Here is a 113,057-nt window from a genome sequence, read left to right as displayed (position 1 = left end):
TGCGCTGGACGATCTCGAAGAAGAAGCGCTCATCAAAGATGTGCGTGTAGACCTGGAAGAACTCGCCGTCGTCCTCGCGGTCGTAGAGGATGTGGTTGGCGCGAAGTTTGGCCATGACATCGGGTGCGAGGTCGTATTTGGCTTCGATGTCGTCGTAATAATTGCCGGGAATATCCAGAAAGCCCGCGCCGCGGGCGCGCATCGCTGCGACGGTGGCGAAGATATCTTCGCACGCAAACGCGACGTGCTGCACGCCGGAGCCGAAGAACTCCGAGATGAAACGGGCCGGCAGCGTCCGGTTGGCGGACGAGCCGTTGAGCACGAAGCGCAGGCTCTGGTCGCCGTTGATGAGAGCCTGGCTCTGCACGAGGCCGCGAGGGTCGGCGATTTCCATCTGCGGCAGGCGTTTGAGGTCGAGGATACCAGTGTAGAACAACAGCCAGGACAACATCTCGTCGTACGGCATCGACTGTGCGATATGATCGACCGCGAGCAGCGCGTCGTCGCTTGCGTTGCTTTCAATCGGCTCAAAATCCGTGTCCCAGTTCTTGCCGGCCTGGTCGAGGAAATACAGCAGGCTGCCGCCGACGCCGTGGATTGCCGGAATCTCCAGCTCGCCCGGCCCGACCGGCTGGTAGAAGGTGCGCGCCTTCAGCGTCTCGGCCCGCTGCATGGCAAGGCCGGCATTGTCGACGTCGAGCGCGATGGCGCAGACGCCGGGGCCATGGGTCACATAGTGCGAATGCGCAAAGCCGCCGGTCTCGGAATTGATCACCAGCTCGACCTTCCCTTGCGACCAGCGCTCCACCGCCTTGCTGCGATGCTTGCCGGTCCTGCGGAAGCCGAGCTGTGAAAACAGGCGGGCGAGCTCTCCGGCTTTGGTCTCGTTGACGGCGAACTCGACAAAGCCTGTGCCGTGGCTCTTGGCCTTCGGCGCCAGCGGCTCTCCGACGAGTTTTGGCCAGTCCGGAGCAAGTTGGTCCTGCAGCAGGATCAGCGAGCGCAGGCCGTCGACCGCGGTCTGCGCCGCCGAACCGGCACGGAACTGGTCATTGAAGATCTCCAGCGACCACGGGCCGGAATAGCCGGTCGCGGCGATCGCCTGCATGAATTCGCTGACCGGCAGATCGCCCTGGCCGGGGAACGAGCGGAAGTGTCGGCTCCACGACAGGATGTCGAGCTCCAGCCTCGGCGCATCGGCAAGCTGCACCAGAAAGATCTTGTCGCCGGGAATCGAGGCCATCGCGCGGGTCGGGAAGCCCGGGGCCAGCGCGTGAAAGCTGTCGAGGATCACGCCGATCGCGGCATGATCGGCGCGGCGCACGATCTCCCAGGCATCGCGATAGTCGTTGACGTGCCGGCCCCAGGCCAGCGCCTCGTAGCCGACGCGCAAGCCGCGTTTTGCGGCGCGCTCGCCGAGCTCGCGAAAATCATCGGCGGCGCGGTCGATGCCGCCGAGCGAGGATGGTGACACGTTGGAGCAAATCAGCAGCAGATCGGTGCCGAGCTCCTGCATCAGATCGAACTTGCGCTCGGCGCGGGCAAAGGTGCGCGAACGTTGCGGCTCGGGCATGCCCTCGAAATCGCGGAACGGCTGAAAAGCGCAGATCTCGAGATTGAGATCCTTGCAGAGCTTTGCGATGTCGCGCGGCCCCGCGCCGAACGACAGCAGATCGTTCTCGAAGATCTCGACCGCCTCGAAGCCGGCCGAGGCGATGGCGCGCAGCTTTTCGTCGAGGGCCCCGGAGAGAGAGACGGTCGCGATCGAGCGCTTGTTCATGCTGCGTTATCCTCCATCGCGCCCCCAAGGAACAACTGTCCGATCCGCGGATCGTTCAAAATGCGCTCGGCCTTGTCGACCATGCGGGTCTGGCCGAGCTCGAGCACGATGCCGATATCGGAGATCTCCAGCGCCGAGCGCGCGTTCTGCTCGATCATCAGGATGGTGACGCCGCGGTCACGCAGGCTTTTCAGAATATCAAAGGTCTGCTGCACCATCAGCGGCGACAGGCCGATCGAGGGCTCGTCGATCAGCACGAGCTTTGGCTCGAGCAGCAACGAGCGCGCGATCTCGAGTTGCTTCTGCTCGCCGCCTGACAGCGTCGAGGCCTGCTGCGTCGATTTGCGGCGCAGCGCGGGGAACAAATCGAGCGCGGCCTCGATCCGCGCGGGCAGGTCGATGCTCTTTCCGGCGGCGGCGCCGCCGAGTTCGATATTGTGGCGCACCGAGAGCTCGGGAAAGATGTTGCGGCCCTGCGGCACGTAACAGATACCGGCATTGAGCAGCGCGCGCTGACTCAAATTGGTGACGTCGCGCCCGGCAAAGCTGATCTTGCCCTCGCGGAGTTTCAAGAGGCCGAAGATCGCCTTGAACACGGTCGATTTACCGGCACCGTTCGGGCCGATGATCGTCGTGATGGTCGCCTGCGGCACCGAGAAGCTGGTGCCGTTCAGGATCGTCATCTTGCCGTAGCCGCCGACGAGGTTTTGAACTGAAAGGATCGGATCGGTCATGGCTCGCTTCCCCTAATGCCCAAGGTAGGCTTCGATCACGGCCGGGTTCTTGCGCACTTCGTCCGGCTTGCCCATCGCCAGCACCTTGCCCTCCGCCATCACCATCACCCGCGAGCACAGCGACATCACGAATTCCATGTTGTGCTCGATCACGACAAAGGTAGCGTTCTTCTCGCGGTTGATCGCGACCAGCCGCTCCTTCAGATCGGACAGCATTGTCGGATTGACGCCGCCGGCGGGCTCGTCGAGCAGCACCAGGCGCGGGCCGCCCATGAACGCCATGGCGGCATCGAGCAACTTCTGCTGGCCGTAGGAGAGGCCGCCGGCGGGTTCTGCCGCAAGATGATCGAGCTTGAAGAAGCCGATCATCTGGTTGGCGGCCTCGGTCAGTCCGGCATCGGAGCGGCCGACCAGGCGCGAAGCCATGTTGCCCTGATGCTCCTGGCCGGCGAGGATCAGGTTCTCGCGCACCGAGAGTTTCGGGAAGACCTGCAGGAGCTGGAAGGTCCGGCTGACGCCGAGCTTGTTGAGCTCGGACGGGCGCAGGCCCGTGACGACCTTGCCGTCGAGCTTCACTTCGCCACCTGATGGCGTGAGCTGGCCAAGGATGCAGTTGAACAAGGTCGATTTGCCGCAGCCGTTCGGGCCGATCAGGCCAAGGATCTCGCCCTCGCGCACGTCAAAGGAGACGCCGTCGACCGCGGTGATGCCGCCAAAGCTCTTCTTGATGTTGGTGACTTCGAGCACCGCACTCATTGCGCCGTCTCCAGGCGGGACTTCGCGACGGCGCGTAGCGCAGATGCCGCTTTGGTGCGCCGCGCGGCCATATAGCGATCGAGGATTCCCAGAATGCCTGATGGCGACCAGATCAGGAGTCCCATCACCGCGATCGCGTAGAGCATCAGATAGTAGCCTTCGGTGAAGCGCAGCCATTCCGGCAGCAGCACCGCGATCATGGCCCCCAGGAAAGGACCGAAATAGAAGCCGGCGCCGCCGACGATCACCATCATCAACAGATCGAGCGAGAGCGACAGGTTGAAGGGTACAGGATCGATATATTGCGTCAGCGGCGCATAGAGCGCGCCGGCCACGCCGCCGAGCGCCGAGCCGATCGCGAACGCCATCAGCGTGTAGCGGCGGGTGTCGATGCCGAGCGATTGCGCCCGCAGCGGATTTTCACGCAACGCCATGAAGGCGCGTCCCCAGGGCGAGCGGATCAGCCACCAGACCGCGATCGATACGATCGCGAGCAATCCCAAGCAGACATAGTAGAACGGCAGCGGCTTGTTGGTTGCGATCCCGAAGACATGCGGGCGCGGAATGTTGGAGATGCCGTAGATGCCGCCAGTGAGCCAGCTCTCGTTGCGGAACACCAGGAAGGCCAGGGTCGAGAAGGCGAGTGTGACGAAGGCAAGGTAGTGGTGCTGGACGCGTAGCGCGGGATAACCGAGCACCCAGCCGACGCCGAAGCTCAGCACGATCGCAACCAGGATCGCGGCCGGGAGCGGCCAGCCATGCGTCGTCATGATCGCGGCCGCATAGGCGCCGATGCCGACGAACGCACCCTGCGCCAGCGAGACCTGTCCGGCATAGCCGAGCGTGAGGTTCAGTCCCATCGCGGCGATGGTCATTACCGTCCATTGGCTCAGGATGAAGAGACCGTAGCGGTTGAAGTTCATGGGAATGACGATCAGCCCGGCGATGACGATGAGCCCGAGCGCGATCTTCAGGGGTTTGGCAAGACCGCTCATACCGTGCGCTCCTCGGCGCGGCCGAGCAGTCCCTGCGGCCGGAACAGGATGACCACGATCAGAAAGATCAGCGGCACGGCGGCGCGATATTGGGTCGAGACATAGGCGGCCGCCAGATTGTCGAGCACGCCGATCAAGAGACCGCCGGCGATCGCGCCGCGCACCTGATTGAAGCCGCCGACGATCGCCGCGATGAAGGCTGCCTGGCCCAGCACCTCGCCGGAGGAGAATTTCGCCAGATAGATCGGTGTGATCAGCAGCGAGGCCAGCGCCACCAGGAACGCGTTGATCAGGAAGGTCAGCAGGATCATGCGCTCGACCGGCACGCCGATAATGCGTGCGACGGTCGGGTTCTGCGCGGCGGCCTGCATCTGGTGACCAAGCGAGGTGCGGTTGAGCAGTGTGGTCAGGCCGAACACGGCCAGAATCGCCACGACGAGGACGCCGATGCTTTGCAGGGAGACGACGTGTCCGAGCACCGTGATGTCGCCGGTCGGCACGATCGACGGGAAGGGCGAAGCCTCGGCGCTGAAGAATTGCTTCACGGCTTCCTTGATGCCGATCGCCAGCGCCATGGTCGCGATCGCCAGTGGCAGGACGCCGTGGCGCATCATCGGGTCGACCAGCAGCATCTTGAAGGCGAGGCCCAGCAGGATCATCGAGAGCAGGATGCCGAGGATGATCGCGAGCCAGAACGGTGCGCCGGCATGCATCGCCGCCAGCATCAGGAATGCCGGCAGCATCACGAACTCGCCTTGCGCGAAATTGATGGTCTGCGAGGTCTGCCACAGCAGCGTGAAGCCGACCGCCACCAGCGCATAGATTGCGCCGGTGGCAAGTCCCGCGACCAGAAGATCGAACAGATTGGACATTTTCCCCTCTCGCCGTTCCATCCTCTCCCCCCGTTCTTTCTCCCCCTCTCCCCGCTTGCGGGGAGAGGGGCGGGGTGAGGGGGGAGTCTCCGCAGGGGCGGTGACAGTTGAATGCGCGGAGAGTCCCCCTCACCCGCCGCGCTTTGCGCGCCGGCCTCTCCCCGCGTTCAGGGAGAGGCGAACACGGTCACTTCAGCTTCGGCAGCACCTGCTTCACGACCTGCTTGCCTTCGACCACTTCGACCAGGAAGCTCTGGCGGTCGATGTCGCCGTTCTGATCGAAGGTGACGTCCATCAGGATGCCCGGCTCATCGGCGGCCTTGATCGTCAAGCCGTGCAGGGTGTCGGCGAAGGCCTTGGAATCGACCTTGCCCATCTTCTCGGTGGTGGCCTTCACCATGTAGACGGCGAGATAACCCTTCAGGCCGTTATGATCGGGGACATAGTTGTACTTCTTCGAGAAGCGCTCGCGAAAACCCTTGATCAGGTCGACCGGCGCATCGGTGGTGAGGCCGACATGGCCGCGGGCACCGTTCGCGGCGTCGCCGGCGAGCTCGATCACCTTCTGGCCGATCAGCGTGGTTTCGCCCATTAGCGGCGCAGTGACGCCCTGGCGCTTCAGCTCTTTGAGAATGCGCGCGCTCTCCTCTTCGTTGAGATAGATGAAGACGGCATCGGGATTGGCCGCCTTGATCTTGCCGACGTCGGCGGCGAAATCGGCCTGGCCCGCCTCGGTGGAGAGATCGGCGACGACCTTGGTGCCGCGAGCTTCGAGGTCCTTGATGATGACGTCACGCCCACCCTTGCCGAAATCGTTGTTGACCCAGACGACTGCGACCGTCTTCGCCTTCATGTCGTCGTGGATGTATTTTGCGACCTTCGGCATCGACGACTGCTGGCCGAACGAGGTGCGGAACAGGAACTTGTTGCCGGCCTGCGTCAGCTCGGCGGCTTCGCCGCCCATGATCTGCGTGATGCCGGCTTCCGCGGCGAGCGGGGCGGTCACCTTCACCGAGCCGGAATAGCCGGGTCCGAGCAGCACATAGGGCTCGGCATCGAGCGCCTTCTGCACCTGGGCGCGGGCAACGCCCGGGTTGGACTGCGAGTCGGCGTGGGTGACCTCGAGCTTGCGGCCGAGCACGCCGCCCTTGGCATTGATCTCCTCGATCGCAAGATCGATGCCGTTCTTCCAGTTGGTGCCGACGGTGGCGCCGCCGCCCGAAAGCTCGGCGACATCGGCGAGCTTGATCGCCTGTGCGAAGGCGCCCGTGGTCGTCATTGCGGTGAGCAGCGCGCCCACCAGTAGCGTTGATTTCATCGTCCTCTCCTCCCATTTCAATTTTGCAAGCGGCCTTGTGTCCGGCCGCCTCGCCTCAAGCTGCCTGATAGGCGGCGCTACGCGCGGCCATCACGGCGTCAAAAGCCTCTCCCATGACTTCGGTCGACGGGGCAAGGCCTGTGAACAATTCGAAGGCGTCGGCGGCCTGGTAGATCGCAAGCTCGCGCCCCGTCATGATCTGCGCGCCCTCCTCTTGCGCTGCGGCAAGGAGCGGCGTGATCAGCGGCGAATAAACGGCATCCGCGACCCACAGGTTTTGGCGCAGCAGCGAAGCCGGGACCGGACTGTCCCGGTTCGGCAGCATGCCGACCGGCGTGCCGTTGACGAGGCCGGTTGCACCGTCGAGCGCGTCCTTGACGCTTCGGGCCACCCGCGCACCGCCATGCTTGGCCAGCAGCGTGGCGAGTCTCTCGGCCCGCGCCGGCTCGCTGTCGAAAATGCGGAGGTCAGCCACTTTCAGGCTCGCCAGCGCAAAGCCGATGGCCTTGCCAACGCCGCCGGTGCCGACGACGGCCACCGCGTTTCCAGCAGGAGCCAGCAGCGGCTTGACGGCACGCGCAAAGCCCGTCGTGTCGGTGTTATGGCCGATCAACCGGCCGTCTTTGACGACGACGGTATTGACCGCACCCATCGCGGCCGCACCCGATGCCAGCTCGTCGAGCAGCGGGACCACCGCCTCCTTGTAGGGGAAGGTGACGTTGACGCCGGCAAAGCCGAGCCGCCGCACGCCCTCCAGCATCATGGCAAGCCCGGCGGCGTCGGCGCCCGCGACCTCAATGAGCTGATAGTGGCCGCGCAGGCCAAGCGCCTCTGCGGCGCGCTCATGCATGGCAGGGGAGGCGGAGTGCGCGATCGGCGCGCCGATCAGGCCGGTAAGGAGCTTCTTGCTGGCCAGATATCCGCGCTTCGACATGGTTCGGTATGGTCTCGTTGGGAGCATTCGGTCCCGGCCATTAGCGGCGAAATCCGCGCAATTCCAAGAGGGACGATAGTCATTCTTCCGCCTAACACAATTACCCTTTTATCCGACAAACCTAACATCATGTTATTTCTTTGGTCTGCGCCCTGATGCGGCCTTGCCGTTGCCGCGGGACGGCTCGACTGCGCGCATCTCGGCGCGCAGGGCCTCGATGAAATACTCGACATGCAGCGACAGCGGCGCGCCGCGTTTGACCGCGATGTAGGTATCGAACCGGGTCGGCTCGGTGATCTTCAGGAGCTCGATCCCGGGATAGCCGCCATGGGCCACCGTGAACTGGTCGATGATGGCGATGCCGAGCCCCGCCTTCACCAGCGCGCAGACCGTGGTGCCGAAGCGGGCGCGAATGGTGATGTCGTAGGCGAGCCGGTTGCGCGCGAAGATCTCGGCCATGATGCGCCCATAGGGATCGTTCGGATCGATCCCGATCAATGGATAGCGGGTGATCTCGGCCGCCGAGACCTGCTTGCGGCCGGCGAGCTCGTGGCCGGGCGGCACGATGCAATAGAGCTCGCCCGAGGCGAGCGGCATGAAGTCGAGCCCCGAGTGCTCGAGCCGGTAGCTCATGGCGACGCACTCGCCGCGGCCGAGCATGAGATAGTCGATCGCTTCCTCCAGCTTGAGGATGTTGATGTCGATGCCGAGATCGGGATAGCGGCGGCGCACGCGCTCGATCGCGCGCGGCACCATCACCTGCGAGATGCTCGGCACCGAGCCGATGCGCAGCTCCGACAGTCCGCCGCGGCCGATCTTGGAGATGATCTCGGAGAGATCGTCGACCTTCTTGTAGACGCCGTTGATCTGCTCGAAAATGTTTTCGGCCTCCGGCGTCGGGAAGTAGCGGCCGTTCTGGCGCTGGAAGAAGCGGATGCCGAGCGAGCGCTCGGTGTATTTGACCAGCCGGCTGATTCCTGGGGCCGACACGTTGAGCAGCTTCGCCGCGCCGCCAATGGTGCCCGTCACCATCACGGCACGGATCACTTCAACCTGGCGCAGCGTCATCATGGTCTTGGCATCCGAAAGACGATCACGGCGGTGATCATCTCACGACAGCCGTCATGTCATCCAGCGGCAAGTGGAATTTTAATGGAAGTAGGGAGGGACCGGCAACTTCGCAGTCGCACTGTTTCGAGAAAGGCCAGTGCCCACATCGAAGGGCATCGTCGCGCGATCGGTTGCATCGCCGTCCTCTGCGCGACCTGCGTGCTAGCTCGCGGGCTTTTCCGTCGAAGCGCTGTCGACGAGCTTGGGGCGCTCGCTTTGCAGCACGTCACGCGCGAATTCTATGATCTTCTGCTTGTTTGCCGTATCGCGAACGGCGAAAAACACGCGGTTCAATTCCAGGCCGAGCACGCTGTTGAGGGCGATGTTCTCGTCTTCCATCGTGGCTCTCCCGCTCTAGACGTCCTAGCTGTATCTGCACGTCACTTCCTCCACAAGTAGATTAAATCTTCGGTGCCGGCGCCACACCGGGATATTACGGGCGCAGTGAATTGAGGCAGGCCGCCAAGACGTGCTATACGGAGCGACGAGGGGCAGGGAACGCATCGATGTCCGCCGTGGATTATGGCCGCGAAGCGCTGGACTTCATCGAAGGGCTGGAAGCCTATGACAGGGTTCCGGAGGCCATGGATGCGCTCGAAACAGCGTTCGGTCGTTTCGGCTTTGAAACCATCATCGTGACCGGTCTGCCGAATCCTGATCAACGGTTCGCGCAGATGGTGCTCGCCAAGCGCTGGCCTGCGGGGTGGTTCAGCCTTTATACCAATAACAACTACGACCGCGCCGACCCGGTGGTGCGGCTATGCCGGCTATCGGTCAATCCGTTTGAATGGTCGGAAGCGCCGTATGATGCCGAACGCGAGCCGGACGCGGCCGAGGTGATGAACCGCGCCACCGATTTTCGGATGTCGCGCGGCTTCACCGTGCCTATCCATGGACTCACCGGCTATGAAGCCGCGGTGTCGCTCGGTGGCGTCCATCTCGATCTCAATGCCCGCAGCAAGCCGGCCCTGCATCTGATGGCGATGTACGGCTTCGACCACATTCGCCGTCTGCTCTCGCCGTCGCCGCATCCGTCGGCGCGCCTGACCCCGCGCGAGCGAGAAGTGATCGCGTGGGCATCGCAGGGCAAGTCGGCCTGGGAGATCGGCGAAATCCTGCACATCACGCAGCGTACCGCGGAAGAGCATCTTGCAACTGCCGCGCGCAAATTGGGTGCCGTCAACCGTACGCATGCGGTTGCGCTCGCGATTCGTCACAAGATCATCAATCCTTAAGCGGCGTATTGGGAAATTTCCCAATACCGAATCCGCGCCTTTTCGCGGAGGCTACCTCCATTGAGGCTGAATGGGGGATTCATGATTCACGCAATTTCCGCGCTGAACCGCCACCTCTACGAAGACGTACTCGAGCAGCATTTCCAGTTGCGCCACGACATCTTCGTCGAGGAACGGCACTGGGAGGCGCTCCGCAAGCCGGATCGCCGCGAGATCGATTCGTATGACAACGAGGACACGGTCTATCTTCTCGCGCTGGAGGAGCGCCGCGTCGTTGGCGGACACCGGCTTTATCCGACCACCAAGCCTTCGATGATGAGCGAGGTGTTCCCGCATCTCGCGACCGTGCGCGGCTGCCCTTCGAATCCGCTGGTCTGGGAGTGGTCGCGCTATTTCGTCGTACGTGAACGCCGCGACGGTGCCCTCAATCTGCAACTGATGGCCGCGGTGCAGGAGTTCTGTCTTCATCAAGGTATCGCGGAGGTCGGCGCGATCATGGAGACCTGGTGGTTGCCGCGCTTCCACGAGGCCGGCTTCGTCGTGACACCGCTTGGCCTGCCGGCGCTGGTGGAGAATGCCTGGACCATGGCGGCGACCATCGACATTCGCCAGGAGACAGTCGATGCCCTGCATGACCGCATCGGCTTGGCTTCGGTCGTCCATCAGGATGGACCGCGTCTCGATTGCATTGCCCGTGCCAACCTCTGCGGCCGCACCGCCGCGCAACGAAAGACCGCCTGAGATGTCGAACATGATGCGAGACAGCCAGATCATGGCGCAGACCAAGGACGAGAACCTCGGCTACATGTCCGACATGGCGCTCGAGCTGGCGCAGATGGCGGAGGACAGTGGGCTGGCGACCTTGGCCTATTTGTTCCGTATGGCGGCGCTGGAGGCCTCCACCGCCAACAGCGAGCTCAACGAACCGGACGATCTCCCCCGTCGGGTCACGTCGCACTAGACGTCCCCCATCACTTCTGCAGATGGATCACCCTCTCCCCGGCAACGGGAGAGGGTGATCGTTTGGGTGCGGCAGGCTGGCCCACCCGGGCCGGCAGCTTCCTCGCCGGGGCGGGCTTGGCGCGGGCGGTTTGATCACATGCATCGGCATGCAACAAAGTGCATGTTGGGTGTCGAATCGCTCTTGCCTCGGAACGATACTGCCATTACCCATTTTTCCGCCTTGAGGAGGCAGGGGGAGCTCTTTCACTGATGGCGACAGTGTTCGAACATCGGCGCGCGTCTGCATGCGCCTGAAAGAGACTTGATGCTGCTCGTCGTCGAACAGTTCTTGAACGGATTGCAGTTCGGTCTGCTGCTGTTCCTCCTCGCTGCCGGCCTGACGCTGGTGTTCGGGATCATGGATCTCGTCAATCTCGCGCACGGCTCGCTCTACATGATGGGCGCCTATTTCGCCGCGACCTTCGCCGCCTGGACCGGCAGCTTCCTGCTCGGCGCGCTGCTGGCGCTTGGCGCCACGCTCGTGCTCGGCATCGTGCTCGAGATGAGTGCGCTGCGGCATCTCTACGGGCGCGACCATCTCGACCACGTGCTCGCGACGTTCGGCCTCATCCTGTTCTTCAACGAGGCCGTCCGCCTGGTCTGGGGGCCGGCGGGCCTGGCGCTGCCTCTGCCGGCCTGGCTCACCGTGCCGGTGCCGATCCTGCCCGGCATTCATTATCCCGCCTACCGCCTCGCCATCATCATCGTGGCGCTGCTGGTGGCGCTCTTGCTCTATGTCGGCGTGATGCGCACGCGCATCGGCATGCTGATCCGCGCCGGTGCCTCCAATCGCGAGATGATCGGCGCGCTCGGCATCAACATCAAGCTGCTCTACACGCTGGTGTTCGGCTTGGGTGCGGCGCTCGCCGGCCTTGCCGGCCTGATGCAGGCGCCGATCCTCACCGTGCAGATCGGCATGGGCGAGAATATTCTGATCCTAGCCTTCGTCATCATCGTGATCGGCGGCATCGGCTCGATCCGCGGCGCATTCCTCGCCGCGATCTTCGTCGGCATGATCGACACGCTCGGCCGCGCCTTCCTGCCCAATCTGTTGCGGCAGGTGCTGAGCGGTGCCGCTGCCTCCACCGCCGCGCCTGCGTTATCTTCGATGCTGATCTACCTCTTGATGGCGATCGTGCTGGTTGTGCGGCCGGAGGGGCTGTTTCCGGCCAACCGTCGATGAAGGCTTTCTCGATGAGCAAGGCCGTCACGGCCCTGATGCTGGCAGGCCTCGTGCTGCTGCCGCTCTATTCGCATCTGTCCGGCAACATCTTCATCCTGACGCTGTTCACCCGCATCGTCATCCTGGCGCTCGCGGCGGCCAGCCTCAATCTCATCATGGGCTTCGGCGGCATGATGAGCTTTGGCCACGCCGCCTATCTCGGCATCGGCGGTTACGCCGTCGGCATGCTCGCCCAGGAAGGCGTCGGCTCCGGCTTCATCCAGTTTCCGGTCGCGCTGGCGGCGTCTGCTACTTACGCGCTGGTGATCGGCGCGCTGTCTTTGCGTACCCGCGGCGTCTATTTCATCATGATCACGCTCGCTTTCGCGCAGATGGCCTATTATGTCGCCTCGGGGCTGGCGCGCTACGGCGGCGACGACGGCCTCACCGTCTACAAGCGCAGCGACTTTTCCGGCCTGATCGACCTGTCGAACCGCACGCAGTTCTACTACCTCTGCCTTGCCTGCCTGTTCGGCGTGATCTTCCTGATCTGGCGCATCGTCAATTCGCGATTCGGCCTCGTGGTGCAGGGCCTGCGCTCCAACGAGCAGCGCATGCAGGCGATCGGCTTTCCTGCCAAACGCTACCAGCTCGCCTGCTTCGTTATATCAGGGACGATGTGCGGCCTCGCCGGCGCGCTGCTCGCCAACAACACCGATTTCGTCAGCCCGGCCGTGATGTACTGGACTCGTTCCGGCGATCTCATGGTGATGGTCATCCTCGGCGGCATGGGCACGCTGTTCGGCCCTGTCATAGGGGCGGTGGTCTATCTCCTGCTGGAAGAGTTCTTGTCGCAGATCACCGAATATTGGGCGCTGATCATGGGCCCGCTGTTGCTGCTGATCGTGCTGTTCGGCCGCGGCGGCATCATGGGCCTGCTCGGGAGGGTCGGTCGTGGCTGAGCCGCTGCTCCGCGTCGAAAAGCTGGTGCGCCGGTTCGGTGGCATCGTCGCCACCGATCACGTCTCGCTCGACGTCGCGGCGGGTGAGTTGCATGCCATCATAGGCCCGAACGGGGCCGGCAAGACCACACTGATCAGCCAGCTCACCGGGCACCTCGAGCCGCATTCCGGCAGCGTCACGCTCGCGGGGCGCGACATCACCTATCTGCCGGCCTATCGCCGCTGTGCGCTGGGGCTTGCACGTTCGTTCCAGATCACCTCGCTGCTGCTCGACTTCACGGCCGCCGACAACGTCGCACTGGCGGCGCAGGCCCATGCCGGCACCTCATTTCGCTTCTTCGCCAACGCGCGGAAAGAGAAAGGCCTGCGCGATGCGGCTCATGCTGCGCTCGACCGCGTTGGCCTCGCCCATCGCGCCGATGCGCTGGTGTCGAAGCTGAGCCATGGCGAGCGGCGCCAGATTGAGCTTGCGGTGGCGCTCGCCAGCAAGCCGAAACTGCTGCTGCTCGACGAACCCATGGCCGGTCTCGGCGTCACCGAATCCCAGGGCATGGTGAAACTCCTCCAGGAGCTGCGCAAGGAAGTCTCGATCGTGCTGGTCGAGCACGACATGGCGGCGGTGTTCGCGCTTGCCGATCGTATCTCGGTGCTGGTCTATGGCCGCGTGATCGCCTCCGGCGATCCCGCCGCGATCCGTGCCAACGAGGACGTCAAGCGGGCCTATCTCGGCGACCAGCATGTGGTGACGCGCCATGGCTGAAGAAACGATGGCTGACACGCTGCTCGACGTCGACGGCATCGAGACCTGCTACGGCCTTTCCCAAGTGCTGTTCGGCCTGTCCCTGTCGATCAAATCAGGCGAGATGGTCTCGCTGATGGGCCGCAACGGCATGGGCAAGACCACGACCATCCGCTCCATCATGGGCCTGACGCCGGCACGCGCGGGCAGCATACGCTTTGCGGGCACGGAGGTGCGGCAGCTCCCGTCCTACCGGATCGCCAAGCTCGGCATCGGGCTCGTGCCGGAGGGGCGCCAGATCTTCCCGAACCTGACCGTCCGCGAAAATCTGGTTGCTGCGGCCGCTGACCGCTTTGGCAGCGCCAATCCCTGGACGCTTGCCGCGATCTACGTGCTGTTTCCGCGACTCGCCGAACGCGCCGCCAACATGGGCAACCAGCTCTCCGGCGGCGAGCAGCAGATGCTCGCCATCGGTCGCGCGCTGATGACCAATCCAAAGCTCCTGATCCTCGATGAAGCGACCGAAGGCCTCGCGCCGCTGATCCGTGAGGAGATCTGGAACTGCCTATCGCTGCTGAAGAGCAGGGGCCAGTCGATCCTGGTCGTCGACAAGAACGTCGACCATCTCGCCCGTATCTGCGACCGCCATTTCATCATCGAGCGCGGCAAGACCGTGTGGAGCGGCACGTCGGACCAGCTGATGGCCGAGCCGGATCTGCAGCATAAATTCCTGGGGATTTGATTCCGCTCTCCCCTCGTTATTGCGAGGAGCTCTTGCGACGAAGTAATCCAGACTGTCTCCGCGGAGGCAGTTCTGGATTGCTCCGTTACGCTCGCGATGACGGAGGATGGAGCTGAGGGCCCCTACCAGTAAATCCCGTGCCGGTGCAGCTCGCGGATCACGCGCGCTTCGGTCGACGGCTCCCGGTGCCTCGGCTTGGGCGTTGTAGCAACCGGCGCTGCGGTCGGCAGTGCCGCTGTGGCTCCTGGCGTGGCCTGCGCAGTTGAAGCCGGCGCTGTGGTCGCTGTCTGCACGGTCGCCGCCGGCGCAACTGCCGGGGCCTGCGTTGTTGGGGGCGCCGCCGCCGTCTGCGCGGTTGTCTGGTTCGCATTCGTTGCCGCGAGGCTGAGGCTGCGCGAGCCGCCGGCGTGGGCTTGGCTGGCCAGCAACGATACCGTTGCCATGAGGATCAGCTTGCGCATGGAAGCCTCCTGCATTTGGTCAACCCCTCTGACAGATTGTCCGGTGTCAGCGCGCCAGGCGATGCGCACCGATCTCAATCAGCGTGGTCCGGCAGGACAGACGATAAATCAGGCTGAACAATTGACCCCACATGATCGAACTCCACTGTTGATCATGGGACCAAACGCTAGCCGGCGCATTTTTCAGGCGATCTTCGTCGCAGGGGGAAAATGGCTTCGTCGGAGCGGGAAACGATGTCGTCGGAACAGACGGCACGAAGTCGCCTCACAGGCGCGTGAGGCGATCTCCGTCAAAACATCTCGAAATATTCGCGGTGCTCCCAGTCGGTCACCTCCGACAGGAAGCGGTCGATCTCGGCGTTCTTGATATGGGTGTAATAGTCGACAAACTCGGCGCCGAATTTTTCGCGGAAGAACGGGTCGTCCTTCAGCGCCGAGACCGCATCGCGCAGGGACTTCGGCAGCAGCGGTGCCTTGGTCTCGTAGGGCGTGTCGGCGGAGGGGCCGGGATCGAGCTTGCGGTCGACGCCGTCGAGGCCTGAGAGGATCTGTGCAGCCATATAGAGGTAGGGATTGGCTGCGGGCTCGCCGACGCGGTTTTCGAGGCGCGTCGCGGCATCGCCCGCGCCGCCGAGCACGCGGATCATCACGCCTCTGTTGTCGCGGCCCCAGATCGCGCGGTCGGGCGCCAGCGAATAGGAGCGGTAGCGCTTGTAGCCGTTGATGGTCGGCGTGGTGAACACGGTCGCTGCACGGGCGTGGTCGAGCAGCCCTGCAAGATAGGCACGCCCGAACTCGCTCAGCGGCTCGCCGGTCTCCCTGGTCATGAACAGATTTTCCCCGCTCGCGCGCGAGACGATCGATTGATGCAGGTGCCAGCCGCTCGCGAACAGGTTCGGCAGCTTTGGCCGGCACATGAAGGTCGCGTGATAGCCATGCCGGCGCGCGATCTGCTTCACGGCGCTGCGGAACAGCACCATGTTGTCGGCGGGCTCCAGGCCCTTCTTCGGCGCGAAGGTGAATTCGCACTGGCTCGGCCCGAATTCGACCTCGACCGAGCGCAAGGGCAGCCCGAGCGCGACGATGTCGCGGCGCAGGATCTCCAGCACCGGCTCCATTTGGTCGAAGCGCTGCTCGGTGAGGTATTGATAGCCGTGAGAGAGCAGGCTGACCGAGGGCGCCGTGCCGGGCTGGCCCGCATCCTCCGCGCGCATATGCGGATCGTCGAGCCTGAAGATATGGAATTCGACCTCGAGCCCGGCGACGAAATCATGGCCACGGCTTCCGAGCTCGTCGAGCACCTTGCGGTAAAGCCCGCGCGTCGCGAACGGCACCGGGCGGCCGTCGCTGAAGTAGAGATCGCACAGCACCCAGCCCGTCGCCGGCGCCCAGGGCAGCACGCGAAACGTGGTGGGATCGGCGACCATCAGCGCGTCGGCGGCGCCCTCCATCTCCTGCATGCCGAAGCCGCCGCCTGACGTGAACACCGGAAACACCGTTCGGTGCGATGTATCCTTGGCGAGCATCGTGGTGGTGATGGAGCAGCCGCTTTCCAGCGAGGCGATCGCCTCGGAGGCGACGATGGTCTTGCCGCGCAAGATGCCGTGCTGGTCCGGGAAGGCGAGACGGATGACCTCGAGATTCCTGTCCTCGACGAGACGACGCATGCGTGCCGCCGCCTCCTTCTGCTCATCCGACCACAGCCCATGGCGCGCGACGAAAGTCACTTTGGTTGCTCCTTCTCGCTCTGCGAGTGTATAGGGCACACTGTCATCGTCCGCGAAGGCGGACGATCCAGTATTCCAGAGACAGCGACGTATCCACGAGAGGCCGCGGCGTACTGGATGCCCCGCTTTCGCGGAGCATGACAGTGGAGAATGCGGAGCCGCCGTCGCGATCCGCCGGCCGTGATCGGCACCGTCACTCCGCCGCCGTCAGCCGGTGCACCTTGCCTTCGATCTCCTTCGGCACCGGTGCGGTCCATGGTGCGCCGCGGCGGCGCTTGACGTCGACCTCCATCCAATAGGTCTCCCAGCCGCGGGTCGGCCCGATGCCGTCCATGGTCGCGGGGCCCTGGATGCTGCGTGCGTTGGCCTCGTCGAGGAACAGCATCGGCCTGTCCCCGGCCGCGACCTTCTCGATCTCCTGCCGGAGCAGGCGGCGATATTGCACGATTGCCTTGTCGCTCGAACCGAGATGCTCCCTGGTGCGGTCCTGGATCGCGCCCATCGATTCCACCGCCCATTGGTCGTGGACGTTGATGTCGTTGCCCATGCCGGTGTAGGTCGCGGTTTTCTGCTCGTGCGGATCGAAGCCGTAATCGTTGTTGCGGTTCTTGCGCGAGATGTAGTCGGGCAGCTCGTAGAGTTCGAGGCGCTGGTCGCGCATCTTCTGCTTGTCGACCGGGTTCGAATAGCTGGTGAAGATCGCATACCAGTAGCAGTTCTCGTCATCGACAGGCACGTGCCACTGCGTGATCGTCATCTCCGTGCTCATGGGAATGACGAAGCCGTGCGGGAAGAGCTGGTTGGTGACGCGCACATGAGTGCGTTCCTCGTCGATCTCGCGCAGCGCGATCAGCCGCAGGCCGTATTCGGTATGCTCGACATTGATGATCGGGCGATCGTATTCGCGCAGGATTTTCGTCATCGGCAGGTCGCTGCCGGCGGAGGCCCCGCGGAACTGCTTGCCGTAGGCGGTCGACGTGTCCTCGTCCTCGAAGAAGCGGTGCAGATAGGAGGCGTGGGCGGGATCGATGCCGACTTCGAGCGCCTGCAGCCAGTTGCAGGCCATGTGGCCCTTGAAGGCGAAGGTGTGGGAGCCGGGCGCGATGAAGCAGTCGATTTCCGGAAAGGCCGGCGGCTCACCTTCGCCGAGATAGGCCCAGAGGATGCCGCTCTTCTCCACCACGGGATAGGAGCGCTGGCGGATGTTCTGGCAGAGCTTTGAATCCTTCGGCTCGGCCGGCGTCTCGATGCACTGGCCGGATGCGTCGAACAGCCAGCCGTGGAAAGCGCAGCGCAGACCACCATGCTCCAGCCGTCCGAAGGCGAGGTCAGCGCCGCGATGGGCGCAGTGACGATCGATCAGGCCGTAACGCCCGGCCTCGTCGCGAAACAGCACCAGGTTTTCGCCGAGCAATTTGACGGGACGAATCGGCCTCGCACCCTCGAGCTCATCGACCAAGGCCGCCGGCTGCCAGTAGCTCCGCATCAGCTTGCCGCACGGGTCTTTCGGACCGGTGCGGGTGATCAGATCGTTCTGCTCCTGGCTCATCATGGCGAGTGTATCCTCTGTGGAGTGGAGTGTTGTTCGCCTATTGAACGAATGGGCGAATTATGACATGCCTTGGATCGGCAGCAAGCATTATTTTGCAGGACGATCCGGACCCTCATGCCGAAGCTGAAGCGGAACGAAACCGACGAGCGTGCGACGGATTTCGTCGAAGCCCTCGATCGCGGCCTGCGCCTCTTGCAGTGCTTCGGCACCAATGCCGGTCCGATGACGCTCAGCGATCTCGCCCGCGCTGCCGATCTGCCCCGGGCCACCACGCGACGCATGTTGTTCACGCTCCAGCGCGGCGGCTTTGTGAGTGGCGATGGAAGGCTGTTCTCGCTGACGCCGCATGTGCTGACCCTGGCGGCGTCCTATCTGCGCTCCAATCAGCTGGTCGCGGTGCTGCAGCCGGTGCTCGATCGCGTCGCAACAGCCGCGAACGAAATCTCATCTCTCGCGGTGCTCGACGGCGACGACGTCGTGTTCATCGCACGCAGCAGCCCGGCGCGGATGTTTTCAGGCGGATTGGAGATCGGCTATCGGCTGCCGGCATTCTGCACCTCGGTCGGCCGCGCCATGCTGGGCCAGCTCGATGATGCCGACTTGCTCGTCCGCCTGAAGACGATGACGCGCGAGGCGCTGACGCCGCAAACGGTAACCGACCCCACGGCGCTGCTCGCGCGCGTCGCAGCCGACCGGTCGCAGGGCTATTCCCTGGTCGACCGCGAAGCCGAGCCGCATTTCCGTTCGATCTCGGTGCCGGTGCGCCGCTACGACCACGTGATCGTCGCAGCCATCAACATGGGCGCCCATGTCGATCGCGTGCCGGCACAGGAACTGATCGACCGCTTCCTGCCGCTGTTGCGCGAAGGCGCGGAGTCCGTGCGGTCGCAGCTGCTCTAGCTGCTCCCGCCGCTCGGAAACCGGTGCTATAATCCAAGCACAAGAGAACAGGGAGGACGCCATGAACCATACCATGGTCCCCAGTGATCGCGTGGAGCACGTCGCCGTCTACGGGCGCGACGGCACGAAGCTCGGCACGATCGAGCGGCTGATGCTCGACAAGATGAGCGGCATGGTCGCCTATGCCATCGTCAAGACCGGCGGCCTGCTCGGCACCCATCACCACTATCCGCTGCAGTGGAGCGCGCTGAAATACGATCCCGGACATCAAGCATTCCACGTCGAGGTGACGCTGGACGAACTCAGCAGCGGCCCATGCGAGTTCGACGGTGACGCGTTCGACTGGGGCGACCGCTCGCGGCCCTACCCGCATCCGCATTACTGGTCAATCTAGGTCGTAATGCAGTCTTCGTAGCCCGGATGGAGCGCAGCGAAATCCGGGATCTCACGGCAGTCGAGTCTTCCCGGATTGCGCTGCGCTCGATCCCGGCTAAGGCCGCGCTACCGGTTGCGCATCCAGTCGGCGAGGCCTGATATCGCGCGATCAAGGTCCCGCCGCGCAGCGCTGTCGGCTATCGTCTCCTCCATCGCGCCGCGCATGCAGAGCATCCAGGCATCGCGCTCGGCATCGCCGATGGCAAAGCCGAAATGGCGCTGGCGCAGCCGCGGATGGCCCTTCTCGGGGGTATAGAGGCGCGGCCCACCCGTCCATTCGGTGAGATAGCGCTTCAGCACGTCCCGGATCAGGCCGAGGTCATCCGCATGCATGGCACGGATCACCTTCGCCTCCGGCAGCGTGTCCATGCGGTTGTAGAAGCGGTCGACCAGACGGTCGATCGTGGCACGGCCGCCGATCCGCTCGAACATGGAAGTGGTGACGTCGCTATCGGCCATTCCTACAGCGCCACGCTGCGCAGCCCAAAGCTGCGGGCCTCGTTCTGCAGCACCGGCCGCACTGCATCGATCAGCCGTGCAGCCGCCGCGTCGACGCTGAGCCCCGCCGTATCGACCACCGCCGTCGCACGCGAATAGAGCGGCTCGCGGCTGAGCAGGATGTTGCGCAGCTCGGCCATCGCGGAGCGATCATCCGCCATTGGACGCAGATCGCCCTGGCGGCGCACCCGGGCCATGTGCTCCTCGGGCTCGGCCTTCAGCCAGATCGTGTAGAACGAGGTCAGGATCTGGTCGAAGGTCAACGGCTCCGAGACGATGCCGCCGCCGGTTGCCAGCACCATCAGTTCGTTGCGCGCGAGCAGTTGCTGAAGCGCGGCCTGCTCCATGCGGCGAAAACCTTCCTGGCCGTAGAGCGCGATGATCTCGGCGACGGAGAGCCCGTTCTGCTGCTCGACTTCCTTGTTGAGCTCGACAAAGCTCCAGCCGATCTTTTTTGCCAGGACCTTGCCGAGCGTGGATTTGCCGGCGCCGCGCAGGCCGATCAGCGCAATGCCGCAGAACGGCGCGCGCCTCGCTGCGGAGGCGCTGCCGCCGGCGAGCAGGTCTTTTGCTTGCGCGATCTGCGCCGGTGTCGCCTTGCGCAAGAGATCGCGAAACATCTGCCAATCCGGTGTCGGATCGGCCGAAGGAAGCAGATCTTCCAGATGCGCGCCCATCGCGCCGGAGACGCGGCGCAAAAGCACGATGGAGACGTTGCCCTTGCCGCTCTCCAGCTGAGCGATGTAGCGCTCCGAAATCCCTGATACCTTGGCGAGCACTTTGCGCGACATGCCGCGCAGTGCGCGCATGGTGCGCACGCGCTGCCCCAGCTGTTCGAGGAATTGGGATTCGGCGTCGGGACTGTCGGTCATGAGCCTTCTTTACGGGTGTCCTGCGGCGCGTTTTAATGAAACATAGTGCCTGCTGGCATTGACAGCAAGCCGCTGCAGTGTCTTTCTATGAATTATAATTCTAAATTCGGGGGAGACGACCGTGAGCGAGGGATCCTACAACGCGGTGACCTGGCTGCTCGACCGCAATGTCGAGGAGGGCAGGGGAGGCAAGCTCGCCTTCGATGACACGACCTCGCGGCTCACCTATGGCGAGCTCCAGCAACAGACCCGGCGGGCTGCGAACATGCTGCGCCGGCTCGGCGTTCGCCGCGAGGAGCGCGTGGCGATGATCATGCTGGATACGGTCGACTTCCCGGTCGTGTTCCTGGGTGCGATCCGCGCCGGCATCGTGCCGGTGCCGCTCAACACGCTGCTCACCGCGGACCAATACGCCTACATCCTCGCCGACTGCCGCGCACGCGTGCTGTTCGTCTCCGAGGCGCTCTATCCCGTCATCAAGGCCGTGGTCGGCCGCATGCCCGATCTCGAACATGTCGTGGTCTCCGGGGCCAAGCAGAACGGCCACAAGCAGCTCGCGGAAGAGCTCGCCGGCGAGAGCGACCAGTTCACCACCGCCGCGACGCATCCGGATGAGCCGGCGTTCTGGCTGTATTCGTCCGGCTCGACCGGCATGCCCAAGGGCGTGCGCCATATCCATTCGAATTTGCAGGCAACCGCCGACACCTACGCCAAACAGGTTCTCGGCATCCGCGAGAGCGACGTCTGCCTCTCCGCCGCAAAGCTGTTCTTCGCCTACGGCCTCGGCAATGCACTGACTTTTCCGATGTCCGTCGGTGCCAGCGTCATCCTCAACAGCGAACGGCCGACGCCCGCGCGCATGTTCGATTTGATGAACCGCTACAATCCCTCGATCTTCTACGGCGTGCCGACGCTGTTCGCGGCGATGCTGAACGACGAGACCATGAAGGCCGAACAAGGCGGCAAGGCTCTGCGCATCTGCACCTCCGCCGGCGAGGCGCTCCCGGAAGCGGTCGGCAACAGCTGGAAGGCGCGCTTCGGCGTCGACATCCTCGACGGCGTCGGCTCGACCGAGCTGCTGCACATCTTCCTCTCGAATGCGCCCGGCGACATCAAGTACGGCTCATCAGGCAAGCCGGTGCCGGGCTATGCGGTGCGGCTCGTAAACGAAGCCGGACAGGACGTTGCCGACGGCGAAGTCGGCGAGCTCCTGGTCGATGCCCCCTCCGCCGGCGAGGGCTACTGGAACCAGCGCCACAAGAGCCGCCGCACCTTCGAGGGCCCGTGGACGCGCACCGGTGACAAATATGTTCGCGACGCTGACGGCCGCTACACCTTCTGCGGCCGGGCCGACGACATGTTCAAGGTTTCCGGCATCTGGGTCTCGCCGTTCGAGGTCGAGAGCGCGCTGATCACGCACCCGGCCGTACTGGAAGCCGCGGTCGTGCCCGAGGCCGATCCGGAAGGTCTGTTGAAGCCAAAAGCCTTCGTCGTGCTGCGCCCGGGCGCGAAGACGACGAACTTGCAGGAGATGCTCAAGGAGCACGTCAAGCAGAAGATCGGCCCGTGGAAATATCCACGCTGGATCGACGTGGTGGACTCGCTGCCGAAGACGGCGACGGGGAAGATCCAGCGGTTCAAATTGCGCGAGGGTGCGCATTAGCTACGGCCGTCGTGGCCGGGCTTGTCCCGGCCATCCACGCGCCGCCGCGAGCGAAGAGAGACGTGGATGCCCGGGTCAAGCCGGGCATGACGATCGAGAGAGAAAGAAGCGCAGAAATGACCCATCTCGTCCCCACGGGCTTCCTCAGCATCGATGGCGCCAGTCTCGAATACATCTGGCTCGCCCCGCCAGTCGCCGACGCGCCGACCATCGTTATGCTGCACGAGGGACTCGGCTCCGCCGGCTTGTGGGGCGATTTTCCGGCGAAGCTCCAGCAAGCCACGGGCGCGGGCATCTTCGCCTATTCGCGCGCGGGCTACGGTCAGTCGAGCCCGGTGACATTGCCGCGGCCGCTCGACTACATGCAGCGCGAGGCGCTGGACGTGCTGCCGAAGATCCTCGACGCGATCGGCTTCAAGCGCGGTCTCCTGCTCGGCCATTCCGACGGGGCCTCGATCGCAGCGATCTATGCCGGTTCACATCAGGATCATCGCTTGCAGGGCATCGCGCTGATCGCGCCGCATTTCATCGTCGAAGACATCTCGGTGAGATCCATCGCCGCGATCAAGACCACCTATGAGACCACGGAGCTCAGGACGAAGCTGGCGCGCTGGCACAAGGAGGTCGACAACGCGTTCTATGGCTGGAACGGCGCCTGGCTCGATCCGAAATTCCGCGATTGGGACATCTCGGACTATCTCGCCTATATCCGCGTGCCCGTCATGGTTCTGCAAGGCGTGGACGACCAGTACGGGACGCTGCGCCAGGCCGAGATCGCGCAGGAGGAATGTTACTGCCCGGTCGATCTGAAGATCATTGCGGGCGCAGCGCATTCACCGCATCGCGAGGCACCGGGGCCCACGCTCGAGGCCATCGCGCAGTTTGCGAAGGCCGCCCTGCGGGACGACCCTAGCCTCCAGGCGGCGTGAGGCCCTTGGGGCCTCGCGCTGGATGAAGCAAAGTGCATACAGGCCTCGGATTTTGAGCTAGACTTACCCAATAATATGCATTATTGTGCATCTAACGCTCCAGACCGCATAACCAAGCTCAAAGGTGGCCCATGGCCGGGGAAGATCGGCGCCTCGCAGGCGGCGCGACATTCATCGATTTCCAGACCGAACCGTCGCGCTACAAGCACTGGAAGCTGGCGGTCGACGGTGACGTCGCGACGCTGACCATGGACGTCGACGAGACTGGCGGCCTGTTCGAAGGCTATCTGCTCAAGCTCAATTCCTACGATCTCGGCGTCGATATCGAACTCGCTGATGCGCTCCAGCGCCTGCGCTTCGAGCACCCGGAGGTGAAGGTCGTGGTGATGCGCTCGGCCAAGAACCGCGTGTTCTGCGCCGGCGCAAACATCCGCATGCTCGCGGGCTCCACCCATGCCCACAAGGTCAATTTCTGCAAGTTCACCAACGAGACCCGCAACGGCATGGAAGACTCGTCGGAGAATTCCGGCCAGCGCTTCATCACCGTGGTGAATGGCTCCGCTGCCGGCGGCGGCTATGAGCTCGCGCTCGCGACCGATCACATCATCCTCGCCGATGACGGCGCGTCCGCTGTCGCCTTGCCCGAGGTCCCGCTGCTCGCCGTGCTGCCCGGCACCGGCGGCCTCACCCGCGTCGTCGACAAGCGCAAAGTGCGCCGCGACCATGCCGATTTCTTCTGCACCATCGAGGAGGGCGTGAAGGGCAAGCGCGCGGTGCAATGGCGCCTCGTTGACGAGATCGCGCCGAACTCCAAGCTCGAAGCCAGGATCGCCGAGCGCGCCAAGGAGTTCGCGGCCGCCTCGAAGCGCCAGGGCAGCGGCAGGGGCATCGCGCTGACGCCGCTCAAGCGCGTCATCGACGCGACGAGCATCCGCTATGGCTTCGTCACCGTCGACGTCGATCGCGCCGCACGGATCGCAACCATCTCGATCAAGGCGCCCGAGATGTCACCGCCCGCCGACATCGACGGCATGATGGCGCTAGGAGCCTCGTTCTGGCCGCTCCAGGTTGCCCGCGAGCTCGACGACGCCATCCTGCACCTGCGCATCAACGAGCTCGAGATCGCCATGCTGGTGTTCAAGAGCCATGGCGACCGCGCTCATGTGCTCGCCTGCGACGCCTTCCTGGAAGCCAACAAGGCGCACTGGCTGGTCAACGAGGTCAGGCATTACTGGAAGCGCGTGCTCAAGCGAATCGATGTCACCTCGCGCACGCTGGTGACGCTGGTCGAGCCCGGCTCCTGCTTTGCCGGCACGCTCGCCGAACTCGTGTTCGCCGCCGACCGCTCTTACATGCTGATCGGCACGCGCCAGGGCGACAACCAGCAGCCGCCGTCGATTGAACTTTCAGCGATGAACTTTGGTCCGTATCCGATGAGCCACGGCCTGACGCGGCTGCAGTCGCGCTTCCAGGCCGATCCGTCCGATGTGGAGCGCGCCGAAGCGACAATCGGGACGAGCTTGGACGCAGAGGAGGCTGAGGAGCTCGGGCTTGTCACCTTCGCGCTCGACGACATCGACTGGGACGATGAAGTCCGCGTCTTCCTTGAGGAGCGCGCCAGCTTCTCGCCCGACAGTCTCACCGGCATGGAAGCGAGCCTGCGCTTCGTCGGCCCCGAGACCATGGAATCAAAGATCTTCGCGCGCCTCACCGCCTGGCAGAACTGGATCTTCCAGCGCCCCAACGCGGTCGGCGAGGAAGGCGCGCTGCGCCGCTATGGCAGCGGCCAGAAGCCGAAATTCGATATGACGCGGGTTTGATGACTTTCGTGTCCCGGGCGCGCTGCGGCACGAAGTGACGCTGCGCAGAACCGGGAGCCAGACGGACCTAACGATAGGTCCCGGCTCAGCAGTGCAGCACTTCGCGCCGCATTGCGTCCGGGAAGAGACCGATCAAGGAGAGCACGGCCATGAACATGAACATCATGAACGTCGACTACTCGACCAAGATTCCGAACAACGTGAATCTCGCGGAAGACCGCCAGGTGCTCAAAGCCCTGGAGGGCTGGCATCCCGGTTATATGGACTGGTGGAGCGACATGGGGCCGGAAGGTTTCCAGGAATCGCTGGTGTACTTGCGCACCGCTTATTCCGTCGATCCGCGCGGCTGGGCCAAATTCGATTATGTCCGCATGCCCGAATATCGCTGGGGCATTTTGCTCGCGCCGCAGGAAGAAAATCGCGTCGTGCCGTTCGGCGAGCATTATGGCGAGCCGGCGTGGCAGGAAGTCCCCGGCGAGCATCGCGCCATGCTGCGCCGTCTGATCGTGATCCAGGGCGACACCGAGCCGGCCTCGGTCGAGCAGCAGCGCCATCTCGGCAAGACCGCGCCCTCGCTCTACGATATGCGCAACCTGTTCCAGGTCAACGTGGAGGAAGGCCGTCACCTCTGGGCAATGGTCTATCTGCTGCAGAAATATTTCGGCCGCGACGGGCGCGAGGAAGCCGACGAGTTGTTGCGCCGGCGCTCGGGCGATGCCGATGCGCCGCGCATGCTCGGCGCTTTCAACGAGGCGACGCCGGACTGGCTGTCCTTCTTCATGTTCACCTACTTCACCGACCGCGACGGCAAGATGCAGCTCCACTCGCTGGCGCAGTCGGGCTTCGATCCCTTGTCGCGCACCTGCCGCTTCATGCTGACGGAGGAAGCGCATCACATGTTCGTCGGCGAGACCGGCATCACCCGCGTCGTGCAGCGTACCTGCGATGCGATGAAGGCGGCCGGCATCACCGATCCCGCCGACATCGCCAAGGTGCGCGCGCTCGGCGTCATCGATCTTCCGACCATCCAGAAGAAGCTGAACCTGCACTACACGCTGTCGCTCGACCTGTTCGGCTCGGAGGTCTCGACCAACGCGGCAAACGCCTTCAACGCCGGTATCAAGGGCCGCTACCACGAGACCCAGATCGAGGACGATCACCAGCTCAAGACTTCCACCTATCCGGTGCTCAAGTTGATCAACGGCGAGATCAAGCTGGTCGACGAGCCGGCGCTGACCGCGCTCAACATGCGCTTGCGCGACGACTACAGCCAGGATTGCGTCAAGGGCCTGCTGCGCTGGAACAAGGTGATCTCGACCGCCGGATACGATTTCAAGCTGACGCTGCCCAACGTCGCCTTCCACCGTCATATCGGCGAGTTCAAGGACGTGCACGCCACGCCCGAGGGCATCCTGATCGACGACGCCACCTGGGCCAGGCGCAAGGACGAGTGGCTGCCCTCGAAGAGCGATGGCGACTTCATCACCTCCCTGATGCAGCCCGTCACCGAAATCGGCCAGTTCGCCTCGTGGATCTCGCCGCCGAAGGTCGGCATCGACAACAAGCCCGGCGATTTCGAGTACGTGAAGATCGAGTCGTAAGACGTCAGGGCCAGGTGCTCTTGCCGCACTGAAAGCTGTCATCACCCGCGAAAGCGGGTGATCCAGTATTCCAGAGGCGGACGTTGTTAATCGAGAAGCCTCGGCGTACTGGATGCCCCGGTCGAGCCGGGGCATGACAGCGCGTGTGTGGTGAGGGCGAGGCCCTAAACCCTCCGCCTACCCCGCAATCTCCAGCCCAGCGTTCGCGTACACCACTCCGCCGTCGACCGCGATGGTGTTGCCGACGACGTAATCCCCCGCGCGCGAGGCCAGATAGATTGCGACGCCCGCCATGTCCTCGTCGGTGCCGATGCGCCGCGACGGAATGCGTTTTGCGACCTCATCCGAATGGTCACGCGCGGCGCGGTTCATGTCGGATTTGAACGCGCCGGGCGCGATCGCAGTCACGTTGATGTTGTCCTTGATCAGCTTCGTCGCCATGCGCCGCGTCAAATGGATTACGGCGGCTTTGCTGGCGGCATAGGAATAGGTCTCGCCCGGATTGACGAAGATGCCGTCGACGGATGCGATGTTGATGACCTTGGCCGGCCGCTCGTGCGAGGCGGCCGCGCGCAGCGGTTTTGCCAGCGCCTTGGTCAGGAAGAACAGCGATTTGACGTTGAGGTCCATCACCTTGTCCCAGCCGCTTTCGGGGAATTCGTCGAAATCCGCGCCCCAGGCTGCGCCGGCATTGTTGACGAGGATGTCGAGCTTCGGCTCCAGCTTGATGATCTCGGAAGCCAGCTTGTCGCAGCCTTCGACGGTCGAGATGTCGATCGGCAGCGCGATGCATTCGCCGTCATATCGCGCCGAGAGCTCTTTCGCGGTGGCTTCGCACGGGCCGGCCTTGCGCGCGGTGATGTAGACCTTCGCCGCGCCGGCACCGAGGAAGCCGGCCGCGATCATCTTGCCGATGCCGCGCGAGCCGCCGGTCACGAGCGCGATACGGCCTTTGAGCGAAAACAGATCGTTGAACATGGTGCCTCCCTTGGGTTGGCGACGTTTTGAGCGCCACAGGGAGGGGAGTCAACTCGCGACCTTCACCGGGACGACAGTCAAGCCGCCGCGATCCGGCGGAAGCCGTTCCACATCGCGGTCGCGGCGCCAGAGGTCAGCACCGGCAGAATGCGTGCGTCCTGGTAATTTCCGTTGAGCGAAACGCGCGGCAGCGCCGTCATGTGGCCGGCGTTCTCCGCGAACAGCATGCCCGGCCGCGTCGTCACCGCGGTCTTGAAGCCGGCGGACGCGGCCAGCGCGAATTCGCGCGCTCCCGCGGCGTCGCGGTCGCCATAGGGGTAGGCGAGATGCAGCACCTCGCGCTGCAGCGCCTGCTCGATGCGCAGTCGACTCCCCGCCATCTCCTGCGCGGCGATCTCCTCGCTCTGCCTGGCAAGATTGCCATGACTGATCGTATGGGCGCCAATCGTGACCAGCGGATCGGCCGCGAGCCGCTTCACCTCGTCCCAGGATAGGCAAAGGCTGCGGCACAGCGCTTCCATGTCGACGCCATGCGCGGCGCAGAGCGCCTCGATCTCGCGCTTCAGATCGTGCTCGCCCGGCAGCGCGCGCAGCCAATCGTGCAGGCGATCGAACGCCGCCTGTTTTGCCGCCGGCGTCGTTGCATCGAGCCGAAGCGCGGAATAACCGATTTTGACGTCGATCTGCTCGGCCTTGGCGACGACGGCTTCCAGGGCGACCCACCACAATCGTCCAATGCCCTCGGCGAAGTCGCTGGCGACATAGATGGTCGCCGGCGCGTCGAATTCGCTCAGCACCGGCAAAGCATGGTCCCGGTTGTCGCGATACCCGTCATCCAGGGTGAAGGCCGCGAAGCGGCGATCGAACCGGCCCTGAACCAGCCGCTCGTGCAGCTCGTCCATGCTGACGATGTCGATCTCGCGCGAACGCAAATGGCACAGGGTTGCGCGCAGGAATTCGGGGGTGACCTCGAGATGCCGGTTCGGTTGGAATGCGCCCTCTCGGGCCGGCCGCACGTGGTGAAGCATGAAAATCGCGCCGACGCCCGATAGCAGCGGACGCAGCAGATGATGCGCCCCGCTGAGGTAGAGTGCACCCAGCCCGGCGCGAATGACGTTGTTACGGAGTTGTTTCATGACCGGCCGGTCGACCCCTGGGCATTCCGCCCTCCATTTAAGGACCGACCCTTGAAGAAAAAGTTATTCCAATTGTCCACGCGCAGTCCCCGAAACGGCCCCATTTCCGGTTTGACAGCCTGCCAAGGGTTTGTTTTGTCTCCGGTTCCAGAGTTCGGGTCGTCGAATGCAGATGCTTTTCAGGTGGGCCAGCAAATGGTGGCCGGGGCTGATTCCCCTGGCCGTCATGTGGGGATTTGCGGCCTGGAATAACACCTTGCCTGTGGAGGCCGATCTGTCGGCCCGCAGCTCGGCTGCGCTCAAGGACACCGTCCTGGACAAGACCCGGATCGCGGTCGACGGCCGCGACGTCAGCCTGGCCGCAGATGCTTTTTCGGAGGAGGGGCGCCGCGACGCGGTGACCACGGTCGAGATGGTGCCGGGTGTGCGGCTGGTCGACGATCAGACTCGCCTGGTTCCTGAAGCAAAACCCTTCGTCTGGAACGCCGAGCGCGACGTGGTGCGGGTGACGCTGTCGGGCTCCGCCCCGTTGCCGGCGATGAAGGCCCGGCTGACGGAAGCTGCGCGTAAGGAGGTCAATGGGACCGAGGTCGCCGATCAGATGGGTCTGGCCCGCGGTGCACCTCCGCGCTTCGAGGCGGCTGCCATGCTGCTGCTCGACCAGATCGGCAAGCTGAAGGACGGCAAGATCACGATCTCGGACACCAAGGTCAATCTGTCAGGCATGGCCCGCGACCTCGGCGGCCGCGAAGCGATCGCCGCGGCGCTGAAGAATCTGCCCGAAGGTTTCTCGATCGCCGCCAACGAGATCAAGGCGCCGCCTTACATCTTCCAAGCCTACAAGGACCCGGTGGCGGCCACATTGACCCTGACCGGTTACGTGCCCGACAACGCCGTGCACACCGCGATCGCAACCAGCGCGTCGCGAAAGTTCTTCACCGAGAAGGTGGTCGACAATCTCAAGGCCAGCCTCGGCGCGCCCAGTTCGTTCAGCACCGCCGTGGTCGCAGCGCTCGGCGCGCTGTCTCGGCTGTCGACCGGCACGCTCGTGGTATCCGATCGCGAGGTCAAGCTGTCGGGTGATGCGCTGTACGAAGGCGCGGCCAACGACATCCGCGCGGGCCTCGGCAAAGACTTTCCGAAGACCTGGCAGTACAAGCCCGAAATCACCGTCAAGCCCGCGGCAGGGCCGGTCGACGGCACCGTCTGCCAGCAATTGTTTTCCGAGCTCTTGGCGAAGGGCAAGATCCGCTTCGAGCCCAAGCGCGCCGACATCGATCCTGACTCCGCCGGCATTCTCGATCATCTGATCGAGACGGCACTGCGTTGCCCGACCACCAATATCGAGGTCGCGGGCCATACCGATGCCGATGGCGAGGACTCCTTCAACCAGGCGCTTTCCGAGAAGCGCGCGCAGGCGGTGATCGCCTATTTGGTCAAGGCCGGCCTGCCGGCGGATCGCTTCACCGCGGTCGGTTACGGCAGCACGCAGCCCGTCGCCGGTAACGATACCGACGATGGCAAGGCGCAAAACCGCCGCATCGAGTTTCTGGTGAGGTGACGATGCCCTATCTCGTCTCGTTCCATATGGGCTGGCTCATCGGCTCGGTTCTGCTGGGCTTCTGCATGGGCTGGATCTCGGTGGTCCAGCGCGGCAACGGCACCTCGAAAGTCACGGCGCGCTGGCTCGCGGCGCTGGTCGCGGGCCTGGTCGCGGCGTCGTTCGCGCATGTCGTTCCCGGCCGCTTCGGTTACTGGCTCGATCTCGGGCTGGTCATGCTCGCCTGCTACCTTGTCGGCTGCACCATCGGCGCATGGCTGCGCTATTGGGTGGTCTCGCGCAGCCAGCCTGCGGCCTGACCCTGCATCAACGGTCAGGCGATCTGTCGCCCAAAGTTCGATAACGCACTGATCGGAAACGAGATCGACAAGTCAAAAAGTCATCGCTTGACATTAATACGTACGTACGTATTATGACGCCATGCCAAAGCCATCGCTCAAAGACGCCATTCTCGACGCCGGCCTGAGGGTCATGTTCCGGACCGGCTATCACGGCACCAGCGTGCGCGACGTCACCGCCGCGGCGGGCGCGCCGCAGGGGTCCTTCACCAATCATTTCCGCTCCAAGGAGGCGTTCGCCTCCGAGGTGCTTGACCGCTATTTCGATGTCACCAGAGGCCTGGTCGCGGAGGCGCTCGAGGACACCTCGCTGACGCCGCGCGCGCGGCTCAGGCGCTATCTCGACATCATCACCGGCCGGCTCGAGGCCGATGGCTACGGCCGTGGCTGCCTGATCGGCGATCTCAGCCTGGAAGCGACCGGAAGCAGCGAGATGCTGCGTGCGCGTCTGGCGCAGATCTTTGCCGAATGGCGCATGCCGTTCGCCGCCTGCATCCGGGATGCCCAGACCTGCGGCGAGATCGCCTCCGATTTCGCGCCTGAGGAGCTTGCCGACTTCCTGCTTGCGTCCTGGCAGGGCGCGATCCTGCGCATGAAGGTCGATCGCAGTCCCAAGGCGCTCGAGCGTTTCAAGACCATCGCATTCCAAACCGTGTTCAAGGAGCTGACATGACCAAGCAGATCGAGATCCGCAAAGCGTCCGTCCTCGGAAGCAGCATGGCCTATCGCGAAACCGGCGCGGAGGATGCGCCCGTTGCGCTCTTCCTGCACGGCAGTCCGACCTCGTCGCACATCTGGCGCAACATCTTGCCGCTGGTGGCGCCGGTCGCGCATTGCATCGCACCCGACAACATCGGCTTCGGTCAATCCGACAAGCCCGACATCGCCTATCGCTTCTTCGACCTCGTCCGCTATCTCGATGCTTTCATCGAACAGCGCGGTATCACGTCCGCCTATCTCGTCGCGCAGGATTGGGGCACGGCGCTCGCTCTTCATCTCGCTGCGCGCCGGCCGGATCTCGTGCGCGGCCTCGCCTTCATGGAGTTCATCCGCCCGATGCCGACCTGGCAGGATTTCCATCACACCGAGGTCGCCGAGGAGCAGGACCACGCAGAGGCGGCGCGAGCGGCCTTCCGCAAATTCAGGGCCCCGGGCGAGGGCGAAGCGATGATCCTCGAGGCCAATGCCTTCGTCGAGCGCATACTGCCCGGCGGTATCGTGCGCAAACTGAGCGAAGAGGAGATGGCGCCCTATCGCGCGCCGTTCCCGACGGCGGAAAGCCGCCGCCCCGTTCTCGCACTTCCGCGCGAATTGCCGATCGCAGGCGAGCCCGCCGATGTCTACGGGGCCCTCCAAGCGGCGCATGCGGCGCTGGGTGCATCGTCTTATCCCAAGCTGCTGTTTTCAGGTGCGCCCGGCGCTCTCGTCTCGCCCGTCTACGCCGAGCAGTTCGCAGCCTCGCTGAAGCATTGCGCCCACGTGCATCTCGGCCCCGGCCTGCACTTCCTTCAGGAGGATCACCCCGAGGCCATCGGCCGTTCCGTCGCGGGCTGGATCGCCGGCATCGAAGCGATGCGCCCTCAGCTTGCAGCTTGAGGAGGCTGCTACCTCCGAGCACCATGTTGCACGCGGCCGCCCGGTGGGGCGGCCGCGTGCCTGCGTCTTGCTATGTTATGCCGCGGTGCACCCAGATGATCCGGAGCAAAGGCAAGGCGCGCGTGCGTTGTCGCGCGATTGATTGCTCCGCAGCGCGGTGGCGCCCTCTTCCAACAGACCGATCCTGCTCATAGATTGATTTCGACTTAAGGCGCGACGGAACATTGTCGGGCCGAAATCATCAAAACTTCACGGCGGCTGCGCAGGATTGCCACGGAGATTCGCGTCGAGCCTTGCCGCCGAAAGCGCCAAACCGTGCATCAGGAGCCCGCATCCTGCCTAAAACATTGAAGGCACGTGATTTTGTTCACATTGGCGAATTCCACTCCGCCGCAAAACGCGCTAGTGGAGGAACGGGGGGCATGCGCGATGCCGGAGCCGGCGACGAGGGGTCGTCGAGTGCCCGTGCGTCATCCGCCCGTTCGCTGGCCCCCCTGGCCGCTGAAGCGTTGTTTGAGGTCTAGATGCTGGAAGCCATACGCAGGGCGATGACGTTTCTGCGCCAGAAGCAAATCCTGCATAAGCTTGGAGTTGTGATCAGCGTCGCGGTCATTGGCATCGCTTGCTATGTGCTCTATCACATGCTGCGCGGCATCGACTTCAACGAGGTGATCGAAGCGATCAAGAGCACCGAACCGAGCCAGATTGCGATGGCAGGCCTGTTCGTCGCTGCGGGCTATTTCACCCTGACCTTCTACGATCTGTTCGCAGTGCGCGCGATCGGTCATTCCGAAGTGCCCTATCGCGTCAACGCGCTCGCAGCTTTCACCAGCTATTCGATCGGTCACAATGTCGGCGCATCCGTCTTCACTGGCGGTGCTGTGCGCTACCGCATCTATTCGGCCTACGGCCTCAACGCGATCGATGTCGCAAAGATCTGCTTTCTCGCCGGCCTCACCTTCTGGCTCGGCAATGCCGCCGTGCTCGGCCTTGGCATCTCCTACCATCCGGAGGCGGCTGCCTCGATCGATCTGCTGCCGCCCTGGCTCAATCGGACCATCGCGATGATGATCATCGTCGGGCTGGTCGGATACGTGGTCTGGGTCTGGACCCAGCCGCGGGTGGTTGGACGCGGTCCCTGGACCGTGGTGCTGCCGGGCGGCCCGCTGACGCTGCTCCAGATTGCGATCGGCATCATCGACCTCGGCTTCTGCGCGCTTGCCATGTATGTGCTGGTGCCCGACGAGCCCAATCTCGGCTTCGTCGTCGTCGCTGTCATCTTCGTCTCGGCGACACTGCTTGGCTTTGCCAGCCATTCGCCCGGCGGGCTCGGGGTGTTCGATGCCGCCATGCTGGTCGGCCTCTGGCAGATGGACCGCGAGGAATTGCTCGGCGGCATGCTGCTGTTCCGGGTCCTCTATTATCTGTCGCCTTTTGTCATCTCTGTAATCTTGCTGACGTTTCGCGAGGTTATCATCGGCGCTCGATCGAAGCGCCTGCAGCAGGCGGCGCTCAAGCTCGACCCCGGCCCACCGCCTGAAGCCGCTTATGTCAGAAAGCGCAGCGACGGCGGCGCCTGACCGGCCCAAATTCTTTGGTAAAGTCCCCTAGGAGAAGTCCGCCCCGATGGCGATCGACGCCCCATCTTCTCCCCCCGCCCAGCCCTGGTCCGACCGGCTGCGGCACTCGACGATCATCCTGATCGCTGCGGCGCTGGCGCTGTCGATCGTGGTGTCGCTCGGCGAATTGTCGGCGCTGCACGCCGCGATCATCTTTCTCTCCATCGCCGCTGCGGCGCTGATCCCCTGGCGGCTGCACGATACCGCCGCCTCGCGCGAAGACGTCAGGCGCGTCAATCCGGTTGAGACCGCGGCGGTGGCCGCTCTGGTCGCCGGCATGCCGGATCCGGCCGTGCTGCTCGACCGCGCCGGCCGCGTCATCCATCTCAACGCCGCCGCGGCCCAGCTTGCACCGGCGCTGCGCAAGAACGAGCTCGCCCAGTTCGCGCTTCGCTCGCCCGAGATCATCACGGCGCTGCGCGAGTCGATTGCGACAACCGAGCCGCGGCGCGCGACCTATCTCGACCACGTGCCGGTGGATCGCTGGATGGAGCTGATCATCACCCCAGTGCCGGTGCCGACCAATTTCGGCGGCGCCGACAAATGCATGCTGATGACCTTCCATGACCAGACGCCGCTGCGCCGGGTCGAGGAGATGCGCGCCGACTTCGTCGCCAATGCCAGCCACGAGCTGCGCACGCCGCTGGCCGCGCTCTCCGGCTTCATCGATACGCTGCAGGGCCAGGCCAAGGACGATCCCAAGGCGCGTGAGCGCTTCCTCGGCATCATGCACAATCAGGCCACGCGCATGGCGCGCCTGATCGACGATCTCTTGTCGCTGTCGCGGGTGGAGCTGTCGGCCCATGTGCGGCCGGATACCCTCGTCGACCTGCTGCCGATCATCCGTCAGGTCGCAGACGGGCTTGAGCCGCTGGCGCGCGAGCGCCAGGTCGAGGTCGAGACCCATCTGCCGGAAGACTCCGTGATGATCGCTGGCGATCGCGAGGAATTGCTGCGGCTGTTCGAGAACCTGATCGAGAACGCGCTCAAATACGGCGCCTCCGGGGGACGCGTCATCGTGTCGCTCACCACGGCGCCGATGACAGATGGAGCTCAGGAAATCCGCGTCACGGTGCGCGATTTCGGCCCCGGCATCGCCCCAGAGCACCTGCCGCGCCTGACAGAGCGCTTCTACCGGGTGGATGTCGGTGACAGCCGCTCGCAGGGCGGAACCGGGCTCGGATTATCGTTGGTGAAACATATTCTTAACCGCCACCGCGGCCGTCTTTTGATCGAAAGCGTGCCCAAACAGGGCGCCACCTTCACCGCCTGTTTTCCCCCGGCTAAGACTTTAGTTTAGGCAAAAAGATTAAGCAATTTCAGCTGCTTAGTCCTGTCATCCGACTGTCACGAAACCTTCGTAAAAGCTCAGCCGACCGCTCCTAAAGGGGCGGCGCGGGGAGCGCGATCGGGCGCGGAAGGCGCTTCGTTCCCCTGTATGGAGACCAGCATGAATTTCATCAAGACTATCGTCGCTGCCGGCTTGGTCGCCGCATCGACGTCGGCTCATGCCGCTGATATTACGGGGGCGGGTTCCAGCTTCATCTTCCCGGTTCTCTCCAAGTGGGCCGATGCCTACAAGAAGGAGACGAATGGTGTCGTGAACTACCAGTCGATCGGCTCGGGCGCCGGCATCAAGCAGGTGCAGGCGAAGACCGTGACCTTCGGTGCGACCGACGCGCCGCTCAAGGCTGAACAGCTCGACAAGGACGGACTTGCCCAGTGGCCGCAGATCATGGGCGGCATCGTTCCGGTGGTGAACGTCGACGGCGTCAAGGCGGGCGATATCGTGCTGGACGGCCAGACGCTCGCGGATATCTTCCAGGCCAAGATCACCAAGTGGGACGATCCGGCGATCAAGAAACTCAATCCGAAGGTGACGCTGCCCTCGGCCGCGATTTCGATCGTGCACCGCTCGGACGCGTCGGGTACGACCTTCAACTTCACCGACTACCTCGCCAAGGTCAGCGCGGACTGGAAGTCGAAGATCGGCTCCGGCACGGTCGTCGAATGGCCGGCTGGCGTCGGCGCCAAGGGCAACGAAGGCGTGTCCGCCAATGTCGGCCAGACCAAGAACTCGATCGGCTATGTCGAGTACGCCTATGCCAAGCAGAACAAGCTGACCTACACGGGCCTCGTGAACAAGGCCGGCAAGCCGGTGCAACCGACCAATGAAGCGTTCCAGGCGGCAGCTGCAAACGCCGATTGGGCGCACGCACCCGGCTACTACCTGATTCTGACCGACCAGCCGGGCGACAAGTCCTGGCCGATCGTCGCCTCGACCTTCATCCTGATCCACAAGGACGCGACCGACAAGGCGGCGGTCCAGGACGCCCTCAAGTTCTTCAAGTTCTCGTTCGAGAAGGGCGCCAAGATGGCCGAGGAGCTCGACTACATCCCGATGCCCGACTCGGTCGTCAAGCAGGTCGAGAAGAGCTGGGCTGCGGACATCAAGAGCTGATCGCGGCGACGCCATGCTCGCGCCCCGTCATTGCCGGGCGCGAGTACAGGGAGCGAGCCCGGAATCTTCTGATCCCGGGTTCTGGTCCTCCGGACCAGCCCGGCAACGACGAGGGTCAAATCGTCCGACGAGGCCGCCTTCGCCGGCGGCATGCAGATGACGTAGGTATAAAGGGGGCTGGCGTGGCAGACATGGCCGTACAAAGCGACGCACCGGTGATGGACGCGGCCGGACCCTATGACCGCGCCAAGGCGCTCAGCGCCTTCAAATTGGGTGATGTCACCTTCTATTGGATTACCCGTCTCAGCGCGATTTCGGTGCTGCTGATCCTCGGCGGCATCATCGTTTCGTTGATCATCGGTGCCTGGCCGGCCGCGAAAGCCTTCGGCATTCAGTTCTTGTGGACCCAACGCTGGGCGCCATCGGCAGACCCGCCCGTTCTGGGTGCGCTGTCGCCGATGTATGGCACGCTCGTCACGTCCATCATCGCGATGGTGATCGCGATCCCGGTCGGCCTCGGCATCGCCATCTTCCTCACCGAACTCTGCCCGCAATGGCTGCGCCGGCCGATCGGCATTGCAATCGAGCTGCTCGCGGGCATTCCCTCCATCATCTACGGCATGTGGGGTTTCTTCGTGCTGGGGCCGTTCCTGGCCTACACGTTCCAACCCTTCATGATCGACACGTTCGGATCGGTGCCGGTTCTCGGCGCGATCTTCGCCGGGCCGCCGTCCTATCTCAGCCTGTTCAACGCAGCGCTCATTCTGGCGATCATGGTGCTGCCGTTCATCACCGCCATCTCTGTCGACGTATTCAAGACCGTACCGCCCGTGTTGAAGGAGGCCGCCTACGGCGTCGGCTGCACCACCTGGGAGGTGGTCCGCAGCGTGGTCATTCCATACACCCGGGTCGGCGTGATCGGCGGCATCATGCTGGCGCTGGGGCGCGCGCTCGGCGAGACCATGGCGGTGACCTTCATCATCGGTAATTCGTTCCGCATCTCGTCTTCGATCTTCGCGCCCGGGACGACCATTTCGGCGGCGATCGCGAGCGAGTTCGCCGAAAGCGACGGCCTGCACCAGTCTGCCTTGATCCTGCTCGGCTTGCTGCTGTTCGTGTTGACGTTCTTTGTGCTGGCCGCGGCGCGGCTGATGCTGCTGAGGCTGGAAAAGAAGGCGGGGAAGTAGCGCCATGAATCCGATCTACGCACGCCGCCGCCGCAAGGACCTGGTCATTCGTGGGCTGTGCTTCGCCGCCGCCCTGTTCGGTGTCACCTGGCTTGCGCTGATCCTGGCGACGCTGCTCTACAACGGCCTCACCGCGCTCAGCCTCCAGGTCTTCACGCAAAGCACGCCGCCTCCCGGTTCGACCGAAGGCGGCCTGCTCAACGCCATCGTCGGCTCGGTCATCATGACCTTGATTGGTGTCGGCATCGGCGCGCCGCTCGGCCTGTTCGCCGGCACCTACCTCGCCGAATATGGCCGGCATGATCGCCTGACATCGGTGATCCGTTTCATCAACGACATCCTGCTCAGCGCGCCGTCGATCATCATCGGCCTGTTCATCTATGGCGCGGTGGTGGTGCCGATGCGCGGATTCTCGGGCATCGCCGGCTGTCTGGCGCTCGCCGTGATCGTGATCCCGGTGGTGCTGCGCACGACCGAGGACATGCTGCTCCTGGTGCCCAATCCGCTGCGCGAAGCCGCGAGTGCCCTCGGACTGCCGCGCTCGCTGGTGATCAAGAAGATCGCCTATCGCGCCGCGCGGTCGGGCTTGATCACGGGCGTTCTGCTCGCCACCGCGCGCGTGGCCGGCGAAACCGCGCCGCTGCTGTTCACCGCCCTGTCGAACCAGTTCTTCAGCCTGGATCTCACCAAGACGATGGCGAACCTGCCGGTCACCATCAACAACTTCGTGCAGAGTCCCTATGAATACTGGAAGCAGCTCGCCTGGAGCGGCGCGCTGCTGATCACCTTCACCGTGCTTGCCCTGAACATTGGCGCGCGCATTCTGGGCGCCGAGAGGACCGCAAAATGACCGATCTGTCCGTATCCGTGAGCTCCAACGCTCACCTTGCCGCGCAGCAGCCGCTGCCGGAGGCGCCGGCGAAGGTGACGGTGCGCAATCTCAATTTCTATTACGGCGAGCACCACGCGCTGAAGAACATCAACCTGACGCTCGGCACCAACCGCGTCACGGCCTTCATCGGTCCGTCCGGCTGCGGCAAGTCGACCCTGCTGCGCATCTTCAACCGGATGTACGACCTCTATCCGGGCCAGCGCGTCACCGGTCAGCTGATGCTCGACCAGACCAACATTCTCGACCCCAAGCTGGACCTCAACCTGCTGCGCGCCCGTGTCGGCATGGTGTTCCAGAAGCCGACGCCGTTTCCGATGACGATCTACGAGAACATCGCCTTCGGCATCCGTCTCTATGAGAAGATCTCCAAGTCGGAGATGGACGACCGCGTCGAGAAGGCGCTGCGCGGCGGCGCGCTGTGGAACGAGGTCAAGGACAAGCTCAACGCCTCCGGCCTGTCGCTGTCAGGCGGCCAGCAGCAGCGCCTCTGCATTGCCCGCACCGTCGCGGTGCGCCCCGAAGTAATTTTGTTCGACGAGCCCTGCTCGGCGCTCGATCCGATCTCGACCGCCAAGGTCGAGGAGCTGATCCAGGAACTGTCGGAGAACTACACGATCGCAATCGTCACCCACAACATGCAGCAGGCGGCGCGTGTCTCCGACAAGACCGCCTTCATGTATCTCGGCGAGCTGATCGAGTTCGACGACACCAGCAAGATCTTCACGTCGCCATCCGACCGGCGCACGCAGGATTACATCACCGGCCGGTTCGGCTGAGGAGACAGGACATGGGTTCTGAACATACCGCAAAAGCCTTCGACACCGACCTCCAGGAACTCACTCGCCTGGTCGCCGAGATGGGCGGCATCGCCGAGCGCATGATCGTCGATTCCGTCGACGCACTGATCCGCCGCGATGTCGCGCTCGGTCAGCGCGTCGTCACCATCGACGCCGAACTCGACACGCTGCAGAAGAAGATCGAGGAGCGTGCCGTCCTCACCATCGCGCGCCGTCAGCCGATGGCGATCGATCTGCGCGAGATTGTCGGCGCCATGCGGGTTGCGACCGATCTCGAACGCATCGGCGACCTCGCCAAGAACATGGGCAAGCGCGTCGCGGCGCTGGAGACGGATTTCCATCCGCTCAAGCTGTTCCGCGGCCTGGAGCACATGACCGACCTCGTGCAGCAGCAGGTCAAGTCGGTGCTGGACGCCTATGCGGCGCACGATCTGCCGGCGGCGATGGCGGTGTGGAAGGGCGACGAGGAGGTCGACGCCATCTGCACGTCGCTGTTCCGCGAGCTCCTCACCTACATGATGGAGGATCCGCGCAACATCTCGTTCTGCATCCATCTGATGTTCTGCGCCAAGAACATCGAGCGGATCGGCGACCACGCCACCAACATCGCCGAGACCGTGTTCTACATGATCGAAGGCCAGGCCATCACCGACAAGCGGCCGAAGGGCGACATGACGACGTTCGCCACCACTGTCCCGAATACTTAAGGAGCGACGACCCCATGGGCGCACGCATTATGGTGGTTGAGGACGAAGAAGCCCTGACCGAGCTTCTTCGCTACAACCTCGAGGGCGAGGGCTATGACGTCGAGACGGTGATGCGTGGCGACGACGCCGACACCCGTCTCAAGGAGCACATCCCGGATCTGATCGTGCTCGACTGGATGCTGCCGGGACTGTCGGGCATCGAGCTGTGCCGCCGGCTGCGGACCCGGTCCGACACCAAGCAGCTGCCCATCATCATGCTCACCGCGCGCGGCGAGGAGAGCGAACGCGTGCGGGGCCTCGCCACCGGCGCCGACGACTACATCGTCAAGCCGTTCTCGGTGCCCGAGCTTTTGGCGCGCGTGAAGGGCCTGCTCCGGCGCGCAAGCCCCGAGCGGCTCGCGACGGTCCTGGCTTTTGGCGACATCGAGCTCGACCGCGAAAAGCGCCGCGTGGCGCGCTCGGGCCGGCCGATCGATCTTGGCCCGACCGAATATCGCCTGCTGGAGTTCTTCCTGGAGCATCCCGGTCGCGTGTTCTCGCGCGAGCAGCTGCTCGACAGCGTCTGGGGCCGCGACATCTATATCGATGAGCGCACCGTCGACGTGCATATCGGCCGGCTGCGCAAGCTGCTCAATCTCGGCCGCGAGCAGGATCCGATCCGCACCGTCCGCGGCGCGGGCTATGCGCTCGACGATCGCTTTGCGAAGGCCGAGCAGACGTAGGGTTTGCGAGGTGAGTTGAATTCGACGGCTGCGGCAATCTCAGCCGTCGTCCCTGCGTTCGCCGGGACCATACTGTACTTGTTGAGCCGTCATCGCGTGACGGCTGTCGTCGCTCAGCCAGCTAAATCCGAGCTCTCACCGCGTGCCGGGCTTCGCCGGTGCGCGGCGGCGATCGGCGGCCGGCTGATACGCCACCCGCGAGTGCTGGGCGCAATAGGGCAGGCCGGACAGCGCCTTGCCGCCGCAGAAGAAGAAATCCGGGCTCGATGGATCGCCGACCGGCCAGTGGCAGGTGGCTTCATTCAGCTCGAGCAGCGACAGTCGCTGGCTCATCGGCACCACGTTGTCGTAGGTGACAGGCTCTGCCTCAACCTCGACCTCGAAGGCCTGCGCCAGCGCGGTGTTGCCGCGTGCCATGGGCCGGCTCACCCGCATCATCTGCTGCGCAGGACGCGCCTTGCGCGGCCGTGGAGCTGCCGAAGTCGGGCTCTTGGCGCGGCCGGACAGGCCGAGCCTGTGCACCTTGCCGATCACGGCGTTACGGGTGACATTCCCAAGCTCAGCGGCGATCTGGCTGGCCGAAAGTCCGGCCTCCCAGAGCTTTTTCAGCTGCTCGACGCGATCGTCGGACCAGGTCAAAACCGTCATTGCACCCTTTCCTTCGCCGAGCCGCCTGCCATCCTGGGGCGGCACGACGAATGCCTAAGCTTCGAAAAACCCGTGCCGCCAGAATCCCTTAAGGCTCGCCGGGCGCAATGAGACGCCCGAACGTTTACGCCGGTACATGAGGACTTTTGGGATCAGAACCGCTGCACGAGATGTCGTATCTGACAAGCCAAACGCTACAATATGGCGCGACTCACGCGCAAGAGTCCGCCGACTCGCTTCCACATGTTCCGTGGCGAAATTCCCGCAAAAACGCCACCGCAAGACTACGGAATCAGCGTTTCGCGAGGCTTTCCGGGCGGCATTGACACCCGTTTCATCAGGCCTAAGATAGTCGTGCGTGCCGCCCTTAAAAGGCGGCACGTTTCGTTTTCCGGGGCCGGTCAATGGTGCGTTGCGCAATGCACGCCTCACACCGTCCGCAACATCAAGTGACTGTCATGACCAACAGCGCAGCGCCGCATTTGCTCCCCGTTTTCGCCAGAGCCGACATCGGTTTTGAGCGCGGTGAAGGCGTCTGGTTGATCGCGACCAACGGTGATCGCTATCTCGATTTCACCTCGGGCGTTGCGGTGAATGCGCTCGGCCATGCCCATCCCGCGCTGGTCAAGGCGTTGCAGGAGCAGGCGACCAAGCTCTGGCACATGTCCAACCTGTTCCAGAGCCCCGATGGCGAGAAGCTCGCCGCGCGCCTTTGCAGCGAGAGCTTTGCGGACTTCGTATTCTTCTGCAATTCTGGCGCCGAAGCGCTGGAGGGCGTGATCAAGCTGGTCCGCCATCACCACTTCTCCAAGGGGCACCCGGAGCGCTATCGCATCATCACCTTCGAAGGCGCCTTCCACGGCCGCACGCTGGCGACGCTCGCCGCCACCGGCTCTGCAAAATATCTCGAAGGCTTTGGTCCGCCGATGGACGGTTTCGACCAGGTGCCGCATGGCGACCTCGAAGCCGTGAAGAAGGCGATCGGTCCGCACACCGCCGGTATCCTGATCGAGCCGATCCAGGGCGAGGGCGGGGTGCGTTCGGCTCCCCCCGGCTTTCTCAAGGCGCTGCGTCAGCTCTGCGACGAGAAGGGTCTGCTGCTTGCGTTCGATGAGGTGCAGACCGGCATGGGTCGCACCGGCGATCTCTTCGCTCACCGCCGCACGGGTGTGACGCCCGACGTGATGTCGCTGGCCAAGGCGCTCGGCGGCGGCTTTCCGATCGGCGCGGTGCTGGCGACCGCGGAAGCGGCTGCCGGCATGGGCCCCGGTTCGCATGGCTCGACCTTCGGCGGTAATCCGCTGGCGATTGCGGCCGCGAACGCCGTGCTCGACGTCATGCTCAAGCCCGGCTTCTTCGACCACGTGCAGAAGATGTCGCTGCTGCTCAAGCAGAAGCTCGCCGCCGTAATCGACCGTCACCCCGATGTCGTCAGCGAAGTCCGCGGCGAGGGGCTGCTGATCGGCATCAAGGCCGTGGTGCCCTCCGGCGACCTCGTCGCAGCGCTCCGGAATGAAAAGCTGCTCACGGTCGGCGCAGGAGATAATGTCGTGCGCTTCCTGCCGCCCTTGATCGTCACCGAAGCCGAGATCGAGGACAGCGTCATCAGGCTCGAACGCGCCTGCACGGCGCTCTCCGACAACAAGCGGGCGGCAAGCTGATGAGCAAGTCTCCCAAGCATTTCCTCGATATCAACGAGCTGCCGCTGTCGGAGCTCAAGAGCATGCTCGCGGCCTCCTCCGCCATGAAGGCGAAGCAGAAGGCGCATCAGCCGGTCAGGCCGCTCGAAGGCAAGACGCTGGCGATGATCTTCGAGCGCCCGTCGACCCGCACGCGCGTCTCGTTCGATGTCGCCATGCGCCAGCTCGGCGGCGAGCCCATCATGCTCACCGGCGCCGAGATGCAGCTCGGCCGCGGCGAGACCATTGCCGACACCGCGCGCGTATTGTCGCGCTATGTCGATGCCATCATGATCCGTATCCTCAACCACGAGGCGCTGCTGGAGCTTGCGGCGAACGCGACCGTGCCCGTCATCAACGGCCTGACGCGGCGCTCGCATCCTTGCCAGGTGATGGCCGATCTGATGACCTTCGAGGAGCATCGCGGCCCGATCGAAGGTCGGACCGTGGCCTGGACCGGCGACGACAACAACGTGCTGGCGTCCTGGGCCCATGCCGCCGAGCGCTTCAAGTTCAAGCTCAATGTCGCAACGCCGCCGGAGCTTGCGCCGAAGAAGGTGATGCGCGACTTCATCAAGGCCACCGGCGCGCCGATCGTGCTCGGCACCGACCCGGAGGCCGCCGTGAAGGGGGCCGATTGCGTCGTCACCGACACCTGGGTGTCGATGGGCGACAAGGAGGGCGAGCACCGCCACAACGTGCTGAAGCCCTATCAGGTCAATGCCAAGCTGATGTCGCTGGCCAAACCCGACGCGCTGTTCATGCACTGCCTGCCCGCCCATCGCGGCGAGGAGGTCACCGACGAGGTGATCGACGGCCCGCAATCGGTCGTGTTCGACGAGGCCGAAAATCGCCTGCACGCGCAGAAGGGCATTCTGGCTTGGTGCTTTGACGCGGTGAAGTAGCCTTCCTTGTAGCCCGGATCGAGCGCAGCGAAATCCGGGTTTGTGTCCGCGGATGGACTGGTCCCGGATTGCGCTGCGCTCGATCCGGGCTACGCAGGCCGTCGTTCATCGACGGAATGCGGGCGTGCCTCTTTCATTTTGCATCGACCGACCCCAGATAGAGCGCCATGGTTTACCAATCCCCTGACATGAAAACCGGGTCCGAAGGCCCGGTTCGCGCGCCATCAGCGGTTCCGATCGATGACGCCGTGCTGCCCTACGAGGTCGACGCGCTCGACGTGCGCGGCCGCCTGGTGCGGCTCGGTCCCGCGCTCGACGACATCCTGACCAAGCACGATTATCCGGCGCCGGTCGGCAAGCTGCTGGGCGAGGCCATCGTGCTGACGACGCTGCTCGGCTCGGCGCTGAAATTCGAAGGCCGCTTCATCCTGCAGGCCCAAACCGACGGTCCGGTGTCGTTCCTGGTCGTGGATTATCAGGCGCCGGATCGCCTGCGCGCCTATGCGCGCTTCGATGCCGCGCGGCTTGGTGAGGCCAAGGACTCCGGCACGCTGCTCGGCCGCGGCCATCTCGCCATGACCATCGACCAGGGCCCTGACATGAGCCGCTACCAGGGCCTGGTCGCGCTCGACGGTGGCAGCCTGGAGGATGCCGCCCACGAATATTTCCTGCGCTCCGAGCAGATCCCGACGCGCGTGCGCCTTGCGGTCGGCGAGGAGTGGCGCTCGAGTGACGGCGGCAAGCATCGCTGGCGCGCCGGCGGCATGCTGATGCAGTTCTTGCCGAAGGCGCCGGAGCGCGCGCGGCAGGCGGACCTGCATCCGGGCGATGCGCCCGAAGGCGCCGAAGTGCACAGCATCGCCGAGGATGATGCCTGGGTCGAGGCGCGCTCGCTGATCGAGACGGTCGAGGACGTCGAGCTGATCGATCCCGATCTCTCCGGCGAGCGGCTGCTCTACCGCCTCTTCCACGAACGCGGCGTGCGCGTGTTCAACCCGCTCGTCCTCAAGGCGCAATGCTCCTGCTCGCGCGACGCGGTCGCATCCATGCTGAAGAGCTTCTCGCCGGATGATCGCTCGGCGATGGTCAAGGACGACAAGGTCGTCGTGACCTGCGAGTTCTGCTCGTCGGTGTACAAGTTCACGCCGCACGAAGCGGGCGTCGCGGACGCCTAGGGCGGTCCATCCTCCGTCGTTGCGCCCATATACTCATCGTCCGACTTGATCGGGCGATCCAGTACTCCGAGACGTAGTGATGAAATCGAGAGGCTGCGGCGTACTGGGCCCCGGTCAAGCCGGGGCATGACAGTGATCGGTACCGTCCGCTAATTCAACACTCGCTTGTTGTCCGGGCTGTCGAGCGAGAATGTCGGCACCTCGATCTCGAAACGCTCGCCGGTCTCGCTGACCATCTGGTAGCGGCCGGTCATGAAGCCGGAGGCGGTCGAGAGCGGCACGCCCGAGGTGTATTCGAAACGCTCGCCGGGGGCGAGGGTCGGCTGCTCGCCGACGACGCCTTCGCCCTTGACCTCCTGCTGCCGGCCGGAGGCGTCGGTAATGATCCAGTGCCGCGTCTTGAGCTGCACGGTTTCGTCGCCGGAATTGGTGATGACGATGGTGTAGGACCAGAAATAGCGCGAGCGGTCGGCCGACGATTGCTCGGGAACAAAGTTCGGCTCGACGGTCACTTCGATCTGGCGGGTCACGGCGCGGTACATAGTTGCCATCATAACGAAATCCTGGCCCGGAACCAAATGCCGCGGGGCCTTTCGCGACATCGTCCCGCCAGAATTCACGGGGAAGTACACCCCCCAAATACACCCGTATGTGATCCGGCCGCTTTGCGAGGCGGCGACTGGACCGGTACAATTCTTGAAACGTCGCGATTTGCGGAAGGGTTTTTGGGCCCCGATGACCATTGCCGATCAAGTGACGGGATCGATCGCAGGAACCGCAAGTGCCAAGCCCGTGGGTGCCAAGCCCGTGGAGGCGAATCCGCACGCGCCCGCCATCACGCTGCCCGCCATCGGCGAGCGCGAACTCAGGCTGGACCTGTTCCGGGGCCTGGCGCTGTGGCTGATCTTCATCGACCATCTGCCGCCGAATTTGCTGACCTGGTTCACGATCCGCAATTACGGCTTCAGCGACGCCACCGAGATCTTCATCTTCATCTCCGGCTACACCGCCGCCTTCGTCTACGGCCGCGCCATGCTGGAGGGCAGCTTCGTCATCGCGACCGCGCGCATCCTGCGCCGGGTCTGGCAGATCTATGTCGCCCACGTCTTCCTGTTCACGATCTTCCTCGCCGAGATCTCCTACGTCGCGACCAGCTTCGAGAACCCGCTCTACACCGAAGAGATGGGCATCATGGATTTCCTCAAGCAGCCCGACATCACCATCGTGCAGGCGCTGCTCTTGCGCTTCCGTCCGGTCAACATGGACGTGCTGCCGCTCTATATCGTCCTGATGCTCGCGCTGCCGCTGATCCTGTGGTCGATGAAGTGGAAGCCCGACATCACACTCGCGCTTTCGGCGCTGCTCTATGCGGCGACCTGGGAATTCGACCTCTACTTCTCGGCCTATCCGAACGGCTTCTGGGCGTTCAATCCACTGGCCTGGCAATTGCTGTTCGTGTTCGGAGCCTGGTGCGCCCTTGGAGGTGCGCGACGCATGTCGCGCATTCTGGCTTCGCCGGTGACGATGTGGATCTCGATCGGCTACCTCGTCGCGGCGTTCTACGTGACGCTGACCTGGTACGTGCCGCAGCTCTCGCAATTCATGCCGAAGCGGGTCGAGCAGTGGATGTATCCGATCGACAAGACCGACCTCGACGTGCTGCGCTTCACGCACTTCCTGGCGCTGGCGGCGCTCACCGTGCGCTTCCTGCCGCGGGAGTGGCCGGGCCTGAAATCGCCCTGGCTGCGGCCACTGATCGTGTGCGGCCAGCATTCCCTCGAGATATTCTGCCTCGGCGTCTTCCTGGCCTTTGCCGGCCATTTCATCCTGGCCGAGGTCTCCGGTGGACCGGCCATGCATGCGCTGATCAGTCTCTCCGGAATCCTGATCATGTGGGGCGTTGCCTGGGTGATTTCGTGGTACAAGCGCGTGGCTGACAAAAGCGGTGCGAAAACCAAAAACGCCGTCGGCAACGCCGATCTGGCGGGAGGGGGCTGATGAAGGCGAAGGTGCTCCTGAGCCTGATCCTGCTGTGCGGCAGTCTCGCCGCGCCGTCGGCGCGCGCCGAGGATGCTGCGCCTGCTGCTCCGACCTTGCCCGCGGCCTGCGAATTGCCGTCCTATCTGCTCACAAGCGAAAGCCAGCTCCACAAGGTCGCCGACACCGTCAAATCAGGCAAACCGCTCGAAATCCTCGTCGTCGGAAGCCGCTCGACGACCATTCCGTCTTCGGAGAGCAGCTCCTATCCGGCGCGCATGGAGGCGATCCTCAAGGAGAAGCTGCCGCCGACGGAGGCCGTGCACGTCTCCGTAGAAATACAGAGCAAGAAGACCGCGGAGGAGACTGCCGGAAGCTTCGTTAAGCTGTTGGAAGCAAAAACACCTACTTTGGTGATCTGGCAGACCGGGACCGTGGATGCTATCCGATCCATCGATCCCGACGAGTTCCGCAACGCCGTGACCGAAGGGGTCGCTGCGTTGCAAAATGCAGGGGCTGACGTCGTCTTGATGAATTTGCAGTACAGCCCGCGCACCGAAACCATGATCTCGGTGCCGCCTTATCTCGATAATATGCGGGTGGTGGCGCAGGAGCATGATATCCCGCTGTTCGACCGTTTCGCGATGATGCGGCAGTGGAATGATCAGGGACAGTTCGACCTGTTCAGCCCGTCCCGCGGCCCCGAGCTGGCGAAGCAGGTCCATGATTGCATCGGCCGGGCGTTGGCGCAGTTCGTGATCGACGCAGCCCATCTGGGGCCGGCCGAGCAGCAAAATTGAGGTCTAGCGTTAATGAGTTCTCTCCGCCCTTTTGGTCTGTCGACATGGCTGGTCGCGCCCGCCGTGGCGGCGCTGCTGATGCTGACACCCGTCGTGCAGACCTCCGCGCGCGCGCAAGCCGCGCAGACGACACCTGCTCCGCAGCAGGCGACTGATCCCACTCCGCCATCAGCATCCCAGACGACGGTCGCCGCGACCGGCCAGCCGGCAGGCGAGCAGCGCGGTCTCACCTCGCGCGCCATCGACAAGGTGAAGCAGATCGCGAAATCCGCCGGCGACATTTTCAGCCGCGTGCCGTGCCTGTCGCCGAAGGGCGCCTCGAAGACCATGGGCTCGTTGCCGCATGTCGCGAACAAGCTCATTGCCGGCAAGCCCGTCGTGATCGTCGCGTTCGGCTCGTCATCGACCGCGGGCTATGGCGCGAGCTCGCCCGACTTCAACTATCCGAACCGTCTCGCGGCACAGCTGCGTCGGCAATATCCGACCGCCGACATCACCGTTGTCAACGCCGGCGTCGGTGGCGAGGATGCGCCCGAAATGATGAAGCGCCTCCAGAAGGAGGTGATCGACGTGCACCCGGACATGGTGATCTGGCAGGTCGGTACCAATGCCGTGCTGCGTAACCTCGATCCCGGCGACACCGCCAAGATGGTCGAGGACGGTATCACCCGCATCCAGGCTGCCGGTGATGCCGACGTCGTGCTGGTCGATCCGCAATATTCACCTGCCGTCAACAAGCGCGCCGAGAGTGCGGGCAAAATGGTGAAGCTGCTCGGCAAGGTCGCCGAGCTTCGTCACGTCGGTATTTTCCCGCGCTTCGAGGTGATGCGCGACTGGCACGAGAAGCAGGCGCTCCCGGTCGAGAGCTTCGTCATCTCCGACGGCCTGCACATGAACGATTGGGGCTATGCCTGCTTCGCCCAACTGCTCGGCGACGACATCATTCGCTCGGTCGGTCAGATCAAGCTGGGCGTGAACGTACCGGGGGACGTCAGGACGTATCGGCCGATGTAGAGGCGAGTAGGGAATGGCGAGTAGCGAATAGGGAATGATCCATTCGCCACTCACTATTCGCATTCGCCCCTCACGCCTTCTCCAGCGCCGCGGTGAGATCCTCGATCAGGTCATCCGCATGCTCGAGCCCGGCCGAGAAGCGGATGAATCCCTCGCCGATCCCGAGCTCGGCGCGCACCTCGGGCTTCAGCCGCTGATGTGTCGTCGTCGCCGGATGCGTGACGAGGCTCTTGGCATCGCCGAGATTGTTCGAGATCTTCGCAAGCTTGAGTTCGTTGAGCACGCGGAAGGCCGCGGCCTTGCCGCCCTTCACCTCGAAGCCGATCAGCGTCGAGCCGCCGCGCATCTGCTTCTTGACCAGAGCCGCCTGCGGATGATCCTCGCGGCCGGGATAGACCAGCCGCGCAATCTTCGGATGGTTTGCCAGTACGTCGGCGATGCACGCGGCGGTGTCGGTCTGCGCGCGCACGCGCACGCCGAGTGTCTCCAGGCCCTTGAGCAGCACCCACGCATTGAACGGCGAGATCGACGGGCCGGTCTGGCGCATGAAATTGTGGATGTGCTCGGCGATAAAGGCCTCCGACGACAGGATGATGCCGCCGAGGCAGCGGCCCTGGCCGTCGATATGCTTGGTCGCGGAGTAGACGACGACGTCGGCCCCGAGTGCAAGCGGGCTCTGCCAGATCGGCGTTGCGAAAACGTTGTCGACGATGAGCCGCGCGCCGGCCTGGTGCGCGATCTCGGCAATGCCGGGAATGTCGAGCACGTCGAGTGTCGGGTTGGTCGGGCTCTCCAGGAAGAACGTCTTGGTGTTGGGCTTCACCGCGCGCTGCCATTCATCGAGATTGGCGCCATTGACCAGCGTGGTCTCGATGCCGTAGCGCGGCAGCAGGTCCTGCAACACATAGAGATTGGAGCCGAACAGGGCGCGCGAGGCCACCACGTGATCGCCGGCCTTGAGCGGCGCCAGGATCGCGGTCGTCACCGCGGCCATGCCTGTCGCGGCCGAGCGCGCGGCCTCGGCGCCTTCGAGCTCGATCATGCGGCGCTCGAACATCGCGATCGTCGGGTTCGAATAGCGCGAATAGATGAAGCCGGGATCCTCGCCCTTGAACCGCGCCTCGCATTCCTCGGCGCTTGCGTAGACGTAGCCTTGCGTCAGGAACAGCGCCTCCGACGTCTCGCCATATTGCGAGCGCAGGGTGCCGGAATGGACCAGGCGGGTTTCGGGGCGGTAAGTAGCAGGTGACTTCGACATAGGACCCTCCGATATGACCGCCAACGCGAAAACGGTCACAAAAAAACCGGCCTGGATATCTCCACGGGCCGGGATCACAGAGGTCCCCGGCCTGTTTAGCGACTTATTTAACGTGGCTGCAAGCCGGCCGGCTCAAATCACCACGGGATAACTGATGCTCATATTCCGCAATGCCCTTTCCGTCAAGGCGTCCATCGGATAGCCGTAAATGCTAGTATTTTCGCATGTCCGGACGCGTTTGACCCCTGACGAGGACCCCCGGTTGAGTTTCACGGTCGCCGCCGACGCCAATGGTATCCTGCCCGACCGCATGATCGCGGCAATGGCGGAAGAGGGCCTCATCCTGCCCGCCTATGATTTCGTCGAAAGCCAGATCCAGCCGGCAAGTCTCGACCTGCGCCTCGGCGACATCGCCTATCGTGTGCGCGCGAGCTTCCTGCCCGGACCCGGCGCCACCGTCGCCGAGCGCATCGACCAGTTGAAGCTGCACGAGTTCAGCCTGGCCGACGGCGCGGTGCTGGAGACCAACTGCGTCTACATCGTGCCGTTGCTGGAGAGCCTCGCGCTGCCGCCCGAGATTGTCGCGGCCGCGAACCCCAAGAGCTCGACCGGCCGCCTCGACGTCTTCACGCGCGTGATCGCCGATGGCACCCGCCGCTTCGACATGATCGGCGCCGGCTATCACGGCCCGCTCTATGCCGAGATCAGCCCGAAGACGTTTCCGGTGCTGGTGCGCGAAGGCTCGCGCCTCAGCCAGGTGCGCTTCCGCACCGGTGACGCCATCCTCAATGCCGACGAGCTCGATGTCCTGCATGCCACCGAGCGCCTCGTCGACATCGACGATGCGGATCTCACGGGGGGCGTCGCCGTCTCCGTCGATCTCTCCGGCGAGAAGGGCAGTGGCTTCGTCGGCTACCGTGCCAAGCGCCACACCGGTGTGGTCGATGTCGATCGTCGCTCGGGCTATGCGGTGGAAGATTTCTGGGAGCCGATCTCGGCGCGTCCTGACGGCAGCCTGATCCTCGATCCCGGCGAGTTCTACATCCTTGCCTCCAAGGAAGCGGTGCAGGTGCCGCCCGATTACGCCGCGGAGATGGTGCCGTTCGATCCGCTGGTCGGCGAGTTCCGCGTGCACTACGCTGGCTTCTTCGATCCGGGCTTCGGCTATGCCGGCGCCGGCGGGCAAGGATCGCGCGCCGTGCTCGAAGTGCGCTCGCGCGAAGTGCCGTTCATCCTTGAGCACGGTCAGATCGTCGGCCGCCTCGTCTATGAGAAGATGCTGGCCCGCCCCGACGCCATGTACGGCCAGCGCATCGGCTCCAACTATCAGGCACAGGGCCTCAAGCTAAGCAAGCATTTCCGGGTGTAGGGCTCGCCGCAATACCCTCCGCTGTCATGCCCCGGCATGACCGGGGGCATCCAGTACGCCGCGGCTTCTCGATTTGATCACTGCCGTCTCGGCGTACTGGATCGCCCGATCAAAGTCGGGCGATGACACCGGATGTGTGGCAGGGTACGTCGTGACATCCATCGACACGCGAGGTCTCGCCATGACCGATCCAGTTCAACTCGACGCAAACATCCTCAACGACGTGGCCGATGCGCTGATCTATTCGGATCGCTCCGGCACCATCACGCGGTGGAACCGTGCATCCACTGCGCTGTTCGGCTTCACTGCTGACGAAGCGCTCGACCAGAACCTCGATCTGATCATCCCCGAGCATCTGCGCGCCGCGCACTGGAAGGGCTTTGAGGCCGCGATCGCCAGCGGCGCGATGAAGCTTGCGGGCCGGCCGACGCTGACCCGCGCGCTGCACAAGAGCGGACGCAAGCTCTACATCGAGATGACCTTCGCGCTGGTGCGTGACGCCACCGGCAACGTGCTCGGATCGGTCGCGATGGCGCGCGACGTCACCGAGCGCGTCGAACGCGAGCGTGCCGCCAAAGCTTAGCAAACTTCGTGATGCGGAATTGCCGGGCTGTCGCGCAGGGTGCTCTGCATGCGCGACCGATTGCGTGCCCTGGAATGCGGTGACACACTCGATCAAAACAAGGATCGGGAGTGAACATGACCCTAGCCGCAGACGCGCAGGAAGCGCAATGGAAACGCTGGCGCGCGGTCGCCGACCTCTATCACGCCTATTTCACCGGCCTGATCCTCACCGTGGTCACGCGCCGTGGCACGGCCGATGCGGCCGAGTTCGTCTTTCGCGTATTCCGCCGCCAGCAGCAGGAGCGCTTCCTGCCGGGGCTCAAGAAGCTCGGGATCGATCATCTGCCGCCGGCGGTGGCGGCGGCGCAATATCACTACCTCTCCAACTGGATCGGCGGCGTGCATGTCGAGTACATGTATGAGAGCGACACCAAGGCCTGGATTCGCTATCCACCGCCGCGCTGGATCTGGAAGGGCACCGCGATCTGCGGCGTGCCGGGCGAGGTGAGCCGCGCGATGCTGCGCGGCTGGCACGCCAACAACGGCGTGGCGCTCGGTGATATCAGGCTGGGCTTCGTCTGCACCAAGCAGAGTGTCGACGGCCAGGACGGGCTCGAAGGCTATTATCATCAGTACGACCATGCGCTCGAGCTCGAGCAGCGTCTGGTGTTCGCGCGGCATCTCGAAGCGCCGCTGTTCGACGCGAAGACCGCACCGGCGCTGCCGGTTGCAAGCTGGCCGAGACCGCGCCTCGAAAAGGCTTATCGCAATTACGCCATGGAATATGTCCGCACCGCCGCGCCGGTGATGGTGCAGCTGTTCGGGCCGGAAGACGCCGGCTATCTGCTGAACATCACCGGCAAGCTGATCGGCATGCAGTATTTCGATGAAGTCGCAACGGCGCTCTCGATGAGCCGCGGCGGTGCGAGGGAGTTCGCGTCGTTCCTCAACGCGCTGTTCGCCGCGCAGGATGATGTGGCCGAGGCCCAGCAATCCAAAGGCACGTTCGAGATCCGCCAGCAGAGCTGGAAGCTGATGGACGACGTGGCCGATTATCATTGCGCCTGCACCAGGGTGCTGGAGGGATTATTCGCAGGGTTGGCTGCCGGATGCGGCCGGCATATCGGCGTGCACCTGCGTCCGACGGCGGGCGGCAGGCCGCCATTGGTCTGGACGGTCGGGTAATTCCGCCCGTTGAAATGCACCGCCGCAGGGCACGCCTGCATCTGACGCAGGAGGAATCGCCAGCCGCCGTGCTAACAAGTGCTCGCTGCGCCTTTCGCGCGAGTGAATTGATTTGCACACCTATCTATTGCCGCGCCGCAAATGGTGCTGATACCCTGGAGAGGAAATGACTGAGGTCGCGGAGATCCCGGTCGATGAGCAGGAACTTCCGCTGCCGCCGTCCCCGCGCCCGGCGCGGAGCGCGCTGACCGACGGACCGATCCTGCGCACGCTGCTCTCCCTCGCCTGGCCGAACGTGGTCGCGCTGTCCGCCGGCACCTGCGTGGTGATTGCGGAGACCTCCTATATCGGACGTCTCGGCGTCGAAGCGCTGGCTGCGATGGCGCTGGTGTTCCCGACCGTGATCCTGACCATGACCATGTCCGGCGGCGCCATGGGCGGTGCGGTGGCCTCCGCCATCGCACGCGCGCTGGGCGCCGGCGATCGCGATCGCGCCGGGACGCTCGCCGCGCATGCACTCCTGATCGGCATCACCTTCGGCCTCGTGTTCATGCTGGGCATGCTGTTCTTCGGGCCTCAGGTGCTCACCATGCTCGGCGGCCGTGGCGACGTGCTGGCGCATGCGATCGCCTACACGCAAGTGTTCTTTGGCGGTGCTGTGCTGCCCTGGACGCTCAACACCATGGCCGGTGTGCTGCGCGGCACCGGCAACATGAAGCTGCCCTCGTTGTTGATTCTCAACTCCGCGGTCTGGCAGATCGTGCTCGGCGGCACCCTGGGCCTCGGGCTCGGACCCGTACCGCAACTCGGCATGCGCGGCGTCGCGGCCGGCGCGCTGACCGCCTACTCCATGAACATCTGCATCATGGGCTGGTACCTGTTCTCCGGTCGCGCGCGCGTGGTCCCCAAACTGCGTGGCTTGCGCGTCCAATGGGCGATGTTTTTCGACATCCTGAAGGTCGGCGCCATCGCGTGCTTCTCGCCGCTGCAATCGGTGCTGACGATCTCGATCTTCACCCACATGCTGGCAAAATTCGGCACCGCCATCCTCGCCGGCTACGGCATCGGCGCGCGGCTGGAATTTCTGCTGACCTCGATCGCGTTCTCGTTCGGGATTGCGTCAGTGCCGATGATCGGCATGGCGGTCGGTGCAGGTCGTATCGCGCGCGCGCGGCGTATCGCCTGGATCGCAGGCGCCAGCGCCTTCGTTGCCGTCGGTACGCCGGCCTGCCTCATCGCACTGTTCCCCGATCTCTGGGTCAACATTTTCACCGACAGCGCCAATGTGCGCGCGACCAGTCATCAATATCTGTCGACGGTAGCGCCGTTCTACGCCTTCATCGGCCTCGCCTCGACGATGTACTTCTCGTCGCAAGGCGCAGCCAAGGTGATCGGCCCGGTGCTGGCGCAGACCGCGCGACTGATCTACATCGCGACCTCCGGCTGGTGGTTGTCGACGCATGATGCCACTGCGCAGAATTTCTTCTGGCTCGCCGCAAGCTCGATGGTCGTGCTCGGCCTGCTCTCGAGCTCCAGCGTGGTGCTGACCCGCTGGGGGCCGCGCGAGACGAAGTCGTCCGTGCGCCCGATACTGTCCGTTACCGCCGATTAGTGATGATTGCGGCGGCGATGGCCGCTGCTGCCGACATTGGCGAGTCGCATGATCTGCGGGATCATCGCCATCATGTCGGCGCTGCCGAGCATGCCCATGATATCGCCGCCGCCTATCGGCGCGTCGCCGTTGTAACTGGGCGCACTGAGTCCGCCGCCGCCGTTCTCCATCACGCGGCTCATCATAGGGCCCATGGTCTGCATCATCATGGCAAAGCGTCGCTTGCCCATCTTCGCCTTCATCATCTCCAGCATCGGCGCCATCTGGGTCATCATATCCTCGCCGCCGGCACCGCTGCCGCCGAGGAATTGCGCCTTGGCCGGCGTGCTCGACATCGAAAACAGCAGCAGCACGGCCGCTGCCTGGCAGATCACCTTGTCCGCACCTTTCATGGCATGCTCCTCGCGTGCGTGGCGCCGCCGAAGAGCGAGGCCATCAGGACGTACGCGGTCATGAGTACGGCCGATGACGCGCCGGCTCTGTGTGAAAGATCACGCAGAAGCCGGAAACGCCTTGTGCATGGCGATCACGGCGGCCTTGGTCTGCTCCTGTACGTAGGGCGCAAGCTCGTTCGGCAGCATGTCGATGGTCCAGACCAGGCGGCAGTTCGCCTCGCCGTCGGCGATCACCTGCACCGAGGCGCTGTAATGCTTCAGCCGATCGTTGCTGATCGCGTAGACCAGCCGCTGCCGTGCGTCGTCGCAATCGACCAGCACCTCGCGTGCAACCGAGCCGTTGGCGAAGGTGACGATGCGCGCATCGCCGTCGAGCTCGCAAGTGGTGACGAATCCCGGCACCAGCCGTTGAGGCAGCGCGCCGAAATCGCGCACCGCATCCCAGACGTCACGGGCCGGCGCGGGAAGGGAGACGTCGTTGTGAATGGAGGCCATGAAGGTGTCCCTAGTTGCGCGAGGTGGATCCCACCAACTCCGTCATTGCGAGCGCAGCGAAGCAATCCAGGAATATCTCCGTGGAAACGGTCTGGATTGCTTCGTCGCATCAGCGCAAAATTGCTCCGCAATTTTGTCGCGAGCTCCTCGCATTGAGGGAGCCAGCGGCTAGCTCACGTACAAACCGCCTCGATGTTGTTGCCATCGGGATCGATCAAGAACGCCGCGAAATAGGTCGGGCTGTAATCCTTGCGCGGACCTGCGCCGCCATTGTCGCGGCCACCGCTCTTCAGCCCCTCGCTGTGAAAGGCCTTCACTGCATCATGGTCCTTGGCGCGAAAGGCGATATGCGCGCCGTCGGCCTTGCGGCCCTTGTTCAGATGCAGCCAGAGCGCCGGCTCGCCCCTCGGCCCGAAGCCGGCATAGCCGTCGCCGCCCGAGCACAGCACGTAGCCGAGCGGCGCCAGCACCGCCGTGTAGAAGCGCGTGGCCGCCTCGAGGTCGGCAACGCGCAGCCCGATATGGTCGTACATGGTCATCTCCATTGCAAAGCGCGCCGCCTCTGGCGCGCGCCGGAGACGACCCTAGTCAGTTGAGCGCGAACTGCTCTTGGAGAATCTTGCGCTTCCCCTTTGCGGCCTGCCGGAACTTGGTCGGCGACACGCCGGCGGCGCGGTGGAAGGTGCGGACGAAGTTGGAGAGATCGCCGAAGCCGACGTCGTAGGCGATGTCGGTCACCGCGACGTCGTCCTCCGTGAGCAGGCGCGCGGCGTGTCGCAGCCGCGAGCGCACCAGATATTGATGCGGGGTGACGCCGAGCACGTTGGAAAACAACCGCAGGAAATGGAACGGGCTCAGCCCTGCAAGGCGCGCGGCCTGTTCGAGATCGAGTTCGGCATGGGAGTTGTCGTCGATCCACAGCGCGGCTTCGACCGCGCGGCGGCGGTCGCGCGCCGTCGGCACCACCCGCTTGCGCGGCTTGCCCGAGACCACATCGACAAAGCGGCCGGCGAGGATCTGCCCGATCTCGTCGAGGCCCAGGTCGCTGTTGCCATCTGCCGCCGTCTGGGCAAGCTCGCCCAGCACCATCAGCTCGGGCAGAGGCGGCGTCGCGCCGACCTGCCAGGTCTCGCGTCGCCCGCCGAGAGCATCGACGAGCTCCTCGCTGAGGAAGAACGACAGGCAGACATCGCCGCAGACATGCTCATGGGTGCAGGTATATTCGTCGCCAGGCGCGCCGACCAGCAGTGAGCCCGCCACCAGCTCGAAAAAGCCGGCGCGGCAATGGCAGCCAAAGCTTCCCGAGCGCACGTAGGCGATCGAATGACCGGTGCGGCACTCGGCAAACGGCTCATCGTCCGGCCCCGCGTCGCAGCGAAACTCGGAGACCGTCATCGTCTGGGACGTCAGCAGTGTGGTCGCATCCATCCCCGGTATTTAGGAGGGCGACCGTGGCGGGGCAACGGGCAGCAGCACCTCGAACAGCGTTTTGCTGGCGATCGGATGGGCGCCTTCGAGCGACAAGAGGCGTCGCTTCGAGATCACTCCGCCGTAAGGCGAGATCCGGTCGGCATGGCCGCCGGCCTGCAGCACCCGGTGACACGGCACGATGATCATGTAGGGATTCCTGGAGATGGCCTGTGCCACCGTATGCGCGGCGCCGGAGGCGCCCAGCGCCTTGGCAATCTCGTGATAGGTCCGCGTCTCCCCGCGCGGGATGGTGCAGGCATATTCATAGACCCGCCGGTTGAAGACGGACACGCCGCCGGCATCGAGGCTGACGTCGGAAAAATCAGGATCGCTGCCTTGCAGTAGGGTGACGATGCCCTCGATCGCCAGCTCGGTATTGAGCGGTGGCGCCTGCTCGCGCGCCTCGGGATGGGCCTGAAAAATCCGCCGGCGGGTGTCGATCTCCCGCGCCTCCGGCAATTGCACGGCCACCACGCCGGAATTGCTCCAGACGATGCCGCAACGGCCTATCGATGTGTCGAATATTGCGTAAGCGCGCCCCACCATGCACACGCCCCACTCAGTGCACGTTTCTCCCCGGAGCTTGGATCATAACACTGCCACAATCCGGCGCACCCAAAATCTTGCCAGGACGTTACGGCCGGGGGCGCCAAACCGCTTGGCGGGAGGCGCCGTCTCGGCTAATCAAGAGGCGCAGCAAGCTGCGCATCCGCGGGCGTAGTTCAATGGTAGAACGGCAGCTTCCCAAGCTGCATACGAGGGTTCGATTCCCTTCGCCCGCTCCAAATTCCCGGGACTGAGAATGGTCGACAAGGACGAGAGCGCGCGCTTGGTCGCGATTGCCTGTGATCACGGGGGCTTTGCCCTCAAGGAAGCCCTGAAAGTCGCGCTGCCGGACGTGAGGTGGCTGGACCTCGGCACCGACAGTGCCGCGTCGGTCGACTATCCGGATTTCGCCCAAAAGCTGGCCGAGGCGATCAAAGCAGGTCAAGCCGGACGCGGCATTCTGATCTGCGGATCTGGCATCGGCATTTCCATCGCCGCCAACCGTCATGCGCACATCCGTTGTGCCCTCGTCCACGATGTCACCGGCGCGCGGCTGTGCCGCCAGCATAATGACGCGAATGTGCTGGCGCTCGGCGGACGCACCACCGGCGAAGTGGTGGCGAAGGAATGCGTCGAAGCATTCCTGAGCACGGGCTTCGAGGGCGGCCGCCATCAAAAGCGCATCGACAAGCTGGCGTCCTTCTAAGCTGCACTGAGTGCCGCTGCGTCGCTCCGCTCATGTCATCGCCTTCGCGGTGCGGCGCCGGCCGGGGCGGCCATTCCACTGCGCAAAGATTCCAATATATTAGCCTCTCGCTTCCGGCACGCACCGATCCGCCGGCCTAAGCTTCTCTTGCCCGGCGGATGCGGTCCAGGTGCCGGGCGATGTGCGGATCAGAGGCCATGGACCAGCAAAAACTCGACCGGGCGATCGGTCGCCGATTGAAGATCCTGAGGACGCAGGCCGGCATGACCTTGAACGACCTCGCTGCGCGCTCCGGTGTCAGCCGGGCCATGATCGGGCGGGTGGAGCGGGCCCAGAGCAGTGCCACCGCGGCGCTGCTCAACAAGCTCTGCGCGGCGCTCGATGTCACGCTGAGCGATGTCGTCGCGCTCGCGGAGAAGCCGCCGGAGCGGCTGGTGCGGCTGGCCGACCAGCCGCAATGGCGCGATCCCGACAGCGGCTACCGGCGCCGTCATGCCTCGCCGGCCGATGCGGCAAGCGGCATCGAGATCATTGTCGTCGACCTGCCGGCCGGCGCACGCGTGTCCTACAGCCCGTGGGGGCGCAGCGCCTTCACCCAGCAGCTTCTGATGCTGGAGGGGGCAGTTTGCGTCTACATCGACGCCAAGACGTTGCGCCTGCGCGAAGGCGACTGCCTCGACTTCGATGTCATGCGCGCGATCACTTTCGAGAATGAAACCAGGCAAGATGCGCGCTACGTCATCATCACGCGGCGCGGCACCTCTTACGGGAAAATGTGATGTCACTGATCGTCCGGGACGCAACGCTCGAGGACGCCGAGGATATCCTCGCCATCTATAATTTCGCCGCGATCAACACCACGGCGGTGTGGACCGACGGGCCCGCCGATCTCGCCTCGCGGCGCGAATGGATCCACGCGCGTCAGGAGGCCGGCTATCCCGTGCTGGTCGCGATGAAGGGCAGGGATGTCGTCGGCTTCGCCTCGTTCGGCGATTTTCGTCCCTTTCCCGGCTATCGCCACACCGTGGAGAATTCGGTCTATGTCGACGAGCGGCATCACCGGCTCGGCATCGGCCGCAGCCTGCTGGCGGCGCTGATCGAGCGCGCCGGCGCGCTGAACAAGCACGCGATGATCGCCGGCATCGAGGCCGCCAATGTCGGTTCGATCGGCCTGCACGCATCGCTTGGATTCGTCGAGGTCGCCCGCATGCCCGAGGTCGGCTGCAAGTTCGGCCGCTGGCTCGATCTCGTCTTCATGCAGAAGCAGCTTGCAAGTGAGGTGAGGCCCTGACGATGCAGATCCGCACCGGCGATACCTTCGATCCGCGCGTCGTCGCGCTGCTCGACTACCATGTCACGGCGGCGCGGGCGCAGACCGCCCCGGGCAGCGCGCATGCGCTCGATCTCGCAGGCCTTCGTGCCAGCGACGTCGCGTTCTGGACCGGCTGGGACGGCGAGACGCTGGTTGCGACCGGCGCGCTGAAGACACTCTCGCCTGACCACGGCGAGGTGAAATCGATGCACACGCTCCAGACGGCGCGCCGCCGCGGCTTTGGTGGCCAGATGCTCCGCCACATCATCGCCGAGGCGCGCCGGCGCGACATCAAGCGGCTGAGCCTTGAGACCGGCTCGTGGGACTATTTCAAGCCGGCGCACGCGCTCTATCATGCCCATGGCTTCGTGCCCTGCTTGCCGTTCGCCGGCTATGACGAGGACCGCAACAGCCTGTTCCTCACGCTTGATCTGAGCAGCTAGAGCGTTTTTCGAGCGAAGTGAGCACCGGTCCACGTCAAGAAAACGCGTCAAAATGCCAGGCCGGCGCTGGGCTCTGGCGCCATGGGTTGCTCGAAAAGCCGTCTTCCCCCTCAAAATGAGTTGCGTACCTCAAAACACCTCTGCTAGCCTTCAGCCATGGCTGAAGAGACCGTTTCCCTCGCGCTGACGCTGAAGGACATCGCCCGCGAGGCCGGTGTCAGCCTCGCCACGGTCGACCGCGTCCTGCACAACCGCCCCGGCGTGCGGCCGGATACGGTCCGCCGTGTCCAGGAGACGATTGCGCGCAACGCCTTCCAGCCGCATGTCGCCGCCGCGGAGCTTGCCCGCGGCCGCGCCCGCCGCTTCGCCTTCGTGATGCCGTCGGGGCCGAACCCGTTCATGCAGCAGATCGAGGCCTATCTCGGCGAGATGTCGGCCTGGCTCGCGGCCCGCCGTCTCAGCGTCGAGATGGTCACGACCGACGTGTTCGATCCGTCCGTGCTCGCGGCGTCGCTCGAGACACTCTCAGGCGACTATGACGGCGTTGCTGTGGTGGCGCTCGATCACCCCGGCGTCCGCGCCGCGATCAACGATCTCGTCGAAGCCGGCACGAAGGTGGTGACGCTGGTCTCGGACGTGCCGTCCTCGCGCCGGCACCATTATGTCGGCATCGACAATATCGCGGCCGGCCGTACCGCTGGCGCACTGGTCGGCCGGCTCATCGGCCAAAAATCCGGCAAGGTCGCAATCGTCGCGGGATCGCAGGGCCTGCGCGATCACGCCGAGCGCATCTTCGGCTTCAATCAGGTCATGGCGTCGGAATTCCCTGACCTCAACGTGTTGCCGGTCCTGGAAGGACGGGACGAGGATGATCGTTCCGAGCAGCTTCTGTCGCGGCTGTTGGGCAGGCATGCTGACATTGTCGGTCTTTATAACGTGGGTGCGGGCACGCAAGGCGTCGCCAGCGCGTTGAGTGGGGCTGGCCGCGAGAAACAGGTGGTGTTCGTCGGTCACGACGTCACCGCGCTGACGCGCCGGCTTCTGTTGCAGGGCGTGATGGATGCGGCGATCTCGCAGAATCCGGGACACGAGGCTCGCGCCGCGGTGCGCGTGCTGCTCGCGCTCGCCCGTGGTGAGCCGATCCTGAGCGAACAGGAGAAGATCAGGATCGACATCGTGATGCGGGACAATTTGCCGTAGCGGCAACGAGGAAGAGGACGGCCCGCGGAACAGGCGACGAAGATCGCCAAGCGGGCCAGCAAGGGAGGACGAAGTGTATCTCGGACTGGACATCGGCACGTCAGGTGTGAAGGCGGTGCTCGTCAGCGAAGCCGGCGCGGTCGTCGCGACGGCGGCGCGCGAGCTCGCGCTGTCGCATCCCGCGCCGCTGTGGTCCGAGCAGGATCCCGATGCCTGGGTCGATGCGGCGATCGGCGCGGTCGACGACCTCGCGCGCCAGCATCCGCGTGAGGTCGCGCAGGTGGCGGGTATCGGCCTGTCGGGCCAGATGCATGGCGCGACGCTGCTCGGTGCGGACCGACGCCCGCTGCGCCCTGCCATCCTCTGGAACGATGGCCGCTCCCATGCCGAGTGCATCGAGCTCGAGCGCCGCTGCCCCTCGCTGCACGCCATCGCCGGCAATCTGGCGATGCCCGGCTTCACCGCGCCAAAGCTGCTGTGGGTCGCGCGGCACGAGCCGAAGCTATTTGCGCGGATCGCAAAGGTACTGCTGCCGAAGGCCTATGTGCGCTATCGCCTGACCGGCGAGATGGTCGAGGACATGTCGGACGCATCCGGGACGCTGTGGCTCGATGTCGGTTTGCGGCGCTGGTCGGCGCTGCTGCTGCATGCCACCGGCCTCGATCTGCACCACATGCCGCGGCTGGTTGAGGGCAGCGCAGCGAGTGCGGTGCTCGCGCCCGAATTTTCCCGGCGCTGGGGCATGGCAAAGGAGGTCGTCGTCGCGGGCGGTGCGGGTGACAACGCCGCGAGCGCGATCGGGCTCGGTGCCATCTCGCCCGGCGATACGTTCCTGTCGCTCGGCACGTCCGGCGTGGTGTTCCGCGTCACCGACCGGTTTGCGCCGGCGCCTGAAGCTGCGGTGCACGCATTCTGCCACGCGCTGCCGGGGCTCTGGCACCAGATGGGCGTGATGCTGTCGGCGGCGGCTTCGCTGGCCTGGCTCGCCGGCGTGATGGAGATGCCTGCCGCGGCTCTGCTGGCGCCGCTCGGCGAGCGCGTCGACGGGCCGAGCCCGGTCAAATTCCTGCCCTATCTCGATGGCGAGCGCACCCCGCATAACGACGCCGCCGCCAGTGGCGCGTTCGTGGGCTTGCGGGCTGCGACCGGTCGCAGCCAGATCGTCCAGGCCGTGCTCGAAGGCGTCGCCTTCGCGGCGCGCGACAATCTGGCGGCGCTGACCGCGGCGGGCGGGCCGATCACGGAAGTTGATCTCGTCGGCGGCGGCTCGCGCTCGCCGCTCTGGGCCCAGATCTGCGCCGACGTGCTCGGCATTGCCGTGTACCGCGTCGAGGAGGGCGAGGTCGGTGCGGCGCTCGGTGCCGCGCGGCTCGGCCGGCTTGCGGTCACGGGGGAAGATCCGACGCAAGTGTGCACCCGTCCGCGACGGCTCGCCAGTTTCACGCCTCGCACATCCGCTGCGTCCGCCTATGACGAGGCCTATCGCAGCTGGCGCAACCTCTATCCCGCATTGAAGGAGAATCTCTAAGTGAACGTGCCAGCCAAATTCTTCGATGCAAGCACGCCTGTCGCCTTTGCAGGCAGGGATGCGGAAAATGCGCTCGCCTTCCGCTGGTACGACAAGGACCGCGTGGTTCAGGGCCGCAGGCTGGAGGACCATCTGCGCTTCGCGGTCTGCTATTGGCATTCCCTGTGCTGGCCGGGCGGCGATCCCTTCGGCGGCGAGACTTTCCTGAGACCCTGGCACCACGGCTCTGATCCGATGGCGATGGCGCGCGCCAAGGCGGATGTCGCATTCGAACTGTTCCGCCTGCTGGACGTGCCTTTCTTCACCTTCCACGACGTCGACGCGGCGCCGGAAGGTGCTTCGCTCAGCGAGTCCGTCGCCAACCTCAACGCGATCGCCGATCTGTTCGAAGCGAAGATGGCTTCAAGCAAGGTCCGCCTGCTCTGGGGCACCGCGAACCTGTTCACGCATCGCCGCTACATGGCCGGTGCTGCGACCAATCCGGATCCTGACATTTTCACCTACGCCGCCGGCCAGGTCCGCGCGGCCCTGGAGGTGACGCACCGGCTCGGCGGCCAGAACTACGTGCTCTGGGGCGGCCGCGAGGGCTACGAGACGCTGCTCAACACCGATCTCAAGCGCGAGCTCGATCAGCTCGGTCGCTTCGTATCGCTGGTCGTCGAGCACAAGCACAAGATCGGTTTCAAGGGTCCGATCCTGATCGAGCCGAAGCCGAAGGAGCCGACCAAGCACCAGTATGATTTCGACGTCGCCACCTGCTACGGCTTCCTGGCGCGCTACGATCTGCTCAAGGACGTCAAGCTCAACATCGAGCAGAACCACGCCATCCTGGCCGGTCACTCCTTCCATCACGAGGTCGCGCTGGCCGAGGCGCTCGGTGTGTTCGGCTCGCTCGACATCAACCGCGGCGACGATCTGCTCGGCTGGGACACCGACCAGTTCGCGATGAATGTTCCCGAACTGGCGCTGGTGTTCCACGAGATCCTGAACCGCGGCGGCTTCACCTCGGGCGGGCTCAATTTCGACGCAAAAATCCGCCGCCAGTCGATCGATCCCGATGATCTCATCCATGCCCATGTCGGCTCGATGGACGCCTGCGCGCGGGCGTTCCTCGCCGCAGCCGATATGATCGATGCCGGCGCCCTCACAGGGCCGCTGGCCTCACGGTATGAGGGATGGGCGGGGCCAGAGGGCCGGGCCATTCTCGGCGGCCAGCGCTCGCTCGCTGATCTCGCCGATCGCGCGCAGGGTCCGGGCTTCGACCCGCAGCCGCGCTCGGGACGGCAGGAATATCTGGAATCACTCGTCAATCGCTACGTCTGAGCGAGGCTTCTAATGGCAAGTGCTGAAACAACACCGATCCTCGAGCTGGCCGGCATCGGCAAGGAGTTCGGCGCCATCCGTGCGCTGCACGACGTCGACATGCAGGTCCGCCCGGGCGAGGTGGTCGGGCTGATGGGCGACAACGGCGCCGGCAAGTCGACGCTGGTCAAGATCATCGCCGGCAATTTCCGCCCGACCCATGGCGAGATCCGCTTCGGCGGCAATGCCGTCAATTTCAGCCGCCCGGTCGACGCCCGCGCGGTCGGCATCGAGGTCGTCTATCAGGACCTCGCGCTCGCGGACAATCTGACTGCGGCGGCGAACGTGTTTCTCGGCCGCGAGTTGAAGCGCAAGTTCGGACCCGTCGCGCTGCTCGACCACAAGGCGATGGCATCGCGCGCGCTGGAGCTGTTCGGCGAGCTGCGCTCGGAAACGCGGCCCGACGATCTCGTCAAGCAGATGTCGGGTGGCCAGCGTCAGGCCGTTGCGATCGCGCGGACACGGCTCTCCAATGCCAGGCTGGTGATGATGGATGAGCCGACGGCCGCGATCTCGGTCCGCCAGGTCGAGCAGGTACTGGGCCTGATCCACCGGCTGAAGGAGCAGGGCGTCGCGGTGATGCTGATCTCGCACCGCATGCCCGACGTGTTCGCGGTGTGCGATCGCGTCGTCGTCATGCGTCGCGGCGAGAAGCGGGCCGACAAGCCGATTCACGAGACGTCTCCCGAGGAAGTCACCGCCCTCATCACCGGCGCGAAGGAGGCGGCGTGATGGCCATGCCTATGGAATCTCCGGTCACGTTCTCCAACGTCGGCAAGAGCAAATGGTGGCAGCGCGGGATCTTCGCCTCCCAGACCGGCTATGTGCTGCTGGCGCTGGCGGTGCTGCTCGTCGTCATGCACTTCGCCAGCCCGTACTTCTTCACCGAAGGCAACATGCAGAACGTGGCGAAGAACTTTTCCTTCGTCGCGATCGCGACCCTCGGCGTCACCTTCGTCATCATCACCGGCGGGATCGACCTCTCCGTGGGATCGATGATGTGCTTCTCCGCGATCATCACCTCGATGGTGATGACCGAGCTGTCGACGCCCGGCGGCCTCGGTGCGTCGCTGTTCGTTCATATGGCTGAAGACGGCAAGACCGTGGTCGCCAACATCCCGGGCCTGATCCTGCTGGTCTCGGTGCTGGCAGGGCTTGTCGTCGCCTTGCTCGTCGGCCTCGTCAACGGCTTCTGCATCGCAATGCTGGGGCTGTCGCCCTTCGTCACCACGCTCGGCATGCTCTCGATCGTGCGCGGCCTCTGCTATGTCGTCACCAATGGCCGTGGCAGTTTTCCTGGCGGGCCCGATGCCGATTATTTCTACGCGCTCACCTCGGGCGACGTGCTCGGCCTGCCCGTTCCCTTCATCTACCTGGTGATCCTTGCGCTGGTGATGGCCCTGGTGCTGCATCACACCTCGTTCGGTCGCCATGTCTTCGCGCTTGGCGGCAACGAGAAGGCGGCGGAACTCACCGGCATTCCGGTCGTGCGGGTGAAGATCGAGGTCTATGTGATCTGCGCGCTTGCCGCGGGCCTGCAGGGGATCATCATCTCCGGCTGGCTCGGCTCCGCGCCGGCCAACATGGCGACCTCCTACGAGCTCAACGTGATCGCGGCCGCGGTGATCGGCGGCGCGAACCTCGCCGGCGGCATTGGTGGTCCGCTCGGGGCGATCGTCGGCTGCGTGCTGCTGGAAGTGATCCGCAACGGCCTCGTGCTGGCGCAGGTCTCTTCCTACTGGCAGCAGGCGCTGGTGGGCGTGATTATCATCCTGGCCGTGCTGGTCGACCGCATTCGCTCGCGGATGATTTGACGTGACGTCGTTTCGGGAAGGCAAAGAAAATCCTGCCTGTCCGCTTCCCGGACGAATCTCGAGAGGATAGGCACCAAACAAGGGTGGAGAAGACAATGAGGAAAATTCTTCTTGCCGGCATCGCGGTGGCGATGATGGCAACGCCGGCATTCGCCGCGAACTACCGTTTCGTCATCGTGCCGAAGGCGATGAACAATCCGTTCTTCGACTTTGCGCGCGATGGCTGCGAGAAGCGCGCCAAGGAGCTTGGCAATATCGAGTGCATCTACAAGGGCCCTGTCGAGCATGAGCCGGCGACGCAGGCGCAGATCATCCAGGACTTCATCACCCAGAAGGTCGACGGCCTCGCGATCTCGGTGGCGGACGTTGCCGCCATGACCAAGTCGATCGAGGCGGCGAGCGCTGCCGGCATCCCCGTCATCACCTTCGATGCGGATGCACCAGGCTCCAAGCGCATCGCCTATATCGGCACCAACAACAAGGAATTCGGCGTCGCGCTCGGCAAGCAATTGCTGAAGCTCCGGCCCGACGGCGGCAAATATGCCATGGTCTCCGGTGGCCCCGGCGCCAAGAACCTCGCCGAGCGTGTCGATGGCGTCCGCGAGGCCCTGAAGGGATCGAAATGGACCGAGGTCTCGGGGTCGCCGACCTTCTGCAACGACGATCCGGCCCTCGCAGTCCAGCAGATGACGGATTTGCGCACCGCGACGCCAGATCTCGCCGCGATTATTCCGGTCGGCGGCTGGCCGATGTTCGCTCCCGAAGGCTTCAAGGCCTTCGCATCCAGGTACAAGAAGGAGATCGATTCCGGCAAGTTCACCCTCGTCGTTGCCGATACCCTCAAGATGCAGCTCGAGTTGCTGCGCGATGGCTATGCCAATGCCCTGGTCGGCCAGCGTCCGTTCGAGATGGGCGAGAAGGCGATGGACACACTGCTCGCCATCAAGAAAGGCGAGAAGGTGCCGGAGATCGTCTACACCGGCCTTGATCTCGTGACCAAGGACAACGTCGCGAAGATGTTGAAGTAGTCGATGTTGGAATAGGAGTGTCGCCAGCCCCACACTCCTGATGCTCTCTCCCGCTTGCGGTCTCCGCAAGCGGGAGAGATACTGGCGTTGGGAAGGAATAAGAAGAATGAAACGTACGCGACTGGGCTCGCTCGACGTCACCGCAATCGGTCTCGGTTCCGCCCCGCTCGGCGGATTGTTCAGTCCCGTCAGCGACGCTGAAGCGGAAGCGACGCTTGCAGCCGGCTGGTCGGCCGGCATCCGTTTCTATGACACTGCGCCGCTCTACGGCTTTGGCCTCGCGGAACGGCGGCTGGGCGCCTTCCTGCGACAGCAGCCGCGAGATTCCTATGCGATTTCGACCAAGGTCGGCCGCCTCTTGCGCGTGCCTGATGGCGCAGCGGTTGAGGATGACCACTACAAGGGCACGCCGCGTGAGCGGCCGGTGTTCGATTTCAGCCACGATGGCGTGATGCGCTCGGTCGGGGAGAGCCTTGTCAGGCTCGGGCTCGACCGCGTCGATGTCCTGCTCGTGCATGACCCCGATGATCATTATGACGAAGCCGTGAGTGGCGCCTTCCGCGCGCTCGAGCGGCTGCGTGCCGACGGCACGGTGAAGGCGATCGGCGCCGGCATGAACCAGTCGGAGATGCTGGTTCGCTTTGCCGAGGCCGTGCCGGTCGACTGCTTCCTGCTCGCGGGCCGCTACACGCTGCTCGATCAGGGTGCGCTCGAGGCGTTGTTCCCGGTCTGCACCGCGAAGAACGTCGGCATCCTGCTCGGCGGCATCTACAACAGCGGCATCCTGGCCAATCCGCACGTGGGCGCGAAGTTCAACTATCAGGATGCCGATCCGGCGCTGGTTGCCCGCGCGCTCGCGCTCGATGAACTCTGCCGCAAGCACGGCACCGAGCTGAAGGCTGCCGCCCTCCAGTTCTGCATGGCACATCCGGCCGTGACGGTCGCGGTGATGGGCGCGCGCAACGCCGCCGAGGTCGCCGACAACATCGCGATGTCGGAGCGCAAGGTGCCGCAAGCCTTCTGGCAGGAGCTGCGCGCGCGCAGCCTTGTCGACGCGCGGGCGCCGCTGCCGGGCGGAGCGTAAGCCATGATGATCGACGCCCACCAGCATTTCTGGAATCCCGCGCGCGCCGATTATCCCTGGATGAACGGCCCCGAGCTCGCGCCGATCCGCCGGCCCTTTGGTCCGGCCGATCTCGCACCATTGCTGAAGGCGAACGGCATTGACGCAAGTATCCTGGTGCAATGCCGCTCCGCGCTGGAGGAGACCGAGGAGTTTCTGCGCATCGCTCATGAAACACCCTCGGTGATCGGCGTCGTCGGCTGGGCCGATCTGACCGATGCTGCGCTTGGCGAAACGCTCGATCGGCTGCGCGCGCTGCCTGGCGGGAATAAGCTGGTCGGCATCCGTCATCAGGTCCATGATGAGGCCGATCCCGACTGGCTGCTGCGTGCAGACGTCCAGCGCGGACTGGCAGCACTCTTCGCCCGCGATCTCGCCTACGACTTCCTCGTCCGCACCCGCGAGCTGCCTGCTGCGATCGCGACTGCAGAAGCCTTTCCGCAAGCCCGCTTCGTGCTCGATCATTCCGCGAAACCGCCGATCGCAGATGGCGGCAGCACCGAATGGGCCGATCGCATCAAGGCGCTTGCGGCCTGCGACAACGTCTGGTGCAAGATCTCAGGGCTCGCGACGGAAGCGAAATGGAGCGATTGGGACGCGGAGCTGCTGTTTCCATTCGTTCAACACGCGGCGAATTGTTTTGGCGAGGATCGTTTGATTTTCGGCTCCGACTGGCCGGTGTGCCTGCTGGCGGGCAGCTACGGCGAGATCAAGAACGCGCTGGAAGCGTGCCTGACGAAGCTCGGGCCGCGCGTGCGCGAGAAGGCATTCGGGGTGAATGCGAAGGCTGCGTATCGGCTGGTAGATTAAGCCGAGCACAAGCCTAACTATGTGTCGTCCCGGCTTTCGCCGGGACGACGGCGGAGTCTGCGGCTATGCTTGGGCCTCACGCCCCCGCGGGCACCTGATCCAGGAATCCCGTGATGCTGCTGATCCGGCCGTCCTTCAGCACGGCGAAATCTGTCCCCTTGATCGGGCTGTCGACCCCATCAGGGCCGAGGCCCCATGAGAAGCGCAGATGGTCCCCGTAGCCGTTGGGCTCGCCGATCAGGTTGAACTTGAAGTCCGGAAAGCGCTGCTGCACGCCTGATATCAGCGCGTCGATGCCATCAGGGCCGTCGCCCTTCATCAGCGGGTCGACATAGCTCGCATCCGTCGTCCAGAATTCGCTGAGCAATTCGCGGCGGCGATTTTGCGCGCGCTCGTTCCAGAGGTCGATATAGCGGCGGGCGATGGTGACATGGTCGGTCATAACACTCTCCTTCGATAGCGCCGTGTGGTTCGGCTGACCGTCACTATCGAAGGTTCACGCGCGCCGATCGATTACCTCTGAGGTTATCGGCGCGCGCCAGTCCAAACGCGAATTTACTTCGCGGCCGTGACCATGATCTCGACCGTGTACTGCGGTGCCGCCAGCTTGGCTTCGACGGTGGCGCGGGCCGGAGTGTTGCCGGGCGACACCCAGCTGTCCCACACGGCGTTCATTTCCTGGAACGTCTTCATGTCGGTGATGTAGATGGTCGCCGACAGCAGCTTCGACTTGTCGGTGCCGGCCTTGGCGAGATGGCCGTCGATGGTCGCCAGGATGTCCTGGGTCTGCTTCGTCACGCTTTCGCCGGCTGCGTTGCTGGCGACGACGCCGGCGAGATAGACGGTGTTGCCGTGCACGACGACCTGGCTCATGCGCGGGCCGGTTTCAAAACGCTGAATGCTCATTTACGGGATCTCCTGAAGGGAATGGCGGCCTTGTCTAGCGTAGGGTCTCGCGCTCTGCCACCCCGTGCACGCAGGCATTGCCATCCACGCATGCGTTGCCGGCAATGCATCCGTCCTTTACGGAAACCGACTGAAAAACGCCCAGATCGTCTCGGCGCCGTCGATGTCGCCGTTCTGCGGGCCCAGCAGACTCGTTGCGATCTTCGGGAAGCGGGCGTCCGCGGCGAAACCCGGCATGCGATGGCCGCCATGGTTGATGCGATAGAGCACGACGTCGTGTCCCCTAGGGCAGCGCGATGAGATCCGTGTCACCGTGGAACGGTCCGTCGTCGCCTTGTCCGGGAGATCAGCCACGTCGACGTCATCGATCCCGCAGTTATTGAGCTTGCGCCAGAAGGCCAGCGTCTCCTCGGTCGACCAGAACCCGTCTGTGGCAAAATAGCTCGATCCGTGTCCGCCCTCGTAGGGCACCAGCGGGTCGGCGGTGCCGTTCATGAGCAGAATCGGCAGCGGCCGCGACGGATGGCAGGTCACCACGGCCTCGTCGGTGAGATTCATGATCACACTCGCTCCGGCCGCAAACAGATCGGCGCGGGCGCACAGCAGCGTCATCGCCATGGCGCCGCCGTTGGAGATGCCGGCGACATAGACGCGTCGAGGGTCGGCCACCCCGTTCGCGACCAGTTTCTCGACCAGCTTTGCGATGAAGGCGACGTCATTCGTGCCTGGCGGCGGGCCACGCAGCCCGGGCCCCGCCTGGGTCCGTGCGTCGGCCCAGGCGTGGTTCAGTCCATCAGGAAAGACCACGGCAAAGCCCTCCCGCTTTGCAACTTGCGGCCACGCCGTGCGCGCGACCATATCGGCGCCGCGCTGGGTCTTGCCATGCAGCACGATCACGAGCGGCGCCGGCTTCTTCGCCGGCAATTGCACGGCGTAGGAGCGAATCACGCCGCTGACGTCGATCGTGTCGGCGCAGGCCGGAAGCCCGCAACAGATCACGGTCAAGCAGAGCAGGAGCAATTGCCAGGCTGTTCGGCGAAAGGTTGTGATGGGCAAGATGGGCGGAGCTGTCACGCGGCGCGGCCGACGCAGCATATTCAGCATCTTCAAGGACTTGCAGGTCGGGCGGGTTGCTGCCAAAATTTTGTGCATCGTCCGAGAGTTGGGCCTCCGTCAAAGATCGGAATTGAATTTTGCGCAATTAGGAGTTGAAATCGGCCATTTAGCGGGGGGCGCTGATTTGCTCCAGTTTCAAGATCATTTCGACTCTTGGGATATACTTCGATTTTTTGAAGACAAGGTCGGATGCGGTCTCTGGCGCTACGACGCCGAGGGCCGGATGTTCTGGTCTCGCGGCTTCTATGGCCTGCTCGGGTTGGATCCGCACACCATTGCGCCATCCTACGCGGAGATCGAGAAAAGAATTCACCCGGACGACCGCCGGCCGAAGCGCGATCCACGCGAGTTGATGTTCGACCGCTCCTTGCTCGATGGCGAGTTTCGCATCGTGCGGCCGAACGGTGCGTTGCGCTGGATCCGTGTCCAGTCGGAAGTGTTGCTGGACCGAGCTGGCGCAACGGAGTCCGTGCTCGGCCTCGCGATCGACATCAGCGAACAACGCAAGGCGCTTCAGCCTCTGAAGATTGATGCCGGGCGTTATGTCGCGCTGACCCGGATCGCGGATGGCGTGCTGTGGATTGGCAGTGAGGACGGCCGGATTACAACCATCCTGAATGCGGAGGCCAAGCCGGAGGCCCGCCAATTCCTTGGCGCGGGCTGGGTTGATCTCCTTCCTGAAGAGGAGCGCGAAAGTGCGAAGCAGAGTTGGGCGGCTTCGGCGGCGACGGGGCGGCCTTACGATGTCGAGCACCGGCTGCGTCAGCCCGATGGCTCCTACCGGTGGCATCGCTGCAAGGCGCTGCCGGTCACCGAGCCGAACGGGAGCATTCGGGAGTGGCTGGGCATTTCCGTGGACGTTCATCACGAGAAACTCTCTACTCGCGACGCGGCGGCGTCGAGGCTGACGGGCGCGCAACTGCGCGCAGCCCGCGGCATGCTGAACTGGTCCGTGAAGCAGCTCGCCGCGCGAACAGGACTTTCCACCGCTGTGGTCAGGCGGCTCGAGGAGCAGAATGGCGTGCTGCGAATGCCGGAGGCCACGATCAAGCAGCTACACGAGACACTTTCGGCAGCCGGCGTCGAGTTCATCTTTCCGGCAGTCGGACAGCCCGGGGTTCGGCCGCGATGATCGGACAAAACATTTGTGCGTCCATGCGACTCTTTTTCGCCTCGCAATATGACATTTAGTTCGTTGGATCGCAGTTTTCGCGACATGCGACAGGACGAGATGCTCGGGGAGCCGCAGAAATTCCTCGTCTAGCTCAGCTGCACCGAGATCGGCACGAGTGCGACCGCAATTTTTGCGCGTTCATCGACTCTGGCCAGCAAAATTTTCTTAAGCCGCCGATAAGCATTCTTCTCCACTATCGCCCCACACGCAAAGGTCGGGGCGCGGGAGGCCTTAGACCAGCAGTGGCATCAGAAAGTCAGGCCCATGACTCGGGCGGAATGGACCGGCTTGGCAGCGAGGTCAGGCGACCTGTTCGCTTGCGGCGATGTGCGCTGATCCCATGATGCTCCTCGCGGCCCGGCTGCGCGTGCTGTGGGGCAAGGGACATTTTCAGGAGACATTTCACATGTCCATTTTTCAGTTTCGTATTCGCGGCAGACTGACTGCGGGGTTTGCGGCCATCTGCACGATCATCGCGCTTTCGGTCGGTTACACCGTCTTTGCTGTTGGAGGAATTGCGACGACCGTCGACCGCATGGCGAACCTGCGCACACCGGTCGCGATCGCGAGTACCGAGCTCGTCGGCAATCTCTATTCGACGCTGGCCACCCTGCGCGGTTACCTGCTGACGGGAAATCCGCAAGGCAAGCTCGATCGCGCCGCCATGTGGAAGGAGATGGATGCGACGATCGCGGCGTTCGACGACAAGGCCACCCAGTTCACCAACCCGGAGAACAGGCAGAAATGGCAAGAAGCCAGGGCACTGCTCGCCGAGTTTCGCGCCGCGCAGGACCGGGCCGAGGCCATCGCTTTCACGCCCGACGCCTATCCGGCGACCAAGCTCCTGACCACCGAGGCGGGGCCGCGTGCCGAGGCGATGTTCTCGGACATCACGAAGATGATCAACGAGGAGGAAGCGCTGGAGGCCACCGCAGAACGCAAGAAACTGCTCAAGGCGATGGCCGATACGCGTGGCAATCTCGCTGCCGCGACGGCGCAACTGCGCATGTACCTGCTCTCGGGCGAAATTGCCGAGAAGGAGAAATTCTCCAGGCCCTGGGAGGCCTTCGAGAAGGGCTATGCCGCAGTCCAATCACGCAAGGAGCTGCTCACGAGCTCACAGCAGGCCGCCTTCGACAGGATCACGAAAGCGAAGAGCGAGTTCGCGCCGCTGTTCGCGAAGATCTTCGCGCTTCGTCAGTCTCCGGACTGGAACGCGCCGGTCTTCCTGCTGGTCACCGAAGCTGCGCCCCGTGCGGCCAGGCTGCTCGACCTGCTTGACGGGCCGAAGGCCGGCGATGGTACGCGCTCGGGCGGAATCAAGAGCAGCCAGAAGAAGATGCTGGTCCAGGAAGCCGGCGATGTGCAGGCGGAGATTGCGCTGCTCAAGCTGGTGTTGTGGGGCCTGCTCGCGGCCGGACTCGCCCTCGGCGCCGTCATCGCGCTGTTCACCTCGCGCTCGATCGCAGGACCGATTCAGAGCATGACCTCTGCCATGGGCAAGCTCGCCGCTGCCGACATGTCCGTGGCGATCCCCGGCGTTGGCCGCGCCGACGAGGTCGGCGAGATGGCCGGGGCCGTCCAGATCTTCAAGGAGAACATGATCGAAGCCGATCGCCTGCGCGCCGAGCGAGTGCAGGCGGAGGCGCGTGCCGCCGCGCAACGCAAGGCGGACATGCACAAGCTGGCCGGCCAGTTCGAGGAGACCGTCGGCGAGATCGTGCGGACGCTCTCGTCCTCCTCGACCGAGCTCGAGGCCGCGGCCAGAACCCTGAGCAAGACCGCCGAGACCACCCAGGAATTGTCCACCATGGTCTCCGCCGCATCCGAGGAGGCCTCGACCAACGTTCAATCGGTTGCCTCCGCCACCGAGGAGATGAGCTCGTCGGTCACCGAGATCAGCCGGCAGGTTCAGGATGCAGCCAGGATCGCCGGTGCCGCCGTCGAGCAGGCGCAGCAGACCAACGACCAGGTCAACAAGCTGTCGCAAGCCGCCGCCCGCATCGGCGACGTGGTCGAGTTGATCAACACGATCGCGGGCCAGACCAACCTGTTGGCCCTCAACGCGACCATCGAGGCGGCGCGAGCGGGGGAAGCCGGCCGCGGCTTTGCCGTGGTCGCCTCCGAGGTCAAGGCGCTCGCCGAGCAGACGGCGAAGGCGACCGGAGAGATCGGCCATCAGATTGCCGGCATCCAGTCCGCTACGCAGGACTCCGTGACGGCGATCAAGGCGATCAGCGGAACGATCGGCCGGATCTCCGAGATCTCGTCGACGATCGCCTCCGCCGTCGAAGAGCAGGGAGCGGCGACGCAGGAGATTGCCCGCAACATCCAGCAGGCGGCGCAGGGCACGGACTCGGTGGCGGTCAACATCACCGAGGTGAAAAACGGTGCCTCGGAAACCGGCTCGGCTTCCACGCAGGTGCTTGCCTCGGCCCAGCTGCTGTCCAACGACAGCGCGAGGCTGAAGGCCGAGGTCGACCATTTCCTCGCCACCGTCCGCGCCGCCTGAGACGCATTTGAGCTCCCGTCGGCAGGGGCGGTTAACTTACCGCTTTTGCCGCCGCGCGCCCAGCGTTGCGGCCCGAGAACAGGCAGCCGCCGAGGAAGGTGCCCTCCAGCGAGCGATAGCCATGCATGCCGCCGCCACCAAAGCCCGCGGCTTCGCCGACCGCATAGAGACCGGGAATGATCTGCCCTTCGCTGCCGAAGACGCGCGAGTCGAGATCGGTCTCGAAACCGCCCAGCGTCTTGCGCGTGAGGATGTTGAGCTTGACCGCGATCAGCGGTCCGTGCGCGGGATCGAGAATGCGGTGCGGCGCGGCGGTGCGGATCAGCCTGTCGCCGATATAGCGCCGCGCATTGTGGATGTTCATCACCTGCGCATCCTTGACGTAGGGATTGGCGATCTCGCGGTCGCGCGCCTCGATCTGCATTTTGACGTGCTCGAGCTTGAGCAGATCGTTGCCGGCAAGCTTGTTCATGGCCGCGACGAGGTCCGCGATCTTGTCGCGCACGATGAAGTCGATACCGTGGCTCTTGAACGCCTCCACCGGCGCCGGCGCGCCCTTGTTGGTGGCGCGGCGCAAAGTCATACGCCAGCTTTTTCCCGTGAGGTCGGGGTTCTGCTCCGAGCCCGACAGCGCGAACTCCTTCTTGATGATGCTCTGCGTCAGGATGAACCAGGAATAATCATGGCCCGTCGACATGATGTATTTGAGCTGGCCGAGCGTGTCGGAGCCGGGAAACAGCGGCGCCGGCAGCCGCGTGCCTGTGGCGTCGAACCACATCGAGGAGGGGCCGGGCAGGATGCGGATGCCGTGGCGCGGCCAGATCGGTGACCAGTTCTGGATGCCCTCGACATAGTGCCACATGCGGTCGCGGTTGATCAGCCGCGCGCCTGCCTTCTCGGTGATGCCGATCATGCGGCCGTCGACATGTTCGGGCACGCCGGAGATCATGAATTTGGGCGGCTCGCCGAGGCGCTTGGGCCAGTTCGCCCGCACCAGATCATGGTTGCCGCCGATGCCGCCGGACGCCACGATCACGGCCTGCGCCTTCAGCTTGAACTCGCCGACGACGTTGCGCGACGAGCTCTTGCCCCGCTCGACAGTGTCCGGCGAGAGGATCGCGCCGCTGACGCCGTCGACGATGCCGTTGGTGATGGAGAGCGCATCGACGCGGTGGCGGAACTTGAAGACCAGCCGGCCGCCCGTTGCGGCGTCGCGCGCGCGGCGCTCGAACGGCTCGACGATACCGGGGCCGGTGCCCCATGTGACGTGAAAGCGCGGCACCGAATTGCCGTGGCCCATCGCATCATAGCCGCCGCGCTCGGCCCAGCCGACCACGGGAAAGATCCGATGCCCCATCGCGCGCAGCCAGTTGCGCTTCTCGCCGGCCGCGAACGCCACATAGGCCTCGGCCCATTGGCGCGGCCAGAAATCCTCGTCGCGGTCGAAGCCGGCGGTGCCGAGCCAGTCCTGCATCGCAAGATCGAAGGAATCCTTGATGCCGAGTCGGCGTTGCTCCGGCGAATCGACCAGGAACAATCCGCCGAACGACCAGAACGCCTGCCCGCCGAGCGACTGCTCGCCTTCCTGGTCGACGATGATGACGCGCTTGCCGGCGTCGGCGATCTCGGTCGCTGCCACCAGTCCCGATAGTCCTCCGCCGACGACAATGACGTCCGCCTGCTCAGCCATGAGTTCCCCCCTGTAGTTGCCCGGGATTGAAGCCAGCGGTGGCAACTGAGATCAAGGGCCTGTCGGGCAAGACGTCGTTAACGTGTTCCACTTTGGGATCGGGCCCGGTCGAGTGCAGCGCGGACGCAACACTGGATTTGAATTTCTTTTGACCAAGCCGGCGTGCCTAGACAAAACCGCAGAGTCGACGGACGCTAGGCGCGCATCACCACCTGACACGCAGATTCGAAACGACGAGGGCGGGGGAACAATGAAGTTTCTGACGGGGTTGCTTGCGGCGGTTTGCTTGATCGCCTGCATGGGGGCTTCTCACGCGGTGGTTCGGATCGCGGATGACCGCGGCGGCCGGATCGGAACCTACGTCGACAAGTACCAGGACCTCCGCCAGTCCGGTGACACCGTCATCATCGACGGGCTATGCGCCTCTGCCTGCACCATCGTGCTCGGCGCCATCCCGCACGACCGGATCTGCGTGACCTCGAGCGCGACGCTCGGCTTCCACGCCGCCTGGGATTTCGGCGCCAACGGCCGCGCCATCACCAATCCCGAAGCGACCCAGATGCTTTATGCGATGTATCCTTCGCAGGTGAAGCGCTGGATCAGGGAGCGCGGCGGTCTTACCCCGCACATGCTGTTCCTCAGAGGCAAGCAGCTGCAGGCCATGTACAAGCCCTGCTACCTGGACGCGCAGGCCTCGACCATCAAGTCGTCGCGTCGGCCTCTGCCGCAATCGGACCGGCTCGAATCGGCCCGGGGCCAGTTTCTGCACTGACGGTTTCGATCTGACTGGATCGTCCTGGCCCGCCGCGGCGCCTTGCCCGCAGGCGGGCCAAGGCTTATCTGGAGCCTGGAACCGGGGGTCTTCGCCCCAATCATTGCCATGGCTCAACCCGTGCATCCGGCAAATCCTCTATCGGACAATTCGCCCACTGCCGGCCGGACGCCATCCGTGCTGCTGTTGGCGGGCGCAAGCGCCGGCGGTCTGGTCGTACTCGGGGCGCTGGCGCTCTGGTTCCATTACGGCACCCAGGTATTCTTCGAAATGATCAGGACCGGCTTCGCCGCCTGCTTCTGACCCGGAAAGTCTTCGCTCATGAGCTCCACTGCCCGCCCGCTGGTGATCGCGACCGCCTTTGCCGCAAGCCTCGTCCTCGGTCTGCTGGTGCTGTTCTGGGCCATGGGCGGGGTCAGCAAGGTGGCGCAGCCGGCCGCGATCGGCGGTCCGTTCCAGCTCACCGATCAGAACGGCAAGGCCGTCACCGACAGGAGCCTCAAGGGCAAGCCGACCCTGATCTTCTTCGGCTACACCCATTGCCCTGACGTTTGCCCGACCTCGCTGTTCGAGATGTCGGAAGTGCTGCGCGCGATGGGCAAGGACGCCGACAAGGTCAATGCGGTCTTCATCTCGGTCGATCCCGAGCGCGACACGCCCGCGACCATGAAGGAGTATCTCTCGAGCTTCGATCCGCATCTCGAAGGTCTGTCCGGCGATCCCGCCGAGACCGCCAAGGTGATTACGTCCTACCGGGTCTATGCCAAGAAGGTCCCGACCAAGGACGGCGACTACACCATGGACCACACCGCGCTGATCTACCTGATGGACCGCGACGGCAGGTTCGTCTCGCCGTTCAACCTGAAACGGACCCCGGAAGAGGCGGCAGCGGATCTGAAGAAGTATCTCTGACCAAGCGGTCATGGCCGGGCTTGTCCCGGCCATCCACATTTCTGGACGACGTGAAGAACTTCGTGGATGCCCGGGACAAGCCCGGGCATGACGACGGAGAGACTTTTACCCAAGCCGCATTCCCCGCTCGCGTTCCCGGCCGGATGGTCTATAAGGCCTTCCGATCCCAATGAAATTCACTCATTTCCGGCCGATGGCTCCATCGCAACAGGCGAAATCGTCCAAATCTGCTCGTGGCTTGCTGACGGGGCTGACTGTAGCGGCATGCCTGCTCGCAGCCCTGTCCCGCGCCGAGGCGCAGGCCCCGGCCAAGCAGCCTCCGGCAGCCCCTCAGGCCACGCCAAAGGTCGCGCCCCAAGCCGCTCCCCAAGCCGCTCCCCAGGCCGTGCCTGGCTTCTGGGACCCGCGGCGACGCCCCGAGCGGCCGGACCTGTCGCGCCTGACCGTGATCCGCTTCCTGACCGAGACCGACTATCCGCCGTTCAACTACACCGGCGCCGACGGCAACCCGGCCGGGTTCAATGTCGATCTCGCCCGCAGCCTGTGCGAGGAGATCAAGGTCAGCTGCACGGTGCAGATGCGCCGCTTCGAGACGCTGGTCGACGCGCTCACCTCGAACCGGGGCGATGCGATCATTGCTTCCATGGCCGTGAGCCCGCAGCTGCGCGCGCGCGTCGATTTCACCGATCCCTATTACCGCGTGCCGGCGCGCTTCGTCTCGCGCAAGGATGCGGTGATGCCGGAGATCCGGCCCGAATATCTCGAGGGCAAGAAGGTCGGCGTCATCGCGGGCTCCGCGCATGAAGCCTATCTGAAGGCGATGTTCACCGACGCCGAGCTGCGCGCCTATCCCAACGACGATGCGTTGCGCGCCGCGCTTCGCAAGGGCGAGGTCGATTTCATCTTTGGCGATGCCATCTCGCTTGCGTTCTGGATCAACGGCACCGATTCGGGCGATTGCTGCGCCTTCTCCGGCGGTCCCTTCGTCGAAAGCCGCTTCTTCGGCGAAGGCGTCGGCATCGCCGTGCGCAAGGGCAACGACGTACTGCGCCAGGCCCTGAACTGGGCCCTGTTCCGCGTCTGGGAAAAAGGTCGCTACACCGATCTGTGGCTGCGGTATTTCTCGGTGAGCCCGTTTTAGCTCAGCGCTTGCCTCCTCATCGTCATCGCGGGGAGCTCGCGACAATTGCGTAGCAATTTTGCGCGGATGCGACGAAGCAATCCAGAATGTTTCCGCAGAAAGATTCTGGATTGCTTCGCTTCGCTCGCAATGACGGTGGAGGCGGCTGCGTCGCCCCACAAAATTGCATTCTGCCCGGAAATCGCTATTTTCCGCGGCCCGGAGGCCCCTTGATGTCCGTTATCGATCCCAACATGACCCCGAGCGATCTTCGTGCGCTCGCCGAGCAATCCAACGCCTGGCCGTTCGAGCAGGCGAAGGCCATTGTAGCGCGGTTGAAGAAGAGCCCGAAGGACGAGGTGCTGTTCGAGACCGGTTACGGTCCCTCCGGCCTGCCGCATATCGGCACGTTCGGCGAGGTCGCCCGAACCTCGATGGTGCGGCATGCCTTCCGCGTGCTCACCGAGGACAGGATCAAGACGCGCCTCTTGGCCTTCTCCGACGACATGGACGGCTTCCGCAAGGTGCCTGACAACGTGCCGAACAAGGAGCTGCTGGCGCAATATCTGGGGCGGCCGCTCACCGCGGTGCCGGATCCGTTCTCGAACGAGCATCCGTCGTTTGGCGACGCCAACAACGCGCGCCTGCGCGCGTTCCTGGATCATTTCGGCTTCGACTACGAGTTCGCGAGCTCGACCGTCTACTACAAGTCCGGCCGCTTCGACGCGACGCTGCTCAAGATGCTTGCCGCCTACGACAAGGTGATGGCGATCATCCTGCCGACGCTCGGTCCCGATCGCCGCGCGACCTATTCGCCGTTCCTGCCCGTCAGCAAGACCACGGGCGTCGTGCTGCAAGTGCCGATGATCCGCCGCGACGTCGCGGCCGGCACCGTCACCTATGTCGACCCTGATACCAATCAGGAAGTCGAAACGCCTGTCACCGGCGGCAATGTCAAATGCCAGTGGAAGGCCGACTGGGCGATGCGCTGGGTCGCGCTCGGCGTCGACTACGAGATGGCCGGCAAGGACCTGATCGATTCCGTCAAGCTCTCGGGCGCGATCGCCAGGGCGCTCGGCGGCACGCCGCCCGAAGGCTTCAATTACGAGCTGTTCCTCGACGAGAAGGGCCAGAAGATCTCGAAGTCGAAGGGCAACGGCCTCACCATCGACGAGTGGCTGCGCTACGCCTCCCCGGAATCGCTGTCGCTGTTCATGTATCGCGAGCCCAAGGCGGCGAAGCGGCTGTATTTCGACGTCATCCCGCGCAATGTCGACGACTACCAGCAGTTCATCGACGGCTTCGCCAGGCAGGACGCCAAGCAGCAGCTCGGCAATCCGGTCTGGCACATCCACAACGGCAAGCCGCCGCGGGGCGACATGCCCGTGACGTTCCAGCTGCTGCTGACGCTGGTGTCATCCTCGAACGCGGAAAACGCCGAGACGCTGTGGGGCTTCATCGGCCGCTATCGTCCGGGCGTGAGCCCGCAGACGCATCCGAAGCTTGATGCGATGGTCGGCTATGCCATCAACTACTATCGCGACTTCGTCGCCCCGACGAAGCAATTCCGCGAGCCGACCGACACCGAGCGCGCGGCCTTGCAGGATCTCCGCGATGCGCTGTCACAGCTGCCGCAGGACGCCTCGGCCGAGGACATCCAGAACGTCGTCTACGAGATCGGCCGCCGCGAGCCGTTCCTCGACCAGGTCAAGAAGGGCAAGGACGGCCGTCCCGGCGTCACGCTCGACTGGTTCAACATGCTGTACCAGGTCCTGCTCGGCCAGGAGAAGGGCCCGCGCTTCGGCTCCTTCGTCGCGGTCTATGGCGTGCAGAATGCGGTCAACATGATCGACGGGGCGCTGGCGCGGAGCGCGTAGGCCGACCTGCTTCTACAGCGGATCGCCGGCCTTGGTCGTGAATTTGTAGACGCCGTCCGGTCCAAGCACGGCGTGCATGTCGACGTCGGGATAGCTGATCTCGTCGCCCGCCGTGCGGTCGCCGATCACGAGCAGCTTCACGTCACGCGTCGTGCGATTGATGAAACGGTGAGTGTCGCCGGTGCCGGCGGGGAAGCCGGCGCACATGCCCGCCGTCAGCACCTGCGCGCCGGAATTGGTCTCGAGCACGACCTCGCCCTCGAGGACGAAGACGAATTCATCCTGGCGCGAATGCGCGTGGCGGAACGAGGACTGCCCGCCTGGAATGATGCGCGTCAGGTTGACGCCGAAATTCTTCAAAGCCGCATGGTTGCCGAGCCGGCGATTGTAGCGTGTCTGGTTGGCGGCGCGGTGTATCTCCGGATAGCTCGTGAAATTGCTCTCGCTCACGTCGTCCGGATCGAATGCCGGAGCGCTCGGTTTCGATGGCGTGGTCACTTCGCTTTCTCCGTCGGGCCAGGGACCGGCGCAGCATCCGCTGCGCGCATCGGGGTCATTGGTGGCCTCAAGGCGTCGCTGTAAGGGGTGTCTTCCCTGAAAGTATTTGCTGAAATTGCGGCGTCAGCCAGCCCGCACGGCCTGCGCAAACTGCAGGGGCGTGATGCCGTAGCAGCGTCTGAAGTGCTTGTTGAGTGCGGCCTGATCGCAAAATCCCGCCGCCAGCGCGCTGTCCGCCAGCGAATGGCCGTGTCTCAGGTGACGGCAAGCCGCCTTGAGCCTGATGTGAACGAGATAGGCGTGCGGGGTGAGTCCAACCGTGCGCTTGAACAGGCCGATCAGCTGGAAGCTGGTGAGGCCGGCGTGGCGGGCGAGCTGGTCCAGGCTCAGATTCTCGGCATGACGCTCCCGCATCATGGCGATCAGCCGCGTGACGATGGCATCGCGGTTGGCAGGGATTTGGGGACGGCGTCCGTCACCATGGCGCGCGAACAGACAGCCGAAGGCGCCCGCGACGAGCTCATCGACCAACAGATCGTCCTGACCGGTTTCGAGCATGCGGTGCAGCCGGTGGAAGCGTCCGATCAGGTCGCCGTCGTCGAGCATGCTCTCTTCGAGGTGGGGCAGGCAGGGGGTGCCCAAGCGCCGCGCGAGGTCGTCGATCGCGGGCCGCGCAAGATAGAAAGCGCGATAGCACCAGCGTTCGCTATCGCCCATCCGCGCCGACTGCCGATCGTCGGGGTTGGAGACGAACAGCGTGGCGGCGTCGACCCTTTGCACGATATTGCGATTGCGGATCTCGGCGCCGCCGGACTCGGTCACCGCGATCACATAGGCATCATGGGTGTGTGAACCGTAGTCATGATGACGGAAATCGGCGCGCAGCAGGCTCATGCCGGGGATTCGGTGGCTGCGCCAATAGCTCGTGTGGTTGCCAGTCTGCCGGCGCGCCATTCTCGGCCTGCGTGTCCTGTCTTTCCCGCATCATGACGCACCGGCCGGTTTCGCACGAGGGCAAAATCGGAACGGGGTTGCCTCAAATTTCAGCCAATACGGTTCCGCGAGCATCGCCGAAACTCGGCGCTGCAAGCCTGGGAGAGAAGGGATGATCGCCCGCATCTGGCGTGCGGCGGCCACGCGCGACAAGGCCGCCCTGTATCAAGATCACTTCGCGACCCGGGTGGTGCCGCATCTTCGGGCCATCGACGGCTTTTCCGGCGCCTCGTTGTTGCGTCGTGACGTCGAGGATGGCACCGAACTGCTGGCGCTGACGCTGTGGCAGGACCTCGACAGCATCCGCGCCTTCACGGGGCCGGATGCCGACAAGGCCATTGTCGCCCCGGAGGCGCAGGCCATGCTGACCGCCTTCGATGCCACGGCCGCCAATTATGAGGTCGTCGTGGACATCCGCCCCAACGTCCCGGGCACCTGAGCTGCGTCTCAGATCGACTTGAGCACGTAGCGCCTGTTGTCCTTCTGCACGGGGCGCGCGTTCATCGGGTAGAGCTTTGCGAACGCGGCGACATCTGCGGCTGACACCTGGATCGGGTCGGTCAGCAGCAGCCATTCCACGACTTCCGAGCAGGGCGGCGTCGTCAGCGAGCCGGGATAGCGGAAATAGCTCAGCCTGTGCGGCAGCAGGGCGTGGGGATCGATGCCCGCATCCGCCTTCACCGCAGGGCCTTCCGCCGCCGGCATGGTCTTGACGATCTTGCCGAACGCCGGGTTCGGCTTGCCTTCCGCCATCAGCACACCGACCACGGCGAGCCCGCCGGCCTCGTTGCGGTGGACGAAATGCGCTTCCATCGGAAAGTTCTTGCCGCCGACCAAGTGCTCGCTCGGCCGGTGGAAATGCACCTGCACCAGCTTGTATTTGACGTCGCCGAGAAGAAGCGTGCTGCCCTCGGCGAAGTTGAGCTGGATGGTGTGGCCGTTGTTGACGATGGTGTCGGCGCTCTTGCCCCAGTTCAGCTTCAGCGCCGGCAGTTGCGATTTGACCGTCGCCTCGATATCGATCGGCGATTGCTGCAGGCCGACCGCACAGGCCTTGTTGGCCGGGTCGAGATCGCCCCATTTGGCGGGAGCGCCGGCCCCTTCATAGCTCCAGTGCACGCCCTCGGCGGCGAAGGCCGGCTTGCAAAGCGGACACAGCGCGAGACCTGCAAGCGCCTTCAATGCGTGACGACGATTCATCGTATTCCCCCTCAGTGAATTCGGTCGGCAAGATCGGCTGCAACCTATGCGAGAGGAACGGTGAGTCGCAATGGAGATCCCCCGCTGAATCTACTGGCTCGTCCACACGATCCGCGCGATCCAGGCAAGGTCGCTCGCCGCCACCTTGCGCTCGGGCCGCGCGGCGTCGAACGGCTGCACGTCGACTGCCTTCGCCGTGCGGCGCTTCAGCGTCGCCGCGATCACCTCGCCCGTCTTCGTCTTTGCCACGACACGATCGCCTTTGCGGATCGGCGCGCCGTGCGAGACCAGGATGACGTCACCGTCGCGGTAGGCAGGTAGCAGCGCATCACCGGAAATTGCCAGCGCGAAAGTGCTGTTGTCCTCGGCGACGGGCGGCGCGATCTCGCTCCAGCCTTTGCCGGAGGGCAAGCCTTGCTCGTCGAACGCGCCGCTCGCGCCTGCTTGTGCGAAGCCGAGCAGCGGTACGGTGCGGCCGTCGCCGGAATCATCGCCGATCAGCCTGGCAAAAATGTCGATCGAACAGTCTGCCGCCGCCAGCGCCTTGGCGACCGATTCAGTGGAGGGCCAGCGTTCGCGACCGTCGGAGGTGACGCGTTTCGACTTGTTGAAGGTGGTGGGGTCGAGCCCGGCCCGCTTGGCGAGGCCGGACGGCGACAGTCCGGCGCGCGCGGCCAGACGATCCAGTGCGGCCCAGATCTGGTCGTGGGTCAGCATCCTCTGCGCTTTGGCCTGTTTGACCATGGTAGGTCCAGCCTGTCGCAACTCAGGAAAACTGTCCTCAAATCAACCGGTTTTCCGTTTGTTGCGCAAGGGGCGGCGGCGAAAGCGTTTGCAGGCGATGTGGGTACCGGTTCGCGTCAGGAAAACGCGTCAAAACACCAATCCAGAGCCCCGGTCCGATGAAATCGGAATGGAAAAGGCTCTAGGTCTTGAGTTCAGGGAAGGCGGCCTTTACGGTCGCGCCTTGGGTCCTCAATACGGGCCGAAAACCCCAACAGACTCAAAGAGCAAGTAGGACGCCGCACCAGGTGGTCAAGATCTACAAAATCTGTCCGGCCTCGGCCTGGCGCGAGGCGGAACGGCAGGGCGTGTATCGGGGAAGCGCGGATGACGCGCGAGACGGATTCATCCATTTCTCGACCGCGCCCCAGGTTCCGGAGACCCTGCGCAAGCATTATTTCGGCCAGCGCGCGCTGTTCCTGGTCGAGGTCGACGGCGATGCGCTCGGAAGCGCGCTGCGCTGGGAGCGCTCGCGCAGTGAGGAGCTGTTTCCGCACCTGTATGGCGAACTCGATCTCGACGCCGTGCTTTCGGTGATAAACCTCAACATACGCTCGGATGGCGGGCACGACGTTCCGGAGCTTGCCCCGTGATCCGCGCTTTCGATGCATTCTCGCTGCCGGTGCTGCGCTGGCTCGATCCGGAGGATGCGCACCGGCTCGCGATCCAGGGCCTGCGCTTCCTGCCGCCGGTGAAACCGCGGCCGGACGACCCCAAGCTTGCGGTGCGCGCTTTCGGGCTCAACTTTCCCAACCCGATCGGCATGGCCGCAGGCTTCGACAAGAGCGCGGAGGTGCCCGACGCGCTGCTGCGGCTCGGCTTCGGCTTTGTCGAGATCGGCTCGGTCACGCCGAAGCCGCAAGCCGGCAATCCGCGACCGCGGCTGTTTCGGCTCGAGCGCGACGAGGCCGTCATCAACCGCATGGGCTTCAACAACGACGGCGCGGAAGCGGTGCTGCGCCGGCTTGCCGCGCGCGCTGCGAACGGCGGCATCGTCGGCGTCAATGTCGGCGCCAACAAGGATTCGCCTGACCGCGTCGCCGACTACGTCAAGCTGATCGAGACCTTCGCGCCGGTCGCGAGCTATTTCACCGTCAACGTCTCCTCGCCGAACACGCCGGGCCTGCGCAACCTGCAGGAAGGCGCGCTGCTCGACGATCTGCTCGGACGCGTGATCGATGCGCGCGAGCGTGTCAGGCAGAAGGCCGGCGACACGCCGGTACTGCTGAAAATCGCGCCCGACCTCAGCCTCGCCCAGCTCGACGATATCGTGCAGGTCGCGCGCTCGCGCCGGGTCGACGGCATGATCGTGTCGAACACGACGATCGCACGGCCGAGCACACTGCGCGAGGAGATGCGGGCGAAGGAGCAGGGCGGCCTGTCCGGACGGCCGTTGTTCCGGCTGTCGACGCGCATGGTCGCGGAGACCTATGTACGCGTCGAGGGCGCGTTCCCGCTGATCGGTGTCGGAGGAGTGGACTCCGGCGGCGCGGCGCTGACGAAGATCCGCGCCGGCGCCAGCCTGATCCAGCTTTATTCCTCGCTGGTCTACAAGGGCCTCGGCCTCGTCGACGAGATCAAGCGCGATCTGACGTCGACGCTGTTGCGCACGGGGCGGGATTCGCTGTCGGAGATCGTCGGCGCCGATGCGGCGACCCTCACGGCGGAAGACTGGCCGGGGATGTAGTTGGATCTCGTGCCCCGGGCGCAGCGCAGTGCGCCGCGTCTTCGCGGCGTGATGCGCTGCTGAACCGGCGCCCATGCCGCCGCATGTCTGGGTGCCGGCTCGCGCTTCGCGCGTCCGGGACACGAGAGCTACGGCTTGGCGAACGTCGCCCGATACAGCGCCGGATATCTCGCGCCCTGCAAGCCGCCGCGCGCGAGGTAGAATGCGAGCAGCGCGCACCACAATCCGGCATTGCCGAGAGATTGCAGCGCCCACCATACCGCCAGGAAAATCGCGAGCGAGGTCAGCATCAGGTTGCGCATCTCACGCGCCCAGGTGGCGCCGACATAGATGCCGTCGAAACCGAACGCGAACACGCCGGGGATCGGAGCCAGCAGGACGAATGGCAGGAATTCGCGCGCGGCGCGGCGAACGTCCTCGCTCGCGGTCATGAAGTTGATCATGTCAGGCCCGAACAGTGCGAACAGCACCGCGACAACAAGTGCAAAGCCGAGGCCCCACAGCAGCACCAGCCGGGTCGAATCGGCAAAACCCCTGGCATCGCGTGCGCCAAAGGTGCGGCCGCAGAGCTGCTGGGCGGCATTGGCGAGGCCGTCGAGGAAGAAGGCGCTGACCAGCAGGAAATTGTTGAGCACAGAGTTCGCCGCCAGCGTGACGTCGCCGGCGCGCGCGCCCTTGGCGGTGAAGAACAGGAACACGCTGATCAGCGCCGCGGTTCGGATCATGATGTCGGAATTGACAGCAAGAAGTCGCATCAGCTTGGCGCGGTCGAACAGCGTCGCGCGCGGAATGGCAAGGCCGCCATGCGCATGGCGTCGGCAGACGATGACGCCGAGCACGAAGCCGATGCTCTCCGACAGCAGCGCGGCAATCGCCGCGCCCGCGATGCCGGTGTCGTAGACCAGCACCAGCAAAATCGTCGCCGCCATATTGACGAGATTGATGACGACCTGGAGCGCGAGCGCCGGATTGGCGCGGGCCTGACCCACCAGCCAACCGAGAACGACGTAATTGGCGAAGGCGAACGGCGACGACCAGATCCGGATCATGAAATAGGTCTTGGCGGCGCGCGTGACGCCCTCGCTGCCGCCCATCAGGTCGAACAGAGCCCCGGCCAGCGGCATCTGCAACGCAATCAGTGTGCCGCCGATCAGGCCGGCGACGATGAAGCCGCGCACCAGGATCACGGTCTGCTCGCGCGTCTCGCCGGCGCCGAGCGCCTGCGCGGTGAAGGCGAGCGTGCTCATGCGCAGGAAGCCGAACAACCAGAACAGGCAGTCGAAGATGACGGAGGCCATCGCGACGCCACCGAGCAGCGCGGCATCGTCGAGCCGGCCGATGGCGGTGGTCGAGACCACGCCGATCAGCGGCGTGGTCAGGTTCGCGACCATCGCGGGACCGGCGATGGCGAAGACCTGGCGCGAGCCGACCCTTTGAGGAAGCGGTGCGTTCATGTCAGAACACCAGCACCATGCCGTCTTCGGCCGCGAGATGTTCGATGTCATCGAGACGCGACAGCACGTCATCGCTCATATGAGTGAGGACGAGGCGCTTTGCCCCAATTGCCGGCAGATGCTGTTCCAAGGTCTTCAGGCTGAGATGGTTCTTGACCACCCTCTCGTACATATAGGCTTCCGCGATGAAAAGGTCCGCGCCATGCGCCAGCGGAATGAGCGTCTCCGTCCATTCGGTGTCGGCGCTGTAGGCGAGCGTGCGGCCTTCGACGTCGATGCGGTAGGCCAGGAACGGCCCGCCGGATTCACCGTGCACGACCGGGTAGGGTGTCACTGTCGCCGCGCCGAAGCTTCGGCTCTGCTCCGGCGCCAGTTCGACAACGTTGAGTTCGAAACGCTGCCTGGTCTTGGAGGAGTGCTCGAACAGCGCCTCCATGACCTGTTTGAGCCGCATCTCGATGCCTTGCGGGCCCGCGACGGTCAGCGGCTTCGTCCGCCGCGAAAACTGCGCGTCGAGTAAAAAGAACGGCAGACCGGCAAAATGGTCGCCGTGGAAATGCGTGATGAGGATGAGATCGATCTCGTTGCGTTCGATCTCGAGCCGTTTCAGCGCCGACAGGGCAGAGGCGCCGCAATCGATCAGGAAATTCGCTGTGCGACCAGAGACATGGAAGCAGGTGTTGAGCCTGCCCCCGGAGCCGAAGGCGTCGCCGCAGCCGACAAAGCGTAATTGCATCGGCTGCGGGCCCCCTGTGTCAGACCCGATTTAGCGGCGCGGCGAGCCGAAGAGACGCGACAAGAACCAGACCGGGATCACGATGACCGCGCCGAGCAGGAAGTAGCGCCACAGCCAGTTCACGGCATCGAAGCCGAGATCCCACAGCCGCCGGAACAAGAGGCGGATGCTGGTGATGATGTTCCAGGGATCGAAACCGATCGCGGCCAGCACGACGCCGACCAGGATCGAGAGCAGCACCAGGCGAAACGCGACCGTCAGCGGCGAGCCGCCGAGAAAGCGGTGCAGGCCATCGCTGGGGCCGGCCGGCAAATCTCTGACGTCGTGGGCCATCTCAAACTCCTCGCGGGGATTCGCCCCATTATAGGTCACGGCGGGGGACATGGGGAACCCGCTACGGTGCGTCAATGACCGTCGGCCGACGCCGCAACCTTAATTGTAGGTAGGGATTCGTCCTCCTTCAGCATCTTTTCCAGCGTCTCCAGCCTATCCGCCTCCCGCGGCGGCTTGTCCCAGCGCAGGCGGTTGATGCGGGGGAAACGCATCGCGACGCCGGATTTGTGCCGCGGCGAGCGTTGCAGGCCCTCGAAGGCGACTTCCAGCACCAGCCCCTTGTCCCCTTCGTGCACGACATGGCGGACCGGTCCGAACTTCTCCGTGGTGTTGCGGCGGACGAAGCGGTCGATCTGGAGCAACTCCTCGTCGGTGAAGCCGAAATAGGCTTTTCCGACCGGCACCAGCTCCTCGCCGGTCTCGGTCTCGGTCCAGACGCCAAAGGTGTAGTCGGAATAATAGGACGAACGCTTGCCGTGGCCGCGTTGCGCATACATCAGCACCGCGTCGATGATGTGCGGATCGCGCTTCCACTTCCACCACTGCCCCTTCGGCCGTCCCGGCAGGTAAGGCGCATCGCGCCGTTTCAGCATGACGCCTTCGACGGCATCGGCATCCTCGCCGGCGCCCGCGCTCGCGGGATCGGCGCGCGCCGCGGTGAGCGCGTCCCAACTCGCGAAGGGGACGGTGGGCGACAGATCGATGCGGGAATCGCCGAGCTTTCCGATAAACCGCTCTAGATGCTCGCGCCGCTCCGCAAACGGCAGCTCGCGCAGATCGTTCTCGTCGTCGCCGAGCAGGTCGTAGGCGCGAAGATGGATCGGAAACTCCTTGATCAGTTTCGGCGAGACCACCTTGCGGTTGAGCCGCTGTTGCAGGACGTTGAAGCTTTGCACGCGTCCTTCGCGCAGGATCAACAGCTCGCCGTCAATCGCGCCGGGCAGGCGCAGCGACGGCACGAGGTCCGGGAAGCTGCCGGTGATGTCCTCGCCGGTGCGCGAATAGAGACGTGCGGTGATGTGTCCGCTGTCGTCGCGGCCGGCGACGGCCTGCACGCGGATTCCGTCCCATTTCCATTCCGCGATGTAGTCGGCGGGATCGAGGCTTTGGAAGTCCGAGTCCTCGATCGCATGCGCCAGCATCACCGGGCGGAACGGCGCGGGATCGCGATTGACCGGCTTCTGGCTGCGGCCTTCCAGCCAGGCGAACAGGTCGAGATAAGGCGGCGAAAGGCCGGGCCAGATCAGCTCGATCTCATGCGGGTCCTTGTCGCCGAGCGCGGCCGCCGCGGTCTTGGCCAGCCGTGCGGAGATGCCGATGCGCATCGCGCCGGTGACGAGTTTCAGCAGCGCCCAGCGGCCGGTCTCGTCCAACTCGTCGAGCCAGCGTGCGAGCTGCTTTGGCAATTCGGTCTTGCCGAGCGTGCGCAGCGTGGTGACGACTTCGGTGAGGGTCGGGGGCGGCGGGTTGTTGTGAGCCGCCATCGCGGCCTTCGGCCACATCAGCGCCACTGTCTCGGAGAGATCGCCGACGTAATCGTAGCTCAGCCCGAACAGCACCTCGTCCGTGCGGGAGGCGATGAGATCGCGGATCAGCGCGGGCTTGGCGTGCTTGAAACTCAGCGCACCCGTGAGCGCCGCCAGCGCGTAGCCGCGATCCGGATCGCCAACCTCGCGAAAATAGCCGGACAGCAGCCGCAGCTTGTTGTTGCGGCCGGGCTCGTAGGCGAGGCGGTCCAGCAGTTCGGCGAAGCGGTTCATGCCTCGGCCTCGCCTTGAATCGGCGTCTCGCTTTCTTCCTCGCCATAGCCGACGAGATCGAGCGGCCGCGCGCGCAGGCCTTGCGTCTTGCACCAATGTACCAGCGCATCTTCCTGGCCGTGGGTAACCCAGATCTCGCCGGCGCCGGTCGCCGCGATCGTCGCGGTGAGGCCGTCCCAATCGGCATGGTCGGAGATCACCAGCGGCAGTTCGATGCCGCGCTGCCGGGCGCGGGCGCGCACGCGCATCCATCCAGAAGCGAAGGCGGTGACGGGATCGGGAAAGCGGCGCGTCCAGAGGTCCGCAGTTGCCGACGGCGGCGCCAGCGTGATGGTGCCTGATAGCGCCGCCTTCTTCACGCCCAGCGCCGGCCTGAGCTCGCCGAGCGCGATGCCGCGGCTCTGGTAGTAGTGCGTGATCGCCTCCATCGCGCCATGCAGATAGATCGGCGCGTCATAGCCGGCCCGGCGCAGCAGCGCGATCACGCGTTGGGCCTTGCCGAGCGAATAGGCGCCGACCAGATGCGCGCGCTCCGGAAACAGCGCTACGGATGCAAGCAGCTTCTTGACTTCATCGGCAGCATCGCCATGGCGAAACACCGGCAGGCCAAAAGTGGCCTCAGTGATGAAGACGTCGCAAGGCACGAGCTCGAACGGGACGCAGGTCGGGTCGGGAGCGTCCTTGTAGTCGCCGGAGGCGACGATGCAGGTATCCTTGCTGGTCACGGCGATCTGCGCCGAGCCCAGCACGTGGCCGGCCGGGTGAAATTTCACTTTGACGTCGCCGAGCCGGATCTCCTCGCCATAGCTGATCGCTTGCGTTGATCCGGCAAAATTCTCGCCGTGCCGCAGCCGCATCATGTCGAGCGTTTCCTGCGTCGCCAGCACCGCGCCATGGCCGGCGCGGGCATGGTCGGAATGGCCGTGCGTGATTACGGCCCGCGCGACCGGGCGGACGGGATCGATATGGAAGCCGCCGGGCTTGCAGCACAGGCCGTCAGCAGTTGGCAGCAGGATGTCTTGCGGGCGCATGCCCTGCTATATAGGTCGCTCAACCGCATCTTCGAGTCATCACCGTTTCGCTTCCTGGTTCCCAATGCCGCTCCGCCTGTTCCTGACCTCCGGCGATCTCATGGCCGACCGCCGTTTCGAGTTCGCGCGCGACCTCCAGCTCAAGGGCGATCTGCCCGCCGCCGCCGACCTGTTGGAGCAGGCGATCGAGCTCGCGCCAAACTTCACCTCGGCCTGGTTCACGCTCGGCGAGATCCGCCAGCAGCTCGGCGAGCGCGATAAGGCCATCGCGGCCTTCCGTGAAGCGCGGCGATCCGACCCCGAAGACCAGCACGGTGCCGGCCTGCATCTGATGCGGCTTGGCGACGCAGAGATGGCGGAGATGCCCAAGGCCTATGTGCAGGCGCTGTTCGATCAATACGCGCCGCGCTTCGAGCACGCGCTGATCAAGGATCTCGGCTATCGCGCGCCGGCGCTGATCTTCAAGGCGGTGCTGGCCGCGCGCGTTGCGGCAAAGAAGCCGGCCTTCTTCAAGCGCACCATCGATCTCGGTTGCGGCACCGGACTCGCCGCGGCGGCCTTCGCCAAGCAGGTCGATCATTTCATCGGCATTGATCTTTCGCCCGGCATGATCAAGGAGGCGCGAGCCACCGGCCTCTATGCCGAGCTCGAGGTCGCCGACATGATCGAGGGCCTGCGTGCGAAGAGTGACGCCAGCGCAAACCTCGTCGTCGCCGCGGACGCATTCGTCTATCTCTCCGATCTCGCGCCTGTTCTCACCGAGGCCAGGCGCGTGCTCGTCTCCGGCGGCGTGCTCGCCTTCACGCTGGAGACGCATGCGGGCGATGGCATCGTGCTCGGCGACGGCCTGCGCTATGCCCACTCGGCGGAATATGTGCGCGGCGCGATCGCGAAGGCCGGACTCAAGCTGCTCACGCTCGAGCCGGCCTCGCCGCGCAACGAGAACAACGAGCCCGTGCGCGGCCTCGTCGTCGTTGCCGAGAAAACTTGAGTCTAGACGCTAGGTCACTGCAAATTAAGCGTCATTGCGCCGCAAAGCGACGACTTCCTACTTGCGATGCGCGGTGCGAAGCCAGCACAATGCGCAGCATCAGGGAGGAAAACAACAATGACGAAGAATCCATCGCGGCGCGATATCGGCGCCGCCGCGCTCGCCAGCATTGCCGCATCGGTCTTGCCCGCGCCTTACGTCCGGGCCGCCGAGAAGAAATACGATGCTGGCGCCAGCGACACCGAGATCAAGATCGGGCAGACCGTGCCGCATTCCGGTCCCGGCTCGCTCTACGGCGTGCTCGGCCGCATTGGCGAAGCTTATTTCCAGATGCTGAACGAGAAGGGCGGCATCAACGGGCGCAAGATCAAGTTCCTCACCATGGACGACGCCTACAGCGCGCCCAAATGCGTCGAGGCGACGCGGCGCCTGGTCGAGCAGGAGGAAGTGCTGGCGCTGTATGGTTCGCTCGGCACCGCGCCGCAGACCGCCGTGCACAAATACCTGAACGCGAAGGGCGTGCCGCAGCTGCTGCTCAACACCGGCGCGTCGAAATGGAATAACCCGAAAGAGTTCAAGTGGACCATGGCGGGCCTGCCGCTCTATCCGACCGAGGCGCGCATCCTGGCGCGGCACGTCGTCAGCGTGAAGCCCAACGCCAAGGTCGGCATCCTCTACCAGAACGACGATTTCGGCCGCGACTTCCTCGGGCCCTTCAAGAAGGTGCTCGCCGATGCCGGCGGCACCGCGCAGGTGATCATGGAGCAGACCTACGATCTCACCGATCCGACGGTCGATTCCCAGCTCATCAATCTCTCGAAGTCGGGCGCGGACGTCTTCTACAACATCTCGACCGGCAAGGCCTCGTCGCAATCGATCCGCAAAGTCGCCGAGCTCGGCTGGAAGCCGCTGCAGCTGTTGTCGGCGGGCTCGACCGGCCGCTCGATCCTCAATGCCGCCGGCCTCGAGAACTGCGCCGGTATCGTCGCTATCCGCTACAACAAGGAGGTCGGCCTGCCGAAATGGGAGAAGGACCCCGACGTGATGGCGTTCGAGGAGCTGCGCAAGAAGTACATCCCGACCATCGACCCCGACAACACCATCGCCTTTGCCGGCTACGGCCAGGCCGTCACCATGGGCGAGATCCTGCGCCGCTGCGGCGACGAGCTCACACGCGCCAACGTGCTGAAGCAGGCCTCCAACCTGAAGGGCTTCCACTCGCCCTATTTCCTCGACGGCGTCACCTACGATTACACGCCCGACGACTACACGCCGATGAAAACGCTCTACATCTCGATCTTCAGCGGCAAGGACTGGGACATCTCCGACAAGCCGATGTCGGAGTAGGGTGCTTCTTTCCTTCTCCCCTTGTAAGGGGAGAGGAGGAAGACGGTGTCCACGGCACGCCGCCCCTCGACGAACCCGTCCCCACGGCTTACCTGTGAGGCCGTGCCGCCCCGCATCCGCAAAATATCGGTAGAGCCCGAGACGCTGCTGCCTGACCGCTTCCAGCGATGGTTCGCGGCCCGCGGCTGGTCGCCGCGTGCGCACCAGCTCGCGCTGCTGGAAAAGGCGCGCGAGGATGCCAGCGCGCTCCTGATCGCGCCGACCGGCGCCGGCAAGACGCTGGCGGGATTTCTGCCGACGCTGGTGGAGCTGAGCTCTCCGCCGACCTCTTCTCCGGCGAAGTCCGTCGTCTCCACCGGCCGCGCCGTGCAGCGCAGCGGCGGCCTGCATACGCTCTACATCTCGCCGCTCAAGGCGCTGGCCGTCGACATCGCCCGCAACCTGGAGCGTCCCATCGCGGAGATGGGTCTGCCGATCAAGGTCGAGACCCGCACCGGCGATACGCCGGTGTCGCGGCGCCAGCGCCAGCGGCGCTATCCGCCCGACATTCTGCTGACGACGCCCGAGCAGCTCGCGCTGCTGCTGTCCTCCGACGATGCGCCCTTCCTGTTCTCGTCCTTGAAGCGCATCGTGCTCGATGAGCTGCATGCGCTGGTGACCTCCAAGCGGGGCGATCTGCTCTCGCTCGGCCTCGCGCGGCTGTGGCGGCTCGCGCCGCAAATGCGCGCGATCGGCCTGTCGGCGACCGTGGCCGAGCCGGATCAGCTCGCGCGCTTCCTGGTGCCGCAGCCCGAAGGCAAAGAGGAAGCGGCCGACATCGTCGTCGCCGGAGGCGCCGCGCCGCCACTCGTTCAGATGCTCGACACGCGCGAGCGGCTGCCCTGGGCCGGCCACAGCGCGCGGCATGCGCTCCCGGAAATCTACGAGCTGATCAAGGCGAACAAGACCACGCTGGTCTTCGTCAACACCCGCAGCCAGGCCGAGATGCTGTTCCAGAATCTCTGGAGCATGAACGACGATGGGCTCGCAATCGCCCTGCATCACGGCTCGCTCGACGTCGCGCAGCGCCGCAAGGTCGAGGACGCGATGTCGGCGGGCAGACTGCGCGGCGTGGTCTGCACCTCCTCGCTCGACCTCGGCGTCGACTGGGGCGACGTCGATCTCGTCGTCAATATCGGCGCGCCCAAGGGCTCCTCGCGCCTGATGCAGCGCATCGGCCGCGCCAATCACCGTCTCGAAGAAGCCTCGCGCGCGGTGCTGGTGCCGGCCAACCGTTTCGAGGTGCTGGAATGCCGCGTCGCCATCGACGCCATCGCCGAGAATGCGCAGGATACTCCGCCGCTTCGGACCGGTGCGCTCGATGTGCTGGCCCAGCACGTGCTCGGCTGCGCCTGCGGCGAGCCGTTTCTCGCGGATGAGCTCTATGCCGAGGTCCGCACCGCCGCGCCTTACGCCGACCTGTCGCGGCAGGATTTTGACGATGTCGTCGATTTCGTCGCCTCCGGCGGCTACGCGCTGAAGACCTATGAGCGCTTCGCCCGCATCAAGCAGGACAAGGAGGGACGCTGGCGCGTCGCCAATCCGAAAGTGCGGCAGAGCTACCGGATGAATGTCGGCACCATCGTCGAGGACGACATGCTGAAGGTGCGCCTGGTGCGCTCACGCAGCAGTGGTACCGGTTCGACCGGCGTGATCGCCCGCGGCGGCCGGTTGCTCGGCGAAATCGAGGAGGCCTTCATCGAGGGCCTCTCGCCCGGCGACACTTTCGTGTTCTCGGGCGAGGTGGTGCGCTACGAGACCCTGGTCGAGGACCAGGTCTACGTCTCGCGCGCGCACGACAGGGATCCGAAAGTGCCGTCCTACATGGGCGGCAAGTTCCCGCTTTCGACCTATCTCGCCGAGCGCGTGCGCCGCCTGCTCGATGATTCCAGCGCATGGCGCGGCTTGCCGGAGCAGGTGCGCGACTGGCTGTCGCTGCAGAAGGAAGCTTCGCGCGTACCGGCGGTGCGCGAGCTGCTGGTCGAGAGTTTTCCGCGCGCCAACAAGCATTACATCGTCTGCTATCCCTTCGAAGGCCGTCTCGCGCACCAGACCCTCGGCATGCTGCTGACGCGCCGCCTGGAGCGCGCCCGCGCCCGGCCGCTCGGCTTCGTCGCCAACGAATATGCGGTCGCGATCTGGGCGCTCGGCGATCTCTCCTTCATGATCCGCGATGGCAGGATCGACCTCAACGCGCTGTTCGACCCCGACATGCTCGGCGACGACCTCGAGGCCTGGCTTGCCGAATCCGCGCTGATGAAACGCACCTTCCGCAACTGCGCGATCATCTCCGGCCTGATCGCGCGCCGCCACACCGGCGAAGAGAAGAGCCGCCGCCAGGTGCTGTTCTCGACCGATCTCGTCTACGACGTCCTGCGCAAGCACCAGGCCGATCACGTCCTGTTGCGCGCCGCGCGCGCCGACGCTGCCACCGGCCTGCTCGACCTGCGCCGCCTCAGCGACATGCTGATGCGCATCCAGGGCCGCATCACCCATCGGGAACTCGATCACGTCTCCCCGCTCGCCGTTCCCGTGATGCTGGAAATCGGCCGCGAGTCAGTTTATGGCGAAGCTGCAGACGAGCTGTTGGCGGAAGCCGCCGACGAGCTGGTCAAGGAAGCGATGGGATAGACGCAGGTTTTGACGTGAGGGTGGGCGCGCAGGTTTCGGGGGATGACGAGGAGATGCGCGTTTCCAGGGTCAGCATCAGCGATGTGACCTTTGCGGCCGATCTCTCCGGCGCGCTGGTCTGGGAGGAGCAACGCCTGCTCGTCGTTTCCGATCTGCACCTGGAAAAAGGCTCAAGTTTTGCCACGCGCGGCGTGCTGTTGCCGCCTTACGATACCGTTGCCACGCTCGGCCGGCTCGCTGCTGTCATCTCCCGCCATAACCCACGCACCGTGATCGCGCTCGGCGACAGCTTTCACGACCGCGCCGCGCATGAGCGCCTGTCGGCGGACGATCGCGATGCCCTCGCCGCGCTCCAGAGCGGTCGCGACTGGATCTGGGTCTCGGGCAATCATGATCCCGCGCTGCCGCGCGATCTCGGCGGCACCGTCGCCGACGAAGTCGCCGTCGGCCCGGTCACCTTCCGCCACGAGCCATCAGGCGCGCGTGGCGAGATCGCCGGCCACCTCCATCCCAAGGCCCGCGTCTCCGCGCGCGGCCGCTCGATGGAGCGGCGCTGCTTCGCCAGCGACGGGTTGCGCGCCGTGATGCCGGCCTTCGGCGCCTATGCCGGCGGCCTCAGCATCCGTGATGCCGCGTTTGCAAGGATCTTTCCGACAAACGGCTTTGTCGCCCACCTGCTCGGCGACCGTCGCGTCCATGCGATCGCCGCGTCGCGGTGTTGGTGAGGCGCAGGCTTGTAGAATAGAGAGCATTGGATGCACGCTGCTTGCCACGCGCACAGCTGCGGCGGCAAGCTTGCGATGATCGCTGCAAGCTCACGCCGCCTTCGCCTGCACGTCCTCGCAGAACTCCGCGAGCCGATCCGCGAGCCGCAGCGTCGCGGGGCTGGCGCCGGGCGCGGCCATCAGCGCCACCTCGGTCTTGTTGATCGGTGCAAAGCCGTCCTTGGCGGTGAGCACGCGGTGATCTGATAGAATCGACATCTCCGACAGGATGGCGAGGCCCATGCCGGCGGCGACGGCCGCCTGGATGCCGGCGAGACTCGATGACGTATACGCGGTGTGCCAGGCGCGGCCGGCGCTCTCCAGGGCGTGAATGGCACCGGCGCGGTAGATGCAGCCCAGCGGAAAGCCGATCAGCGGCACCGACGGCGCGTCGACGTCGACAGGGTGGCTCTTGCTGGTGACCCAGTGCACCCGCTCCGGCCACACCGCAATGGCGTCCTTGGCACCGGCCTCGCGCTTGTAGAGCGCAAGGTCGAGCTCGCCGCGTTCGAGATCGCGTGCGAGATGTTTGCTCTGGTCGGCGCGCACGTCGAGCCGCAGGGTCGGATGCGAGCGCGAGAACGCGCCCAGCAGTTTCGCCAGCCGGTAGGCGGCAAAGTCCTCGGGGATGCCGAGCCGGATCGCGCCTTCGCTGTCGGGCTCGCGCAGCACGTCGCGCGCCTCTTCCGCCAGCATCAGCAGCCGCCGTGCATAGGAGAGCAGCCGCTCGCCGGCTTCGGTCGGACGCACGTCCTTGCCGTCCCGGTGCAGCAGCACCTGGCCGACATCCTCCTCCAGCCGCTTGATCTGCTGGCTGACCGTCGATTGCGTGCGGTGGACGCGCTCTCCGGCGCGGGTGAAGCCGCCGGCTTCCACCACCGAGACGAAGCTGCGCAGGAGCTCCAGATCGAGCATGGACGCTCTCCATTCATAAACCCACTGATTTCGAGTTAATCATTTAATTTCCAAATGGCAAGGCCAGTCCCTAGATCGAGGGCCCAGGAGAATGCCCTCATGTCCCTCGCCACTTCGATCCCCGCGCCTCGCAGCCGTTTCAGTACGCTTCCGCTCGCGATCGGCCTGTTCTGCCTGCTCTGGAGCTACGCCTTCGTCGCCGGCAAGATCGGCGTCACCCATTGCCCGCCGCTGATCCTGCTCGCTGCGCGCTTCTCGCTCGCGGGCATTTTGATCCTGGGCGCCACGCTGATCCGTGGCGAGTGGTCGTTGTCGTGGCGCGATGCGCTTGTCTTCGTCGTGCTCGGGATTGCCAACAACGCGCTCTATCTCGGGCTCGGCTACACCGGCCTGCAGTCGGTCTCCGCCGGCCTCGGCGGTCTGATCGTCTCGGCCAATCCGGTGTTCACCGCCGCGCTCGCGGCGCTGCTGCTTGGCGAGGGCATGACCTGGCGCAAGGCGAGCGGCCTGTTGCTCGGGATCATCGGCGTCACGGCTATCGTCTGGCACCGCCTCTCGGTCGGCACCGATAGCCTGCACGGCATCGTCTTCACGCTGGCCTCACTCGCCTCCATCGTCGCCGGCACCATCCTGTTCAAGCTGTTCGCGCCAAAGGGGAGCTTGTGGATCGGCAATGGCGTGCAGAATCTTGCCGCCGGCATCGTGTTGACGCCAGTCGCGCTCACCTTTGCCGACGTTCACGCCATCGATGTCACCCCGAGCCTGATCGGTGCCTTCGCCTTCCTCGTGCTCGGCGGCTCGATCATGGCCTACTGGCTCTGGTTTCATCTCCTGAAAGTGTGTGGCGCGACCGCGGCCAGTGCCTATCATTTCCTGATGCCGCCGCTCGGCATGCTGTTCGCCTTTATCGTGCTCGGCGAGCATGTCGAGCCGCGTGACCTGCTCGGGATCATTCCGGTGGCGCTCGGCATTTACCTGGTGACCCGCCCCTCAAAGCCCGTCGTGTAAGAGGAGTTCCTCATGCCTGTTTCCATCACCCTGATCGGCGGCCCGACCGCGCTGATCGAGATCGACGGCTTTCGCCTGCTCACCGATCCCACCTTCGATGCGCCGGGCGCCTACCAGCTGCCGCATGTGAAGCTGGAGAAGACGACCGGCCCCGCGATGAAGGCCGACGCGATCGGCCCTGTTGATGCCGTGCTGCTCAGCCACGACCAGCATTCGGACAATCTCGACAATTCCGGCCGCGACTTTGTGCTGAAAGCGCCGCGTGCACTGACGACGGAGGCCGGCGCAAAACGCCTCGGCGGCCATGTCGAGGGCCTCGCACCCTGGGCAACCGCGCATCTGAAGGACGATGACGGCAACACGCTGACGATCACCGCGACGCCGGCGCGCCACGGCCCGGCCGGCATCGAGCCGCTGTCGGGCGATGTCATCGGCTTCGTGGTGCAGTCGAGCCGCAAGGACACGCGCCCGGTCTATATCAGCGGCGACACCACCTGGTTCGACGGCGTCGCCGAAGTCGCGCGCCGCTTCAAATGCGGGGTGGTGCTGCCCTTCGCGGGCGCCGCGCAAACCCGCGGGCCGTTCCATCTCACCATGGACACCAACGACACCATCGAGACCGCGCGCGCCTTTCCCGATGCGATGATCGTGCCCGTGCACACCGAAGGCTGGGCGCATTTCCGCCAGAACGGCGAAGACCTGCGCAAGACGTTCGACGCTCTCGGTTTCGGACCGCGGCTGCGCCTGCTGGAGCCCGGCGTGGCGACGGTGATCGAGGCGCCGTGACTCCCTCTCTCGTGTCCCGGACGCGCTGCAGCGTGCAACGCTGCTGCGCAGAGCCGGGACACGAGATGGCCACGCGGTATTTGGTGAGATGGGCCCCGGCTCTGCAGCGCATCGTCGAAGAGACGCTGCGCTGCGTCCGGGGCACGAGCGCGGAACGCGGCCCTAACGCGCCGCTGACGCCGTCTTCTTCGTCGCGACCGACCTCGGCGCGGGCTTGGTGGCCGCCTGCGGGGCGCTGTCCCAGCCGCCGGCGGGCGCCGGAACGTTGACGGCGTCGTCGGGCTGCGGCTCGGCGCTGAAGGTCTGGATCGCGAGCTTGGCGGCGGCGAGCGATTGCGGGTCGAGGCGCTTGGCGACGTCGTCGCGCTTGCTCGCCGAATCCGCATCACCCTGGGCCGCGGCGAGGCTGAACCATTTGTAGGACTCGGCCAGGTTCTGCTCGACGCCGATGCCGCGGGCGTAGAGGATGCCGAGGTTGAACTGGCTGTCGGCAACGCCGCGATCGGCCGCTTTCCGGAACCACTGTGCCGCGCTCTTGTAGTTGGCGCCGCGTCCGCCGCCATCGGCATCGAGCACCGCGAGATTGTGCATCGCCTTGGCGTTGCCGCGCTCGGCGGCCTGCGTGTAGTAGCGGCGGGCGATGTCGGCGTCCTTCTTCACGCCGAGGCCCTTTTCATAGAGCGTGCCGAGACGGAAGGTCGCGGGCACCACGCCGGCCTGCGCCGCGCGGTCGTACCATTTGGCGGCTTCGTCGTAGTTCGCAGCCACGCCCTTGCCCTCGGCAAAACGCACGCCGATCTCATAGGCCGCGGTCGCATCGCCTTTCATCGCGGCGGTGCGCAGGCCCGGGCCGCCGATGCCGTCAGGCAGCCTCTCGCTCGGCGGCACCTGGACCATGCCAAGACGTGCACGGCTCGTGCCCGACAGCGCGCCGGTGACATCGCCGTTCGTAGCGGGCGAGGTTGGTGTTGCTGCGGCGGGTGCGGGCGGAATTTCGACCGAAGCCGTGCTGCCGGAGGTTCCTGCCGGCGCGGCATTGTTCAAGGACTGTTTGCCGATCGGCGTCGGCGAGGTCATCGACGGCGTGACCTGATCGGGCAGGGCGGGCTTGCTTTCGACCGGCGCCGGAGCCTGGGGCGCGGGCCGGCTCGACGTGTCCTCCATCGCCTGCGGCGCGGGCGGCGGGCTGCCGCCGTCGAGCAAATTCATCGCCATCTTGAAGGCGCCGAGCACGATCACGACCACGCTGGCGCCGACCAGCAGCGAGCGGATCTTGGATGTGATGGTGGAGCCGCCTTCCGCGGGCTTTCCTTGTCCCTGGCCCTTGGCGCGGGCCGCGATGGCGGCCTTGACGCCGCGGGCGGGCTTCTCCTGCGGCTGCGCGGCAGCAGCTTGCGCGGCGCGGCGCGCGGCCGCGATGAAGCTCGACGACGACACCGGCTCCTTCGGCGCAGTCGGGATTTCGCTGATTGCACTTTCGGACGCGGCAATGCGCTCGGACGGCGTGGCGGGACGGCCGTTCGGACGCGTGCCCGGCTCGAGCGGATGATCCGGCGGCAGCTCGGGCGCGATCGCGGCGCGCGCGGGCGCCGTGTGCGGCTCGAGGATCTCGCTGATCGCGCGCGGCGGCACCGGCGGTGGAGCTGCGGGCGCGGCGGCGTGGAATTCACGCGGGGCGGCCACGAAAGCCGAATGCGCCGCTTGCTGCGTGGCGGCCGGATTCGGCAGCTCGGGCTTGGGATCGTATTTCGGCGGTTGCGCCGGCCGTTGCTCGCGCGCCATCGGCGTCTCGATGGGAGCTGCCATTGACGTTTGCCCGGGCATGGCGGCCGGCATCGGCGCGGCCGCCGGCGGCGCGGTACGCACCGCGCGCAGATCGCCCTCGATCATGGCAAGACGATCGACGACATGACCGAGCGTGTTGTGCACGGCCTCCAGCGAATCCTGCGTGCTGCGATTGGTCTCGGCCTGGCTGAAGCGGAGGTCGGAGAGCTCGCGCTTGACGAGATCGACCATTTCCGGATCGGGAGCCGGCGCTGAACTACGGCTCTCGGCCAGCGCGGCATAGGTTGCCTGCTGGCGCTCCAGGTGCCGCAGGATATCGTGCAGCCCGTCCTCGACACGGCTAAAATTGCCGCCGCGCGAATCCGAGGTGGCCTCCAGCCGCTCCAGCAGATAGGAGACCCGCTGCTCCAGATGCGCGAAGGTCGAGACCGAATCGTTGCCGACCTGCATGCGGTCGAAACGGTCCGACAGCGCGCGGATCGCGGCTTCCAGATGCTCGGTGCTTTCGGCAGGCGCCGGCCGCTCGCGCGTTTCCAGCGCGGCGGTGAGCGCGGCAATGCGCTGCTCGAGAATGGCAAAGCTGTCGCTGTGGCCGGACGAGCGGGTGATCTGATCGACCTTGGACGACAATAGCTGCACGTCTTCGGACAGGCGAGCCAGCGCCTCGTTGGACGCGACGTTCGAGACGATGCCGCGCAGCGCCGCGATCGCGCCTTCGAGCTGGCGCACCGTCGAGGGATCGTCGTTGGCGCGCAGGATCAGGTCGAGCTTGGCGCCGAGATTGCGGATCGCCTCGTCATAACCGGTGAGCTGCTCGGCTGGCGTCAGCGTGCGCAGCACCTGCTTGATGTCGGACAGCGCGCGCTCGATACCTGACAGCACCTGGCCGTCGGTGCCGTTGGAGCGGGTCTCGTCGATGCGACGATGCAGCGAGCGGATTTCGTTCTCGATCGATTCGATCGCGCGGCGCGGCATCGCCTCGGTGATGGCGGCGCGGATCTCGGCGAGCTCGGAACGGAAGGCGTTGATCGCCTGCTCGGTGTGATCAGGGCGTTGGAGCGATTCGATCTGGCTTGTGATCTTGAGCAGATGACGTTCAAGCGACGAGAAGTCCGGCCCTGCTTGCGGTGGCGGCGGAGCATAGGCAGGCGCGGCTGGCGGCATCGGGGCAGCGTAGGGTGCTGCCGAGGGCGCGATCGACGGCGCGGCGCGTGGCGGCACCTGTCGCGGTGCGAAGCCGTCGAGCTCGCTCTGGCGCGCGGTGATCTCGGCCACCGCGACGTCGAACGAGGCGGGGCTCAGGGGAGGCGAGTTGCGATAGACTTGCGCGGCCGCGCGTTCAACCGCATCGGCCTGACGCTGGCGGGTCTCGACCGGGGCCGGTCGCGGCGGCTGAGGCTGTTGAGGTTGCTGAGCCTGAGGCTGCTGGGGGCGCGAGATCTGCGACAGGCGGGCATCGAGCCGCGAGATCGCGTCGTTGAGCTGGCGGGCAACGCCCTGCTCGCGCGAGACGTCTCTTTCACGAGAGGAGTCTTGTCTTTCACCTTGGCGCGGCGCCGCGGGCTTCGAAATCCGTTCGATCTGCTGGGTGATCGCGTCGAGCCGCTGATGGATGTCGGCAACTTCGCGGCTCTCCCGGCTCGGCATCGGCGCTGAGCGCGGATCAGGACGTTGATCCTGACGTTGAGGTTGATCCTGGCGCTGGTCGTAAGGCCCGCGAAAGTTCGGCGGCGCAGTCTCGCCGAGCGTGGAGTTCAGCCAATCGTTGAGGGACATGCCGGCACGATGCGCAGCAGCTTCGGCCCGCTCTCGGACGGATGGATCGATGCCGTCAACACTCCACGATACGCGCGAATTCATGACTCTGTCCGGTTCCGACTCCGGCGCCCCACCCGACGCCTCCAGTCTCCCCTCGCGTGCCGTTGCAAAGACAATCGGATTTGGCGCGGGTCGTCTGCCTCGAAATCAGACTTTTTCCTGTTACGGTAAATAACGGGTTAAGGAATGCGGACCGGGGACCTTAAAGTTGGTCGGCGGGAACCCTGGGGGCTTGGCGTTCGGGGACGCTAGCTAGAGCGGCACGACGTCGACATGCATGACAGCGGCGCATCCTGCGTCGATCGCGTAAAGACAACGAGCGATCGCCTCATCGAGCCCGTCCGGGTCCGTGATCCGCTCACCATGAGCACCGAACGCACGGGCGATATCGACGAACCGGCGCTGTTCGTCCTGACGTCCAGTCCGGAGCTTGGACAGAAAGGCGTCGGCCTGCTGTGCCTCTCCGTCGGGATAAACCCGTTGAACTGAGGCCTTGACGGCCTGCCAGCCGCCGTTATCGAGAACGACAGTCAAAATCGGCAGCCGATATTGTTGCGACACGGCGTACACGGCGTCCGGCGCGGAGAAGTGGAAGGCGCCGTCGCCCACGATTTGCACGATTCGCCGCGCAGGCTGGGCCAGCTTCAGTCCGAGGGCCATGCCGCCGCTGAAACCAAGCCCCCCTCCAGCCAGCCCAACATAGGTCATGGGCTTGGTGCGGCGGAGTTGCTGCTGAAGGACGGGCGCATTGCGGACGGCCTCATTGAGGACGATGTCGTCCTCGGACAGGAGCGCCTGGAGGCGCGCGAAGAGGAATCCCGGATTGATCGCGCCTGGTTCGCCCTTTTGCGCGGCCGCGGATCGTCGCTTTGCCTCGCCGGCCTCACGGATCGGCTCCCAGCCCTCGATCCGGCGACGGACCTTCGTTCGGTAGGCTTCATCGGCGCGCGCTTCGACGATCTCGAGCACCTGCTGCAGGATGATCGCCGAATCCCCCTGGATGCGCAGGTCGGTGGCAAAGCCCCACATCGGAATGTCCGCCTTGAGCGGATCGACATCGATTTGGATCCAGCGCAGCGTATCCGCGGCGTTCACGGATTGCGGCACGAAAGGTACGTCGGTATCGACCAGCAATCCCAGGTCGGCGTTGGCGATCAGCGCGGCCGGATCGCCACCGGCGAAACACGGCGAGTGCTGTGGAATGTTCATCGTGACAGGATTGAATTCGGCCACGCGAATGCCGCAGGCAAGCGCCAGGCGCTCGAGCACGGCGACGGCATCGGGATTACGTCCGAGATAGGCGGTCAGCGCGATCGGAGTCTCGGCCGCCATCAGCGCGTCAGCGACGGTGCGCGCGCGCGCCGGCTCGATCCCGCCGGCCTTCACGGAGCCATACCGCGCCGGCGGATATCCGGGCATTTGCTGCTCGTCCCGGATCTCCGCGAGGGTCTCCCGGGGCAGCATCATGTAGACCGGCCCCGGCGGATCGCTGTGCATGAACGCCGCAGCACGCGCGAGTGCCTCCTTCACCACCACGCCCGATGGAAGCGTGTATTCCCATTTCACATAGGGGCGTACGATGCTCGCCTGGTCAAAGCTGTCCTGGACGAAGTGCACATAAGTATCTCGCGATCCGGTCAGCTCGCCGTGCAACGTGAATGGGGCCCGGCCGGCAAACAACATGACCGGCAGGCGATAGCGAAACAGATTCTGGATCGCCATGCACGCATTGGCCGTGCCGGCATCGACATGGACGAACACAGCCTGGCCGCGGCCGGTCGCGAACGCGTAGCCCGCCGCCATGTGGACCGCGACCACCTCGTGCGGACACAGGACGACCTTCGGATGCCGCCGTCCCTCGCTGTCCCAGCGGGCGATCTCCTCGATCAACGGGACGTGGTCGGTCCCGAGATTGGCAAAGATGTAGTCGATCCCGAGATCGACGAGGGCCTCGAGGAAGTAGTGCGCGGTGCTGTAGGTCGGCATAGTCTATTCATCTCCGAGCTCAACACACCGCGTCCTTGCGGTCCAAACGCGCCATCAGAGGGCCGCCTGCGTCGCCGTTCCCGCCACCATGTACCAGGTCACCAGCAGCCCGCAGATCAGCGCTCCAGGCAAAGACGTGCCCGTACGCCTCCAGGTGAAGGTCGAGAGGACGGCGACGGCCGCAAGAAGCGGGATGAACTGAATGCCGATGATGGTGGATAGCGGCACGACCGGCGAGGCCGGAAACGGATTGATCAGCTTTCCGCCAAGCCACATTGCCAGATATTGGCCGCCAATCAGAACGACAAATCCAAGCGAGAGCACCAGGGCCGTCGTGACATAATGGCCGATCGCCGGCGCATCGAGGCGGCTGAAATTCGCGTGCAGCGTGCGCAGCGCGACCATGAAGAACAGCGTAAAGGGAACAAGATAGATCAGCATGATCATCAACTGCGTGGGGCTCGGCAATTTGAGTGCCACGACCCAGAAGCGAAAGTCGATCTTGAACAGAAGGTCGGCAAGCCAAACCGCCAGAACGCCGACAGCCACGGTCGCAAGTGCGATCAAGGCAGCCTGGACCGCGACACCCCCGCGGCTGGTGCGCTTCGGCACGAAGGGCAGCAGAGCCAGCGTAATCACCGTATTGAGGAGCGCCCAGACCATGACGTCTGTCGTGAAAGCCTGCGGAAGGAAACGCGATGCCGGCAGCCACGCATTTCCAAGGGCGAAGGCGGGATAGTACGTGACCGCCGGAAGCAGCGCAGAAACCCAGAACGCGACCCACCATTGCTTGCCCTTGGGCAGGACTTCCGTGGTCGCGAGCGAACGGGCAGGGCCGATCCGAAGGGGTGCAAACGCCGACCACGTCAGCAGGAGGTCGAACGCACCAAGCAGAAGCACGAAGAAGCCTATGAGGGCGATCAACGTGCCGATCTCCTTGCGGAGCCAGATCTGGTCGGTCGAGGGGAGAGGCGTGCCGCCTGTCAGCGTCTTGCCGAACCAGTCGAGGCTATCGCCTATCGCTTCGTGCGAGAAGTGATCGGCCGGGTGCGTGATCGCCGGGGTATAAAGAACCCGCGCCGTGCCTTTGCCGATGTCGCCGTAGAGTCTACCGGGCTCGACAGGTCCCGCAGCGCCGAACACGGCGGCAAGCTTTCCGGACTGAGGAACATTTTTGGCATACTCGCTGCCCCACATGATCTGGGAGAACTCGTCGTATTGCGAGAAAACCACCGCGAGGTTGCGCGGCCAGGTCGGCGTGCCTTCGGCTGCAAAGGGCTTTCCGGTCGACGAACCCTCCAGCACGAGCGATTTGTAGGCATCCGGCATCGCTGCAGCGGCGGCCAGGATTGTCCAGCCGCCCATGGAGTGCCCTTCAAGGCCGATGTTCTCCTTGTCGACATAGGGCAGGCTGCGCAGATAGGCCAGGCCGTCGGGACCGCCGAAACCGTGCGCGAAAGCAGGCGGATCACTGTAGCCATGGCCGGTCTGGTCCAAGGCAACGACCACGTAGCCGCGCCTGGCGAACTCGATCGCAAAACCGTCCTGTGTCTCGCGCGAGTTGATATAGCCGTGGACGGCGAGGATTCCGGGTGCAGGGCTTCGCTCGGTCGGATTCGGCGGAATGTAGATGAGCGCGCTCATCGTATTGCCCGCGGCGCCCTTGAAACGCACGTCTTCGATACGAATGCCATTGGTCGTCTGGGTGAAATGCGCCAGCATCCCACCCAGCAAAATGAGAACGGCTCCGACGGCAGCCATCGCCCCTTGACGCATTGAGTCCCCCCGTTTGAAACTAGAAAGCTACACTTCCGATCAAGCAACGTGAGCAGTTGCTGCTGCCATGGCCGAGCCGTGCTCACGACCGGTCGGCTGGGAAACCGCTCCACGCAATCGCTCCAACAGCCGATCAGGAACCTGCGGCGCCGCCATACCGCGCCAGGCAATGTGCGAATCCGGGCGCACCATCAGGAGCGTCTCGGGAAAATCGAATCCCGCCTTGCCCCGGTCGGCATCGAGGAGCGTCAACGGGACGCCCGAACGCGCGGCGGCCGCGACCAGCGGCGCCGCATCGACGGCTGGATCGAACCGAACCAGCGTGTAGGCGGGCCCGAGCGCGTCGAGCAGCGATCGTCCATCGGCCAGCCAGACGTGCGGCGCGCGCGCGCCGGGCACGGTCGAGGCCGTGAAGCTGCCCATGCTGTAGGGCGGAGGCGCCTCGCCGTCGTAAGCGATGATCGGCGAGCGGTCGTAGTAATAACCAAAGTTCAGACCGGCGCAGCAATATTGCTGGACGTTGAGATCGTAGGCGGCCTGACCGATCCTGCTACGCGCGGCATCGCCATCAGGACCGTCGAGCTCGACCTCCGCGGGAACGGCGCGCCTCTGACTCATGACAGCGAGCGCGTGGTTCATCGCGAAATGCGAGACCTGCTCGGTGATCGGCTGGCGCTCGGCCTCGTAGGCGTCGAGCAGCGCAGGGTTGGCCCATCCCTGCAGGACACCGGCCAAGATCCAGCAGAGATCGACGGCATCGGCGATGCCGGCATTCATGCCGTAGCCGGCATAAGGAATCCACAGATGGGCGGCATCACCGCAAATGAACGCACGGCCGTCCCGGAAGCGATCGGCCACGAGGCGCCGGCCGACCCAATCCTCCTTGCTGATGATCTCATATTGGAAGCGATCATCGACGCCGAGAATGGTGCGCAGCGCCCAGTCGCGATCGACGCTGTCGAACTCGATTTCCTCGGGCGCGAGGTGGTTGTGGATCAGCCATTTGTCGCGACCGTCGATCGAGACGGTGGTGCCGCAGCGGCGCGGATTGAGCGACATGGTCATCCAGGCGGGCTTCTGGGTGATCAGATCCTTCAGCGCGGGGGCGTGGATGTAAGTGGACTGCACGCGCTGCACGACGTCAGTGCCACCGAGGCGCGAGCCGATCAGCCTGCGCACAGTGGACCGGCCGCCATCGCAACCGATCAGATAATCAGCGGCAATGGTGATGTCCTCGTTCGTGTCGAGGTTCTGCGCCCGCGCAATGACGCCGTCTGCGCTCTGCTCGAAATGCTCGACCTGGACGCGACTGAGAATCCTGATCTGCGAGCGCGCCTCGGCGGCGGCGAACAGGATCGGCTCGAGATAGATCTGGTTGATGCGATGCGGTGGCTCGGGCGTCGGCCAGTCGGTGTCGGGGCCTCCGGTCGCGGTGTAGCGATCCGCCCGGCAGGGAATCGGAATCCGCGTCAGCTCGCGCCCGACGACCGCGGTACGGTATGCGCAATCGTTCGGGAAGTCGGCAGGCAACCCGCTTTCCCGCACGTCGCGCACGATGCCGAGGCGACGGAACACCTCCATCGAGCGAGCGGAGACATGGTTGCATTTCACGTTCGGAGGCTCGCCGGCGCGGCGGATTTCGGCGACGACGACATCGATGCCGCGCGAGGCGAGATCCATGGCGGCGGTCAATCCGACCGGCCCCGCCCCGACAATCAGAACCTGGGTGTGGATGCTTTGCATGTCATCTTCTCTGGCTAGGCCGATTCAGGCCCGTTCGGGCACGGAAAGCGCGCCATGTTGGGTGTCGCCGGCCAGCGCGCCGCCACGGCGCATGCTGAGGAAGGCAAGGCCGAGGATCACCAAGGCCGAGCAGAGTTGCGGCACGGCGCTGACCTGGAACAGCGATGGGATGCCCCATTGCGCGGCAAGCATCAGTCCGCCGACGGTGACGCCGAGAATCGAGCCGAAGCGGCCCATGCCGAGCGCCCAGCCAATTCCGGTGGCACGGATGTAGGTGGGGTAGAGGCGCGCCGCATACGCGTTGCAGCCGATCTGTCCGCCGATCACGGCGACGCCGGCGATGAACACTGCCGGCACCAGGATCGGCAGCGCGGCTCCTGCAAGGCCGATGGTGACGATCGAGATGAACCCGGCCGCGTAGGTCAGGAACAGGACGCGGTGGAAGCCGAGCCGCTCGATCAGCAATCCGAGCGCGACCGTACCGAGCATTCCGCCGAACTGAAACGCCACGCCGACGGCGATTGCCGCCTGCAAATCGAGACCGACACCATGCGTCAGCGTCGGCAGCCAGCTGTTCAGGAAGTAAATGTCGAGCATGTTCATGAAGAACATCACCCACAGGAGCAGTGTCGGCACGAGCCGATGCTTCGTGAAGAGCTGCGGCAGCAGGAAACCCTTGCCGCTTTCCTCGACGATGGTGAAGCGCGTGTCCGCTGCAAAGCTTGCCGATGGATCGATCCGGGCCAGAAGCGCGCGGACGCGGCCGCTCTTCCCGGCATCGAGCGCGAGCAGCGAGAGCGATTCCGGAAGCCACAGCATCAGGACGGGGCAAAGCACGAGCGGAAGGAAGCCGCCGATCACGAAGATGACCTGCCAGCCATAGGCCGAGATCAGCTTGGCTGCGACCCAGCCGCCGATGGCAGACCCGAGCGACACGGTCATGAACATCAACATGATCAGCAGGGTCCGGCGCCGCTGCGGTGAATATTCGCTGGTCAGGGCAATGGTATTGGGCAGGACGCCGCCGAGGCCGAGGCCGGTCATGAAGCGCAGGATCACGAGATCCGAGACGCTGCCGGCCCGGCTCGTTGCCAGCGACCCCAGCGCAAACACAAGAACACCGGCGACCACCAGCCACTTCCGGCCGAAATAATCGGCCAGCGCACCGAACACCAGCGAGCCGATCATGACGCCAAACAAGGACGCGCCGAAGACGGGCCCGAGCGCGCCGGGCGCCAGATGCAGATCCTTGCTGAGCGCCGGCGCGACGAAACCAAGCGCCTGGGCATCGAAGCCATCCAGCCCGATCACCAATGCACACAAGCAGATCGCGCGGATCTGGAAGGCCGACAGCGGACGGTCGTCGATGTAACGGCCAATGTTGATCGCTTCCGCCAAATCTCCCTCCCCTTGCTTGTTGTCGTTCGATGAAGCGCCGCGCCAAGCCGCGGCGGTCAGCATCGCGCCGGAATTATCTTGCACACCTCCACTCTTTCGATTAGCCACAAAGTTCTCATCAATTCATGAGGTTATCTTATGAACCCGACCATGCGGCAGCTCGAGGCGCTGGTCCTGGTCTATCGCCTCGGCAGCATCACGAAGGCGGCGGCCGAGCTGCGCGTCACGCAGTCGGCGATCAGCCTCCTGATCCGGCAGATCGAGGAGAATTTCCAACTCAAGCTGTTCGATCGGACGACGCGCGCGCTGCACCCGACGGCTGCGTGCAGGGAAGCAATCCCGGCAGCAGAGCGGATCCTGTCGAGCGCGCGGGGACTGTCACAGCACATGCGTGACCTCGTCGAAGTCAGAACGGGGCGGATCGCCGTCGCAGTCTCCGCCGGCGTCGCCTCGGCCCTGCTCCCGCGCATCCTGGCGAGGTTTCGGTCTCGCTATCCCGAGGTGAAGATCGATCTGTTCGATATCGCTCCCGATGAACTGCTGCCGTTCGTCACGGCGGGCCACGCCGAGTTCGGCATCGGCAGCTTCGAGGACGACGGCACCTCGGAAGCCCGGATCGAAACGCTGATGCAAACCCCGCTCTCGGCGATCGGGGTCAAGGACGGCCGGTTCGAGAAGCGCCGCCGCCTGACCTGGGCCGACCTCACCGCCTCCGACCTGATCGCGATGCGGCGCGGAACGCGAATCCGCACCCAGATCGACGAGGCCTTGGCGCAGACGGGGCAGGAGCTGAAGCCGGCCCTCGAAGTCTCGCTCATCACGACCGCCCTGGCACTCACGGCGGAAGGCGCCGGAATCAGCATTCTGCCCGCGCACATGCTGCCGAAGGCGCAGTTTCCGACCCTTGCGGCCGTTCCGCTCAGCCAGCCGATCGTCAACCGGCATGTCTCGCTGCTGAGCCGGGCCGACTTTACACTCTCGCCTGCAGCGGAGCAGTTCGCCGAGATCGCCAGGCGCGCCTTGTCGACGAAATAGCGGCCTGGGCCCCGGTGCTGTCTAGCCCTTGTCCCGCTTGCCGTCCTCGATCGGCACCACCGTGCCCTTGCCTGACATCGCCGACAGCGCCTCGAGCGCCTCCTCGCAGAAATCGGCGACCATCTGCTCGTGCCGGGCGCCGAGCTGAAGCAGCAGCAGGTTACCGAGGTCGAGCACGCCTTCCGCCTTCCCGTCAGGGAATCGCTTTTTCAGGATCCGCTCGTAATTCTCGTGCCGGTCGCGATGGTGCTCCAGCCGGTCCATCAGATCGGTGCGGATGGGCTCGATGTCGAGGCTGTCGAGCGCGTGCAGCCGGACCAGCAAATCGTCCTTGATCGAGGGCGGGGTGCTCGGTCGCGCGGCCCAGTGCCGCAGCGCTGTTCGGCCCTCGGAAGTCAGCGTATAGATGAGCTTATTGGGCTTGCCTGTCTGGACGACCTCACGGCCCTGGATGTAGCCGCGGTCGCGAAGCTTGGAGAGTTCGCGATAGATCTGCTGGTGGTCGGCTTTCCAAAAGAATCCGATCGAGGAATCGAATGTCTTGGCGAGCTCGTAGCCCGTCATCGGACGTTCCGTGAGGCATGCGAGGATTGCGTCGCCCAGCGCCATGGCACCAGCTCCCTTGAAGTCCCGATGATCTGGCTTGACTTTATGCGTATTGGTGCATATGCGTCAATGTGCATATGAGGTGAACTCGGGATTGGACCCAGGACCCGACCCGAAAACCCAGCGGAATCAACCTCCTCGCTACTGTGCATGGGGTTGTTTTCAAAGCTTTTGTCCAAGGCCTTGAGGGAGGCACCTGAGAATGACCGGCCTCGATTCCTGGTACGCCTACATGAAGTTCCACGACAGCGCCGCGCTGTGGGACCTGCTGCACCCCGACGCCGTCTTCGAAAGCCCCGTCGTGCATTCGCCGCAGCGCGGGCGCGACATCACTTTCAAATATCTCGCCAGCGCCGAGAAGGTGCTGGGCGGCCCCGGCTTCACCTATGTCGGGGAATGGACGAACGCGAGCGGCGCGGTGCTCGAGTTCAAGACCATGATCGACGGCATCGAGATCAACGGTGTCGACATCATCACTTTCGACAGCGAAGGGCGCATCACCCATTTCAAGGTGATGGTGCGTCCGCTCAAGGCCATCAACATGCTGCACCGCCTGATGGCGGAGCAGCTCGCCGCCCAATCCTAAGCGAACATCATCAGGCCCTTGCCGGGAGACCACCATGCCGATCTATAAAGCCCCCGTCGAAGACGTGAACTTCCTGCT

110 protein-coding genes, 1 tRNA gene and 1 riboswitch (2 of these 112 running past the window's edge) are annotated in these 113,057 nt (G+C 64.7%); of the genes, 67 read left to right on the top strand and 44 right to left on the bottom strand.

The features are described 5' to 3' along the window. From XH88_RS13995 to XH88_RS13955, 9 genes are all read right to left on the bottom strand, one after another. Positions 1-1,780 carry the 5' portion of a bifunctional sugar phosphate isomerase/epimerase/4-hydroxyphenylpyruvate dioxygenase family protein gene (locus XH88_RS13995; RefSeq protein WP_271668873.1) on the bottom strand. It extends 92 nt beyond the left edge of the window, so only the first 1,780 of its 1,872 coding nucleotides appear in the window; it begins with the start codon at positions 1,778-1,780; its stop codon lies off the left edge, out of view. Beyond that, positions 1,777-2,514, bottom strand: a complete 738-nt coding sequence (locus XH88_RS13990; protein ID WP_271668872.1) for an ABC transporter ATP-binding protein — start codon at positions 2,512-2,514, stop codon at positions 1,777-1,779. The genes XH88_RS13995 and XH88_RS13990 overlap by 4 nt, the downstream gene beginning before the upstream one ends. 12 nt (positions 2,515-2,526) lie before the next feature. Continuing rightward, on the bottom strand, positions 2,527-3,270 hold the full coding sequence (locus tag XH88_RS13985) for an ABC transporter ATP-binding protein (RefSeq protein WP_271668871.1): 744 nt from the start codon (positions 3,268-3,270) through the stop codon (positions 2,527-2,529). Further along, the gene (locus tag XH88_RS13980) at positions 3,267-4,265 is read right to left on the bottom strand and encodes a branched-chain amino acid ABC transporter permease (RefSeq protein WP_271668870.1); all 999 of its coding nucleotides are present in this window, start codon (positions 4,263-4,265) and stop codon (positions 3,267-3,269) included. The genes XH88_RS13985 and XH88_RS13980 overlap by 4 nt, the downstream gene beginning before the upstream one ends. Beyond that, on the bottom strand, positions 4,262-5,137 hold the full coding sequence (locus tag XH88_RS13975; protein WP_271668869.1) for a branched-chain amino acid ABC transporter permease: 876 nt from the start codon (positions 5,135-5,137) through the stop codon (positions 4,262-4,264). The genes XH88_RS13980 and XH88_RS13975 overlap by 4 nt, the downstream gene beginning before the upstream one ends. Positions 5,138-5,324: 187 nt before the next feature. After that, a complete protein-coding gene (locus XH88_RS13970) occupies positions 5,325-6,455 on the bottom strand; it encodes an ABC transporter substrate-binding protein (RefSeq protein WP_271668868.1) in 1,131 nt (376 codons plus the stop codon). A 55-nt stretch (positions 6,456-6,510) separates the two neighbouring features. Continuing rightward, positions 6,511-7,389 carry a shikimate dehydrogenase gene (locus XH88_RS13965; RefSeq protein WP_271668867.1) on the bottom strand — a complete coding sequence of 293 codons (879 nt, stop codon included), beginning with the start codon at positions 7,387-7,389 and terminating at the stop codon, positions 6,511-6,513. A 132-nt stretch (positions 7,390-7,521) separates the two neighbouring features. Continuing rightward, the gene (locus XH88_RS13960; RefSeq protein ID WP_271668866.1) at positions 7,522-8,460 is read right to left on the bottom strand and encodes a LysR family transcriptional regulator; all 939 of its coding nucleotides are present in this window, start codon (positions 8,458-8,460) and stop codon (positions 7,522-7,524) included. Between the two features lie 201 nt (positions 8,461-8,661). After that, entirely contained in the window at positions 8,662-8,838 is a 177-nt protein-coding gene (locus XH88_RS13955) for a hypothetical protein (RefSeq protein ID WP_271668865.1), read from the bottom strand. A 167-nt stretch (positions 8,839-9,005) separates the two neighbouring features. Between XH88_RS13955 and XH88_RS13950 the strand changes: the two genes are divergently transcribed. The 7 genes from XH88_RS13950 (at position 9,006) to XH88_RS13920 (ending at position 14,341) form a co-directional block, all read left to right on the top strand. Continuing rightward, complete coding sequence (locus XH88_RS13950) at positions 9,006-9,734, top strand: helix-turn-helix transcriptional regulator (protein ID WP_271668864.1); 729 nt, start codon at positions 9,006-9,008, stop codon at positions 9,732-9,734. Between the two features lie 81 nt (positions 9,735-9,815). Beyond that, complete coding sequence (locus XH88_RS13945) at positions 9,816-10,475, top strand: acyl-homoserine-lactone synthase (RefSeq protein ID WP_271668863.1); 660 nt, start codon at positions 9,816-9,818, stop codon at positions 10,473-10,475. Between the two features lies 1 nt (position 10,476). Then, a complete protein-coding gene (locus XH88_RS13940) occupies positions 10,477-10,695 on the top strand; it encodes a hypothetical protein (protein ID WP_333909250.1) in 219 nt (72 codons plus the stop codon). A 306-nt stretch (positions 10,696-11,001) separates the two neighbouring features. After that, on the top strand, positions 11,002-11,919 hold the full coding sequence (locus XH88_RS13935; protein WP_271668861.1) for a branched-chain amino acid ABC transporter permease: 918 nt from the start codon (positions 11,002-11,004) through the stop codon (positions 11,917-11,919). Continuing rightward, entirely contained in the window at positions 11,916-12,860 is a 945-nt protein-coding gene (locus XH88_RS13930; protein WP_271668860.1) for a branched-chain amino acid ABC transporter permease, read from the top strand. Before XH88_RS13935 ends, XH88_RS13930 begins: the two co-directional genes overlap by 4 nt. Continuing rightward, entirely contained in the window at positions 12,853-13,620 is a 768-nt protein-coding gene (locus XH88_RS13925; RefSeq protein ID WP_271668859.1) for an ABC transporter ATP-binding protein, read from the top strand. The genes XH88_RS13930 and XH88_RS13925 overlap by 8 nt, the downstream gene beginning before the upstream one ends. Further along, positions 13,613-14,341: an ABC transporter ATP-binding protein gene (locus XH88_RS13920; RefSeq protein ID WP_271668858.1), complete on the top strand. Its 729-nt coding sequence runs from the start codon at positions 13,613-13,615 to the stop codon at positions 14,339-14,341. The genes XH88_RS13925 and XH88_RS13920 overlap by 8 nt, the downstream gene beginning before the upstream one ends. Before the next feature lie 122 nt (positions 14,342-14,463). On the opposite strand, the gene XH88_RS13915 is transcribed toward XH88_RS13920, so the two are convergent. The 3 genes from XH88_RS13915 to XH88_RS13905 form a co-directional block, all read right to left on the bottom strand. Beyond that, complete coding sequence (locus XH88_RS13915) at positions 14,464-14,802, bottom strand: hypothetical protein (RefSeq protein WP_271668857.1); 339 nt, start codon at positions 14,800-14,802, stop codon at positions 14,464-14,466. A 290-nt stretch (positions 14,803-15,092) separates the two neighbouring features. Then, positions 15,093-16,529, bottom strand: a complete 1,437-nt coding sequence (locus tag XH88_RS13910) for a glutamine synthetase family protein (RefSeq protein ID WP_271668856.1) — start codon at positions 16,527-16,529, stop codon at positions 15,093-15,095. Between the two features lie 193 nt (positions 16,530-16,722). Continuing rightward, on the bottom strand, positions 16,723-18,081 hold the full coding sequence (locus XH88_RS13905; protein WP_271668855.1) for an aromatic ring-hydroxylating dioxygenase subunit alpha: 1,359 nt from the start codon (positions 18,079-18,081) through the stop codon (positions 16,723-16,725). Positions 18,082-18,195: 114 nt separating this feature from the next. On the opposite strand from XH88_RS13905, the gene XH88_RS13900 reads away from it, so the two are divergent. Together XH88_RS13900 and XH88_RS13895 are read left to right on the top strand one after the other, a co-directional pair. After that, on the top strand, positions 18,196-18,981 hold the full coding sequence (locus XH88_RS13900; RefSeq protein ID WP_271668854.1) for an IclR family transcriptional regulator domain-containing protein: 786 nt from the start codon (positions 18,196-18,198) through the stop codon (positions 18,979-18,981). A 61-nt stretch (positions 18,982-19,042) separates the two neighbouring features. Then, positions 19,043-19,375, top strand: coding sequence for a PRC-barrel domain-containing protein (locus tag XH88_RS13895; protein WP_271668853.1), 333 nt, complete (start codon positions 19,043-19,045; stop codon positions 19,373-19,375). Positions 19,376-19,482: 107 nt separating this feature from the next. Here XH88_RS13895 and XH88_RS13890 read toward each other — a convergent pair whose 3' ends face one another. Together XH88_RS13890 and XH88_RS13885 are read right to left on the bottom strand one after the other, a co-directional pair. Then, positions 19,483-19,875, bottom strand: coding sequence for a group II truncated hemoglobin (locus XH88_RS13890; RefSeq protein WP_271668852.1), 393 nt, complete (start codon positions 19,873-19,875; stop codon positions 19,483-19,485). A 2-nt stretch (positions 19,876-19,877) separates the two neighbouring features. After that, the gene (locus XH88_RS13885) at positions 19,878-20,786 is read right to left on the bottom strand and encodes a helix-turn-helix transcriptional regulator (protein ID WP_271668851.1); all 909 of its coding nucleotides are present in this window, start codon (positions 20,784-20,786) and stop codon (positions 19,878-19,880) included. A 121-nt stretch (positions 20,787-20,907) separates the two neighbouring features. On the opposite strand from XH88_RS13885, the gene XH88_RS13880 reads away from it, so the two are divergent. The 4 genes from XH88_RS13880 to boxB all read left to right on the top strand — a co-directional run bounded on the left by XH88_RS13880 (position 20,908) and on the right by boxB (position 26,799). Further along, positions 20,908-22,449 carry a benzoate-CoA ligase family protein gene (locus XH88_RS13880; RefSeq protein ID WP_271668850.1) on the top strand — a complete coding sequence of 514 codons (1,542 nt, stop codon included), beginning with the start codon at positions 20,908-20,910 and terminating at the stop codon, positions 22,447-22,449. Positions 22,450-22,565: 116 nt separating this feature from the next. After that, positions 22,566-23,378 (top strand): alpha/beta fold hydrolase, encoded by an 813-nt coding sequence (locus tag XH88_RS13875; RefSeq protein WP_271668849.1) that lies wholly within the window; start codon positions 22,566-22,568, stop codon positions 23,376-23,378. A 131-nt stretch (positions 23,379-23,509) separates the two neighbouring features. Then, positions 23,510-25,198, top strand: a complete 1,689-nt coding sequence (gene boxC, locus XH88_RS13870; protein WP_271668848.1) for a 2,3-epoxybenzoyl-CoA dihydrolase — start codon at positions 23,510-23,512, stop codon at positions 25,196-25,198. Between the two features lie 149 nt (positions 25,199-25,347). Beyond that, on the top strand, positions 25,348-26,799 hold the full coding sequence (boxB, locus tag XH88_RS13865; protein WP_271668847.1) for a benzoyl-CoA 2,3-epoxidase subunit BoxB: 1,452 nt from the start codon (positions 25,348-25,350) through the stop codon (positions 26,797-26,799). 177 nt (positions 26,800-26,976) lie between these two features. On the opposite strand, the gene XH88_RS13860 is transcribed toward boxB, so the two are convergent. After that, a complete protein-coding gene (locus tag XH88_RS13860; RefSeq protein WP_271668846.1) occupies positions 26,977-27,777 on the bottom strand; it encodes an SDR family oxidoreductase in 801 nt (266 codons plus the stop codon). Between the two features lie 77 nt (positions 27,778-27,854). Further along, a complete protein-coding gene (locus XH88_RS13855) occupies positions 27,855-28,913 on the bottom strand; it encodes a polysaccharide deacetylase family protein (RefSeq protein ID WP_271668845.1) in 1,059 nt (352 codons plus the stop codon). Between the two features lie 166 nt (positions 28,914-29,079). Between XH88_RS13855 and XH88_RS13850 the strand changes: the two genes are divergently transcribed. From XH88_RS13850 to phoB, 12 genes are all read left to right on the top strand, one after another. Then, positions 29,080-30,474, top strand: coding sequence for an OmpA family protein (locus XH88_RS13850; protein ID WP_271668844.1), 1,395 nt, complete (start codon positions 29,080-29,082; stop codon positions 30,472-30,474). A 2-nt stretch (positions 30,475-30,476) separates the two neighbouring features. Next, a complete protein-coding gene (locus tag XH88_RS13845; RefSeq protein ID WP_271668843.1) occupies positions 30,477-30,773 on the top strand; it encodes a hypothetical protein in 297 nt (98 codons plus the stop codon). Between the two features lie 121 nt (positions 30,774-30,894). Next, the gene (locus XH88_RS13840; protein WP_271668842.1) at positions 30,895-31,485 is read left to right on the top strand and encodes a TetR/AcrR family transcriptional regulator; all 591 of its coding nucleotides are present in this window, start codon (positions 30,895-30,897) and stop codon (positions 31,483-31,485) included. Beyond that, positions 31,482-32,408 (top strand): haloalkane dehalogenase, encoded by a 927-nt coding sequence (locus XH88_RS13835; RefSeq protein ID WP_271668841.1) that lies wholly within the window; start codon positions 31,482-31,484, stop codon positions 32,406-32,408. The genes XH88_RS13840 and XH88_RS13835 overlap by 4 nt, the downstream gene beginning before the upstream one ends. A gap of 524 nt (positions 32,409-32,932) precedes the next feature. Continuing rightward, the gene (locus XH88_RS13830; RefSeq protein WP_271668840.1) at positions 32,933-33,988 is read left to right on the top strand and encodes a UPF0104 family protein; all 1,056 of its coding nucleotides are present in this window, start codon (positions 32,933-32,935) and stop codon (positions 33,986-33,988) included. A gap of 46 nt (positions 33,989-34,034) precedes the next feature. Further along, positions 34,035-35,327 carry an ATP-binding protein gene (locus tag XH88_RS13825; RefSeq protein WP_271668839.1) on the top strand — a complete coding sequence of 431 codons (1,293 nt, stop codon included), beginning with the start codon at positions 34,035-34,037 and terminating at the stop codon, positions 35,325-35,327. 150 nt (positions 35,328-35,477) lie between these two features. Continuing rightward, the gene (gene pstS / locus XH88_RS13820; RefSeq protein ID WP_271668838.1) at positions 35,478-36,488 is read left to right on the top strand and encodes a phosphate ABC transporter substrate-binding protein PstS; all 1,011 of its coding nucleotides are present in this window, start codon (positions 35,478-35,480) and stop codon (positions 36,486-36,488) included. 191 nt (positions 36,489-36,679) lie between these two features. Beyond that, positions 36,680-37,675: a phosphate ABC transporter permease subunit PstC gene (gene pstC, locus XH88_RS13815; RefSeq protein ID WP_271668837.1), complete on the top strand. Its 996-nt coding sequence runs from the start codon at positions 36,680-36,682 to the stop codon at positions 37,673-37,675. A 4-nt stretch (positions 37,676-37,679) separates the two neighbouring features. Then, positions 37,680-38,525: a phosphate ABC transporter permease PstA gene (gene pstA, locus XH88_RS13810; protein WP_271668836.1), complete on the top strand. Its 846-nt coding sequence runs from the start codon at positions 37,680-37,682 to the stop codon at positions 38,523-38,525. Further along, a complete protein-coding gene (gene pstB / locus XH88_RS13805; RefSeq protein WP_271668835.1) occupies positions 38,522-39,343 on the top strand; it encodes a phosphate ABC transporter ATP-binding protein PstB in 822 nt (273 codons plus the stop codon). Before pstA ends, pstB begins: the two co-directional genes overlap by 4 nt. Before the next feature lie 11 nt (positions 39,344-39,354). Then, positions 39,355-40,071: a phosphate signaling complex protein PhoU gene (gene phoU, locus XH88_RS13800; protein ID WP_271668834.1), complete on the top strand. Its 717-nt coding sequence runs from the start codon at positions 39,355-39,357 to the stop codon at positions 40,069-40,071. A gap of 14 nt (positions 40,072-40,085) precedes the next feature. Then, positions 40,086-40,793 (top strand): phosphate regulon transcriptional regulator PhoB, encoded by a 708-nt coding sequence (phoB, locus tag XH88_RS13795; protein WP_209967046.1) that lies wholly within the window; start codon positions 40,086-40,088, stop codon positions 40,791-40,793. A 135-nt stretch (positions 40,794-40,928) separates the two neighbouring features. Here the strand turns inward: phoB and XH88_RS13790 are convergent, their stop codons facing one another. Further along, positions 40,929-41,441 carry a GcrA family cell cycle regulator gene (locus XH88_RS13790; protein ID WP_271668833.1) on the bottom strand — a complete coding sequence of 171 codons (513 nt, stop codon included), beginning with the start codon at positions 41,439-41,441 and terminating at the stop codon, positions 40,929-40,931. 458 nt (positions 41,442-41,899) lie between these two features. On the opposite strand from XH88_RS13790, the gene XH88_RS13785 reads away from it, so the two are divergent. The 3 genes from XH88_RS13785 to XH88_RS13775 all read left to right on the top strand — a co-directional run bounded on the left by XH88_RS13785 (position 41,900) and on the right by XH88_RS13775 (position 45,200). Beyond that, complete coding sequence (locus tag XH88_RS13785) at positions 41,900-43,102, top strand: aspartate aminotransferase family protein (protein WP_271668832.1); 1,203 nt, start codon at positions 41,900-41,902, stop codon at positions 43,100-43,102. Then, positions 43,102-44,025 (top strand): ornithine carbamoyltransferase, encoded by a 924-nt coding sequence (argF, locus tag XH88_RS13780; protein WP_271668831.1) that lies wholly within the window; start codon positions 43,102-43,104, stop codon positions 44,023-44,025. Before XH88_RS13785 ends, argF begins: the two co-directional genes overlap by 1 nt. A 167-nt stretch (positions 44,026-44,192) precedes the next feature. Next, on the top strand, positions 44,193-45,200 hold the full coding sequence (locus XH88_RS13775; protein WP_271668830.1) for an Hsp33 family molecular chaperone: 1,008 nt from the start codon (positions 44,193-44,195) through the stop codon (positions 45,198-45,200). Between the two features lie 149 nt (positions 45,201-45,349). Here XH88_RS13775 and apaG read toward each other — a convergent pair whose 3' ends face one another. After that, positions 45,350-45,742, bottom strand: coding sequence for a Co2+/Mg2+ efflux protein ApaG (gene apaG / locus XH88_RS13770; protein WP_177248143.1), 393 nt, complete (start codon positions 45,740-45,742; stop codon positions 45,350-45,352). A gap of 193 nt (positions 45,743-45,935) precedes the next feature. Here apaG and XH88_RS13765 point away from each other — a divergent pair, with 193 nt between their 5' ends. The 3 genes from XH88_RS13765 to XH88_RS13755 are packed head-to-tail and all read left to right on the top strand — an operon-like array spanning position 45,936 to position 48,991. Further along, entirely contained in the window at positions 45,936-47,198 is a 1,263-nt protein-coding gene (locus tag XH88_RS13765; protein ID WP_271668829.1) for an OpgC domain-containing protein, read from the top strand. Continuing rightward, the gene (locus XH88_RS13760) at positions 47,198-47,977 is read left to right on the top strand and encodes an SGNH/GDSL hydrolase family protein (protein ID WP_271668828.1); all 780 of its coding nucleotides are present in this window, start codon (positions 47,198-47,200) and stop codon (positions 47,975-47,977) included. Before XH88_RS13765 ends, XH88_RS13760 begins: the two co-directional genes overlap by 1 nt. A gap of 12 nt (positions 47,978-47,989) precedes the next feature. Next, positions 47,990-48,991 (top strand): SGNH/GDSL hydrolase family protein, encoded by a 1,002-nt coding sequence (locus XH88_RS13755; protein WP_271668827.1) that lies wholly within the window; start codon positions 47,990-47,992, stop codon positions 48,989-48,991. Between the two features lie 70 nt (positions 48,992-49,061). Here the strand turns inward: XH88_RS13755 and XH88_RS13750 are convergent, their stop codons facing one another. After that, complete coding sequence (locus XH88_RS13750) at positions 49,062-50,249, bottom strand: O-succinylhomoserine sulfhydrylase (protein ID WP_271668826.1); 1,188 nt, start codon at positions 50,247-50,249, stop codon at positions 49,062-49,064. Between the two features lie 74 nt (positions 50,250-50,323). Continuing rightward, a riboswitch (SAM riboswitch) is annotated at positions 50,324-50,403 on the bottom strand. Positions 50,404-50,511: 108 nt separating this feature from the next. Here XH88_RS13750 and XH88_RS13745 point away from each other — a divergent pair. The 4 genes from XH88_RS13745 to XH88_RS13730 all read left to right on the top strand — a co-directional run bounded on the left by XH88_RS13745 (position 50,512) and on the right by XH88_RS13730 (position 54,979). Beyond that, positions 50,512-51,618: a 2'-deoxycytidine 5'-triphosphate deaminase gene (locus XH88_RS13745; protein WP_271668825.1), complete on the top strand. Its 1,107-nt coding sequence runs from the start codon at positions 50,512-50,514 to the stop codon at positions 51,616-51,618. Between the two features lie 181 nt (positions 51,619-51,799). Continuing rightward, the gene (locus XH88_RS13740) at positions 51,800-52,201 is read left to right on the top strand and encodes a PAS domain S-box protein (RefSeq protein WP_271668824.1); all 402 of its coding nucleotides are present in this window, start codon (positions 51,800-51,802) and stop codon (positions 52,199-52,201) included. A 116-nt stretch (positions 52,202-52,317) separates the two neighbouring features. Continuing rightward, a complete protein-coding gene (locus XH88_RS13735; protein ID WP_271668823.1) occupies positions 52,318-53,367 on the top strand; it encodes a hypothetical protein in 1,050 nt (349 codons plus the stop codon). A 166-nt stretch (positions 53,368-53,533) separates the two neighbouring features. Then, complete coding sequence (locus XH88_RS13730) at positions 53,534-54,979, top strand: MATE family efflux transporter (protein WP_271668822.1); 1,446 nt, start codon at positions 53,534-53,536, stop codon at positions 54,977-54,979. Here XH88_RS13730 and XH88_RS13725 read toward each other — a convergent pair. From XH88_RS13725 to XH88_RS13705, 5 genes are all read right to left on the bottom strand, one after another. Beyond that, entirely contained in the window at positions 54,976-55,371 is a 396-nt protein-coding gene (locus tag XH88_RS13725) for a hypothetical protein (protein ID WP_271668821.1), read from the bottom strand. The two genes, XH88_RS13730 and XH88_RS13725, sit on opposite strands and share 4 nt — an antisense overlap. A 99-nt stretch (positions 55,372-55,470) precedes the next feature. After that, positions 55,471-55,869: an SRPBCC family protein gene (locus tag XH88_RS13720; protein ID WP_271668820.1), complete on the bottom strand. Its 399-nt coding sequence runs from the start codon at positions 55,867-55,869 to the stop codon at positions 55,471-55,473. Positions 55,870-56,042: 173 nt separating this feature from the next. Continuing rightward, the gene (locus tag XH88_RS13715) at positions 56,043-56,402 is read right to left on the bottom strand and encodes a VOC family protein (RefSeq protein ID WP_271668819.1); all 360 of its coding nucleotides are present in this window, start codon (positions 56,400-56,402) and stop codon (positions 56,043-56,045) included. A gap of 55 nt (positions 56,403-56,457) precedes the next feature. Continuing rightward, entirely contained in the window at positions 56,458-57,297 is an 840-nt protein-coding gene (locus XH88_RS13710) for a helix-turn-helix transcriptional regulator (RefSeq protein ID WP_271668818.1), read from the bottom strand. Between the two features lie 9 nt (positions 57,298-57,306). Beyond that, positions 57,307-57,885: a methylated-DNA--[protein]-cysteine S-methyltransferase gene (locus XH88_RS13705; RefSeq protein ID WP_271668817.1), complete on the bottom strand. Its 579-nt coding sequence runs from the start codon at positions 57,883-57,885 to the stop codon at positions 57,307-57,309. 165 nt (positions 57,886-58,050) lie between these two features. On the opposite strand from XH88_RS13705, the gene XH88_RS13700 reads away from it, so the two are divergent. From XH88_RS13700 to XH88_RS13640, 13 genes are all read left to right on the top strand, one after another. After that, positions 58,051-58,124 (top strand) — tRNA-Gly (locus tag XH88_RS13700). Positions 58,125-58,141: 17 nt separating this feature from the next. Next, on the top strand, positions 58,142-58,591 hold the full coding sequence (rpiB, locus tag XH88_RS13695; RefSeq protein ID WP_271668816.1) for a ribose 5-phosphate isomerase B: 450 nt from the start codon (positions 58,142-58,144) through the stop codon (positions 58,589-58,591). A gap of 197 nt (positions 58,592-58,788) precedes the next feature. Beyond that, positions 58,789-59,370: a helix-turn-helix domain-containing protein gene (locus XH88_RS13690; RefSeq protein ID WP_271668815.1), complete on the top strand. Its 582-nt coding sequence runs from the start codon at positions 58,789-58,791 to the stop codon at positions 59,368-59,370. Next, the gene (locus tag XH88_RS13685; RefSeq protein ID WP_271668814.1) at positions 59,370-59,882 is read left to right on the top strand and encodes a GNAT family N-acetyltransferase; all 513 of its coding nucleotides are present in this window, start codon (positions 59,370-59,372) and stop codon (positions 59,880-59,882) included. The genes XH88_RS13690 and XH88_RS13685 overlap by 1 nt, the downstream gene beginning before the upstream one ends. Before the next feature lie 2 nt (positions 59,883-59,884). Then, positions 59,885-60,346 (top strand): GNAT family N-acetyltransferase, encoded by a 462-nt coding sequence (locus XH88_RS13680; protein WP_271668813.1) that lies wholly within the window; start codon positions 59,885-59,887, stop codon positions 60,344-60,346. Between the two features lie 156 nt (positions 60,347-60,502). Then, positions 60,503-61,546: a LacI family DNA-binding transcriptional regulator gene (locus tag XH88_RS13675; RefSeq protein ID WP_271668812.1), complete on the top strand. Its 1,044-nt coding sequence runs from the start codon at positions 60,503-60,505 to the stop codon at positions 61,544-61,546. Between the two features lie 73 nt (positions 61,547-61,619). After that, a complete protein-coding gene (xylB, locus tag XH88_RS13670; RefSeq protein WP_271668811.1) occupies positions 61,620-63,074 on the top strand; it encodes a xylulokinase in 1,455 nt (484 codons plus the stop codon). Beyond that, positions 63,075-64,397, top strand: coding sequence for a xylose isomerase (gene xylA / locus XH88_RS13665; protein WP_271668810.1), 1,323 nt, complete (start codon positions 63,075-63,077; stop codon positions 64,395-64,397). It begins immediately after the preceding gene. Between the two features lie 12 nt (positions 64,398-64,409). Next, on the top strand, positions 64,410-65,168 hold the full coding sequence (locus XH88_RS13660; RefSeq protein ID WP_271668809.1) for an ATP-binding cassette domain-containing protein: 759 nt from the start codon (positions 64,410-64,412) through the stop codon (positions 65,166-65,168). Then, entirely contained in the window at positions 65,168-66,250 is a 1,083-nt protein-coding gene (locus XH88_RS13655) for an ABC transporter permease (protein ID WP_271668808.1), read from the top strand. The genes XH88_RS13660 and XH88_RS13655 overlap by 1 nt, the downstream gene beginning before the upstream one ends. 95 nt (positions 66,251-66,345) lie before the next feature. Then, on the top strand, positions 66,346-67,278 hold the full coding sequence (locus tag XH88_RS13650) for a sugar-binding protein (RefSeq protein ID WP_271668807.1): 933 nt from the start codon (positions 66,346-66,348) through the stop codon (positions 67,276-67,278). Between the two features lie 106 nt (positions 67,279-67,384). Further along, complete coding sequence (locus XH88_RS13645) at positions 67,385-68,362, top strand: aldo/keto reductase (protein WP_271668806.1); 978 nt, start codon at positions 67,385-67,387, stop codon at positions 68,360-68,362. A gap of 3 nt (positions 68,363-68,365) precedes the next feature. Continuing rightward, the gene (locus tag XH88_RS13640; protein WP_271668805.1) at positions 68,366-69,211 is read left to right on the top strand and encodes an amidohydrolase family protein; all 846 of its coding nucleotides are present in this window, start codon (positions 68,366-68,368) and stop codon (positions 69,209-69,211) included. 76 nt (positions 69,212-69,287) lie between these two features. On the opposite strand, the gene XH88_RS13635 is transcribed toward XH88_RS13640, so the two are convergent. From XH88_RS13635 to XH88_RS13625, 3 genes are all read right to left on the bottom strand, one after another. Beyond that, positions 69,288-69,653: a nuclear transport factor 2 family protein gene (locus tag XH88_RS13635; RefSeq protein ID WP_271668804.1), complete on the bottom strand. Its 366-nt coding sequence runs from the start codon at positions 69,651-69,653 to the stop codon at positions 69,288-69,290. Between the two features lie 113 nt (positions 69,654-69,766). After that, the gene (locus XH88_RS13630; protein WP_271668803.1) at positions 69,767-70,117 is read right to left on the bottom strand and encodes a RidA family protein; all 351 of its coding nucleotides are present in this window, start codon (positions 70,115-70,117) and stop codon (positions 69,767-69,769) included. A 117-nt stretch (positions 70,118-70,234) separates the two neighbouring features. After that, positions 70,235-71,137, bottom strand: a complete 903-nt coding sequence (locus tag XH88_RS13625) for an alpha/beta hydrolase family esterase (RefSeq protein ID WP_271668802.1) — start codon at positions 71,135-71,137, stop codon at positions 70,235-70,237. A 28-nt stretch (positions 71,138-71,165) separates the two neighbouring features. On the opposite strand from XH88_RS13625, the gene XH88_RS13620 reads away from it, so the two are divergent. Together XH88_RS13620 and XH88_RS13615 are read left to right on the top strand one after the other, a co-directional pair. After that, positions 71,166-72,365, top strand: coding sequence for a PAS domain-containing protein (locus XH88_RS13620; RefSeq protein ID WP_271668801.1), 1,200 nt, complete (start codon positions 71,166-71,168; stop codon positions 72,363-72,365). A gap of 448 nt (positions 72,366-72,813) precedes the next feature. Next, positions 72,814-74,919 (top strand): HAMP domain-containing methyl-accepting chemotaxis protein, encoded by a 2,106-nt coding sequence (locus XH88_RS13615; RefSeq protein WP_271668800.1) that lies wholly within the window; start codon positions 72,814-72,816, stop codon positions 74,917-74,919. Between the two features lie 31 nt (positions 74,920-74,950). Here the strand turns inward: XH88_RS13615 and XH88_RS13610 are convergent, their stop codons facing one another. Continuing rightward, positions 74,951-76,609 (bottom strand): FAD-binding dehydrogenase, encoded by a 1,659-nt coding sequence (locus tag XH88_RS13610; RefSeq protein ID WP_271668799.1) that lies wholly within the window; start codon positions 76,607-76,609, stop codon positions 74,951-74,953. Positions 76,610-76,859: 250 nt separating this feature from the next. Between XH88_RS13610 and XH88_RS13605 the strand changes: the two genes are divergently transcribed. From XH88_RS13605 to XH88_RS13585, 5 genes are all read left to right on the top strand, one after another. After that, a complete protein-coding gene (locus XH88_RS13605; protein ID WP_271668798.1) occupies positions 76,860-77,381 on the top strand; it encodes a hypothetical protein in 522 nt (173 codons plus the stop codon). Positions 77,382-77,489: 108 nt separating this feature from the next. Then, on the top strand, positions 77,490-77,684 hold the full coding sequence (locus XH88_RS13600; RefSeq protein WP_271668797.1) for a hypothetical protein: 195 nt from the start codon (positions 77,490-77,492) through the stop codon (positions 77,682-77,684). An 18-nt stretch (positions 77,685-77,702) separates the two neighbouring features. Then, positions 77,703-78,293 carry an SCO family protein gene (locus XH88_RS13595; RefSeq protein WP_271668796.1) on the top strand — a complete coding sequence of 197 codons (591 nt, stop codon included), beginning with the start codon at positions 77,703-77,705 and terminating at the stop codon, positions 78,291-78,293. Positions 78,294-78,486: 193 nt separating this feature from the next. Further along, positions 78,487-79,434: a transporter substrate-binding domain-containing protein gene (locus XH88_RS13590; protein ID WP_271669060.1), complete on the top strand. Its 948-nt coding sequence runs from the start codon at positions 78,487-78,489 to the stop codon at positions 79,432-79,434. Between the two features lie 212 nt (positions 79,435-79,646). Then, on the top strand, positions 79,647-81,290 hold the full coding sequence (locus tag XH88_RS13585) for a lysine--tRNA ligase (protein ID WP_271668795.1): 1,644 nt from the start codon (positions 79,647-79,649) through the stop codon (positions 81,288-81,290). A 12-nt stretch (positions 81,291-81,302) separates the two neighbouring features. Here the strand turns inward: XH88_RS13585 and XH88_RS13580 are convergent, their stop codons facing one another. Together XH88_RS13580 and XH88_RS13575 are read right to left on the bottom strand one after the other, a co-directional pair. Beyond that, positions 81,303-81,788 carry a cupin domain-containing protein gene (locus XH88_RS13580; protein WP_271668794.1) on the bottom strand — a complete coding sequence of 162 codons (486 nt, stop codon included), beginning with the start codon at positions 81,786-81,788 and terminating at the stop codon, positions 81,303-81,305. A gap of 123 nt (positions 81,789-81,911) precedes the next feature. Beyond that, complete coding sequence (locus tag XH88_RS13575; RefSeq protein ID WP_271668793.1) at positions 81,912-82,682, bottom strand: helix-turn-helix domain-containing protein; 771 nt, start codon at positions 82,680-82,682, stop codon at positions 81,912-81,914. Positions 82,683-82,893: 211 nt separating this feature from the next. Here XH88_RS13575 and XH88_RS13570 point away from each other — a divergent pair, with 211 nt between their 5' ends. After that, the gene (locus XH88_RS13570; RefSeq protein ID WP_271668792.1) at positions 82,894-83,220 is read left to right on the top strand and encodes an antibiotic biosynthesis monooxygenase family protein; all 327 of its coding nucleotides are present in this window, start codon (positions 82,894-82,896) and stop codon (positions 83,218-83,220) included. An 8-nt stretch (positions 83,221-83,228) separates the two neighbouring features. Here the strand turns inward: XH88_RS13570 and XH88_RS13565 are convergent, their stop codons facing one another. Then, positions 83,229-83,981 (bottom strand): carbonic anhydrase, encoded by a 753-nt coding sequence (locus XH88_RS13565; RefSeq protein ID WP_271668791.1) that lies wholly within the window; start codon positions 83,979-83,981, stop codon positions 83,229-83,231. A gap of 90 nt (positions 83,982-84,071) precedes the next feature. Continuing rightward, positions 84,072-84,725, bottom strand: a complete 654-nt coding sequence (locus tag XH88_RS13560) for a S24 family peptidase (RefSeq protein WP_271668790.1) — start codon at positions 84,723-84,725, stop codon at positions 84,072-84,074. A 287-nt stretch (positions 84,726-85,012) separates the two neighbouring features. Between XH88_RS13560 and XH88_RS13555 the strand changes: the two genes are divergently transcribed. Together XH88_RS13555 and XH88_RS13550 are read left to right on the top strand one after the other, a co-directional pair. Further along, on the top strand, positions 85,013-85,357 hold the full coding sequence (locus tag XH88_RS13555) for a DUF952 domain-containing protein (protein WP_271668789.1): 345 nt from the start codon (positions 85,013-85,015) through the stop codon (positions 85,355-85,357). Then, entirely contained in the window at positions 85,354-86,451 is a 1,098-nt protein-coding gene (locus XH88_RS13550; RefSeq protein ID WP_271668788.1) for a quinone-dependent dihydroorotate dehydrogenase, read from the top strand. The genes XH88_RS13555 and XH88_RS13550 overlap by 4 nt, the downstream gene beginning before the upstream one ends. A 128-nt stretch (positions 86,452-86,579) precedes the next feature. Here the strand turns inward: XH88_RS13550 and XH88_RS13545 are convergent, their stop codons facing one another. From XH88_RS13545 to XH88_RS13525, 5 genes are all read right to left on the bottom strand, one after another. After that, positions 86,580-87,905 (bottom strand): MATE family efflux transporter, encoded by a 1,326-nt coding sequence (locus tag XH88_RS13545; RefSeq protein ID WP_271668787.1) that lies wholly within the window; start codon positions 87,903-87,905, stop codon positions 86,580-86,582. A 1-nt stretch (position 87,906) separates the two neighbouring features. Further along, positions 87,907-88,641, bottom strand: a complete 735-nt coding sequence (locus tag XH88_RS13540; protein ID WP_271668786.1) for an MBL fold metallo-hydrolase — start codon at positions 88,639-88,641, stop codon at positions 87,907-87,909. A gap of 30 nt (positions 88,642-88,671) precedes the next feature. Then, positions 88,672-88,974: a DUF6460 domain-containing protein gene (locus tag XH88_RS13535; protein ID WP_271668785.1), complete on the bottom strand. Its 303-nt coding sequence runs from the start codon at positions 88,972-88,974 to the stop codon at positions 88,672-88,674. Positions 88,975-89,045: 71 nt separating this feature from the next. Continuing rightward, the gene (locus tag XH88_RS13530; RefSeq protein WP_271668784.1) at positions 89,046-90,734 is read right to left on the bottom strand and encodes an ATP-dependent DNA ligase; all 1,689 of its coding nucleotides are present in this window, start codon (positions 90,732-90,734) and stop codon (positions 89,046-89,048) included. Beyond that, positions 90,731-91,765 (bottom strand): ligase-associated DNA damage response exonuclease, encoded by a 1,035-nt coding sequence (locus tag XH88_RS13525; RefSeq protein ID WP_271668783.1) that lies wholly within the window; start codon positions 91,763-91,765, stop codon positions 90,731-90,733. Before XH88_RS13525 ends, XH88_RS13530 begins: the two co-directional genes overlap by 4 nt. 64 nt (positions 91,766-91,829) lie before the next feature. Between XH88_RS13525 and XH88_RS13520 the strand changes: the two genes are divergently transcribed. The 4 genes from XH88_RS13520 to pdeM all read left to right on the top strand — a co-directional run bounded on the left by XH88_RS13520 (position 91,830) and on the right by pdeM (position 97,498). Beyond that, entirely contained in the window at positions 91,830-92,756 is a 927-nt protein-coding gene (locus tag XH88_RS13520) for a class I SAM-dependent DNA methyltransferase (protein ID WP_271668782.1), read from the top strand. Between the two features lie 117 nt (positions 92,757-92,873). Continuing rightward, a complete protein-coding gene (locus tag XH88_RS13515; protein ID WP_271668781.1) occupies positions 92,874-94,103 on the top strand; it encodes an ABC transporter substrate-binding protein in 1,230 nt (409 codons plus the stop codon). Positions 94,104-94,205: 102 nt separating this feature from the next. Further along, the gene (locus XH88_RS13510; RefSeq protein ID WP_271669059.1) at positions 94,206-96,773 is read left to right on the top strand and encodes a ligase-associated DNA damage response DEXH box helicase; all 2,568 of its coding nucleotides are present in this window, start codon (positions 94,206-94,208) and stop codon (positions 96,771-96,773) included. Positions 96,774-96,826: 53 nt separating this feature from the next. Further along, positions 96,827-97,498, top strand: coding sequence for a ligase-associated DNA damage response endonuclease PdeM (gene pdeM, locus XH88_RS13505; protein WP_271668780.1), 672 nt, complete (start codon positions 96,827-96,829; stop codon positions 97,496-97,498). A 90-nt stretch (positions 97,499-97,588) separates the two neighbouring features. Here pdeM and XH88_RS13500 read toward each other — a convergent pair whose 3' ends face one another. Next, positions 97,589-98,452: a LysR substrate-binding domain-containing protein gene (locus XH88_RS13500; RefSeq protein WP_271668779.1), complete on the bottom strand. Its 864-nt coding sequence runs from the start codon at positions 98,450-98,452 to the stop codon at positions 97,589-97,591. Between the two features lie 99 nt (positions 98,453-98,551). Between XH88_RS13500 and XH88_RS13495 the strand changes: the two genes are divergently transcribed. Then, entirely contained in the window at positions 98,552-99,460 is a 909-nt protein-coding gene (locus XH88_RS13495; RefSeq protein WP_271668778.1) for a DMT family transporter, read from the top strand. Between the two features lie 12 nt (positions 99,461-99,472). Next, positions 99,473-100,246 carry an MBL fold metallo-hydrolase gene (locus tag XH88_RS13490; RefSeq protein WP_271668777.1) on the top strand — a complete coding sequence of 258 codons (774 nt, stop codon included), beginning with the start codon at positions 99,473-99,475 and terminating at the stop codon, positions 100,244-100,246. Positions 100,247-100,408: 162 nt separating this feature from the next. Here the strand turns inward: XH88_RS13490 and XH88_RS13485 are convergent, their stop codons facing one another. The 5 genes from XH88_RS13485 to XH88_RS13465 form a co-directional block, all read right to left on the bottom strand. After that, positions 100,409-103,891, bottom strand: coding sequence for a hypothetical protein (locus tag XH88_RS13485; protein WP_271668776.1), 3,483 nt, complete (start codon positions 103,889-103,891; stop codon positions 100,409-100,411). A 210-nt stretch (positions 103,892-104,101) separates the two neighbouring features. After that, complete coding sequence (locus tag XH88_RS13480; RefSeq protein WP_271668775.1) at positions 104,102-105,835, bottom strand: thiamine pyrophosphate-requiring protein; 1,734 nt, start codon at positions 105,833-105,835, stop codon at positions 104,102-104,104. A 54-nt stretch (positions 105,836-105,889) separates the two neighbouring features. Continuing rightward, positions 105,890-107,596, bottom strand: a complete 1,707-nt coding sequence (locus tag XH88_RS13475) for an alpha/beta hydrolase family protein (protein WP_271668774.1) — start codon at positions 107,594-107,596, stop codon at positions 105,890-105,892. A gap of 54 nt (positions 107,597-107,650) precedes the next feature. Beyond that, positions 107,651-109,354 carry an FAD-dependent oxidoreductase gene (locus XH88_RS13470; protein ID WP_271668773.1) on the bottom strand — a complete coding sequence of 568 codons (1,704 nt, stop codon included), beginning with the start codon at positions 109,352-109,354 and terminating at the stop codon, positions 107,651-107,653. Positions 109,355-109,378: 24 nt separating this feature from the next. After that, positions 109,379-110,836 (bottom strand): MFS transporter, encoded by a 1,458-nt coding sequence (locus tag XH88_RS13465; protein WP_271668772.1) that lies wholly within the window; start codon positions 110,834-110,836, stop codon positions 109,379-109,381. A gap of 54 nt (positions 110,837-110,890) precedes the next feature. Between XH88_RS13465 and XH88_RS13460 the strand changes: the two genes are divergently transcribed. After that, the gene (locus XH88_RS13460) at positions 110,891-111,787 is read left to right on the top strand and encodes a LysR family transcriptional regulator (RefSeq protein ID WP_271668771.1); all 897 of its coding nucleotides are present in this window, start codon (positions 110,891-110,893) and stop codon (positions 111,785-111,787) included. A 21-nt stretch (positions 111,788-111,808) separates the two neighbouring features. On the opposite strand, the gene XH88_RS13455 is transcribed toward XH88_RS13460, so the two are convergent. Further along, the gene (locus XH88_RS13455; protein ID WP_271668770.1) at positions 111,809-112,396 is read right to left on the bottom strand and encodes a PadR family transcriptional regulator; all 588 of its coding nucleotides are present in this window, start codon (positions 112,394-112,396) and stop codon (positions 111,809-111,811) included. Positions 112,397-112,595: 199 nt separating this feature from the next. On the opposite strand from XH88_RS13455, the gene XH88_RS13450 reads away from it, so the two are divergent. After that, complete coding sequence (locus XH88_RS13450) at positions 112,596-112,979, top strand: nuclear transport factor 2 family protein (RefSeq protein ID WP_271668769.1); 384 nt, start codon at positions 112,596-112,598, stop codon at positions 112,977-112,979. 34 nt (positions 112,980-113,013) lie between these two features. Beyond that, a protein-coding gene (locus XH88_RS13445) for an acyl-CoA dehydrogenase C-terminal domain-containing protein (protein ID WP_271668768.1) crosses the window boundary here: on the top strand, positions 113,014-113,057 show its 5' end (the start). Its footprint extends 1,747 nt past the window's final position; the window shows 44 of its 1,791 coding nt (coding positions 1-44); it begins with the start codon at positions 113,014-113,016; its stop codon lies beyond the right edge, outside the window.

This window comes from Bradyrhizobium sp. CCBAU 51627, from assembly GCF_028128765.1.
Lineage (GTDB): Bacteria > Pseudomonadota > Alphaproteobacteria > Rhizobiales > Xanthobacteraceae > Bradyrhizobium.
Note: the sequence above shows the minus strand (reverse complement) of the source record. Positions and strands in the feature narration are given on the sequence as shown.

Bases quoted from the DNA above. Each gene is read 5' to 3' on its own strand.
- XH88_RS13990 (WP_271668872.1), bottom strand. From the start codon at position 2,514: ATGACCGATCCGATCCTTTCAGTTCAAAACCTCGTCGGCGGCTACGGC.
- XH88_RS13985 (WP_271668871.1), bottom strand. From the start codon at position 3,270: ATGAGTGCGGTGCTCGAAGTCACCAACATCAAGAAGAGCTTTGGCGGC.
- XH88_RS13980 (WP_271668870.1), bottom strand. From the start codon at position 4,265: ATGAGCGGTCTTGCCAAACCCCTGAAGATCGCGCTCGGGCTCATCGTC.
- XH88_RS13975 (WP_271668869.1), bottom strand. From the start codon at position 5,137: ATGTCCAATCTGTTCGATCTTCTGGTCGCGGGACTTGCCACCGGCGCA.
- XH88_RS13970 (WP_271668868.1), bottom strand. From the start codon at position 6,455: ATGAAATCAACGCTACTGGTGGGCGCGCTGCTCACCGCAATGACGACC.
- XH88_RS13965 (WP_271668867.1), bottom strand. From the start codon at position 7,389: ATGTCGAAGCGCGGATATCTGGCCAGCAAGAAGCTCCTTACCGGCCTG.
- XH88_RS13960 (WP_271668866.1), bottom strand. From the start codon at position 8,460: ATGATGACGCTGCGCCAGGTTGAAGTGATCCGTGCCGTGATGGTGACG.
- XH88_RS13955 (WP_271668865.1), bottom strand. From the start codon at position 8,838: ATGGAAGACGAGAACATCGCCCTCAACAGCGTGCTCGGCCTGGAATTG.
- XH88_RS13950 (WP_271668864.1), top strand. From the start codon at position 9,006: ATGTCCGCCGTGGATTATGGCCGCGAAGCGCTGGACTTCATCGAAGGG.
- XH88_RS13945 (WP_271668863.1), top strand. From the start codon at position 9,816: ATGATTCACGCAATTTCCGCGCTGAACCGCCACCTCTACGAAGACGTA.
- XH88_RS13940 (WP_333909250.1), top strand. From the start codon at position 10,477: ATGTCGAACATGATGCGAGACAGCCAGATCATGGCGCAGACCAAGGAC.
- XH88_RS13935 (WP_271668861.1), top strand. From the start codon at position 11,002: ATGCTGCTCGTCGTCGAACAGTTCTTGAACGGATTGCAGTTCGGTCTG.
- XH88_RS13930 (WP_271668860.1), top strand. From the start codon at position 11,916: ATGAAGGCTTTCTCGATGAGCAAGGCCGTCACGGCCCTGATGCTGGCA.
- XH88_RS13920 (WP_271668858.1), top strand. From the start codon at position 13,613: ATGGCTGAAGAAACGATGGCTGACACGCTGCTCGACGTCGACGGCATC.
- XH88_RS13915 (WP_271668857.1), bottom strand. From the start codon at position 14,802: ATGCGCAAGCTGATCCTCATGGCAACGGTATCGTTGCTGGCCAGCCAA.
- XH88_RS13905 (WP_271668855.1), bottom strand. From the start codon at position 18,081: ATGATGAGCCAGGAGCAGAACGATCTGATCACCCGCACCGGTCCGAAA.
- XH88_RS13900 (WP_271668854.1), top strand. From the start codon at position 18,196: ATGCCGAAGCTGAAGCGGAACGAAACCGACGAGCGTGCGACGGATTTC.
- XH88_RS13895 (WP_271668853.1), top strand. From the start codon at position 19,043: ATGAACCATACCATGGTCCCCAGTGATCGCGTGGAGCACGTCGCCGTC.
- XH88_RS13890 (WP_271668852.1), bottom strand. From the start codon at position 19,875: ATGGCCGATAGCGACGTCACCACTTCCATGTTCGAGCGGATCGGCGGC.
- XH88_RS13885 (WP_271668851.1), bottom strand. From the start codon at position 20,786: ATGACCGACAGTCCCGACGCCGAATCCCAATTCCTCGAACAGCTGGGG.
- XH88_RS13875 (WP_271668849.1), top strand. From the start codon at position 22,566: ATGACCCATCTCGTCCCCACGGGCTTCCTCAGCATCGATGGCGCCAGT.
- boxC (WP_271668848.1), top strand. From the start codon at position 23,510: ATGGCCGGGGAAGATCGGCGCCTCGCAGGCGGCGCGACATTCATCGAT.
- boxB (WP_271668847.1), top strand. From the start codon at position 25,348: ATGAACATGAACATCATGAACGTCGACTACTCGACCAAGATTCCGAAC.
- XH88_RS13860 (WP_271668846.1), bottom strand. From the start codon at position 27,777: ATGTTCAACGATCTGTTTTCGCTCAAAGGCCGTATCGCGCTCGTGACC.
- XH88_RS13855 (WP_271668845.1), bottom strand. From the start codon at position 28,913: ATGAAACAACTCCGTAACAACGTCATTCGCGCCGGGCTGGGTGCACTC.
- XH88_RS13850 (WP_271668844.1), top strand. From the start codon at position 29,080: ATGCAGATGCTTTTCAGGTGGGCCAGCAAATGGTGGCCGGGGCTGATT.
- XH88_RS13845 (WP_271668843.1), top strand. From the start codon at position 30,477: ATGCCCTATCTCGTCTCGTTCCATATGGGCTGGCTCATCGGCTCGGTT.
- XH88_RS13840 (WP_271668842.1), top strand. From the start codon at position 30,895: ATGCCAAAGCCATCGCTCAAAGACGCCATTCTCGACGCCGGCCTGAGG.
- XH88_RS13835 (WP_271668841.1), top strand. From the start codon at position 31,482: ATGACCAAGCAGATCGAGATCCGCAAAGCGTCCGTCCTCGGAAGCAGC.
- XH88_RS13830 (WP_271668840.1), top strand. From the start codon at position 32,933: ATGCTGGAAGCCATACGCAGGGCGATGACGTTTCTGCGCCAGAAGCAA.
- XH88_RS13825 (WP_271668839.1), top strand. From the start codon at position 34,035: ATGGCGATCGACGCCCCATCTTCTCCCCCCGCCCAGCCCTGGTCCGAC.
- pstS (WP_271668838.1), top strand. From the start codon at position 35,478: ATGAATTTCATCAAGACTATCGTCGCTGCCGGCTTGGTCGCCGCATCG.
- pstC (WP_271668837.1), top strand. From the start codon at position 36,680: ATGGCCGTACAAAGCGACGCACCGGTGATGGACGCGGCCGGACCCTAT.
- pstA (WP_271668836.1), top strand. From the start codon at position 37,680: ATGAATCCGATCTACGCACGCCGCCGCCGCAAGGACCTGGTCATTCGT.
- pstB (WP_271668835.1), top strand. From the start codon at position 38,522: ATGACCGATCTGTCCGTATCCGTGAGCTCCAACGCTCACCTTGCCGCG.
- phoU (WP_271668834.1), top strand. From the start codon at position 39,355: ATGGGTTCTGAACATACCGCAAAAGCCTTCGACACCGACCTCCAGGAA.
- phoB (WP_209967046.1), top strand. From the start codon at position 40,086: ATGGGCGCACGCATTATGGTGGTTGAGGACGAAGAAGCCCTGACCGAG.
- XH88_RS13790 (WP_271668833.1), bottom strand. From the start codon at position 41,441: ATGACGGTTTTGACCTGGTCCGACGATCGCGTCGAGCAGCTGAAAAAG.
- XH88_RS13785 (WP_271668832.1), top strand. From the start codon at position 41,900: ATGACCAACAGCGCAGCGCCGCATTTGCTCCCCGTTTTCGCCAGAGCC.
- argF (WP_271668831.1), top strand. From the start codon at position 43,102: ATGAGCAAGTCTCCCAAGCATTTCCTCGATATCAACGAGCTGCCGCTG.
- XH88_RS13775 (WP_271668830.1), top strand. From the start codon at position 44,193: ATGGTTTACCAATCCCCTGACATGAAAACCGGGTCCGAAGGCCCGGTT.
- apaG (WP_177248143.1), bottom strand. From the start codon at position 45,742: ATGTACCGCGCCGTGACCCGCCAGATCGAAGTGACCGTCGAGCCGAAC.
- XH88_RS13765 (WP_271668829.1), top strand. From the start codon at position 45,936: ATGACCATTGCCGATCAAGTGACGGGATCGATCGCAGGAACCGCAAGT.
- XH88_RS13760 (WP_271668828.1), top strand. From the start codon at position 47,198: ATGAAGGCGAAGGTGCTCCTGAGCCTGATCCTGCTGTGCGGCAGTCTC.
- XH88_RS13755 (WP_271668827.1), top strand. From the start codon at position 47,990: ATGAGTTCTCTCCGCCCTTTTGGTCTGTCGACATGGCTGGTCGCGCCC.
- XH88_RS13750 (WP_271668826.1), bottom strand. From the start codon at position 50,249: ATGTCGAAGTCACCTGCTACTTACCGCCCCGAAACCCGCCTGGTCCAT.
- XH88_RS13740 (WP_271668824.1), top strand. From the start codon at position 51,800: ATGACCGATCCAGTTCAACTCGACGCAAACATCCTCAACGACGTGGCC.
- XH88_RS13735 (WP_271668823.1), top strand. From the start codon at position 52,318: ATGACCCTAGCCGCAGACGCGCAGGAAGCGCAATGGAAACGCTGGCGC.
- XH88_RS13730 (WP_271668822.1), top strand. From the start codon at position 53,534: ATGACTGAGGTCGCGGAGATCCCGGTCGATGAGCAGGAACTTCCGCTG.
- XH88_RS13725 (WP_271668821.1), bottom strand. From the start codon at position 55,371: ATGAAAGGTGCGGACAAGGTGATCTGCCAGGCAGCGGCCGTGCTGCTG.
- XH88_RS13720 (WP_271668820.1), bottom strand. From the start codon at position 55,869: ATGGCCTCCATTCACAACGACGTCTCCCTTCCCGCGCCGGCCCGTGAC.
- XH88_RS13715 (WP_271668819.1), bottom strand. From the start codon at position 56,402: ATGTACGACCATATCGGGCTGCGCGTTGCCGACCTCGAGGCGGCCACG.
- XH88_RS13710 (WP_271668818.1), bottom strand. From the start codon at position 57,297: ATGGATGCGACCACACTGCTGACGTCCCAGACGATGACGGTCTCCGAG.
- XH88_RS13705 (WP_271668817.1), bottom strand. From the start codon at position 57,885: ATGGTGGGGCGCGCTTACGCAATATTCGACACATCGATAGGCCGTTGC.
- rpiB (WP_271668816.1), top strand. From the start codon at position 58,142: ATGGTCGACAAGGACGAGAGCGCGCGCTTGGTCGCGATTGCCTGTGAT.
- XH88_RS13690 (WP_271668815.1), top strand. From the start codon at position 58,789: ATGGACCAGCAAAAACTCGACCGGGCGATCGGTCGCCGATTGAAGATC.
- XH88_RS13685 (WP_271668814.1), top strand. From the start codon at position 59,370: ATGTCACTGATCGTCCGGGACGCAACGCTCGAGGACGCCGAGGATATC.
- XH88_RS13680 (WP_271668813.1), top strand. From the start codon at position 59,885: ATGCAGATCCGCACCGGCGATACCTTCGATCCGCGCGTCGTCGCGCTG.
- XH88_RS13675 (WP_271668812.1), top strand. From the start codon at position 60,503: ATGGCTGAAGAGACCGTTTCCCTCGCGCTGACGCTGAAGGACATCGCC.
- XH88_RS13660 (WP_271668809.1), top strand. From the start codon at position 64,410: ATGGCAAGTGCTGAAACAACACCGATCCTCGAGCTGGCCGGCATCGGC.
- XH88_RS13655 (WP_271668808.1), top strand. From the start codon at position 65,168: ATGGCCATGCCTATGGAATCTCCGGTCACGTTCTCCAACGTCGGCAAG.
- XH88_RS13650 (WP_271668807.1), top strand. From the start codon at position 66,346: ATGAGGAAAATTCTTCTTGCCGGCATCGCGGTGGCGATGATGGCAACG.
- XH88_RS13645 (WP_271668806.1), top strand. From the start codon at position 67,385: ATGAAACGTACGCGACTGGGCTCGCTCGACGTCACCGCAATCGGTCTC.
- XH88_RS13640 (WP_271668805.1), top strand. From the start codon at position 68,366: ATGATGATCGACGCCCACCAGCATTTCTGGAATCCCGCGCGCGCCGAT.
- XH88_RS13635 (WP_271668804.1), bottom strand. From the start codon at position 69,653: ATGACCGACCATGTCACCATCGCCCGCCGCTATATCGACCTCTGGAAC.
- XH88_RS13630 (WP_271668803.1), bottom strand. From the start codon at position 70,117: ATGAGCATTCAGCGTTTTGAAACCGGCCCGCGCATGAGCCAGGTCGTC.
- XH88_RS13620 (WP_271668801.1), top strand. From the start codon at position 71,166: ATGGGCAAGATGGGCGGAGCTGTCACGCGGCGCGGCCGACGCAGCATA.
- XH88_RS13615 (WP_271668800.1), top strand. From the start codon at position 72,814: ATGTCCATTTTTCAGTTTCGTATTCGCGGCAGACTGACTGCGGGGTTT.
- XH88_RS13610 (WP_271668799.1), bottom strand. From the start codon at position 76,609: ATGGCTGAGCAGGCGGACGTCATTGTCGTCGGCGGAGGACTATCGGGA.
- XH88_RS13605 (WP_271668798.1), top strand. From the start codon at position 76,860: ATGAAGTTTCTGACGGGGTTGCTTGCGGCGGTTTGCTTGATCGCCTGC.
- XH88_RS13600 (WP_271668797.1), top strand. From the start codon at position 77,490: ATGGCTCAACCCGTGCATCCGGCAAATCCTCTATCGGACAATTCGCCC.
- XH88_RS13595 (WP_271668796.1), top strand. From the start codon at position 77,703: ATGAGCTCCACTGCCCGCCCGCTGGTGATCGCGACCGCCTTTGCCGCA.
- XH88_RS13590 (WP_271669060.1), top strand. From the start codon at position 78,487: ATGGCTCCATCGCAACAGGCGAAATCGTCCAAATCTGCTCGTGGCTTG.
- XH88_RS13585 (WP_271668795.1), top strand. From the start codon at position 79,647: ATGTCCGTTATCGATCCCAACATGACCCCGAGCGATCTTCGTGCGCTC.
- XH88_RS13575 (WP_271668793.1), bottom strand. From the start codon at position 82,682: ATGAGCCTGCTGCGCGCCGATTTCCGTCATCATGACTACGGTTCACAC.
- XH88_RS13570 (WP_271668792.1), top strand. From the start codon at position 82,894: ATGATCGCCCGCATCTGGCGTGCGGCGGCCACGCGCGACAAGGCCGCC.
- XH88_RS13565 (WP_271668791.1), bottom strand. From the start codon at position 83,981: ATGAATCGTCGTCACGCATTGAAGGCGCTTGCAGGTCTCGCGCTGTGT.
- XH88_RS13560 (WP_271668790.1), bottom strand. From the start codon at position 84,725: ATGGTCAAACAGGCCAAAGCGCAGAGGATGCTGACCCACGACCAGATC.
- XH88_RS13545 (WP_271668787.1), bottom strand. From the start codon at position 87,905: ATGAACGCACCGCTTCCTCAAAGGGTCGGCTCGCGCCAGGTCTTCGCC.
- XH88_RS13540 (WP_271668786.1), bottom strand. From the start codon at position 88,641: ATGCAATTACGCTTTGTCGGCTGCGGCGACGCCTTCGGCTCCGGGGGC.
- XH88_RS13535 (WP_271668785.1), bottom strand. From the start codon at position 88,974: ATGGCCCACGACGTCAGAGATTTGCCGGCCGGCCCCAGCGATGGCCTG.
- XH88_RS13530 (WP_271668784.1), bottom strand. From the start codon at position 90,734: ATGAACCGCTTCGCCGAACTGCTGGACCGCCTCGCCTACGAGCCCGGC.
- XH88_RS13525 (WP_271668783.1), bottom strand. From the start codon at position 91,765: ATGCGCCCGCAAGACATCCTGCTGCCAACTGCTGACGGCCTGTGCTGC.
- XH88_RS13520 (WP_271668782.1), top strand. From the start codon at position 91,830: ATGCCGCTCCGCCTGTTCCTGACCTCCGGCGATCTCATGGCCGACCGC.
- XH88_RS13515 (WP_271668781.1), top strand. From the start codon at position 92,874: ATGACGAAGAATCCATCGCGGCGCGATATCGGCGCCGCCGCGCTCGCC.
- pdeM (WP_271668780.1), top strand. From the start codon at position 96,827: ATGCGCGTTTCCAGGGTCAGCATCAGCGATGTGACCTTTGCGGCCGAT.
- XH88_RS13500 (WP_271668779.1), bottom strand. From the start codon at position 98,452: ATGCTCGATCTGGAGCTCCTGCGCAGCTTCGTCTCGGTGGTGGAAGCC.
- XH88_RS13495 (WP_271668778.1), top strand. From the start codon at position 98,552: ATGTCCCTCGCCACTTCGATCCCCGCGCCTCGCAGCCGTTTCAGTACG.
- XH88_RS13490 (WP_271668777.1), top strand. From the start codon at position 99,473: ATGCCTGTTTCCATCACCCTGATCGGCGGCCCGACCGCGCTGATCGAG.
- XH88_RS13485 (WP_271668776.1), bottom strand. From the start codon at position 103,891: ATGAATTCGCGCGTATCGTGGAGTGTTGACGGCATCGATCCATCCGTC.
- XH88_RS13480 (WP_271668775.1), bottom strand. From the start codon at position 105,835: ATGCCGACCTACAGCACCGCGCACTACTTCCTCGAGGCCCTCGTCGAT.
- XH88_RS13475 (WP_271668774.1), bottom strand. From the start codon at position 107,596: ATGGCTGCCGTCGGAGCCGTTCTCATTTTGCTGGGTGGGATGCTGGCG.
- XH88_RS13470 (WP_271668773.1), bottom strand. From the start codon at position 109,354: ATGCAAAGCATCCACACCCAGGTTCTGATTGTCGGGGCGGGGCCGGTC.
- XH88_RS13460 (WP_271668771.1), top strand. From the start codon at position 110,891: ATGAACCCGACCATGCGGCAGCTCGAGGCGCTGGTCCTGGTCTATCGC.
- XH88_RS13455 (WP_271668770.1), bottom strand. From the start codon at position 112,396: ATGGCGCTGGGCGACGCAATCCTCGCATGCCTCACGGAACGTCCGATG.
- XH88_RS13450 (WP_271668769.1), top strand. From the start codon at position 112,596: ATGACCGGCCTCGATTCCTGGTACGCCTACATGAAGTTCCACGACAGC.